118 protein-coding genes, 4 tRNA genes, 2 pseudogenes and 1 riboswitch (1 of these 125 cut by a window edge) are annotated in these 110956 nt (G+C 68.3%); of the genes and pseudogenes, 93 read left to right on the top strand and 31 right to left on the bottom strand.

Annotated features, from left to right (window positions below; all coding sequences use genetic code 11):
* From AB0I69_RS34045 to AB0I69_RS34025, 5 genes are all read left to right on the top strand, one after another.
* Positions 1-160: the end of an extracellular solute-binding protein gene (locus tag AB0I69_RS34045; RefSeq protein WP_363099576.1), read on the top strand. Its footprint begins 1172 nt before the window's first position; the window shows 160 of its 1332 coding nt (coding positions 1173-1332); its start codon lies beyond the left edge, outside the window; the stop codon is at positions 158-160.
* Complete coding sequence (locus tag AB0I69_RS34040) at positions 157-1143, top strand: sugar ABC transporter permease (RefSeq protein WP_363099575.1); 987 nt, start codon at positions 157-159, stop codon at positions 1141-1143. Before AB0I69_RS34045 ends, AB0I69_RS34040 begins: the two co-directional genes overlap by 4 nt.
* Positions 1140-2021, top strand: a complete 882-nt coding sequence (locus AB0I69_RS34035) for a carbohydrate ABC transporter permease (protein ID WP_363099574.1) — start codon at positions 1140-1142, stop codon at positions 2019-2021. Before AB0I69_RS34040 ends, AB0I69_RS34035 begins: the two co-directional genes overlap by 4 nt.
* Positions 2022-2094: 73 nt before the next feature.
* The gene (locus tag AB0I69_RS34030) at positions 2095-3123 is read left to right on the top strand and encodes a LacI family DNA-binding transcriptional regulator (protein ID WP_363099573.1); all 1029 of its coding nucleotides are present in this window, start codon (positions 2095-2097) and stop codon (positions 3121-3123) included.
* A gap of 106 nt (positions 3124-3229) precedes the next feature.
* Positions 3230-4036 carry an HAD family hydrolase gene (locus AB0I69_RS34025; protein WP_363099572.1) on the top strand — a complete coding sequence of 269 codons (807 nt, stop codon included), beginning with the start codon at positions 3230-3232 and terminating at the stop codon, positions 4034-4036.
* A 109-nt stretch (positions 4037-4145) separates the two neighbouring features.
* Here AB0I69_RS34025 and AB0I69_RS34020 read toward each other — a convergent pair whose 3' ends face one another.
* The 3 genes from AB0I69_RS34020 to AB0I69_RS34010 form a co-directional block, all read right to left on the bottom strand.
* Positions 4146-4625 carry a transglycosylase SLT domain-containing protein gene (locus AB0I69_RS34020; protein WP_363099571.1) on the bottom strand — a complete coding sequence of 160 codons (480 nt, stop codon included), beginning with the start codon at positions 4623-4625 and terminating at the stop codon, positions 4146-4148.
* Between the two features lie 3 nt (positions 4626-4628).
* A riboswitch (cyclic di-AMP (ydaO/yuaA leader) is annotated at positions 4629-4834 on the bottom strand.
* A gap of 231 nt (positions 4835-5065) precedes the next feature.
* Positions 5066-7060: a CocE/NonD family hydrolase gene (locus tag AB0I69_RS34015; RefSeq protein ID WP_363099570.1), complete on the bottom strand. Its 1995-nt coding sequence runs from the start codon at positions 7058-7060 to the stop codon at positions 5066-5068.
* A 16-nt stretch (positions 7061-7076) separates the two neighbouring features.
* On the bottom strand, positions 7077-8582 hold the full coding sequence (locus AB0I69_RS34010; protein WP_363099569.1) for a peptide MFS transporter: 1506 nt from the start codon (positions 8580-8582) through the stop codon (positions 7077-7079).
* Between the two features lie 205 nt (positions 8583-8787).
* Between AB0I69_RS34010 and AB0I69_RS34005 the strand changes: the two genes are divergently transcribed.
* Positions 8788-9798 (top strand): polyprenyl synthetase family protein, encoded by a 1011-nt coding sequence (locus AB0I69_RS34005; RefSeq protein WP_363099568.1) that lies wholly within the window; start codon positions 8788-8790, stop codon positions 9796-9798.
* A 35-nt stretch (positions 9799-9833) separates the two neighbouring features.
* Here the strand turns inward: AB0I69_RS34005 and AB0I69_RS34000 are convergent, their stop codons facing one another.
* Entirely contained in the window at positions 9834-10361 is a 528-nt protein-coding gene (locus AB0I69_RS34000; RefSeq protein WP_363099567.1) for a hypothetical protein, read from the bottom strand.
* Between the two features lie 315 nt (positions 10362-10676).
* Here AB0I69_RS34000 and AB0I69_RS33995 point away from each other — a divergent pair, with 315 nt between their 5' ends.
* The 3 genes from AB0I69_RS33995 to AB0I69_RS33985 are packed head-to-tail and all read left to right on the top strand — an operon-like array spanning position 10677 to position 13761.
* Positions 10677-11900 carry a DUF2092 domain-containing protein gene (locus AB0I69_RS33995; RefSeq protein ID WP_363099566.1) on the top strand — a complete coding sequence of 408 codons (1224 nt, stop codon included), beginning with the start codon at positions 10677-10679 and terminating at the stop codon, positions 11898-11900.
* A 33-nt stretch (positions 11901-11933) separates the two neighbouring features.
* Positions 11934-12902 (top strand): ABC transporter ATP-binding protein, encoded by a 969-nt coding sequence (locus AB0I69_RS33990; RefSeq protein ID WP_363099565.1) that lies wholly within the window; start codon positions 11934-11936, stop codon positions 12900-12902.
* Complete coding sequence (locus AB0I69_RS33985) at positions 12889-13761, top strand: ABC transporter permease (protein WP_363099564.1); 873 nt, start codon at positions 12889-12891, stop codon at positions 13759-13761. The genes AB0I69_RS33990 and AB0I69_RS33985 overlap by 14 nt, the downstream gene beginning before the upstream one ends.
* Before the next feature lie 23 nt (positions 13762-13784).
* Here the strand turns inward: AB0I69_RS33985 and AB0I69_RS33980 are convergent, their stop codons facing one another.
* Positions 13785-14381: an NAD(P)H-dependent oxidoreductase gene (locus AB0I69_RS33980; protein ID WP_363099563.1), complete on the bottom strand. Its 597-nt coding sequence runs from the start codon at positions 14379-14381 to the stop codon at positions 13785-13787.
* Between the two features lie 241 nt (positions 14382-14622).
* Positions 14623-15153 (bottom strand): DUF6668 family protein, encoded by a 531-nt coding sequence (locus tag AB0I69_RS33975; protein ID WP_363099562.1) that lies wholly within the window; start codon positions 15151-15153, stop codon positions 14623-14625.
* A 206-nt stretch (positions 15154-15359) separates the two neighbouring features.
* Between AB0I69_RS33975 and AB0I69_RS33970 the strand changes: the two genes are divergently transcribed.
* Positions 15360-16670: a tetratricopeptide repeat protein gene (locus AB0I69_RS33970; protein ID WP_363099561.1), complete on the top strand. Its 1311-nt coding sequence runs from the start codon at positions 15360-15362 to the stop codon at positions 16668-16670.
* 10 nt (positions 16671-16680) lie between these two features.
* Here the strand turns inward: AB0I69_RS33970 and AB0I69_RS33965 are convergent, their stop codons facing one another.
* The 3 genes from AB0I69_RS33965 to AB0I69_RS33955 all read right to left on the bottom strand — a co-directional run bounded on the left by AB0I69_RS33965 (position 16681) and on the right by AB0I69_RS33955 (position 19151).
* Entirely contained in the window at positions 16681-17160 is a 480-nt protein-coding gene (locus tag AB0I69_RS33965; RefSeq protein ID WP_363099560.1) for a VOC family protein, read from the bottom strand.
* Positions 17161-17198: 38 nt separating this feature from the next.
* Positions 17199-18161, bottom strand: coding sequence for an EamA family transporter RarD (rarD, locus tag AB0I69_RS33960; RefSeq protein ID WP_363099559.1), 963 nt, complete (start codon positions 18159-18161; stop codon positions 17199-17201).
* Between the two features lie 135 nt (positions 18162-18296).
* The gene (locus tag AB0I69_RS33955; protein ID WP_363099558.1) at positions 18297-19151 is read right to left on the bottom strand and encodes an SDR family oxidoreductase; all 855 of its coding nucleotides are present in this window, start codon (positions 19149-19151) and stop codon (positions 18297-18299) included.
* Positions 19152-19247: 96 nt separating this feature from the next.
* On the opposite strand from AB0I69_RS33955, the gene AB0I69_RS33950 reads away from it, so the two are divergent.
* Both AB0I69_RS33950 and AB0I69_RS33945 read left to right on the top strand, forming a co-directional pair.
* Positions 19248-19655 carry a helix-turn-helix domain-containing protein gene (locus AB0I69_RS33950; protein ID WP_363099557.1) on the top strand — a complete coding sequence of 136 codons (408 nt, stop codon included), beginning with the start codon at positions 19248-19250 and terminating at the stop codon, positions 19653-19655.
* A gap of 56 nt (positions 19656-19711) precedes the next feature.
* Positions 19712-20278 carry a dihydrofolate reductase family protein gene (locus AB0I69_RS33945; protein WP_363099556.1) on the top strand — a complete coding sequence of 189 codons (567 nt, stop codon included), beginning with the start codon at positions 19712-19714 and terminating at the stop codon, positions 20276-20278.
* Positions 20279-20363: 85 nt separating this feature from the next.
* Here the strand turns inward: AB0I69_RS33945 and AB0I69_RS33940 are convergent, their stop codons facing one another.
* The 5 genes from AB0I69_RS33940 to AB0I69_RS33920 all read right to left on the bottom strand — a co-directional run bounded on the left by AB0I69_RS33940 (position 20364) and on the right by AB0I69_RS33920 (position 27252).
* Complete coding sequence (locus AB0I69_RS33940; RefSeq protein WP_363099555.1) at positions 20364-21443, bottom strand: 2-oxoacid:ferredoxin oxidoreductase subunit beta; 1080 nt, start codon at positions 21441-21443, stop codon at positions 20364-20366.
* On the bottom strand, positions 21436-23364 hold the full coding sequence (locus tag AB0I69_RS33935; RefSeq protein ID WP_363099554.1) for a 2-oxoacid:acceptor oxidoreductase subunit alpha: 1929 nt from the start codon (positions 23362-23364) through the stop codon (positions 21436-21438). Before AB0I69_RS33935 ends, AB0I69_RS33940 begins: the two co-directional genes overlap by 8 nt.
* 286 nt (positions 23365-23650) lie before the next feature.
* Entirely contained in the window at positions 23651-24310 is a 660-nt protein-coding gene (locus AB0I69_RS33930; protein ID WP_363099721.1) for a response regulator transcription factor, read from the bottom strand.
* A gap of 252 nt (positions 24311-24562) precedes the next feature.
* Complete coding sequence (locus AB0I69_RS33925; protein WP_363099553.1) at positions 24563-25912, bottom strand: sensor domain-containing protein; 1350 nt, start codon at positions 25910-25912, stop codon at positions 24563-24565.
* A gap of 113 nt (positions 25913-26025) precedes the next feature.
* Entirely contained in the window at positions 26026-27252 is a 1227-nt protein-coding gene (locus AB0I69_RS33920) for a sensor domain-containing protein (RefSeq protein ID WP_363099552.1), read from the bottom strand.
* Positions 27253-27517: 265 nt separating this feature from the next.
* Between AB0I69_RS33920 and AB0I69_RS33915 the strand changes: the two genes are divergently transcribed.
* The 15 genes from AB0I69_RS33915 (at position 27518) to AB0I69_RS33845 (ending at position 41667) form a co-directional block, all read left to right on the top strand.
* Positions 27518-27913: an NADH-quinone oxidoreductase subunit A gene (locus AB0I69_RS33915; protein WP_363099720.1), complete on the top strand. Its 396-nt coding sequence runs from the start codon at positions 27518-27520 to the stop codon at positions 27911-27913.
* Positions 27904-28656 carry an NADH-quinone oxidoreductase subunit B family protein gene (locus AB0I69_RS33910; protein WP_363099551.1) on the top strand — a complete coding sequence of 251 codons (753 nt, stop codon included), beginning with the start codon at positions 27904-27906 and terminating at the stop codon, positions 28654-28656. The genes AB0I69_RS33915 and AB0I69_RS33910 overlap by 10 nt, the downstream gene beginning before the upstream one ends.
* Entirely contained in the window at positions 28653-29942 is a 1290-nt protein-coding gene (locus tag AB0I69_RS33905) for an NADH-quinone oxidoreductase subunit C (protein ID WP_363099550.1), read from the top strand. Before AB0I69_RS33910 ends, AB0I69_RS33905 begins: the two co-directional genes overlap by 4 nt.
* Positions 29939-30907, top strand: a complete 969-nt coding sequence (locus AB0I69_RS33900; protein WP_363099549.1) for a complex I subunit 1 family protein — start codon at positions 29939-29941, stop codon at positions 30905-30907. Before AB0I69_RS33905 ends, AB0I69_RS33900 begins: the two co-directional genes overlap by 4 nt.
* Positions 30907-31644 carry an NADH-quinone oxidoreductase subunit I gene (locus AB0I69_RS33895; protein ID WP_363099548.1) on the top strand — a complete coding sequence of 246 codons (738 nt, stop codon included), beginning with the start codon at positions 30907-30909 and terminating at the stop codon, positions 31642-31644. The genes AB0I69_RS33900 and AB0I69_RS33895 overlap by 1 nt, the downstream gene beginning before the upstream one ends.
* A complete protein-coding gene (locus AB0I69_RS33890) occupies positions 31641-32387 on the top strand; it encodes an NADH-quinone oxidoreductase subunit J (protein ID WP_363099547.1) in 747 nt (248 codons plus the stop codon). Before AB0I69_RS33895 ends, AB0I69_RS33890 begins: the two co-directional genes overlap by 4 nt.
* A complete protein-coding gene (gene nuoK, locus AB0I69_RS33885; RefSeq protein WP_363099546.1) occupies positions 32387-32812 on the top strand; it encodes an NADH-quinone oxidoreductase subunit NuoK in 426 nt (141 codons plus the stop codon). Before AB0I69_RS33890 ends, nuoK begins: the two co-directional genes overlap by 1 nt.
* The gene (locus AB0I69_RS33880; protein WP_363099545.1) at positions 32809-34803 is read left to right on the top strand and encodes an NADH-quinone oxidoreductase subunit L; all 1995 of its coding nucleotides are present in this window, start codon (positions 32809-32811) and stop codon (positions 34801-34803) included. The genes nuoK and AB0I69_RS33880 overlap by 4 nt, the downstream gene beginning before the upstream one ends.
* A 6-nt stretch (positions 34804-34809) precedes the next feature.
* A complete protein-coding gene (locus tag AB0I69_RS33875; protein WP_363099544.1) occupies positions 34810-36384 on the top strand; it encodes an NADH-quinone oxidoreductase subunit M in 1575 nt (524 codons plus the stop codon).
* On the top strand, positions 36381-37904 hold the full coding sequence (locus tag AB0I69_RS33870; protein ID WP_363099543.1) for an NADH-quinone oxidoreductase subunit N: 1524 nt from the start codon (positions 36381-36383) through the stop codon (positions 37902-37904). The genes AB0I69_RS33875 and AB0I69_RS33870 overlap by 4 nt, the downstream gene beginning before the upstream one ends.
* Before the next feature lie 189 nt (positions 37905-38093).
* Positions 38094-38957 carry a zinc metalloprotease HtpX gene (gene htpX, locus AB0I69_RS33865; protein ID WP_019061147.1) on the top strand — a complete coding sequence of 288 codons (864 nt, stop codon included), beginning with the start codon at positions 38094-38096 and terminating at the stop codon, positions 38955-38957.
* Complete coding sequence (locus AB0I69_RS33860; RefSeq protein WP_363099542.1) at positions 38954-39346, top strand: YccF domain-containing protein; 393 nt, start codon at positions 38954-38956, stop codon at positions 39344-39346. Before htpX ends, AB0I69_RS33860 begins: the two co-directional genes overlap by 4 nt.
* Before the next feature lie 13 nt (positions 39347-39359).
* On the top strand, positions 39360-40517 hold the full coding sequence (locus AB0I69_RS33855; protein WP_363099541.1) for a barstar family protein: 1158 nt from the start codon (positions 39360-39362) through the stop codon (positions 40515-40517).
* A gap of 115 nt (positions 40518-40632) precedes the next feature.
* Positions 40633-41199 (top strand): SMI1/KNR4 family protein, encoded by a 567-nt coding sequence (locus AB0I69_RS33850; RefSeq protein ID WP_363099540.1) that lies wholly within the window; start codon positions 40633-40635, stop codon positions 41197-41199.
* A 201-nt stretch (positions 41200-41400) separates the two neighbouring features.
* Entirely contained in the window at positions 41401-41667 is a 267-nt protein-coding gene (locus tag AB0I69_RS33845; RefSeq protein ID WP_019061143.1) for a GlsB/YeaQ/YmgE family stress response membrane protein, read from the top strand.
* A gap of 98 nt (positions 41668-41765) precedes the next feature.
* Here AB0I69_RS33845 and AB0I69_RS33840 read toward each other — a convergent pair whose 3' ends face one another.
* Entirely contained in the window at positions 41766-42254 is a 489-nt protein-coding gene (locus AB0I69_RS33840) for a YajQ family cyclic di-GMP-binding protein (protein ID WP_363099539.1), read from the bottom strand.
* Between the two features lie 234 nt (positions 42255-42488).
* Between AB0I69_RS33840 and AB0I69_RS33835 the strand changes: the two genes are divergently transcribed.
* The 3 genes from AB0I69_RS33835 (at position 42489) to AB0I69_RS33825 (ending at position 43871) form a co-directional block, all read left to right on the top strand.
* A tRNA-Tyr gene (locus AB0I69_RS33835) sits at positions 42489-42570 on the top strand.
* Positions 42571-42788: 218 nt separating this feature from the next.
* Positions 42789-43601 (top strand): polysaccharide lyase family 7 protein, encoded by an 813-nt coding sequence (locus AB0I69_RS33830; RefSeq protein WP_327401975.1) that lies wholly within the window; start codon positions 42789-42791, stop codon positions 43599-43601.
* 57 nt (positions 43602-43658) lie between these two features.
* Positions 43659-43871: a hypothetical protein gene (locus AB0I69_RS33825; protein WP_026150157.1), complete on the top strand. Its 213-nt coding sequence runs from the start codon at positions 43659-43661 to the stop codon at positions 43869-43871.
* Between the two features lie 45 nt (positions 43872-43916).
* Here the strand turns inward: AB0I69_RS33825 and AB0I69_RS33820 are convergent, their stop codons facing one another.
* Positions 43917-44573, bottom strand: a complete 657-nt coding sequence (locus AB0I69_RS33820; RefSeq protein WP_363099538.1) for an SDR family oxidoreductase — start codon at positions 44571-44573, stop codon at positions 43917-43919.
* 143 nt (positions 44574-44716) lie between these two features.
* Positions 44717-45994: an amidohydrolase family protein gene (locus AB0I69_RS33815; RefSeq protein WP_363099537.1), complete on the bottom strand. Its 1278-nt coding sequence runs from the start codon at positions 45992-45994 to the stop codon at positions 44717-44719.
* Positions 45995-46263: 269 nt separating this feature from the next.
* Here AB0I69_RS33815 and AB0I69_RS33810 point away from each other — a divergent pair.
* From AB0I69_RS33810 to AB0I69_RS33775, 8 genes are all read left to right on the top strand, one after another.
* A tRNA-Thr gene (locus AB0I69_RS33810) sits at positions 46264-46336 on the top strand.
* 46 nt (positions 46337-46382) lie between these two features.
* Positions 46383-46455, top strand: a tRNA-Met gene (locus AB0I69_RS33805).
* A gap of 88 nt (positions 46456-46543) precedes the next feature.
* A complete protein-coding gene (gene rpmG / locus AB0I69_RS33800) occupies positions 46544-46708 on the top strand; it encodes a 50S ribosomal protein L33 (RefSeq protein WP_003948671.1) in 165 nt (54 codons plus the stop codon).
* A gap of 104 nt (positions 46709-46812) precedes the next feature.
* Complete coding sequence (locus tag AB0I69_RS33795) at positions 46813-47265, top strand: MaoC family dehydratase N-terminal domain-containing protein (RefSeq protein WP_363099536.1); 453 nt, start codon at positions 46813-46815, stop codon at positions 47263-47265.
* A 1-nt stretch (position 47266) separates the two neighbouring features.
* The gene (locus AB0I69_RS33790; RefSeq protein ID WP_363099535.1) at positions 47267-47695 is read left to right on the top strand and encodes a MaoC family dehydratase; all 429 of its coding nucleotides are present in this window, start codon (positions 47267-47269) and stop codon (positions 47693-47695) included.
* A gap of 159 nt (positions 47696-47854) precedes the next feature.
* Positions 47855-48424: a helix-turn-helix domain-containing protein gene (locus tag AB0I69_RS33785; protein WP_363099534.1), complete on the top strand. Its 570-nt coding sequence runs from the start codon at positions 47855-47857 to the stop codon at positions 48422-48424.
* 97 nt (positions 48425-48521) lie between these two features.
* Complete coding sequence (locus tag AB0I69_RS33780; protein ID WP_363099533.1) at positions 48522-50012, top strand: MFS transporter; 1491 nt, start codon at positions 48522-48524, stop codon at positions 50010-50012.
* Between the two features lie 892 nt (positions 50013-50904).
* Complete coding sequence (locus AB0I69_RS33775) at positions 50905-51966, top strand: UDP-N-acetylmuramate dehydrogenase (protein WP_363099532.1); 1062 nt, start codon at positions 50905-50907, stop codon at positions 51964-51966.
* Positions 51967-51975: 9 nt separating this feature from the next.
* Here the strand turns inward: AB0I69_RS33775 and AB0I69_RS33770 are convergent, their stop codons facing one another.
* Positions 51976-52608: an NAD(P)H-binding protein gene (locus tag AB0I69_RS33770; protein WP_363099531.1), complete on the bottom strand. Its 633-nt coding sequence runs from the start codon at positions 52606-52608 to the stop codon at positions 51976-51978.
* Positions 52609-52732: 124 nt separating this feature from the next.
* Here AB0I69_RS33770 and AB0I69_RS33765 point away from each other — a divergent pair, with 124 nt between their 5' ends.
* Together AB0I69_RS33765 and AB0I69_RS33760 are read left to right on the top strand one after the other, a co-directional pair.
* Positions 52733-53371 carry a helix-turn-helix domain-containing protein gene (locus tag AB0I69_RS33765; protein ID WP_363099530.1) on the top strand — a complete coding sequence of 213 codons (639 nt, stop codon included), beginning with the start codon at positions 52733-52735 and terminating at the stop codon, positions 53369-53371.
* Between the two features lie 30 nt (positions 53372-53401).
* Positions 53402-53981: pseudogene (locus AB0I69_RS33760) on the top strand (hypothetical protein).
* Here AB0I69_RS33760 and AB0I69_RS33755 read toward each other — a convergent pair.
* Together AB0I69_RS33755 and AB0I69_RS33750 are read right to left on the bottom strand one after the other, a co-directional pair.
* Positions 53962-55002 (bottom strand): adenosine deaminase, encoded by a 1041-nt coding sequence (locus AB0I69_RS33755; RefSeq protein ID WP_363099529.1) that lies wholly within the window; start codon positions 55000-55002, stop codon positions 53962-53964. The pseudogene AB0I69_RS33760 and the gene AB0I69_RS33755 sit on opposite strands and share 20 nt — an antisense overlap.
* 129 nt (positions 55003-55131) lie before the next feature.
* Positions 55132-56358: a pyridoxal phosphate-dependent aminotransferase gene (locus tag AB0I69_RS33750; RefSeq protein ID WP_363099528.1), complete on the bottom strand. Its 1227-nt coding sequence runs from the start codon at positions 56356-56358 to the stop codon at positions 55132-55134.
* Between the two features lie 260 nt (positions 56359-56618).
* Here AB0I69_RS33750 and AB0I69_RS33745 point away from each other — a divergent pair.
* The 11 genes and pseudogenes from AB0I69_RS33745 (at position 56619) to AB0I69_RS33695 (ending at position 70570) form a co-directional block, all read left to right on the top strand.
* Positions 56619-56691: transfer RNA gene (locus tag AB0I69_RS33745), tRNA-Trp, on the top strand.
* A gap of 114 nt (positions 56692-56805) precedes the next feature.
* Positions 56806-57093, top strand: coding sequence for a preprotein translocase subunit SecE (gene secE, locus AB0I69_RS33740; RefSeq protein WP_019055477.1), 288 nt, complete (start codon positions 56806-56808; stop codon positions 57091-57093).
* Between the two features lie 77 nt (positions 57094-57170).
* Positions 57171-58034 (top strand): transcription termination/antitermination protein NusG, encoded by an 864-nt coding sequence (gene nusG, locus AB0I69_RS33735; protein ID WP_363099527.1) that lies wholly within the window; start codon positions 57171-57173, stop codon positions 58032-58034.
* A gap of 168 nt (positions 58035-58202) precedes the next feature.
* Positions 58203-58637, top strand: a complete 435-nt coding sequence (rplK, locus tag AB0I69_RS33730; RefSeq protein WP_019072313.1) for a 50S ribosomal protein L11 — start codon at positions 58203-58205, stop codon at positions 58635-58637.
* Between the two features lie 79 nt (positions 58638-58716).
* Entirely contained in the window at positions 58717-59442 is a 726-nt protein-coding gene (gene rplA / locus AB0I69_RS33725; RefSeq protein ID WP_363099526.1) for a 50S ribosomal protein L1, read from the top strand.
* 158 nt (positions 59443-59600) lie between these two features.
* Complete coding sequence (locus tag AB0I69_RS33720) at positions 59601-60554, top strand: hypothetical protein (protein ID WP_363099525.1); 954 nt, start codon at positions 59601-59603, stop codon at positions 60552-60554.
* Between the two features lie 32 nt (positions 60555-60586).
* Positions 60587-61232, top strand: a pseudogene (locus AB0I69_RS33715) (DUF1396 domain-containing protein); the annotation flags it as partial.
* Between the two features lie 272 nt (positions 61233-61504).
* On the top strand, positions 61505-62035 hold the full coding sequence (rplJ, locus tag AB0I69_RS33710; protein WP_019055481.1) for a 50S ribosomal protein L10: 531 nt from the start codon (positions 61505-61507) through the stop codon (positions 62033-62035).
* Between the two features lie 122 nt (positions 62036-62157).
* Positions 62158-62538, top strand: a complete 381-nt coding sequence (gene rplL, locus AB0I69_RS33705; RefSeq protein WP_266776508.1) for a 50S ribosomal protein L7/L12 — start codon at positions 62158-62160, stop codon at positions 62536-62538.
* Positions 62539-63090: 552 nt separating this feature from the next.
* Positions 63091-66576 (top strand): DNA-directed RNA polymerase subunit beta, encoded by a 3486-nt coding sequence (gene rpoB, locus AB0I69_RS33700; RefSeq protein ID WP_363099524.1) that lies wholly within the window; start codon positions 63091-63093, stop codon positions 66574-66576.
* 94 nt (positions 66577-66670) lie between these two features.
* Positions 66671-70570: a DNA-directed RNA polymerase subunit beta' gene (locus tag AB0I69_RS33695; protein WP_363099523.1), complete on the top strand. Its 3900-nt coding sequence runs from the start codon at positions 66671-66673 to the stop codon at positions 70568-70570.
* A 58-nt stretch (positions 70571-70628) separates the two neighbouring features.
* On the opposite strand, the gene AB0I69_RS33690 is transcribed toward AB0I69_RS33695, so the two are convergent.
* The 6 genes from AB0I69_RS33690 to AB0I69_RS33665 all read right to left on the bottom strand — a co-directional run bounded on the left by AB0I69_RS33690 (position 70629) and on the right by AB0I69_RS33665 (position 77084).
* Positions 70629-71678, bottom strand: a complete 1050-nt coding sequence (locus AB0I69_RS33690; protein WP_363099522.1) for a M48 family metalloprotease — start codon at positions 71676-71678, stop codon at positions 70629-70631.
* Between the two features lie 44 nt (positions 71679-71722).
* Positions 71723-72232: a Pycsar system effector family protein gene (locus AB0I69_RS33685; protein WP_363099521.1), complete on the bottom strand. Its 510-nt coding sequence runs from the start codon at positions 72230-72232 to the stop codon at positions 71723-71725.
* Entirely contained in the window at positions 72229-73302 is a 1074-nt protein-coding gene (locus AB0I69_RS33680; RefSeq protein ID WP_363099520.1) for a hypothetical protein, read from the bottom strand. The genes AB0I69_RS33685 and AB0I69_RS33680 overlap by 4 nt, the downstream gene beginning before the upstream one ends.
* A gap of 41 nt (positions 73303-73343) precedes the next feature.
* Complete coding sequence (locus AB0I69_RS33675) at positions 73344-75497, bottom strand: hypothetical protein (RefSeq protein WP_363099519.1); 2154 nt, start codon at positions 75495-75497, stop codon at positions 73344-73346.
* Positions 75494-76237: a hypothetical protein gene (locus AB0I69_RS33670; protein ID WP_363099518.1), complete on the bottom strand. Its 744-nt coding sequence runs from the start codon at positions 76235-76237 to the stop codon at positions 75494-75496. Before AB0I69_RS33670 ends, AB0I69_RS33675 begins: the two co-directional genes overlap by 4 nt.
* Positions 76238-76367: 130 nt before the next feature.
* The gene (locus AB0I69_RS33665; RefSeq protein ID WP_363099517.1) at positions 76368-77084 is read right to left on the bottom strand and encodes a Crp/Fnr family transcriptional regulator; all 717 of its coding nucleotides are present in this window, start codon (positions 77082-77084) and stop codon (positions 76368-76370) included.
* Positions 77085-77288: 204 nt separating this feature from the next.
* Here AB0I69_RS33665 and AB0I69_RS33660 point away from each other — a divergent pair, with 204 nt between their 5' ends.
* The 11 genes from AB0I69_RS33660 to AB0I69_RS33610 all read left to right on the top strand — a co-directional run bounded on the left by AB0I69_RS33660 (position 77289) and on the right by AB0I69_RS33610 (position 89795).
* Positions 77289-77837 carry a DUF1707 and DUF4190 domain-containing protein gene (locus AB0I69_RS33660; RefSeq protein ID WP_363099516.1) on the top strand — a complete coding sequence of 183 codons (549 nt, stop codon included), beginning with the start codon at positions 77289-77291 and terminating at the stop codon, positions 77835-77837.
* Positions 77838-78146: 309 nt separating this feature from the next.
* Positions 78147-78518: a 30S ribosomal protein S12 gene (rpsL, locus tag AB0I69_RS33655; protein WP_003948652.1), complete on the top strand. Its 372-nt coding sequence runs from the start codon at positions 78147-78149 to the stop codon at positions 78516-78518.
* Positions 78519-78521: 3 nt separating this feature from the next.
* On the top strand, positions 78522-78992 hold the full coding sequence (gene rpsG, locus AB0I69_RS33650) for a 30S ribosomal protein S7 (protein WP_005481264.1): 471 nt from the start codon (positions 78522-78524) through the stop codon (positions 78990-78992).
* A 39-nt stretch (positions 78993-79031) separates the two neighbouring features.
* Entirely contained in the window at positions 79032-81161 is a 2130-nt protein-coding gene (gene fusA, locus AB0I69_RS33645) for an elongation factor G (RefSeq protein ID WP_363099515.1), read from the top strand.
* Between the two features lie 176 nt (positions 81162-81337).
* Positions 81338-82531 carry an elongation factor Tu gene (gene tuf / locus AB0I69_RS33640; RefSeq protein WP_317880746.1) on the top strand — a complete coding sequence of 398 codons (1194 nt, stop codon included), beginning with the start codon at positions 81338-81340 and terminating at the stop codon, positions 82529-82531.
* Positions 82532-82713: 182 nt separating this feature from the next.
* Positions 82714-85836: a glycosyl hydrolase 115 family protein gene (locus AB0I69_RS33635; RefSeq protein WP_363099514.1), complete on the top strand. Its 3123-nt coding sequence runs from the start codon at positions 82714-82716 to the stop codon at positions 85834-85836.
* A 37-nt stretch (positions 85837-85873) separates the two neighbouring features.
* Positions 85874-86251 carry a hypothetical protein gene (locus tag AB0I69_RS33630; protein WP_363099513.1) on the top strand — a complete coding sequence of 126 codons (378 nt, stop codon included), beginning with the start codon at positions 85874-85876 and terminating at the stop codon, positions 86249-86251.
* A 102-nt stretch (positions 86252-86353) separates the two neighbouring features.
* A complete protein-coding gene (locus AB0I69_RS33625) occupies positions 86354-88369 on the top strand; it encodes a hypothetical protein (RefSeq protein ID WP_363099512.1) in 2016 nt (671 codons plus the stop codon).
* Positions 88366-88890, top strand: coding sequence for a hypothetical protein (locus AB0I69_RS33620; protein ID WP_363099511.1), 525 nt, complete (start codon positions 88366-88368; stop codon positions 88888-88890). Before AB0I69_RS33625 ends, AB0I69_RS33620 begins: the two co-directional genes overlap by 4 nt.
* A 72-nt stretch (positions 88891-88962) precedes the next feature.
* Positions 88963-89313 carry a hypothetical protein gene (locus AB0I69_RS33615; RefSeq protein WP_363099510.1) on the top strand — a complete coding sequence of 117 codons (351 nt, stop codon included), beginning with the start codon at positions 88963-88965 and terminating at the stop codon, positions 89311-89313.
* Positions 89314-89435: 122 nt separating this feature from the next.
* The gene (locus tag AB0I69_RS33610) at positions 89436-89795 is read left to right on the top strand and encodes a hypothetical protein (RefSeq protein ID WP_363099509.1); all 360 of its coding nucleotides are present in this window, start codon (positions 89436-89438) and stop codon (positions 89793-89795) included.
* A gap of 21 nt (positions 89796-89816) precedes the next feature.
* Here the strand turns inward: AB0I69_RS33610 and AB0I69_RS33605 are convergent, their stop codons facing one another.
* The 3 genes from AB0I69_RS33605 to AB0I69_RS33595 all read right to left on the bottom strand — a co-directional run bounded on the left by AB0I69_RS33605 (position 89817) and on the right by AB0I69_RS33595 (position 91954).
* Positions 89817-90332: a Uma2 family endonuclease gene (locus AB0I69_RS33605; RefSeq protein WP_363099508.1), complete on the bottom strand. Its 516-nt coding sequence runs from the start codon at positions 90330-90332 to the stop codon at positions 89817-89819.
* 49 nt (positions 90333-90381) lie between these two features.
* Positions 90382-91248 carry a helix-turn-helix domain-containing protein gene (locus AB0I69_RS33600; protein WP_363099507.1) on the bottom strand — a complete coding sequence of 289 codons (867 nt, stop codon included), beginning with the start codon at positions 91246-91248 and terminating at the stop codon, positions 90382-90384.
* Positions 91249-91462: 214 nt separating this feature from the next.
* A complete protein-coding gene (locus AB0I69_RS33595) occupies positions 91463-91954 on the bottom strand; it encodes an ATP-binding protein (protein WP_363099506.1) in 492 nt (163 codons plus the stop codon).
* Between the two features lie 139 nt (positions 91955-92093).
* Between AB0I69_RS33595 and AB0I69_RS33590 the strand changes: the two genes are divergently transcribed.
* Both AB0I69_RS33590 and AB0I69_RS33585 read left to right on the top strand, forming a co-directional pair.
* Complete coding sequence (locus AB0I69_RS33590; RefSeq protein ID WP_363099505.1) at positions 92094-92966, top strand: helix-turn-helix transcriptional regulator; 873 nt, start codon at positions 92094-92096, stop codon at positions 92964-92966.
* On the top strand, positions 92963-93148 hold the full coding sequence (locus AB0I69_RS33585; RefSeq protein ID WP_363099504.1) for a DUF397 domain-containing protein: 186 nt from the start codon (positions 92963-92965) through the stop codon (positions 93146-93148). The genes AB0I69_RS33590 and AB0I69_RS33585 overlap by 4 nt, the downstream gene beginning before the upstream one ends.
* A gap of 47 nt (positions 93149-93195) precedes the next feature.
* On the opposite strand, the gene AB0I69_RS33580 is transcribed toward AB0I69_RS33585, so the two are convergent.
* Complete coding sequence (locus AB0I69_RS33580) at positions 93196-94350, bottom strand: right-handed parallel beta-helix repeat-containing protein (RefSeq protein WP_363099503.1); 1155 nt, start codon at positions 94348-94350, stop codon at positions 93196-93198.
* A gap of 639 nt (positions 94351-94989) precedes the next feature.
* Between AB0I69_RS33580 and rpsJ the strand changes: the two genes are divergently transcribed.
* From rpsJ to rplO, 21 genes are all read left to right on the top strand, one after another.
* A complete protein-coding gene (gene rpsJ, locus AB0I69_RS33575; RefSeq protein WP_003948644.1) occupies positions 94990-95298 on the top strand; it encodes a 30S ribosomal protein S10 in 309 nt (102 codons plus the stop codon).
* A gap of 17 nt (positions 95299-95315) precedes the next feature.
* Positions 95316-95960: a 50S ribosomal protein L3 gene (gene rplC, locus AB0I69_RS33570; protein ID WP_363099502.1), complete on the top strand. Its 645-nt coding sequence runs from the start codon at positions 95316-95318 to the stop codon at positions 95958-95960.
* Positions 95961-95965: 5 nt separating this feature from the next.
* Positions 95966-96622 carry a 50S ribosomal protein L4 gene (rplD, locus tag AB0I69_RS33565; RefSeq protein WP_363099501.1) on the top strand — a complete coding sequence of 219 codons (657 nt, stop codon included), beginning with the start codon at positions 95966-95968 and terminating at the stop codon, positions 96620-96622.
* On the top strand, positions 96622-97041 hold the full coding sequence (gene rplW / locus AB0I69_RS33560) for a 50S ribosomal protein L23 (protein WP_200681734.1): 420 nt from the start codon (positions 96622-96624) through the stop codon (positions 97039-97041). Before rplD ends, rplW begins: the two co-directional genes overlap by 1 nt.
* 38 nt (positions 97042-97079) lie before the next feature.
* Positions 97080-97916, top strand: a complete 837-nt coding sequence (rplB, locus tag AB0I69_RS33555; protein ID WP_262064199.1) for a 50S ribosomal protein L2 — start codon at positions 97080-97082, stop codon at positions 97914-97916.
* 12 nt (positions 97917-97928) lie between these two features.
* Entirely contained in the window at positions 97929-98210 is a 282-nt protein-coding gene (rpsS, locus tag AB0I69_RS33550) for a 30S ribosomal protein S19 (protein ID WP_328680113.1), read from the top strand.
* A 40-nt stretch (positions 98211-98250) separates the two neighbouring features.
* A complete protein-coding gene (gene rplV / locus AB0I69_RS33545; protein WP_006604878.1) occupies positions 98251-98598 on the top strand; it encodes a 50S ribosomal protein L22 in 348 nt (115 codons plus the stop codon).
* Positions 98598-99449 (top strand): 30S ribosomal protein S3, encoded by an 852-nt coding sequence (gene rpsC, locus AB0I69_RS33540; protein WP_019072283.1) that lies wholly within the window; start codon positions 98598-98600, stop codon positions 99447-99449. Before rplV ends, rpsC begins: the two co-directional genes overlap by 1 nt.
* Positions 99450-99454: 5 nt before the next feature.
* Complete coding sequence (gene rplP, locus AB0I69_RS33535; protein WP_010986348.1) at positions 99455-99874, top strand: 50S ribosomal protein L16; 420 nt, start codon at positions 99455-99457, stop codon at positions 99872-99874.
* A complete protein-coding gene (rpmC, locus tag AB0I69_RS33530; RefSeq protein ID WP_005481220.1) occupies positions 99874-100098 on the top strand; it encodes a 50S ribosomal protein L29 in 225 nt (74 codons plus the stop codon). Before rplP ends, rpmC begins: the two co-directional genes overlap by 1 nt.
* Positions 100098-100382 (top strand): 30S ribosomal protein S17, encoded by a 285-nt coding sequence (gene rpsQ, locus AB0I69_RS33525; RefSeq protein WP_363099500.1) that lies wholly within the window; start codon positions 100098-100100, stop codon positions 100380-100382. The genes rpmC and rpsQ overlap by 1 nt, the downstream gene beginning before the upstream one ends.
* Before the next feature lie 110 nt (positions 100383-100492).
* Positions 100493-100861, top strand: a complete 369-nt coding sequence (gene rplN, locus AB0I69_RS33520) for a 50S ribosomal protein L14 (RefSeq protein ID WP_003998823.1) — start codon at positions 100493-100495, stop codon at positions 100859-100861.
* Positions 100862-100863: 2 nt separating this feature from the next.
* The gene (rplX, locus tag AB0I69_RS33515; protein WP_019055522.1) at positions 100864-101187 is read left to right on the top strand and encodes a 50S ribosomal protein L24; all 324 of its coding nucleotides are present in this window, start codon (positions 100864-100866) and stop codon (positions 101185-101187) included.
* Positions 101187-101744 (top strand): 50S ribosomal protein L5, encoded by a 558-nt coding sequence (rplE, locus tag AB0I69_RS33510; protein WP_020132628.1) that lies wholly within the window; start codon positions 101187-101189, stop codon positions 101742-101744. The genes rplX and rplE overlap by 1 nt, the downstream gene beginning before the upstream one ends.
* A 5-nt stretch (positions 101745-101749) precedes the next feature.
* Complete coding sequence (locus AB0I69_RS33505) at positions 101750-101935, top strand: type Z 30S ribosomal protein S14 (RefSeq protein WP_003948630.1); 186 nt, start codon at positions 101750-101752, stop codon at positions 101933-101935.
* Positions 101936-102148: 213 nt separating this feature from the next.
* Entirely contained in the window at positions 102149-102547 is a 399-nt protein-coding gene (gene rpsH / locus AB0I69_RS33500; RefSeq protein WP_013001411.1) for a 30S ribosomal protein S8, read from the top strand.
* A 22-nt stretch (positions 102548-102569) separates the two neighbouring features.
* Positions 102570-103109: a 50S ribosomal protein L6 gene (gene rplF / locus AB0I69_RS33495; RefSeq protein ID WP_033280021.1), complete on the top strand. Its 540-nt coding sequence runs from the start codon at positions 102570-102572 to the stop codon at positions 103107-103109.
* Positions 103110-103112: 3 nt separating this feature from the next.
* Entirely contained in the window at positions 103113-103496 is a 384-nt protein-coding gene (gene rplR, locus AB0I69_RS33490; RefSeq protein WP_019055526.1) for a 50S ribosomal protein L18, read from the top strand.
* 37 nt (positions 103497-103533) lie between these two features.
* On the top strand, positions 103534-104139 hold the full coding sequence (gene rpsE / locus AB0I69_RS33485) for a 30S ribosomal protein S5 (RefSeq protein WP_006376045.1): 606 nt from the start codon (positions 103534-103536) through the stop codon (positions 104137-104139).
* Positions 104139-104321: a 50S ribosomal protein L30 gene (gene rpmD, locus AB0I69_RS33480; protein WP_006376032.1), complete on the top strand. Its 183-nt coding sequence runs from the start codon at positions 104139-104141 to the stop codon at positions 104319-104321. The genes rpsE and rpmD overlap by 1 nt, the downstream gene beginning before the upstream one ends.
* Before the next feature lie 2 nt (positions 104322-104323).
* Positions 104324-104779: a 50S ribosomal protein L15 gene (rplO, locus tag AB0I69_RS33475; RefSeq protein ID WP_107022203.1), complete on the top strand. Its 456-nt coding sequence runs from the start codon at positions 104324-104326 to the stop codon at positions 104777-104779.
* Between the two features lie 99 nt (positions 104780-104878).
* Here the strand turns inward: rplO and AB0I69_RS33470 are convergent, their stop codons facing one another.
* The gene (locus AB0I69_RS33470) at positions 104879-105295 is read right to left on the bottom strand and encodes a hypothetical protein (RefSeq protein ID WP_363099499.1); all 417 of its coding nucleotides are present in this window, start codon (positions 105293-105295) and stop codon (positions 104879-104881) included.
* 348 nt (positions 105296-105643) lie between these two features.
* Here AB0I69_RS33470 and secY point away from each other — a divergent pair, with 348 nt between their 5' ends.
* The 8 genes from secY to rpoA all read left to right on the top strand — a co-directional run.
* The gene (secY, locus tag AB0I69_RS33465; protein ID WP_363099498.1) at positions 105644-106957 is read left to right on the top strand and encodes a preprotein translocase subunit SecY; all 1314 of its coding nucleotides are present in this window, start codon (positions 105644-105646) and stop codon (positions 106955-106957) included.
* Positions 106957-107622: an adenylate kinase gene (locus tag AB0I69_RS33460; RefSeq protein WP_363099497.1), complete on the top strand. Its 666-nt coding sequence runs from the start codon at positions 106957-106959 to the stop codon at positions 107620-107622. Before secY ends, AB0I69_RS33460 begins: the two co-directional genes overlap by 1 nt.
* Before the next feature lie 117 nt (positions 107623-107739).
* Positions 107740-108576, top strand: coding sequence for a type I methionyl aminopeptidase (gene map, locus AB0I69_RS33455; protein ID WP_363099496.1), 837 nt, complete (start codon positions 107740-107742; stop codon positions 108574-108576).
* Between the two features lie 247 nt (positions 108577-108823).
* Positions 108824-109045, top strand: a complete 222-nt coding sequence (infA, locus tag AB0I69_RS33450) for a translation initiation factor IF-1 (protein ID WP_003948620.1) — start codon at positions 108824-108826, stop codon at positions 109043-109045.
* 59 nt (positions 109046-109104) lie between these two features.
* Positions 109105-109218: a 50S ribosomal protein L36 gene (gene rpmJ, locus AB0I69_RS33445; protein ID WP_003998809.1), complete on the top strand. Its 114-nt coding sequence runs from the start codon at positions 109105-109107 to the stop codon at positions 109216-109218.
* A gap of 206 nt (positions 109219-109424) precedes the next feature.
* Positions 109425-109805: a 30S ribosomal protein S13 gene (rpsM, locus tag AB0I69_RS33440; protein ID WP_019055531.1), complete on the top strand. Its 381-nt coding sequence runs from the start codon at positions 109425-109427 to the stop codon at positions 109803-109805.
* 69 nt (positions 109806-109874) lie between these two features.
* The gene (gene rpsK / locus AB0I69_RS33435; protein ID WP_003956432.1) at positions 109875-110279 is read left to right on the top strand and encodes a 30S ribosomal protein S11; all 405 of its coding nucleotides are present in this window, start codon (positions 109875-109877) and stop codon (positions 110277-110279) included.
* A gap of 114 nt (positions 110280-110393) precedes the next feature.
* Positions 110394-110956 (top strand): DNA-directed RNA polymerase subunit alpha (gene rpoA, locus AB0I69_RS33430; RefSeq protein WP_363099495.1); only part of this gene is annotated, 563 nt, incomplete at its 3' end.

Raw genomic sequence — 110956 nt, 5'->3', positions numbered from 1 at the left:
GGGCCCGAACGTCCAGGTCGCCTACGACACCTTCAGCGACGCCTTCGGCACGGCCACCAAGGCGAAGAAGTCCGCCCAGTTCGACACCGCGCTGGCCACCATGCAGTCGGCGACCTTCACCGACATGAAGAAGCAGGGCTTCAAGGTGACCGAGGCATGACCAGCACTCCGCTCAAGGGCTCCGACCTGACGGCCGGGCCCTTGGCGGACGGCACCGCCACCTCCGTCCGCCCCCGCCGCCTCCCTCGCCGTGGCCGCAGCGCGCCGTACTGGTTCCTCGTACCGGCCGTGCTCCTGTTCGCCGCCTTCACCGTCGTACCGATCGGGTACGCGGTGTGGCTCAGTCTCCACAAGGTCCAGGTCAAGGGCATCGGCCTCGGCAAGGGCGCCCGCCAGCAGGTCTGGAACGGCATCGGCAACTACACCGCCGTGTTCGAGGACTCCGAGTTCGGCCACAGCGTCCTGCGCGCCTTCGGCTACGGCCTGATCGTCATCCCCACCATGCTCGGTCTGGCGCTGGTCTTCGCCCTGATGCTGGACACCCCGCAGGCGCGCAGCGCCAAGTTCGCGCGGCTGGCGATCTTCCTGCCGTACGCCGTCCCCGGCATCATCGCCGCACTGATGTGGGGCTTCCTCTACCTCCCGACGGTCAGCCCCTTCTACTACCTCCTGCGCGAGTTCAACCTCCCGCAGCCCGACCTGTTCGACGGCGGCAACCTGTACCTGTCCTTCGCGAACATCGCGGTGTGGGGCGGCACCGGCTTCAACATGATCGTCATCTACACCGCCCTGCGCGCGATCCCGCAGGAGATCTACGAGGCCGCGAAGATCGACGGCGCCTCCGACCTGAAGATCGCCCTGCGGATCAAGATCCCGATCGTGCTGCCCTCGCTGGTGCTCACGTTCTTCTTCTCGGTCATCGCCACGCTCCAGGTCTTCACCGAGCCCATGGCGCTCAAGCCGCTGACCAACGGCCTCTCCAGTTCCTGGAGTCCGCTGATGGCCATCTACGACGCCGCCTTCCTCAGGTCGGACATCTACGGCGCCTCCGCCACCGCCGTGGTGCTGGCCCTCGCCACCTTCGCGCTCTCCTTCACGCTGCTGCGCATCTCCGACCGCTACACCCGGGAGGACCGGGCATGACCCCCCTCACCCTCACCGCCGTCGACCCCCGGACGGACCCCGCGAAGCCGAAGCGCACCGCGTGGGTGCCCACCCTGGTGCTGGTCCTCGGCTCGCTGTACTGCCTGATCCCCGTCATCTGGGTGGTCATCGCGGCCAGCAAGGGCCGCGGCGAACTGTTCTCCACGTTCACCTTCGCCCCCGGCACCGGCTTCCTCGACAACTTCAAGGAGCTGAGCTCCTACCGCAACGGCATCTACTGGCAGTGGATGGCCAACTCCCTCTTCTACGCGGGCGGCGGCGCCCTGCTCTCCGCCGCGGTCTCGGCCGCCGCCGGCTACGCACTGGGCCGATTCGCCTTCAAGGGCCGGGAGTTCGTCTTCAAGCTGATGCTGGCCGGCGTCCTCGTCCCGAGCATCGTGCTGACGGTCCCGCAGTACCTGCTGCTCTCGAAGATGGGCCTGGCCGACTCGTACTGGTCGATGCTGCTGCCGTCGATCCTCTCTCCCTACGGCGTCTACCTCGTCCGTATCTACGCGGCGGCCTCCGTGCCCAACGAACTCCTCGAAGCCGCCCGCATGGACGGCGCGAGCGAGTGGCGGATCTTCTCGCGGATCGCGGTACCGATGATGATGCCGGGCCTCATCACGGTGTTCCTGTTCCAGTTCGTCGGCATCTGGAACAACTTCCTGCTGCCGTACGTGATGCTCGCGGACGACAACAAGTTCCCGATCACGCTGGGCCTGTACACCCTGCTCAACCAGGGCGCCTCCCAACCGGCGCTCTACACCCTGGTCATCATGGGCTGTTTCCTCGCGATCCTGCCGCTGATCGCGCTGTTCCTGGTGATCCAGCGCTTCTGGTCACTGGATCTGCTGAGCGGATCGGTCAAGGCCTGAGGTAAGTACTGAGCTGAGTGTCGAGCTGCGCAGCACCTCCCCCCACCGCACCTGAACCGGCAGAACGAGGACCATGACCACCAGTCCGAACGGACGCCGCAAACCACCCACCATCCACGACGTGGCCCGGGAGGCAGGGGTCTCCCGGGGGACCGTGTCCCGGTTCCTCAACGGCGGCCACTACGTCTCGCCCGCCGCGCGCAACGCGGTGGAGACGGCGATCAGGAAGACGGGCTACGTCGTCAACCGGCACGCCCGCTCCTTGAGCACGGGACGGTCGGACTCGGTGGCGTTCCTCCTCACCGAGCCGCAGGAGAAGTTCTTCGAGGACCCCAACTTCAATGTCCTGCTGCGGGGTTGCACCGAACACCTGGCCCGCCACGACATCCCGCTGCTGCTGATGCTGGCTTCTTCGAAGGACGAACGCCGCCGCCTGACCCGCTACATCACCTCGGGCCACGTGGACGGCGTCCTCCTGGTCTCCAACCACAGCGGTGACCCGGTCGCGGCCGAACTCCGGGACGCCGGCATCCCGTTGGTGGCCTGCGGCAAGCCGCTCGGCACCGCCTCCAAGTACAGCTACGTCGCCGCCGCCGACCGCGACGGCGCCCAGGAGATGGTCCGCCACCTCATCGCGGGCGGCCGGCGCCGCATCGGCATGGTCACCGGCCCGCTCGACGCCCCCGGCGGCCCCGACCGCCTGGCCGGCTACCGAGACGTCCTCACGGAGGCAGGCCTCCCGCACGATCCCACCCTTGTAGTGGAGGGCGACTACCGCCGCACGGGCGGCGAGGAGGCAGCCCGCAGACTCCTGTCCCAGGCCCCCGACATAGACGCGGTGTTCGTAGCCTCCGACCTGATGGCCTTGGGAGTCGTCAACACCCTGCAACAGTCCGGCCGTTCGGTCCCGAATGACATCGCTGTCGGCGGCTTCGACGACTCGGCGGCGGCCACCTCCATCACCCCGGCCCTCACGACCATGCGCCAGCCCTACGACCGGATCAGCGCCGAAATGGTGCGGATGCTCCTCGCCCAGATCGCCGGCGAGGACACGGCGGGCGTCATCCTGCCCACCGAACTGGTGATCCGGGAGTCGGCATAACCGCCGTAACTGTCAAACCAACCGGAACACGGGTCAACGTATGTGAAGGCAGCAGCCGTCCGGTTCGTGTCGAGTCGGTGGGGCGTTCCATCCGTATTCTCTGATCATGGCCGCACCCCTCGCATATGCACTGATCGCCACCGACCTGGACGGGACGCTGCTGCGCGGCGACGACACGCTCTCCGACCGGTCCCTCACAGCGCTCGCGCGGGTGGCGGCGGCCGGTGCCCAACACCTCGTCGTCACCGGCCGGCCGGCCCCGAGGGTGCGGCCCCTCCTCGACGACCTCGGCTCCAAGGGGCTCGCGGTGTGCGGACAGGGCGCGCAGTTGTACGACGCCGGCGCGGACCGTCTGCTCTGGTCGGTCACCCTGGACCGGGAGCTGGCGGAGACCGCGCTCGGCAAGATCGAGGCGGAGGTGGGCCAGGTGTACGCGGCCGTAGACCAGGACGGCGTGGACGGTCTCACCCTCATCGAGCCCGGCTACTTGATGCCACACCCCACTCTCCCCGCAGTACGGGTGGGCAGGCGCGACGACCTGTGGACCGAGCCGATCAGCAAGGTGCTGCTCCGTCACCCCGCCCTGGAGGACGACGAGTTGGCGTCCACGGCGCGCTCGGTGGTCGGTTCACTGGCCTCGGTCACCATGTCGGGCCCCGGCACCGTCGAACTCCAGCCACTCGGCATCACCAAGGCGACGGGCCTGGCCCTGGCCGCCCGCCACTTGGGCCTGACCCCGTCCGACACCATCGCCTTCGGCGACATGCCGAACGACATCCCGATGTTCGACTGGGCAGCCCACGGCGTGGCAATGGCCAACGCCCACCCCGAACTGAAGGCGGTGGCGGACGAGGTGACGTCATCGAACGAGGACGACGGCATCGCGCTGGTCCTGGAAAGACTCTTCAGCTGAGCTGTGAATGGCCCCGAAGGGGCTCATTCAGGGGCGCGGGGAACTGCGCGACCAGCCACGACGGCGGTGTCACTCAAAACACAACCAGTCGTGGCTGATCCAACAGTTTCTAGTAAGCGCCGTACACGTTGTCGATGGAGCCATACACGGCCGCCGCGTAGTTACAGGCAGCCGTGATGTTCGCAACCGGGTCATACGGATCGAACGAAGTCCCGGCCACGTGATACGCGTTGAACGTCGGGTCGATCACCTGGAGCAACCCCTTCGACGGCGTACCGGCCGCCGCGTTGGAGTCCCAGTTGTTGATCGCGTACTGGTTCCCGGAAGACTCACGGATCACGTTCCGGTAGATCCCGTTGTACGTGCCCGGAATCCCCTTCTGCGCCATGATCGCGAGCGACTCCCGGATCCACCCGTCAAGGGTGTTGGGGTACCCGGCAAGCGTGGTCGAGCCGGTGCTGGTCGAAGTGGTGGCCGCGGACGCGGTGGTCGCACCCACGACAGGCAGCGCGAGGATCGCGGCACCGGTACCGGCGACGACGACACGGCGGACGAGGCGGGCGCGGCGGGACTGAGCGGATGCAGGCATGACGAGGTTCCTCTCCGTCGCCTGCGAGGTGAGCTGTCGGGTTCGGGCTGGGAGGTGCCCGGCCGCGCCCTTGCGGACGTGACTTAACCCCAAGCCGTTCCGGTCGCGCTGACCGGCCCGGCGACTTACCTGGTTCCCCCGCTCCTGCCGTGCGAGATGTGTTCGTGACTGGGATGCCGGGCGGCGGCAGGATTCGGCGTTCCGCTCGACAGGCCGGGAACGTATGCGAGAGCACATGTCCGGAACAAGTGGCGGAATCACACCTAACCCCTATTGACCTTGGTGTGAGGCGTATGGGGCACTTGATCCTTTGCGCGAGCCAAGGGTCAACTGTCAAATGCCGTAAGGGAAAACGCGGGCAGACCGGGACACAGGTCACGCACAGAAAAGCGTGACCCAACTCACGGGAGGATTAAGAACGGCAAATCGGGCATTCAACCTCAACTGGCAGTTCTCGGAATCCTTTTCTCCCACGTCCGGTGAAAGATCACCTCTTCGCCCTCAGTGCAGATGACCTCATTGGAGGTAATAAAGTCCGTTTCGTCGCAAGTGATCTCGGACCGCGTCCGCACGGTCGTGTCCCACGCAAGCTCCGGCCGGTGCAGCCGGATCGACCAGTCGGACCGCGTACGGGCCGACAACGGATCCGACTCGTCGATCGTGTACGTCTCCAACGCGTCCTCGGTGAATTCGAGCCCGTCCGGGTACACGCGCGTCCCGCCGTACCGGGGGTCCACCTCCAGCCGCCACTCGCCCTTCGCGACGTCCCGCACGACCAGCCGCTCGGGGCGCGGTTCGTCCAGGGTGGCGGGGTAGTTCACCCCGAGCGGCTCGGCCTCCTCCGGCTCCCCGAACCGGATGTCATCCGCCAACTCCCGCTCCCGCACCGGGAGTTCGAGCGCGCTCCCCTCCGGGTCCAGCGTGAACCCCGCCGAGGACTCCGGCTGCGGCCAGATCCACGGCCAGTACGCCGACGACACCGCGAGCCGGATGCGATGCCCGGGCGGGAACGCGTGCCCGATGCCGTTCAGCTCGAAGGTCACGTCTTCCGTGGCACCCGGCGTCCACGGCACCACCCGGTCCCGCCCGTGCCGCGCCGACAGGTTCAGCACACCCCGGGTGACGAGGGTCGACGCACCGTCGGGGGCGACATCGCACAGCCGGGCGATCACCTGCCCGCGCGGCACCTCGCAGGTCAGCCGCAGCCGTACCCTCGGCCGCCCCAGCACCCACGTCTCGGCCGGCACCTCGAACTCGAAGCAGGCCGACCGCGCGTCCTCGTCCCGCTGGTCCGGCGGCAGATCGGCGTCGTTCCCGAACGGGAAGAAACGGCCCGCGTCCACACCGGTGTGCATGGGGGAGCGGACGATCACGGGCGCACCCCGGAGGCCGTACGTCGTCGTCTTCACGTGCGGCGAGGGCCAGGACGGCTCGCCGACCCAACGGCCCGGCAGGGTGTCGTAGACCGTGGCCGGAGGGTGCGAGTCGCTGACGTAGGCGCGTAGGAGGGGGTCCGCCATCACTCCCGTGTCGATGCCCTTGAGGTGTTGGTCCCACCAGCGGAGGGTCTCCTGGAGGAAGCCGATCGCGGGGCCCGGCGGCAGGCCACGGTCCGGGTACTGGTGCGACCACGGGCCGATCAGGCCGCGTACGCGGTCCGGTGGGAGGTGTTCGACGAGCCGTAGGACCGTGTCGCGGTACGGGTCGTGCCAGCCGCCCACCGCGAGGACGGCCGCGTCGATCGCGCCGTAGTCCTCGCAGACGCTGCCGTGCTTCCAGTAGTCGTCGCGGATCTGGTGGGCGAGCCAGGTGTGGATGAACGGGTCGATCTGTTCGAGGCGCTTGAGCCACATGTCGCGCCAGACCAGGCCCGCGTACTCGGGGTCCGGCGGGCGGGCGACGAAGGCGAGCATGGTGGCCGCCCAGGCGTGCAGGTCGACGGCGAGGGCGGAACCTCCCATGTAGTGCACGTCGTTGTCGTAGCGGTCGTCCGTGGAGCAGACGGTGACGATCGCCTTGAGCGGCTCGGGCGCGAGGGCCGCGATCTGGAGGGAGTTGAAGCCGCCCCAGGAGATGCCGAACATGCCGACCTTGCCGGTGCACCAGGGCTGCGCGGCAAGCCAGTTGACGACGTCGACGCCGTCGGCGAGTTCCTGCGCGTCGTACTCGTCGCCGGGTGTGCCCTCGCTGTTGCCGTGTCCGCGGACGTCGACCCGGACGGAGGCGTAGCCGTGGCCCGCGTACCAGGGGTGGCGCTGGGCGTCCCGGGGCGCGGTCCAGTCGGTCAGGCGGTACGGGAGGTATTCGAGGAGCGCTGGGACGGGTTCGTCCGTCAGCGGGCGCCACACGCGCGCGTAGAGGCGTGTTCCGTCGGACAGCGGGATACGGAGGTCCTCGTGGGTCGTCTCGTGGGGGAAGGACGTACGGATGCGCATGAGGGGACCCCTGGGTTCAGTGGACCGGATGCATGGTGCGGCGCAGCCACGGCGCGGCGGCCATCACCGCGAGGCCCGCGGCCACCGCGATGGCGCCGTTGACGCCGAAGTAGGCCGGCTTGGAGACGTCGTCGTAGAGCTTCACCGTCTGGGCCTGGATGCCGTTCGCGAGCGCGAGGGACAGGAACCAGAGGGACATGGTCTGGCTGGAGAAGGCGGCCGGGGCGAGCTTGGTGGTGGCCGACATGCCGGAGGTCTCCAGGAGGATGTCGCCGAGGCCGAGCAGGAAGTACGAGCCGACGATCCACCAGGCCGACATCCGGTAGGCGTCGCCGCTGTGCCCGCTGGTCGGCAGGACCATCAGCAGGAAGGAGAGTCCGCCCAGTACGACGCCGATCGCGATCTTGTTGGAGGCGTGCGGCTGGCTGCGGCCCATGCGGACCCAGAGCGCGGCGACCACGGGCGCGAGACCCACCTCGAAGGCGCCGAGCGCGGACGCGTACCAGCTGGCGGGGAAGTCGAAGCCCAGGATGGTCGTCTCGGCGTTCGACGCGGCCAGCAGCATCATCGTCGAATAGGCCTGGAAGAGAATGAAGTTGAAGACCGTGGAGGCCAGGAAGAGCACGATGTACGGGCGCAGCCGGCCGCGTTCGTCGGCGGTCACCCGGGGGCTCATGAACATCACCGCGAAGTACACGACCGGGGCGATCACGGAGATGACGGTGAGCAGGTCGACGAAGCGGCCCATCGTCAGCCAGCCGGCGACGGCCAGCGCGGTCGCGAGCACGGCGGCGACCAGGATGCCTACGACGATCAGGCGCACCGCGCGACGCAGCGCGTCCGGTGCGAGTGCGAACTCCGCGGTGGTCCTGCGCCCGGCCAGGTGACGGCGCCCGGCGACGTACTGGATGAGCCCGAACGTCATGCCGATCGCGGCGGCCGAGAAGCCCCAGTGCCAGCCCTTGTGGTCGCCGAGCCAGCCGGTGATCAGCGGGCCCGCGAAGGCGCCGATGTTGATGGCCATGTAGTAGAGCGCGAAACCGGCGTCACGGCGCTCGTCGTCGGTGCGGTAGAGCTTGCCGACCATGGTGGCCACGTTGGGCTTGAGCAGGCCGGTGCCGGCGCTGATGAGGCCGAGGCCCACCCAGGTCATCGTGCCTGTGGGGACCGCCATCGCGTAGTGCCCGCAGGCGATGAGGATGCCGCCCCACAGCACCGCGCGGAACGAGCCGAGGATGCGGTCGGCGAGCCAGCCGCCCGCGACCGAGACGAGATAGACCAGCGTTCCGTAGGCTGCCGATACGGACGCGGCCGTTCCGGACGACATGCCCATGCCGCCGTGCGCGACCGAATCCGCGAAGTAGAGGACGAGGATGGCCTGCATGCCGAGGAACGAGAAACGCTCCCAGACCTCCAGACCGGAGAGCGTGAGCAGCCCCCTGGGCTGGCCGAAGAAGGCGTGGTCGTCCTCGGGCGGCGGTTCGCTGTCGGGCTCGGCTTCAAGTGCGGTTCGAGACACCATCCACTACTTCCGCGTAAGTCGATAAATATCCGTTCTTATCAGGTGATCAAAAACATACCGGTCATGATCCGATACCGCCCCCGCTGGACGGGGTGGGCGGCATGGGTGATCGAAAGCCGACCGGATACGCTGACTTGAGTGATGGCAGCGACCTATCGACAAACCGTGTGACCGCCCAGGGACACCAGCAGACAGGAGACCCCTCGTGACCGTCGTCGGGCCGTTCGGGCTGAGCGTGCGGGACCAGGCTCTGGAAGCCGATGTCCAGGCCGGAATGGCGGCAGTCGAGGAGGGTCTGCTCGAAGCCACCAAGAGCGAGGTGCCCTTCATCACGGAGGCCGCCCAGCACCTCGTGCGCGCGGGCGGGAAGCGGTTCAGGCCGCTCCTCGTGATGCTCGCCGCGCAGTTCGGCGACCCCTACGCGCCGGGTGTCGTGCCCTCGGCGGTCGTCGTCGAGCTGACCCACCTCGCCACGCTGTACCACGACGACGTCATGGACGAGGCGGCCGTGCGGCGCGGCGTGGACAGCGCCAACACCCGCTGGGGCAACTCGGTCGCGGTCCTCACCGGCGACTTCCTCTTCGCGCGCGCGTCGCACACCCTGGCCGACCTCGGCCCCGAGGCGGTGCGGGTGCAGGCCGAGGCGTTCGAACGCCTGGTCACCGGTCAGATCCTGGAGACGGCGGGACCGTCCGACGGGCGCGACCCGGTCGAGCACTACCTCGACGTGCTCGGCGGCAAGACCGGCTCCCTGGTCGCGGTCGCGTGCCGCTTCGGCTCGATGATGGCCGGCTGCGACGACACGGTCGTGGACGTCCTCACCCAGTACGGCGAGCGGCTCGGCGTCGCCTTCCAGCTCGCGGACGACGTCCTGGACATCGCCTCCGACGGCCACGAGTCCGGCAAGACCCCCGGCACGGACCTCCGTGAGGGCATCCCCACGCTGCCGGTGCTGCGGCTCCGGGAGCGGGCGGACCGCCTCGGGCTCGCCGAGGACATCGCCCTGTGCGAACTCCTCGACTCCGACCTCACGGACGACGCCCGCCTCGCCGAGGCCCTTGCCCGCCTCCGCGCCCACCCGGCCCTGGAACAGGCCCGCCGGGACACTGTGCGCTACGCGGAGGACGCCCGTGCGGCCCTCGCCCCGCTCCCCGAGTGCGACGCGAAGGTCGCCCTCCTGGAGATGTGCGACGCGGTGGTGCACCGGGCGGGCTGAGTCGTCCCGTCAGGAGTCCCGCTCGGCAGTCCCGTTCAGTAGCCGCCTCCCGTGCTGGAGGCGGTGGCGGTCGTGGCCTTCGCTCCGGTGGGTGTCACCGCCCACCAGGTGCCGCCCACGCCCTGGCCGTAGGCCTCCTTGGGCTGGTCGTCCTTGGCGTAGCGGTAGAGGGGCCAGCCGGCCAGCGTGAGTTGCGAGGTCCCGCCGGAGCGCTTCACCGTCGAGACGAGGCTCTTGTCGATGCCCTTGACGGTGACGGAGCCCTTGGCGGTCGCGGCGGGCCAGACCACCGCGCAGGTGCCGTAGCAGCTGACCCTCGTCGGGTGGGCGGAGTCGGCGTCGAAGCGGTAGAGGACGTACCCCTTGCTGTCGGTCACGACGGTGCCGACCTTGGCGACCTTGGCGGTCATCAGGGTCGTCCCGGTGGTGACCGCGGCCGGGGTGCCGGCCGAGCCGCCGCTTCCACTGTTGCCGTTGCCGCTGCTTCCGCATCCGGCGAGCGTGAGTGTCAGGATCGCGGCGCCCGTGGCCGCGTATCCGGTGAGGTGCTTGGTGGCGTGCATGGCGACCCCTTTGGTCGATGCGGTGTGCTGCCACCCATAAGTACGGATTCAGGGCGTTTTTTACTCGATGCCGGTCAACTGCCCTGTGCGGGGGGCGCCTTCCCCTAGGGGTTTCGGAGAGGTGCCGCGTCCGTGTGTCATACCCCAGGTGTACGTGGAGTTGGCTCCCGGGTCTGACGCTTATCCCTCGCGGATTTGGTCAGATGGAGAACACGGAAATCACCACTCCTCACCGATTCGGGTGAGAATGGCGGCACAGGGTGGGACGAGTACAGGACGCGACAGGCCGCCGCCGACGACGGAGGTAAGGCAGACATGGCACCGTACGAAACCGACGACAGCACGGACGCCGGAGAGCGCGACGAGCTCCGGGCCGGGCGGCGCAGGGCGGCGCGGTACATCGTCCCGGTCACCGTGGTGGGGGTGGCGGCGGCGACCATCGGACTGGTCCCGGCGCTCGCCGACTCCGGCGACCCGAATCTCCCGAAGATCACCGCACAGCAGCTCATCGACAAGGTCGCCAAGTCGGACGTGCAGCAGCTGTCCGGCACGGTGAAGATCAGCACGGACCTGGGCCTGCCGGACCTCGGCGGCCTGGAGAGCAGCATGCTGTCCGGCGCCACGAAGTCCGGCGACGGCTCCTCCGCCGACCCGAAGGCCAAGCTCACCGAGCTGGCCACCGGCACCCACACCCTGCGCGTCGCGGCCGACGGCCCCGACAAGCAGAAGGTGTCGCTCCTGGAGAACGCGGCGGAGTACAGCCTCATCCACAACGGCAAGGACGTGTGGGGCTACGACAGCCAGTCGAACGAGGTCTTCCACGGCACGACCGCCGCCGACAGCTCGAAGAGCGACGAGACCCGGGCCACGCCCAAGGGCCTCACCGACGAGGCGCTGAAGTCGGTCGACTCCACCACCTCCGTCACCGTCGACGGCACCGAGCACGTCGCGGGCCGCGACGCCTACAAGCTGCTGATCAAGCCCAAGCAGTCCGGTACGACGGTCGGCGCGATCAGCATCGCGGTGGACGCGAAGACCGGCATGCCGCTCAAGTTCACGCTCACTCCGGCGAGCGGCGGCGCGGCCGTCGTCGACGTCGGCTTCACTCAGCTCAGCCTCTCCAAGCCGGCCGCCTCGACCTTCGACTTCAAGACCCCCAAGGGCGCGAAGGTCACCACGGAGGACAGCCCGACGAAGGCGACCCCGGACCACTCCGCCCCGTTCGGCAAGTCCGACAAGACCGGTAAGGCGGGCAAGGGCCTCGGCAAGGCCGACGACTCCACGGTCATCGGCAAGGGCTGGAACTCCATCGCCGTCTTCGACACCGGCGGCCAGGGCATCCCGTCCGGCTCCAAGGCCGGCGGCGGCGACCTCGGCGGCTTCCTCAGCTCGCTCGGCGACCAGGTGAAGGGCTCGTTCGGTTCGGGCACGGTCTACTCGACCCGTCTGATCAACGCCCTGGTCACGGACAACGGCAAGGTGTACGTCGGCGCGGTCACCAAGAGCGCCCTGGTGAAGGCGGCCGACGCGGCGAAGTAAGTACCCTACGGGCACGACGAATTGAGGGAGCCGATGGGCGAACCGTCCGCTGAGGGACAGGTGGACGCGGGTGACGGCGTCATCGCCACCCGCGGCCTCACCAAGCGCTTCCGCGGCGGACAGCTCGCCGTGGACGGTCTCGACCTGACCGTCCCGACGGGCAGCGTCTTCGGCTTCCTCGGCCCGAACGGCTCGGGCAAGACCACCACCATCCGCATGCTGATGGGCCTGATCGAACCGACCTCAGGCACGGCCCGCGTCCTGGGCCGGCCCATGCCGAGATCCGTGCGTACGGTCCTGCCGCACGTCGGCGCCCTGATCGAGGGGCCCGCGCTGTACGGCTTTCTCTCCGGCCGCGACAACCTGCTTCGTTACGACGCCGCCGACCCGACCGCCGACCCGCGCACGCGGCGGGACCGGGTCGCCGCCGCCCTTGACCGGGTGGGTCTTACGGCGGCCTCCGGCAAGAAGGCGAAGGCGTACTCGCTCGGTATGAAGCAGCGGTTGGGCCTCGCGTCCGCACTGCTCCAGCCCCGCAAGCTGCTCGTTCTGGACGAGCCGACGAACGGGCTCGATCCGCAGGGCATGCGGGAAATCCGTTCCCTGATCCGGGAGTTGGCGTCCGACGGTACGACTGTCTTTCTCTCCTCCCACCTCCTCGACGAGATCGAGCAGGTCTGCACCCACGCGGCGGTGATGGCACAGGGCCGGCTGATCACGCAGGGTTCGGTGACCGAGCTGGCGGCGGGGGCGAGGGGGCGGCTGTTCGTGACCACGCCCGACACCGGGGACGCGGCACGGGTGCTGAAGGAACAGGGGCTGGCCGACGTGGCCGTAGCGGAGGAGCGGGTGACTGCCGAGCCGCCCGATCGTGAACTCGCCGAGGTGAACAAGGCGTTGGTGACGGCTGGGGTGCGGGTGCGTGGGTTCGGGGTCGAACGGGCCTCCCTGGAGGACGCGTTCGTGGCGCTCACGGGGGAGGGCTTCGATGTCGCAGGCTGAAGTACTCCGCAGAGTCAGCCCGTTGTGGACCTTCGGGCTGTTGCGCAGCGAGCTGGTGACGACGTTCCGGCGCTGGCGCACGCTCGCGCTGCTCGGGGTGCTGGCCGCCGTGCCGATCCTGGTCGGCATCGCGGTCAAGCTGGAGACGCAGGACGGGTCCGGGCCGGGGCGCGGGGACGGCGGCGGGGGGCCGGCGTTCATCGCGCAGATCACCAACAACGGTCTGTTCCTGGTGTTCACGGCGCTGGCCGCCACGCTGCCGTTCTTCCTTCCCATGGCCATCGGGGTCGTCGCGGGCGATGCCATCGCGGGTGAGGCGAGCGGGGGCACCCTGCGTTATCTCCTGGTGGCCCCGGCGGGCCGTACCCGTCTGCTGCTCACCAAGTACGCGACGGTGATGACGTTCTGCGTGGTGGCGACGCTGGTCGTGGCGCTGTCGGCGCTGACGGTGGGCGCGTTGCTGTTCCCGCTGGGGGACCTGACGACTATCTCCGGTACGCAGATCAGTTTCGCGGAGGGGCTGGGGCGGGCGCTGTTGATCGCGTTGGCGGTCGCCGCGTCTCTTACCGGTATCGCTGCGCTGGGGCTGTTCATCTCGACCATGACGAGCAGTGGTATCGCGGCGATGGCGACGACCGTGGGGCTGCTGATCACCGTCCAGATTCTTGACCAGATCCCCCAACTGCACGCGCTCCAGCCGTACTTCTTCTCCCACTACTGGCTGTCCTTCGCCGACCTCATGCGCGAACCGGTCTACTGGGACGACCTGGTGAAGAACCTCGGCCTGCAGGCCCTGTACGTGGCGGTGTTCGGCTCGGCGGCGTGGGCGAGGTTCACGGCGAAGGACATCACGGCGTAGGGCCCGGTGAGCGTAGGAACCGGTCAGTCTCCGGTCTCGTGCGGGAAGCGGGCGAGGGCCGCGTCCTGTGCGAAGAACGTCTTCGCCCGTGACAGGGCCCGCGAGTCCTTCAGTACGTCGCCGCGTGCGCTGCCGTTGCCGAGGAGGACCCCGCCGAAGCGCATCTTCATGTAGGCGGCCGAGTTGTTGAGCGTGCCGATCAGCGGGTCGGCGACCGCCTCTTCCTCCTCGGCGAGGACGGAGACGCCCCAGAGGGTGCGGTCGGCCATCGTCGCCCTGAAGTCGGCGCCGGGGACGCGCAGCCAGTCGGACCAGTAGTCCAGGTAGCGCTTGGTGAGGCCGGACAGGGAGTACCAGTAGACCGGCGAGGCGATCACGATGTCCGTCGCGGCGAGGGTGGCGTCGAGGAGCTGTCGGACGGTGTCGTTCTCGGTGGGCTGGACTGGCCGGACGATCCCGTCGTGCCGGATGTCCAGGAAGTCGGGGAGCGGGTGGTCGGCGAGGCGTATCCACTGCTGCTCGACGTCCGGGGGCAACTGTTCGGCGGCCCTGCGGGCGAGCAGTTCGGTGTTGCCGTCGAGGCGGGCGCTGCCCAGCACGAAGAGGAAACGGCGGGTCATGGGTCCCCCAGGGGTAATCGGCGTGCGGCGACTATAGCCGTATGCATTATATGCGCGCGCAATCATCTGTCCATGGGGTGCCCGCAGGGGCTGGTGGGTGGGGTCGGGGTCGTGGCGGTACGGCGAGCCCGCCGCTGGTTGCGCCCCTCCGGTGTTGCCACAGCCGGACGGGTGGGGACCAGCTACGCGGCGGGCTGCGCCGTACCGCCACGACCCGCTCCCGTGGTGTGGCGGCTGCGGGTCAGTGGGGGTGCCGGGTCGTGCCTGTGAGGCGGGCCAGTGCTTCTGTCTCGCGGGGTGGTTCGCCGCTCAGGTCGCCGATGCGCCAGGCCGGTACCCAGGGCACCCGGTACACGTCGATCACCGACTCGATGGCCTTGACGTACTGGGCGAGCTGGCGGGGCAGGCGCCCGGGCGCGTCCGCGACGAGGACTACGGCGTCCAGGTCGAGCCCGGCCGGGGCCTCGCCGCGCCGGAAGACCTCCAGGGCGCGGGAGACGGAGGCCAGCCCGGCCGCGTGCGTGCGGGCGACGAGCAGCACCGACGGCGGGTCCTCCGGGGCGGGCCAGCCGCGTCCGCAGTCCTGGCCGCCGTAGACGGATGTGAGGGTGGTGACGCCGGCGCCGCCGTGGGTGGCGACCCAGGAGAAGCGGCGCGGTGCGGCGGGGATACTGGAGGGGCGCTCGGGTGCTTGTGGGGTCCGGCCGTGCGGACCGTCGTCCACCGGTCCGCGGAGCCAGATCTCCGGCCCCTGCCGTCCGCCTGTCTGCATCACCGAGCTCCTCCCTCGTGGCCCGCCGGTCCTCACGGCATCCGAACGGCGCGCGACGGGAACTCCTGGGACGAGGCTGTGACGTCGCGGTGACCTGGGAACCGGAAGGGAGCGGAGAGACTCAACAGTACGCGTACGAACGGATCTTGACGCTGGGGACCACAGGCCGTCGGCCGACTCCCCGGCCGCATGCGAGTGAGGGAACGATGTCTCGACTCAGCCGCGAGAAGAAGCGGGAACAGAAGCGAGCCGCACGCTCGGCACCCGCGGCGTCCCCCTTCGAGGTACGGGTACCCGTGGACGGCCCGGGCGCCGGCGGCGCGTCGATCGGCGGCGTGCCGGTCACCGTGCCCCCCGGCGAGGAGATCCAGCAGGTGGTCCTGACCCACCTCCACCGCATCGCCACGGCCACCGGCCACCCCGTCCAGGCCACGATCCACGACGACCGCATCGGCTATGTGGTCCCCCTCCAGATCGACACGGACGGCTCCAGCCACTTCACGGGGGAGCCGCGCGCGACGGGTGTCCCTGCCTCGGTGCCTTTTCCGCCGTCGCCGCCCGCGGTCGTTGAACCGCAGCCGGAACCGGAGGACCGTCGCCCCGATCGTGACGCGGCTACGCACCTTCTGCGGGCGGTGGCGGAGCCGCAGACGTCGGGCGAGGTCGTCCCGACGTTCCCCTTGCGGGCGGTGCCCGAGTCCGCCGGGGAGTCGGCGCCGACGTTCCCCCTGCACGCCGTGCCGGAGTCGGCACAGGGCGGCACACCGCTCGGCTCGGTCCAGCCCCCGACGGGCGAGTTCGGGCCCCCGCCGGCCATGGATGCGAGGCCGGCGGTGACGGACGTACCGGAGACCGCGCACGCGCCCGGTGTCACCCCCAGCCCGTACTCCGCACCACCCCTCACCCCCGAGCGCGCCCCCCGCCCCGCACCCATCCCCATCCCCGACCTCGCCCTCACCGCCCCCGAGCCCGACCCCAAGCCGACACCCGCCCGCGGGTTCGACGCCGTGGCCGAAGCCGTGCTGGGGGACGAACCGGTGACGACCGACGGAGCGGGAACCGCGTTTCTCGTCGAGCCGATGGTGCGGATCAACGAGGCCGTCAAGGCGGGGCGGATCGACGAGGCGGCAGAGCTGGCGGAACGGACCGTCGCGGACGCGGCGGCCGGTCTCGGCCCCGAGCACCCCGAAGTCCTGCGCCTGCGTGAACTCGCCGCCTACATCGCCTACTTGGCCGGTGACCCGCTCCGCTCCTTCCATCTCTCCCTCGACCTCGCCCGCATCCGCCACCGCGCCCACGACGTGGAGGCCGCCTACGGCAACGTCCAGAGCGCGGCCACCGCCTGGCGCGCCGTACGCGACCCGGAGCAGGGGCTGGCGCTCGGCCGGGACCTGATCGACCTGTGGACCGAACTCGCCACCGAGGACGGCCCCGCCGTCGACGACATCGAGCAACTGGAGTCCGCCCGCGCCCGCATGGGCCGCCTCACCGAACGCGCCCGCAGGGCCACCGACTGAGCCCGGCCACCTACGCCACGCAGAACTCGTTCCCCTCGGGGTCCGTCATCACGACCCACGTGCCGGCGGGCTCCGCCACCCGCCGCAGCACGCTCGCCCCCAGCGCGGTCAGCCGTTCCACCTCGGCCTCCCGCAGTCCCTCGCCCGGGTGCAGATCGAGATGCAGCCGGTTCTTGACGGTCTTCGCCTCCGGCACCCGCTGGAAGAGGAGACGGCGGCCGAGGCCGGTGCCGCGCTCCTTGTCGTACGGGTCGTCGGGATGCCGTACGGCGATCAGGTCGCGGAAGGCCGGGCGGCCGTGGAAGTCGACGGTCGCGGCGGCGGGCAACGCGCCCAGTTCCAGGAGCTGTTGGACGAGCGCGCTGTTGTCCTCGACCTCGTAGCGCAGCGCGGCGGCCCAGAAGTCGGCCTGGGCGTGCGGGTCGGCGGCGTCGATGACGACCTTCCAGTGGACCGGCGCGGGGAGTGCGGGATCGGGCGTCTGTGTCATGGCCCTCACTCTGGCACCTGCTCGATGTGCCCGCGGGGCTACGCCTCCACCGGGTCGGTGCTCGGCGCTCCGGCCCGCTCCGGAAGAAGCGCCGCCGCCGCTGCCCTGTTCCGCCGCGCGGTGCGCCACGCGTCCGTGGTCAGCAGGGCGAGCGCCAGCCACACCAGCGCGAAGCCCGCCCACCGTTCGAGCGGCATCGACTCGTGGAAGTACAGGATGCCCAGGAGGAATTGGAACACCGGTGCCAGGTACTGGAGCAGGCCCAGCGTCGACAACGGCACCCGGATCGCCGCCGCGCCGAAGCAGACCAGGGGGAGCGCGGTGACGATGCCGGTCGAGGCGAGGAGCGTGGCGTGGCCGGCGCCCTCCTGCGTGAACGTCGCTTCGCCGTGCGCGCCCAGCCACAGCAGATAGCCGAGCGCGGGGAGGAACTGGATCGCGGTCTCCGCGGCCAGCGACTCGATGCCGCCGAGGTTGACCTTCTTCTTCACCAGGCCGTACGTCGCGAAGGAGAAGGCGAGCGTGAGGGAGATCCATGGCGGCCGGCCGTAGCCGACGGCCAGGACGAGGACGGCGGCCAGGCCCACGCCGACCGCGGCCCACTGTGCCGGGCGCAGGCGTTCCTTCAGGAGCAGGACGCCCATCGCGATGGTGACGAGGGGGTTGATGAAGTAGCCGAGCGAGGCCTCGACGACGTGGCCGCTGTTCACGGCCCAGATGTAGACGCCCCAGTTGACGGTGATGAAGCCCGCGGCGATCGTGACGAGCCCCAACTTGCGCGGCTGGCGCAGGAGTTCACCGGCCCAGGCCCAGCGCCGGATCACGAGCAGCGCCACGGCGACGAAGGCGAGCGACCACACCATCCGGTGGGCGAGGATCTCGGCGGCCCCGGCGGGCTTCAGCAGGGGCCAGAACAGCGGGACGAGGCCCCACATGCCGTATGCCGCGAAGCCGTTCAGCAGTCCTATGTGGTGCTGTTCGCCCTTCGGCTTCCCGCTCACGGGCCCCTCCTTCGCGCGCCATGCCCGGCTGCGTCCGCGCAACCAGCACGAAGGTAACGCCGAGCGACCCCGGCTGTCATGCCCGTATCGGCATACGGTCATGACAGCCGGGGGAGGGGTGCTGCGAGGGAAGGGTCAGCCCTTGAGCGCGACCGCGATCGACTCGCTGATCGGCGTGGTCGGGCGGCCCGCCAGACGGGACAGGTCACCGGTGGACACGACCAGTTCGCCCCGCTCGATGGACACCTCGACGCCGGCGAGGATCGCCACGAACGGCGCGGGCAGACCGGCGCCGCTCAGGATGTCGGAGTAGGCCTCGACGGAGACCGGGGCGTAGGCGATCTCCTTGCCGGTCTGCTCGCTCAGCGCGGCGGCGTACTCGGCGAAGCCGAAGGTGGTGTCGCCGCCCAGTTCGTACGTCTGGTTCTCGTGGCCCTCGCCGGTCAGCACCGTGACGGCGGCGGCCGCGTAGTCGGCGCGGGAGGCGGCGGAGATCCTGCCGTCACCGGCGGCCTGGACGACGGCGCCGTGCTCCAGGGCGGGGGCGAGGTTCTCGGTGTAGTTCTCGTTGTACCAGCCGTTACGGAGCAGGGTGTACGGCAGACCGGAGGCCAGCAGCGCCTCCTCGGTGCCGCGGTGGTCGTCGGCCAGGGCGGCGGTGAGGCTGCCGGGGGCGCTGGTGTAGGCGAGGAGCGCCACACCGGCGGCCTTGGCGGCCTCGATGACGACCTTGTGCTGCTCGACGCGGCCCTTGTCGAACTCGTTGCCGGAGATCAGCAGCACCTTGTCGCCGGCCGCGAAGACGGTGTCGAAGGTCTCGGGGGTGTTGTAGTCCGCGACCGCGATCTTCACGCCGCGGTCGGCGAAGGCGGCGGCCTTCTCCGGGGCGCGGACGACGGCGGTGATCTGGTCGGCCGGAACCTTCTCCAGCAGCTGCTCCACTACGTGGCGGCCGAGATGTCCGGTGGCTCCGGTGACGACGATGCTCATGGTGACGACTCCTTATGGGGTGCGGTGCCCGATGCCACTAACCATAGGAGGTGCGCTAACTCTGCGAAAGTACCCACTTTGAAGTAAGGTACTGCCATGGCAGTAAGCAGCGAGATGGTGGACAAGCAGCTGACGGGCGAGGCGATGTGCCCCCACCGCCTGGTCATGGAACACGTCACGTCCCGCTGGGGCGTCCTGGTCCTGATCGAACTCCTCGACCGCCCCCACCGCTTCAGCGAGCTCCGCCGGGCGATCGGGCAGGTGCGGCAGGTGAGCGAGAAGATGCTGGCGCAGACGTTGCAGACACTTGAGCGGGACGGCCTGGTGCATCGCGACGCCAAGCCGGTGATCCCACCACGCGTGGACTACTCCCTGACCGACCTGGGCCGCGAGGCTGCCGAGCAGGTGCGGGGGCTGGCCCGGTGGACCCAGGAGCGGATGGGGCAGGTACTGGAGGCGCGGGAGGCGTACGACACGGCGAAGGGGCGGGCCGACAACCGATGAGTTTCCCGCGCCGCGCCGGTCTCTGCACCGGACGCCCGCGGACGGAAGGCTGAGCCATGCGGAAACTGATCTACGGCATGAACCTGACCCTGGACGGCTACATCGCCGCGGCCGGCGACGACATCGGCTGGAGCGGAGCGCCGAGCCCCGAGCTGTTCCAGTGGTGGCTCGACCACGAGCAGGCGAGTGGCCTGTCGCTGTACGGGCGCAAGCTGTGGGAGACGATGAGCTCCTACTGGCCGACCGGTGACCAGCAGTCGGGCGCCGGCCCGGCGGAGATCGAGTTCGCGCGGAACTGGCGGGACACGCCGAAGGTGGTGTTCTCCTCGACGATCGACAAGGTCGACTGGAACACCCGCCTGGTCACCTGCGACGCGATCACCGAGATCACCCGGCTCAAGGCCGAGGACGGCGCCCCGATGAACATCGGCGGCGCGACGCTCGCCGGGGCGGCCATGCGCGCCGGGCTGATCGACGAGTACGTCATCGCCGCCCATCCGGTCCTGGTGGGCAGCGGCACGCCGTTCTTCACCGCGGTGGACAGCTGGGTGAACCTGAACCTGGTGGAGACGCGGACGATTCCCGGCGGCGTGGTCCTGACCAGGTACGAGACGAGGCGCTGAGCAGCAGCACCCACGCGCGTGACGTGAACAGGCAAGAGGGCCCGGGCAGCACGCCCAGGCCCTCCCTCGTCAGCGGGACGAACCGTCAGCCCACGACAGTCCAGGTGTCCCCGCCCGCCAACAACGCAGCCAGGTCACCCTTCCCGTTCTGCACGATCGCCGTGTCCAGCTGGTCGGCCATCTGTGTGTCGTAGACCGGCCGTTCCACCGACCGCAGCACCCCGATCGGCGTGTGGTGCAGGGTGTCCGGGTCGGCCAGGCGGGACAGGGCGAAGGCTGTCGTCGGGGACGTCGCGCGGGCGTCGTGGACCAGGATCCGGGACTCGTTGTCCGGGGTCACGTCGACCACCTTCAGGTCGCCCGTGGCCGGATCGCGGACCACGCCTCGCGCGCCCTCCGCCCCGAAGCGGATCGGCTGCCCGTGTTCGAGGCGGATCACCGCCTCCTCGGCCTGCTGGCGGTCCTTCAGCGCGTCGAAGGCGCCGTCGTTGAAGATGTTGCAGTTCTGGTAGATCTCGACCAGGGCCGTGCCGGGGTGGGCGGCCGCCTCCCGCAGGACCTGGGTGAGGTGCTTGCGGTCCGAGTCGATCGTCCTCGCGACGAAGGACGCCTCCGCGCCGATCGCGAGGGACACCGGGTTGAAGGGGGCGTCCAGTGAGCCCATCGGTGTCGACTTCGTGATCTTGCCGACCTCCGAGGTCGGCGAGTACTGGCCCTTCGTCAGGCCGTAGATCCGGTTGTTGAAGAGGAGGATCTTCAGGTTGACGTTGCGGCGCAGGGCGTGGATCAGGTGGTTGCCGCCGATGGAGAGCGCGTCGCCGTCGCCCGTGACCACCCATACACTCAAGTCCCGCCGGGAGGACGCCAGTCCGGTCGCGATCGCCGGGGCGCGGCCGTGGATCGAGTGCATGCCGTACGTGTTCATGTAGTACGGGAAGCGGGAGGAGCAGCCGATGCCGGAGACGAAGACGATGTTCTCCTTGGCGAGGCCCAGTTCCGGCATGAAACCCTGCACCGCCGCGAGGATCGCGTAGTCACCGCAGCCGGGGCACCAGCGCACTTCCTGATCGGACTTGAAGTCCTTCATGGACTGCACTGCCTCGGCCTTGGGGACGAGCGAAAGTGCTTCGATCGTGCCCGTGCCTTCCGTGGACGTCTCAGCCATCGATGGCCTCCTTGAGAGCCGTGGCGAGCTGCTCAGCCTTGAACGGCATGCCGTTCACCTGGTTGTACGAGTGCGCGTCCACCAGGTACTTCGCCCGCACCAGCGTGGCGAGCTGACCGAGGTTCATCTCGGGGATCACCACCCGGTCGTAGCGCTTCAGGACCGCGCCGAGGTTGCGGGGGAAGGGGTTCAGGTGGCGGAGATGGGCCTGGGCGATGGACTCGCCGGACCCGCGCAGGCGTCGTACCGCCGCCGTGATCGGGCCGTACGTCGAGCCCCAGCCGAGGACCAACGTCCGCGCGCCGTGCGGGTCGTCGACCTCCAGATCCGGTACGTCGATGCCGTCGATCTTGGCCTGGCGGGTGCGGACCATGAAGTCGTGGTTGGCGGGGTCGTAGGAGATGTTGCCCGTGCCGTCCTGCTTCTCGATGCCGCCGATGCGGTGTTCCAGGCCGGGGGTGCCGGGGACGGCCCACGGGCGGGCCAGGGTCTGCGGGTCGCGTTTGTAGGGCCAGAAGACCTCGGTGCCGTCGTCCAGGGTGTGGTTCGGGCCCTGGGCGAACTGGACGGTGAGGTCCGGGAGTTCGTCGATGTCGGGGATGCGCCAGGGCTCGGAGCCGTTGGCCAGGTAGCCGTCCGAGAGGAGCATCACCGGGGTGCGGTAGACGAGGGCGATCCGCGCCGCCTCGATCGCCGCGTCGAAGCAGTCGGCCGGGGTGCACGGAGCGACGATCGGGACCGGCGCCTCGCCGTTGCGCCCGAACATCGCCTGGAGCAGGTCGGCCTGTTCGGTCTTGGTCGGGAGGCCGGTGGACGGGCCGCCGCGCTGGATGTCCAGGATGAGGAGCGGGAGTTCCATCGACACGGCGAGACCGATCGTCTCGCTCTTCAGCGCCACACCCGGGCCGGAGGTCGTCGTCACCGCGAGGGAGCCGCCGAAGGCCGCCCCCAGCGCCGCTCCGATGCCCGCGATCTCGTCCTCGGCCTGGAAGGTCCGCACGCCGAAGTTCTTGTGCCTGCTCAGCTCGTGCAGGATGTCGGAGGCCGGCGTGATCGGGTACGAGCCCAGGAAGAGGGGCAGGTCCGCCTGTCGGGACGCGGCGACCAAGCCGTAGGACAGGGCCAGGTTCCCGGAGATGTTCCGGTAGGTGCCGGTCGGGAAGGCGGTGGCGGCGGGAGCGACCTCGTAGGAGACCGCGAAGTCCTCCGTCGTCTCGCCGAAGTTCCAACCCGCCCTGAAAGCGGCGATGTTGGCCGCCGCGATCTCGGGTTTCTTGGCGAACTTGGACTTCAGGAACTTCTCGGTGCCCTCGGTCGGCCGGTGGTACATCCACGACAGCAGGCCCAGCGCGAACATGTTCTTGCTGCGCTCGGCCTCCTTGCGGGTCAGGCCGAAGTCCTTGAGCGCCTCGACCGTGAGGGTCGTGAGCGGCACGCGGTGCAGGCTGTAGCCGTCCAACGACCCGTCGTCGAGGGGCGAGGCGGCGTAACCCACCTTCTGCAGCGCGCGTTTGGTGAACTCGTCCGTGTTGACGATGATCTCCGCGCCGCGTGGCACATCGGCGATGTTCGCCTTCAGGGCGGCCGGATTCATCGCGACCAGCACGTTGGGCGCGTCGCCCGGGGTCAGGATGTCGTGGTCGGCGAAATGCAGCTGGAACGACGAAACCCCCGGCAGGGTGCCTGCGGGGGCGCGGATTTCGGCCGGGAAGTTCGGCAGGGTCGACAGGTCGTTCCCGAAGGACGCCGTCTCCGAGGTGAAACGGTCACCGGTGAGCTGCATACCGTCACCCGAGTCACCGGCGAACCGGATGATCACCCGGTCCAGGCGTTGGACGTCCTTCACCCCCGCCGGTTTGCGTTGTTCCCCCACGACGGCTCCGTCGGCCTGCTCCGCTGGGCTACTGACCTGGCTGGTCACTGAACTGGACCTCCTCTTCGAGGACGCTGTCCGGGCTTGGTCGTACTGCCGACCCTCCCGTCATCAACCTTACGTCTGTAAGGGTCGCCTTCCTTCGGACGTTCGTATGATGGACGCTGTTTTGAGACGACCGGGCGCCCTGACTTGTCATGATTTCTTGCCCCTCGGCGCTTCCCTTGAAGACGCTCCCTGTGCCTTGTCCGGTTCTCGGACCTGGCTGACAGTGAACTGACGGCGGCGAACAACCGCCGGTCGGCGACCGGACAGCTGACGCGGTGTCAGTTTGTCAGGAGTTGAGGTAGGTGAGGACGGCCAGAACACGCCGGTGATCCCCGTCACTCGGCGACAGCGCCAGCTTCAGGAAGATGTTGCTGACGTGCTTCTCGACCGCGCCGTCGCTCACCACCAGCTGCCGGGCTATCGCGGAGTTCGTCCGCCCCTCGGCCATCAGCCCCAGCACCTCGCGCTCCCGCGGGGTGAGTCGCGCGAGCACGTCCTGCTTACGGCTGCGCCCGAGCAGCTGCGCGACCACCTCCGGGTCGAGCGCCGTACCCCCCGAGGCCACGCGCACCACCGCGTCGACGAACTCACGCACTTCGGCCACCCGGTCCTTGAGCAGATAGCCGACGCCATGGGTGGAACCGGCCAGCAGTTCGGTGGCGTAGCGCTCCTCCACGTACTGCGACAACACCAGCACGCCGAGACCGGGATGCGCCTTGCGCAGCTCCACCGCCGCCCGTACGCCCTCGTCGGTGTGCGTCGGCGGCATCCGCACGTCGGCCACCACGACATCCGGCAACGCGCCCTGGTCGGCCAGCTCGGTGATGGTCTTGACCAGTGCGTCCCCGTCGCCCACCCCGGCCACCACGTCGTGCCCGCGGTCGGTCAGCAACCGGGTCAGGCCCTCCCTGAGCAGCACTGAATCCTCGGCGATGACCACCCGCACCCTGTCCTCCACGATGTTCGGCCCCCCATAGCCTGCCCTGCCGGTCCGCGCCGGTCGCGCCCTGTTCGCGTCCGTCCGCACGGCAGGTCCAGCATTCCAGTATTCGGACCGCTGTGCGTCCGGGCGACTGGAATAGGGGGCGGCAATCGGGCGGCAGGGGGGACAGCAGGGGGCAGGACGGCAATCGGGCGGCAAGAGGGGGCGGCCGGGGTGAAAACCCCGGCCGCCCGCGTCCGCGTCGACTCCGTCCGCTCAACCCCGCCAGGGCAGCTCCGCCGTGATCCGAGTAGGCCCACCCGCCGGTGAGTCGACCACCAGAATTCCGTCCACCGCGTCGAGCCGCCCGGCAAGACCGGCCAACCCCGAACCGCCGGAGGCATCCGCGCCGCCCACCCCGTTGTCCACGACCTGCAGCATCAGCCGGTTCTCCACCCGCCACACGTCGACCGCCGCCCACGTGGCCTTCGCGTGCTTGCTGATGTTCTGCAGCAGCTCCGACACCGTGAAGTACGCGATCCCCTCGATCGCCGCCGCGGGCCGCGCCGGCAGGTCCACCTCCACCTGCACCGGCACCGTGCAGCGCGAGGCCACGGAGGACAGGGCGGCATCCAGCCCCCGGTCGGTCAGCACCGCCGGATGGATCCCGCGCGCCAGATCCCGCAGCTCCTGAAGGGCGGTCTTCACCTCGCCGTGCGCCTCGCCCACCATCCGCGCCGCGGCCTCCGGGTCCTCCGTCAGCTTCTCCTTCGCCAGCCCCAGATCCATGGCCAGTGCCACCAGCCGGGCCTGCGCCCCGTCGTGCAGATCACGCTCGATCCGCCGTAGATCCGCTGCCGCCGTGTCGACCACGACACCCCGGTCCGACTCCAGCTCCACGACCCGTGTCGCCAGCGTCGACGGTCCGAGGAGCCCGTGCACCATCAGCCGGTCGACCATCGTCAGCGCCCGCACGATCCACGGCGTGGCCAGCGTGAACAGCAGTCCCACCAGCGCGGTCACGGTGATCTCGAAGGGGTTGTCCAGATAGATCCGGTGGTGCTCGTCGCCGTAGAGCTGAAGGCCGCCCCCACCGCCGTACATCGGGAAGAGCCAGAACCACAGCGGGTACGTCAGGAGGGCCCAGCCGTACGCCCAGAAGTTGAGGGCGACCACGAAGGAGAAGACCGCCCACGGGAAGTGCAGCACCGCGTACAGCAGATGGCGCCAGGACGTGCCGCTCTTGAGGACGGCGCCGATCCAGGCCATCGGGCCGTTCTTCTTCATGCGCAGCGGCTCGGGGTCGGCGACGTCCAGGTCGAGCAGCCGGCGCGCCCGCGCCCGCTCCAGCGCGCCGAAGCCGCGGCAGCCGGCCAGCGCGCCCGCCAGGACCGGAACGCCGAGGAAGGTGATCAGCAGGCCCGCACCCAGCGACACCATCGTGATCGCGTAGGTGAAGAGCAGGATGCTGATCGGCAGGCTCAGCAGGACGTAGCCGAACTCGCGCCAGTGGCGCGCCTCCAGGGGGGCGCGCAGCGCGGTCGGCAGCCGACGAAGGCCTCGGCGCCGCTCGTCGAGGTCGAACGTGCCGTGCGATCCGTACCCCTGCCCGTACTCCGTGGCCATTGACGTCGTCCTGTTCTAGTCGTTTCCGCAGCCGTGCTGTCGTAACTCCAGACTGCTCCGCCGCAGGTCCGTGGACCATGGAGTCCGTCGGCCTCTAGGGAGGGGGGTTTTCCCTACCTCGGGCCCTGCTTGCCGCCCGGTTCGGCGGTCCGCTCGCGCCAGGGCAGCTCCGCGGTGACCGTCGTGGGGCCGCCGGGCGGGGAGTCCAGGACGAACAGGCCGTCGACCGCGCCGAGCCGGTCGGCGAGGCCGCGCATGCCGGTGCCGCCGTCGAGGTTCGCGCCGCCGCGGCCGTCGTCCCACACCTGGATCAGCAGCCGGTCCGCCGACCGCCACACGTCCACCGACGCCGTACGGGCACCGCTGTGCTTGCTGATGTTCTGCAGCAGCTCGGAGACGGTGAAGTACGCGATCCCCTCGATGGCGGCCGCCGGTCGCGCGCCCAGATCGGCCGTCACCTTCACCGGCACCGTGCAGCGCGAGGCGACGGAGGACAGCGCCGCGTCGAGTCCGCGGTCGGTGAGGACGGCGGGATGGATACCGCGCGCCAGATCGCGCAGCTCCTGCAACGCCAGCTTCACCTCACCGTGCGCCTCGTCGACCATCGCGGCGACATGCTCGTCGGCCTGGCCCTCCAGCAACTTCTCCTTGGCCAGCCCAAGACCCATGGCCAGATTGACCAGCCGGGCCTGCGCCCCGTCGTGCAGATCACGCTCGATGCGCCGCAGATCCGCCGCCGCCGTGTCGACCACGACACCCCGGTCCGACTCCAACTCGGCGATACGGCGCTCCAGTTCGTCGGAGGGGGAGAGGAGGCCCCGCACCATCGCCCGGTCCGCGTTCGCCAGCCCGCGCGCGATGTACGGCAGCACCGGCCACGCCACGAACAGCGAGGTCAGCGTGATCGTGAAGGTGACGATGCCCCACGGCAACCGCATCCCGTCGTACAGCACCGTCCGCCAGGCCACCGGGTCCTTCAGCGCCATCCACACCCGCTGCACGAGCCCGCCCCCCTTGCGCAACGGCAACGGGCTCGGCTCGTCGATCCGCACCCCGAGCAGCCGCCTGGCCCGGCCCCGCTCGAACTTCCCGATCAGCCGCGAGCCCAGCAACCCCAGCGCGAGCAGCGGAAACCCGACCACGGTGACGGTCAGCCCGGCGCTGAAGAACAGCATCGTCGCCACATAGACGAAGCCGAACACCGCCATCGGCAGATTCGCCAGGAGATGCGCGATCTCCTTCCAGGTGTGTCTGTCGTAGGCGAAACGGGCAGGCGGCAGCGGCTCGTCGAACTCGCCGCCGGGTGCCACCGGGTCGGCGTAGGGGATGCGTACGGTCATATGGGCCAGCGTGCCGCGCGACGCGCCTCAGCGCCATGAGGTCCGCCGCCCTCGTCTGCTGGGGGAAACCCCACCATGGCGTCTCGGGCGGATCTCAAGCCGTGACGGGCTGCTTACCGTGCCTTTAACAGGGCCTAGACTCCCGTGCGTACAGATCGTCGAACACAGAGTTCACTTGGGTCACCGGGGTAGCGGCCGAACTGCCGGTCGCCGGGGAAGAGGAGGGGCGGACTTGCGGGAGACGTTGCCGGAGACCTTGCGGACCTTGCGGGAACCGACCGTGGTCGTCGCGGCGGACTACTTCCGGTCCTACTCCGTCGTGGGACTGCTCGCCGTCGTCGGCGTGCTCTTCGTCGCCGTGGCCTTCGGCGCGGGCCGCCTGCTGCGCCCGGTCGTCCCCACCCCCGAGAAACTCCTGACCTACGAGTGCGGCGTCGACCCCGTCGGCGAGGGCTGGGCACACACCCAAGTCCGCTACTACGTCTACGCGTTCCTGTACGTCATCTTCGCCGTCGACTCGATCTTCCTCTTCCCCTGGGCCACGGTCTTCGCCGCGCCCGGCTACGGGGCGACCACCCTCGTCGAGATGTTCATCTTCCTCGGCTTCCTGACCGTGGGCCTGCTGTACGCATACAAGAAGGGCGTCCTGGCATGGACGTGACGCCAGACATGACTTCGGCCGCTTCCTCTTCCGCTTCCTCCTCCTCGCCGGAGCCGGTGTACCTCCCCGAGCCGAAACGCCTGGGCGCCCTCTCCCGCCTCGCCCCCGAACCGATGAAGGTGGTCCTCAACTGGGGCCGCCGCTACTCCCTCTGGGTCTTCAACTTCGGCCTCGCCTGCTGCGCCATCGAGTTCATCGCCGCGTCCATGGCCCGCCACGACTTCATCCGCCTCGGCGTCATCCCCTTCGCGCCGGGCCCGCGCCAGGCCGACCTGATGGTGGTGTCGGGCACGGTCACGGACAAAATGGCCCCGGCCGTGAAACGCCTCTACGAGCAGATGCCCGAGCCCAAGTACGTCATCTCCTTCGGCGCGTGCAGCAACTGCGGCGGCCCCTACTGGGACTCCTACTCGGTCACCAAGGGCGTCGACCAGATCATCCCGGTCGACGTCTACGTCCCCGGCTGCCCGCCCCGCCCCGAAGCCCTGCTCCAGGGCATCCTCAAACTCCAGGAGAAGATCGCCCGGGAGTCGCTGGGGGAGCGGTACGGGGTGGCTGCCGCCCGGCCTTCGACGGCTGCGCTGCAGAGTGGGCTGGTGATGGCGCCGGTGGTTGGGGGTCCCGGTTCGGGTTCGGGTACGGCTGAGGGTTCCGGCTCTGGTTCGGGTACGGCTGGGGGTTCGGCGGGTGCGGGCTCGTCCTCGGGCTCCGACTCCGACTCGGGCTCGGGGGACGAACGATGACCACCGTCGGCTGGCTGCCCGCCCCCACCGAAGAACTCTTCGGTACGGAGGCCACGGCCGAGGAGGCGTACGAACTCCTCACGGTCGACGTACCGCCCACCGCCTGGCTCTCCGCCCTGCGCACCGCTCGCGACAAGCTGGGCTGTACCTACTTCGACTGGCTCAGCGCGGTCGACGAACCCGGCACCGGCTTCCGCGTCTCCGCCCACGTCGTGGCACTGGCACCGGTACGCCGTCTCCTCGTCCGTACGACAGTCCCGCACGAGACGCCGGTACTGCCCACCGCCGTGGACATCTACGCGGGCGCCGCCTGGCACGAACGCGAGACCCACGAAATGTTCGGCGTCGACTTCGAGGGCCACCCGGCACTGGACCACCTCCTCCTCCCGGAAACCTTCGAAGGCCACCCCCTCCGCAAGGACTTCGTCCTGGCGGCCCGCGTCGCCAAGGCCTGGCCCGGGGCCAAGGAACCGGGCGAGTCCGACCACGGCGGCCCCAAGCGCCGCCAGATGCTCCCGCCCGGCGTCCCCGACCCGAACGAGTGGGGCCCGTTGAAGGGCCGGCTTCCGGCGGCTCCGGCGCGGCCTGCACGGGGGGCGGGGCGTGCTGCGGGTGAGCGTCCGGTACGTGCCGGGGGTGACCGTCCTGTACGTGCGGCGGGCGAGGCTCCGGCCCGTGTGGCGGGTGACGGTCCGGCCCGCGCGGCCGGCGATCGCCCTGTGCGGCGGGCCCGTTCGGTTTCGGAGGGGTCGGTGAGTCAGGCGGCGTCGGCTGAGGGCGCGGTGCCTGCGACCGAGGGTTCGGTGAGCCAGGGCCAGGGCCAGGGCCGGGATGCCGGTGACGGGACCGGTATCGGTGCCGGTGAGCAGGGTTCGGGAACCCCGGCCGCGCCGCGTCGCGCACGCAGCGCCTCGGAGGGCTCGGCGAGTCAACAGGGCACGGGCGCGACACCCCCTCGCCGGTCGCGCAGCGCGAGCGACGGCTCGGCATCGCAACAGGCGCCGATGCCGGCACCGGCGGTGGAACCGGAATCGACACCCACGGCAGAACCGTCACAGGGACCGGCATCAACACGAGAGGGCAGCACCACCCAGCCCCCCACCGCTCCCCGCAGCACGGACGCCCCGTGGCACAACGCCCGCCCAGCCTTCGAGCAGCCCGAGCCCGACGCGGACACAACCGCAGCTGACGCGGACGCAGTTGAAGGGCCCGATTCACCCCCCACCCCCGAAGGCCCCGCTCCCGAGAACCCAACTCCCGACACCCCCGCAGGAGGCTCGCAGTGAACGACGCGCTCGACGTCGCCCTGCGACTCCTGATCGTCTTCGTCGTCTTCCTCACCTTCCCCCTCATCGTCGGCCAGACCGAGCACAAGGTGATGGCCCACATGCAGGGCCGCCTCGGCCCCATGTACGCCGGCGGCTTCCACGGCTGGGCCCAACTCGTCGCGGACGGCGTCAAGTTCGCGCAGAAGGAAGACATCGTCCCGACGGGCGCGGACCGCCGTATCTTCCAACTCGCCCCCGCTGTCGCCCTCCTCCCGTACCTGCTCGTCCTCCTCGCCATCCCGATCGGCCCGAGCGAGGGCGCCGTCGGCCAGGTCCTGGACGCCGGCATCTTCTTCGTCCTCGCGGTGATGGGCGTGAGCGTGCTCGGCTCCCTCATGGCCGGCTGGGCCTCCGCCAACAAGTTCTCCCTCCTCGGCGGCCTCCGCACCGCCGCACAGCTCCTCGCCTACGAACTCCCCATGCTGCTCACCGCCGCCTCCGTGGCGATGGCAGCCGGCACGGTCTCCCTCCCCGGCATCGTCGACGCCTTCCACTGGTGGTGGCTGCCCTGGCAGATCGTCGGCGCGATCGTGTTCTTCGTGGCGGGCCTGGCCGAGCTCCAGCGGCCTCCCTTCGACATGCCCGTCGCCGACTCCGAGATCATCTTCGGGGCCTACACCGAGTACACCGGTCTTCGTTTCGCGCTCTTCCTCCTCGCCGAGTACGCCGGAATCGTCGTCCTGTGCGGCCTGACCACCGTCCTCTTCCTGGGCGGCTGGCACGGCCCGTGGGGCGCGGACGGCCTCGGCTGGGTGTGGACCCTGCTGAAGAGCGCGATCCTCGCCTTCGTCGTCATCTGGCTCCGCGTCACCTACCCCCGTCTGCGCGAGGACCAGCTCCAGAAGCTCTCCTGGACCCTCCTCGTCCCCCTCTCCCTCGCTCAGATCGCCCTCACCGGCATCGTGAAGGTGGTGTTCCTCTGATGGTCCCGATCCCCGGCTCCGGCCTGGCCAAGGGCCTGGCCGTCACCCTCCGCACGATGACGAAGAAGACCGTCACCGAGCAGTACCCGGACACCCAGCCCGACCTCCCGCCCCGCACCCGCGGGGTGATCGGCCTGTTCGAGGAGAACTGCACGGTCTGCATGCTCTGCGCCCGTGAGTGCCCCGACTGGTGCATCTACATCGACTCCCACAAGGAGACGGTCCCGGCAGCGGCCCCCGGTGGCCGCGAGCGCAGCCGCAACGTCCTCGACCGCTTCGCCATCGACTTCTCCCTGTGCATGTACTGCGGTATCTGCATCGAGGTCTGTCCTTTCGACGCCCTGTTCTGGTCCCCGGAGTTCGAGTACGCCGAGACCGACATCCACGAACTCACCCACGAACGCGACAAGCTCCGCGAGTGGATGTGGACCGTCCCGGCCCCACCCGCCCTCGACCCCGGCGCGGAGGAGCCCAAGGAGATCGCCGCCGCCCGCAAGACCGCCGAGAAGCTGTCGGCGGCCCAGGCCGCGGAAGCCGCGCAGGTCGCCCAGGCTGCTGAGCCCGCCCAGCCCGCCCAGCCCGCCCAGCCCGCCCAGCCCGCGGAGGTCGTGGAGGCCGGAGAGGCCGGAGAAGCCGCCCCAGCCACAGAGGTCACCGAGGCCACGCAGGCCAAGCCCGCAGAGGTCACGCAGGCCGAGCCCGTCGACCCCACCGAGCCGCCGGAGGGACAGTCGTGACCCTCGCCGCAACAGCCACCACCGCCACGGCAACCCTCGCCGCCACCCACCCGCACGGCTTCCTCTCCCCGACCGGCGTCGAGATCGCCTTCCTCCTCGTCGGCCTGGTCACCTTCGGCGCCGCCCTCGTCACCGTCACCACCAAGCAGCTGGTGCACGCCGCCCTGTGGCTCGTGGTGGCCCTCGGGGGCATCGCCGTCGAATACCTCCTGCTCACCGCCGAGTTCATCGCCTGGGTGCAGGTCCTCATCTATGTCGGTTCCGTCGTCGTCCTCCTCCTCTTCGGTCTGATGCTCACCAAGGCCCCCATCGGCCGCTCCCCGGACGCGGACTCGGGCAACCGGTGGATTGCCCTCGCCGTGGCCGTCGTCGCCGCGGCGGCTCTGGTCTGGGTCGTCGTCGACGCCTTCCGCGCGACCTGGATGGACCTGGACGGTCCGGCCGCCGGCTCCACCGCGGTGACCGGCGCGAGCCTGTTCCAGAACTGGGTCCTTCCCTTCGAGGCCCTCTCCGTCCTTCTTCTCGCGGCCCTGGTCGGCGCGATCGTCCTGTCCCGCAAGACGAAGTCGGAGCTGAACTCTCCCCCTGTGAACTCCCGGGACGCGACCGGTAGTTCCCCATCCGTCCCGGATTCCCGTAATCACACGTTCAGGCGAAATAGCCGGTCTCAAGGCAACGATCCGGCCGAGCGGAACACCCCGTCAGAGCAGAACAACCCCACCGAGCAGAAGGGAACCCGCTGATGCACCTCGTCTATCCCGCCGTGCTCGCCACCCTCCTCTTCTGCACCGGCATCTACGGCGTCCTCGCCCGCCGCAACGCGATCCTCGTCCTGATGTCGGTCGAGCTGATGCTCAACGCCGTCAACCTGAACCTGGTCGCCTTCGACGTCTGGCTCAGCAGGACCGCCGAGGAGAAGCTGCACTCCGGCCAGGCCCTGACCCTGTTCACCATCGCCATCGCCGCCGCCGAGATCGGCATCGGCCTGGCGATCGTCCTCGCCGTCTACCGGGGCCGCGGCACCTCGGACATCGACAAGCTCCGCGACACCGCCGAGGGCCACGAGACCGACGGCCCCGACGGAACCCACGGTTCTGACAATCCCGGCGGTCCGGACGGCAACGGCACCGAGCCCCCCGCGGCCGAGAAGGCTGAGGCCACCGCGTGACCACGACCACCCTCGCCGTCCTCGTCCCCCTCCTTCCGTTCCTGGGCGCCGCGGCCGGCCTGCTGCTGGGCCGCAGCGCCCCCGGCTTCGTCCGCCCGCTCGCCGTCCTGCCGACGCTCGCCGCACTCGCACTGGCCGCGGTCGTCGCCGTACGCCAGGGCGGCGGCGCGGCCATCGACTCCGCGACCGAACTCACGCCCACCGGCTCGGTCCCCGTCGAACTCGCCCTGCACATCGACGGCTTCGCCGCCCTCGTCGCCGTACTCGTCGGGTTCGTCGCCACCTGCGTGCAGATCTACTCGACGGGCTACCTGCGCGACGACCCGCGCTACCCCTCGTACGCCGCGCTCGTCTCCCTCTTCACCTCCGCGATGCTCCTCGTCGTCTACTCCGGCGACCTGATCGTGCTGCTGGTCGGCTGGGAGGTCATGGGCATCTGCTCCTACTTCCTCGTCGGCCACTACTGGGAGACCCCGGAGGCCCGCGCCGCCTCCATGAAGGCCTTCCTCGTCACCAAACTCGGCGATGTCCCCTTCCTGATCGGCCTGTTCGCGCTCGCCACCGACGCCGGGTCCTTCCGCATCACCAAGATCCTGAGCACCGTCACGAACGGCGGGCTGCACCACCCGACACTGATCGCCCTGCTGCTCCTGGCCGGTGTGGCGGGCAAGTCGGCGCAGTTCCCGCTGCACACCTGGCTCCCCGACGCGATGGCGGGCCCGACCCCCGTCTCCGCGCTGATCCACGCCGCGACGATGGTCGCTGCCGGTGTCTACTTCGTCGCCCGTCTCCTCCCGGTCTTCGAGGCCTCCTCGGCCGCGATGGTCGTCCTCGCCGTCATGGCCGCCGTGACCATGGCCGGCTCGGGTCTCGCCGCGCTGGCCCAGGACGACATCAAACGCGTCCTCGCCTACTCGACGATCGGTCAACTCGGCTACATGACCGGGGCCCTCGCCGTCGGCGACCGCGGTGCCGCCGTCTTCCACCTCCTGTCCCACGGCGCGTTCAAGGCGCTGTTGTTCCTCGCGGCCGGTGTGGTCATCCACGCCTCCGGCACCAACTCGTTGGCCGCCATGTCCCGCATGGGCAACCTGCGCGCCCGCGTCCCCGACGCCTACTGGACGATGACCGTGGCGCTCCTCGCGCTCGCCGCGATCCCGCCGTTCAGCGGCTTCTTCTCCAAGGAGTCCGTCCTCGGCGCCGCCGAACACGTCGCCACCGAGCACAGCGGACACATCCCCGGCGTCGCGGGCTGGATCGTCCTCGTCGCCGGTCTGCTCACGGCCCTGCTCACCGCCGCGTACGCGATGCGCCTTTGGCTGCTCGCCTTCCGCGGTCGTGGCGTCGAGGCCCCCGACCACGGCAGGCAACCCGTGGCGATGAACGCCGTGCTGTGGGTGCTCGCCGTCCCGTCCCTCGCCCTCGGCGGACTCGCCTACCGCGTGCTGCCCAACTGGTTCGACGGCCGCGACCTGACCCCGACGCTCACCACCTCGGTGCTGGGCACCGGAGTCGCCCTGGTCGGCGGCATCCTCACCTACGGCACCTGGCGACAGACGACCGCGCTCGCGGCCCGCTCACCGCTGGGCGCGGTCGCGGCCCACCCGGAGGGCGACGCCGGACTCGTCGAGGCCGAGGCCATCGCGAGCCACACCGCCGCCTACGGAGACGTGGCATCGGCACCCGACCCGGCGGACCCGGGCCGCCTCCTGCTCGGCCCGCTGCACCGCCACGCGGCGGTCGGCTTCCACCTGGACGCCGTGTACGCGGCCCTGTTCGTCCGCCCGGTGCTGGCCGCGGCGAGTCTCGTCCGGTTCCTCGATCGCGAGGTCGTCGACACCTACGTACGCGGCGCGGGCACCCTGCCCCGCCTGCTCGGAGCCGCCGTACGGCGCGCTCAGACCGGCAATCTGCAGACCTATGTGAGCGCGCTGCTCGCCGGCACCGTCGTCCTGACGGTCGCCGTCCTCCTCGTCGCCACGGGAGCGTGAGCAGGCGTGATCGATATCAACGAGTCCGTGATGCAGGTCCTTCTGGCGTTCATCGTCGTCGGCCCGCTCCTCGGCGCCGTCGCCGCTCTCCTGCCCGCCCCGCCGGGACTGAAGGGGAAGTCGCCCGAGCAGGCCGTACTACGGCACGGCGTCACCGTGACCGGCGTGATCCTCATCGCCGCGGTCGTCCTCGCGCTCGGCTTCGACCACGACCACCCGTCGAAGATGCAGGCCACGACCGACATCAGCTGGATCCCCGCACTCGACGTGCGCATCCACCTCGGCATCGACGGCATCTCCCTCCCCCTCCTGGTCCTGACCGCGCTGCTGACCTTCCTCTGCGCGCTCTACTCCTATTTCAAGATGCCCGCGGGCCCGTCCCCGAAGGCGTTCGTCGCCCTGATCCTCGTCCTGGAGTCCGGCACCCTCGCCACCTTCGCCGTTCTCGACCTGATCCTCTTCTTCTTCGCCTTCGAGACCGTCCTCATCCCGATGTACTTCCTCATCGCCCGCTGGGGCGGTGCCCAACGGACCCAAGCCGCCTGGAAGTTCATCCTCTTCACACTGCTCGGCTCCGTCGTCATGCTGCTCGGCCTGCTCCTGATCGGAATCAAGGCGGGCACATTCGACATGGTGGCACTCGCCACTGACAACGGCCGGTCACTGACCACATCCGTGCAGGTCATCGCCGTTCTGGCGATCGGTATCGGGCTCGCGGTCAAGACGCCGATGTGGCCGCTGCACAGCTGGCTGCCCGACGCCCACACCGCCGCACCGACCGTCGGCTCGGTCCTGCTGGCCGGCGTGATGCTCAAGATGGGCACGTACGGGTTCGTCCGCATCCTGCTGCCGATCGCACCCGACGGCATGCACACCTTCGCGCCCTACCTCGCCGCGTTCGCCGTCGTCGGGATCATCTACGGCTCCCTGGCCTGCCTCGCCCTCGCGAAACAGGGCGCGAAGGGCGACCTCAAGCGCCTCATCGCGTACTCCTCCGTCGGCCACATGGGCTTCGTCCTGCTCGGCATCTCGACGATGACGCCGACCGGCGTGAACGGCGCGCTGTTCGCCAACATCGCCCACGGCCTCATCACCGGCCTGCTCTTCTTCCTCGTCGGCGCCCTCAAGGACCGCACGGGCACCACCGACCTCGATACCCTCGCCGAGGAGACCGGCGCCGCCCTCTACGGCAAGGCACCCCGCCTCGGCGGCCTGCTCGCGTTCGCCGCAGTCGCCTCGCTCGGACTGCCCGGACTCGCCGGATTCTGGGGCGAGATGCTGGCGCTGTTCGGCGCGTTCAAGCCCGCCGCCGGCCTCAGCCGCCCCGCGTTCCTCACCTTCATGGCGATCGCGGCCTTCGGCACCCTGCTGACCGCCGCGTACATGCTCGCCGTGGTCCGCCGCGTCTGCATGGGCGCCGTGGCGCAGGAAGCGCCGAAGCTCGCCGACGTCCAGACGTACGAGTTCGCCGCGTGGACCCCGCTCGTCGCCCTCACCGTCGCCGCCGGCCTGTGGCCGAAGGCACTTCTCGGCCTGACCGACCCGGCCGTGCAGCAGCTCCTCGCAGGAGGCAACCGATGAGCGCCCTGGCCCAGCCTCTCGCGGAGTCGATGGTCCAGTCCGTCGACTGGCTCGCGATCGCACCGCCCATCATCACGGCGGTCGTCGGACTGGTGGTCCTCGTCGCCGACCTGTTCCTCCAGGAGGCCCGAAAAGCACTCCTGGGCTGGGTGTCGGTCGCGGGCCTGGCCGCCTCGGCCCTGATGCTGCTGCCCCTCCTGGACGGCGACCACGCCACCTTCTGCCTGACCGGCGACGCAACTGCCTGTAGCTATACGGCAGACCGCTTCACCCTGGTCGTCCAGTTCCTGGCCCTCGGCGGCGCCCTGTTGGCTGCCCTCCTGTCGATCACCACCCTGAAGGACGCCGACAAGGGACTCCCCGAAGGGGAGTACTGGTTCCTGCTGCTGTCCTCCGCCGCGGGCGCCGCCCTCCTGCCCGCCTCCCGCGACCTCGCGACCCTGATCGTCGCCCTGGAGGTCGCCTCCCTGCCCGCCTTCGCCCTTGTCGGCATCCGGCACGGCGACAAGAAGTCCGCCGAAGCGGCCCTCAAGTTCTTCCTGTCCTCGGTCACCGCGACCGCGGTCAGCCTGATGGGCGTCAGCTTCGTGTACGCCACCACGGGCACCCTGTACCTCACCGAGATCGCCGACCGCATCCAGCACGTGGACGGCCAGTTCCACACCCTCGCCCAGACCGGCGTCGTCCTCACCCTCGTCGGCTTCGCCTTCAAGACGGCCGCCGTCCCCTTCCACTTCTGGGTACCGGACACCTACGTAGGAGCGCCTCTCCCGATCGCCGCCTACTTGTCGGTCGTCGGCAAGGCGGTCGGCTTCTCCGGCCTGATCCTCGTCACCGTCGTCGCCTTCCCGTCGTACGCCGACGTGTGGGGCCCGGCGCTCGCCGTACTGGCCGCCCTCACCATGACGGTCGGCAACCTGGGCGCCCTGCGCCAACAGGCCACGCGCGCGTACAGCGCGGTACGGCTGCTCGCCTGGTCCTCCGTCGGCCAGGCCGGCTACCTCCTCGTACCGATCGCCGCCGCCGCGTACTCCAAGGACCCCCAGAAGTCGATCGGCTCCACGGTCGCGTACGCCCTCATGTACGCGGCCGTGAACCTCGGCGCCTTCGCGGTGGCCGCACTGGTGGGCCGTAGCAGGGCCCTCAACCGCATCAGCGACTACCGCGGCCTGTACGCGTCGAACCCGCTCGCAGCCCTGCTCCTGGCCTTCTTCCTGCTGTGCCTCGCCGGACTGCCGCCGGGCGTCATCGGTCTCTTCGCCAAGGTGACCGTCTTCTCGGCGGCCGTCGACGCGGGCCTGGGCTGGCTCGCGGTCGTCATGGCCGTCAACGTGGTGATCGCGCTCTTCTACTACCTCCAGTGGACGGCCCTGCTGTTCCGCGCCCCCGAGGGCGAGCACGACAGGCACCGGGTCCCCGCCCCCCTCACCGCCGCGCTCGCCCTCACCGGCGCACTCGGAATCGCCCTCTCCGGAGCACCCCAACTGGTCCTGCGCTTCGCCGACACCGGACTCTTCTGAGCCACCGGCACATACCACCGTCCTCACCCGGACGGCCCACGCCCGGCGCCGCACGCACAAGGGAACTAGTGCCTCCCGCCTGGCGTTGACCAGTACGGGAGGGTCCACTGGACGTGACACCACGACACCGGTGGCATCAGAGATCAGCAAGCAAAGGGTTCCCCTGCTGCACGATTTGGAGGGCGTACCGTGCACCGCCGGCACAACGGGCTCAGGACCGCAGTTCTCCTCGGGGGACTGTCCGCACTCATCATCGTCATCGGCAGCTTCTTCGGCCGCATGGGGCTCGTCGTAGCGGTCGTGATCGCGCTGGGCACGAACGCGTACGCGTACTGGAACAGCGACAAACTGGCGCTACGCGCGATGCGTGCCCGCCCGGTGAGCGAGTTCGAGGCCCCGGCCCTGTACCGGATGGTCCGCGACCTCTCCACCCAGGCCCGTCAGCCCATGCCGCGCCTGTACATCTCGCCCACGGAGGCCCCCAACGCCTTCGCCACGGGCCGCAACCCGCGCAACGCCGCCGTGTGCTGCACCGAAGGCATCCTGCGCATCCTGGACGAGCGCGAGCTGCGCGGAGTCATCGGCCACGAACTCAGCCATGTCTACAACCGCGACATCCTGATCTCGTCGGTCGCCGGCGCCCTCGCCTCGGTGATCATGTTCCTCGTCAACTTCGCCTGGCTGATCCCGATCGGCCGCTCGAACGACGACGACGGACCCGGCATCCTGGGCATGCTGATGATCATGATCCTGGGTCCCCTCGCGGCCAGCCTCATCCAGTTGGCGATCAGCCGCTCCAGGGAGTACGAGGCCGACGCGTCCGGCGCCCAGCTCACCGGGGACCCGCTCGCCCTCGCGAGCGCGCTGCGCAAGCTCGACGCCGGCACCAAGCAGCTTCCGCTGCCCCCGGAGCCCCGCATCGAGACCGCGAGCCACATGATGATCGCTAACCCCTTCCGTCCGGGCCAGGGACTCTCCAAGATGTTCTCGACACACCCGCCGATGGCGGAGCGCATCGCCCGGCTAGAGAAGATGGCAGGTCGCCCTCAGTGAAAACCATCCTGAACGTCATTTGGCTCGTCCTGAGCGGCTTCTGGCTGTTCCTCGGGTACCTCTTCGCGGGCGCGCTGCTGTGCATCACCATCATCGGTATCCCGTTCGGCATCGCCGCCTTCCGCATCGGCGTCTACGCCCTGTGGCCCTTCGGGTACACGACGGTCGAGCGCCGGGACGCGGGCGCCCCCTCCTGCATCGGCAACGTCCTGTGGCTGATCCTCGCGGGCTGGTGGCTGGCCCTCGCGCACATCGTCACCGGCATCGCCATGTGCATCACGATCATCGGTATCCCGTTCGGTATCGCCAACTTCAAGCTGATCCCCGTCTCGCTGTTCCCCCTGGGCCGCGAAATCGTGCCCACGGACCAGCCGTTCGCCACCCGCTGACGGCCGGGCACAGGTGGGGGCGCCGAAGTACGTCCTGCTGTCGTACGACGAAGGAGCCGAGTCCACAGGCGAGCACGGCCATGAGCAGACCTGGGCCCTGTGCGAGGACGTCGACGACCTCTTCGCCGACCCACCGCCTCCCGCACGGGAGAGGTACGAACTCCTCGGTTGTGCCCCCGAGGGAGAACTCCGCGCCGCCCTCGCACGCGCGCGTGCCGACGGTTCGGCGCCCCTCGGCCTCCTCACCCTGGAGACCCTCGACAAGTCCGGCAGGGGAGAGGGCGAGTGGTGGCTGGAGGACGTACGCGTCGTCGGCGATCGTCCTTGCGCGCGTGACCTGTCGCTGAGGGACGTCACCGTCGAGGGGAGACAGTCCGACGACAACCCCTACGACTATCCGCAGTGCCCGCCCCTGTCCCCGGGCTACCGGGTGCTGAGCGCGGACGGCGAACCATGGGGCAGTTGCCGGGACTTGGCCCACATGCAGGAAGGCCGCCCTGAACCGCTGGAGCCTCCCGTGCGGCTGTTGGGCTGCTCCCCGCGCGGCGCGCTGCGGACTGCCCTGGACGGCGGCGAGGAGGACCTCGGCCACGCCAAGGTCCTGCGTGTCGACTCGTCCGGCCGGGTCCTGCAGCCCGCCGCCGAGGGCGAGTTACGGGCCTGGATCCCGTCCGCGCGCGGCCCGGGCCTGGTCGACCTCACCCTCGACCCGTGGTCGGAACGGCCGCCGCTCGCGGCCCGGGAGGTGTGGGACCTGTGGGGCGAGGGCCGTCCCTCCGAGTCCGGCCGCTGGGCCGGTTGCGACGCCGAAGGCCGCCAGTTCTGGTTGCACATGGCCCTGGCGAACCACACCCACGACATCACGGACCGGCCGCCAGGCACCACCTACCACCTGGACGGCAGGCACATCACCGACCCGCCCGGTTTCTTCTGCGCTCTGGGCGAGGCAGTGAACGGCCCCGCCGGATACTTCGGTTGGGGCCTGGACGCCCTCGACGACTGCTTGCCTGGCTGCTGGGGAGCCGCCACACCCCTCACCCTCGTCTGGCACGACGCCGCCGTCGCCCGCACCTGCCTCGGCGTCACTCCACACACAGGCCCACGCCCGCCGACGTTCGACGAACTGCTCGCCTTCCTCGCCGAACGGAACGTAGACGTCCGTCTGGCCTGACTGTCCGTCACTGCACCACGCCCGCCGCCGGGGCATACGACCAGCAGGTTTTCCACAACCGCCTGGTTGTCCACAGGCCGGCCCGATTGTCAGTGGCGGGTCGCACTATGAAGCCATGACCGAGAACGAGCAGCAACTGCTGACACGGGGGGCCGTCGAGGCCCGCAACACCCGCCCGTGGGGCTGGACTTCCCTGCCCGCCCCCGTGGACGAGGCCACGGTGACCCGGGCCGAGACCGCCCTGGGCTTCGGCCTGCCCCCGCTGCTCGCCGCGCTCTACTCGCGCATAAGCGACGGCGGATTCGGCCCGGAGTACGGCCTGTTGCCCCTGCTCGACAACCCGCCCGCAGGCGAACCCGCCGCCGTCACGCAGTACCTCGCCCACCGCGCGAGCGGACACAAGGACCCCGACTGGCCCTGGCCCGAGGGCGTCCTGCCGATATCCCACTGGGGCTGCGCGATGTACGCGTGCGTGGACTGCCGAACCCCACAGGCCACCGTGCTGCTCTTCGAACCGAACGCGGACGAACCGGATCACGCGTGGTACGTGGACGCGCCCAGCCTCGCCGACTGGCTGCGCTCGTGGCTCGACGGCACGGGCTGGTACGAGGACCACGAAGGCGGCACCGAACCGACGCCTTGGACCGACTTCCGTATACGCACGACGACACAGGCATCCTGAGCGACTCCGGCATCGGTCACCGCAGCCGCGCCACCCCACGGATGCCTGCAACCACCACACGCATCCGTGACGTCCTGTTCATCGACACGGCAGAACATGCAGCGACAGGCCGTGCGCAAGGACCTACGAACACAGCCTGTCCGGGCGGAATTCACAGCTCCGGATCAGTGCAAGCACAGCGCGAGAGGGCAGGTTCACGGCATGGGCATCATCAGCTGGATCATCCTGGGACTGTTGGCCGGAGCCATCGCCAAATTCCTGCTGCCGGGCCGCGACCCGGGCGGCTTCATCGGTACGACCATCATCGGCGTCGCAGGCGCGTTCATTGGCGGCTGGATCTCAGCCCGTTGGCTGGACCACCCGGTCGCCAAGAACTTCTACGACGGCGCCACCTGGGCCTCGGCGATAGGTGGCGCACTCGTCCTCCTGATCGCCTACCGCATCCTGTTCGGCAACTCGCGCAACTAGCGCGCCCCCGTGCCGCAGCCAGCAGGCGAGAAGGGTGGGTACCGACGGGTACCCACCCTTCCTCGTCACCGCGCGCGGCGGGCGCACGAAGCGCGGTTCTACCGGTAGTTCACGAACTGCAGCGCGAAGTCGAAGTCCTTGCCCTTGAGCAGGGCCTGTACGGCCTGCAGGTCGTCGCGGCTCTTCGAGCTGACCCGCAGTTCGTCGCCCTGCACCTGGGCCTTCACGCCCTTGGGACCCTCGTCACGAATGATCTTCGCCACCTTCTTCGCGTTGTCCTGGGAGATGCCCTCCTCGATCGACGCGAAGATCTTGTACTCCTTGCCGGAGAGCTGAGGCTCACCGGCGTCCAGCGCCTTCAGCGAGATGCCGCGCTTGATCAGCTTGGACTGGAAGACGTCGAGGATCGCCTTGACCCGCTCCTCGGAGTTCGCCTCCATGACGATCTTCTCGGCGGACCATGAGATCGAGGCACCCACGCCCTTGAAGTCGTAGCGCTGGGAGATCTCCTTGGCGGCCTGGTTGAGGGCGTTGTCGACCTCCTGCCGCTCGACCTTCGAGACGATGTCGAAACTGGAGTCGGCCATGTCCTGTGGCTCCTTGTATCGGGGTGCGTATCGATGCGTGTCACTGCGTATCGGCGTGCGTGGGGGCAGCCGCCGAGCCCGGTGTAGGCCCCGGGCCGCATCCGCATAAGCGTAGCCACCCCCTCCCCTCCGAGCGCCGGTCAATCGGGTGGCGAAGCACCCCTGGGCATCGGGTATCGTTTACGTCGTTGCCACGGAGCACCGCCGAAAAGCGGTTCGAGAGGCAGCATCCCCGGCGGTGTGCCCGAGTGGCCAAAGGGAGCAGACTGTAAATCTGCCGGCTTAGCCTACCCAGGTTCGAACCCTGGCGCCGCCACATGATCGAAAGGGCCCGTTATCAGCAGCAATGCTGATAACGGGCCCTTTCGTCGTTCCTGCGGTCGTCGCTCCAGTCGCACAGCTCCGTCGTCAGTCTTGACGTGACCTTGCCACGGTCCTACTGTCGCGACGTCGCAGTTCACGTTGAAACACAAAGTTCACATACGTGAATGCGCTGCCACTCCAGTCCACCGAGCAGACAGGAAGGCACCCCCCATGCGCATGCGTACGCTGCTCACCTCTCTGGCCACCGTCGTCGCCGTCACCGGCGGCCTCGCCCTCACGGCCCCCGCCGCGTCGGGCAGTACGGGCGCCGCCCACGTCGTCGCCGCACCCCTGGCCGACCCCTCCGTCGCACCCGGCGGGAATTTCGACCTGGGGGTGTGGCAGCTCCAGGAGCCCATCGGTTCCCCCGGCTCGCCCACGACGATCTCGTCGTCCCGGCTCCAGGGGGCCAACGGGTTCCAGGACTCGTACTTCTACACGGACACCCGCGACGGAGCGATGACCTTCTGGGCACCGGAGAAGGGCGTCACCACCCCCAACTCGAACTACGCCCGCTCCGAACTGCGGGAGATGAACCGCAGCGGCAGCGCCGCCGACTGGTCGCTCAGCGGCACCCACACGATGAAGGCGACGCTACGGGTCGTCTCCGTCACCTCGAACGTCTGCGTCGGCCAGATCCACCTCGGCAGCGGAGGCACGTCCACCAAGCCGCTGCTGGAGCTGTACTACCGGTCGAGCGGCGACATCGTCCTCGGCACGGAGAACTCGCCCTCCGGCGGCCAGACCCTGCACACCGTCGGCAACGTGTCGGTCGGCAAGACGTGGAGCTACACGATCGGCGTCTCGGGCGGAAACACCATCAACCTGACGGTCAACGGGAGCACCACGCACTACGCCATCCCGTCGTCCTTCAACGCCTACAAGCAGTACTTCAAGGCCGGTTCGTACAACCAGTCGTCCTCCGACAGCACCACCAAGGGCGCCCGGGTCGCCTTCTACGGCCTCACCGTCGCCCACAGCTGAACGCGCCTGAGCGAGCCTCGACAGCCGACGCGGCCTGCGGCGGGGCAGACTGATCCCATGTCGTCACGCCGCAGAAGCTGCCCCGAGTGCCGTCGTGAAATCGCCGTCGTGGCCGGCCGATTCGCGCGGCACGACCCGCCAGGCGCCCGGGAGAGCGGGGACCTCGTGTCGTGCCCCGGGTCCCGCCGCCAGGCGGAACTCGGGGCGGCCCAGCCCGCGTTGGACGGGTACGTGGTCCCCGAGTTCCCCGGACAGATGCCGCTCTTCTGAACAGCGGCCCACCCTGCCGCCGGGGAACCCCAGTTGCTCAGAGCCTCAGTTCCCCGCCACCGACTTCACCGCCACCGACACCGGCGCGGATCCACCGATCAGTTCCAGCGTCAGGCCGGCCGTCGCCGGGGTCTCCACCAACTCCGCGAGTACGGCGGCCACATCGTCGCGCGGGATCGCGCCGCGGCCGGTGTGGGCCTCCAGGCGGACCAGGCCGGTGCCGGCGTCGTTCGTGAGCGAACCGGGGCGCAGGATCGTCCAGTCCAGGGCGTCCAGGCCGCGTACGTACGCGTCGGCCTCGCCCTTGGCCCGCAGGTACACGTCGAACACGCCGTCCCCGGGGTGCGCCGGATCAGCGCCCATCGAGGACACGACGACATGGCGCCGTACGCCCGCCAGGACCGCCGCGTCCGCGAACAGCACCGCCGAACCCCGGTCCACCGTGTCCTTGCGGGCCGTGCCGCTGTTCGGGCCCGCGCCCGCGGCGAAGACCGCCGCGTCCGCGCCCCGCAGCTGGGCCGCGGCCTCCTCGACCGAGGCCGACTCCAGGTCGAGCACGACCGGTTCGGCACCGGCCGCCCGTAGATCGGCGCTCTGTTCGGCGTTGCGGATGATGCCCGCGACCTCGTCACCGCGCGCGGCGAGCAGGCGCTCCAGCCGCAGCGCGATCTGACCATGACCTCCAGCGATGACAATGCGCATGCCTTCGACCGTACGCCCGGACGGCCGCATGCGCCGCATGACTTCAGCCGCGTCCCAGCAGCGCACACCGGCGATGGACGCGCCCGGCGCGCGGACCTGAGCCCTGGCGCCTCAGGCGTACGCCCCGGCGCGGCGGTGGCGGCTCACGACAACTCGCCCCGTCCCTGCCGGGGCAGCCCCAACTCCGAGCCCGCCGCCGTGTTGCAGTACTCCCGCACCGCGCTCGTCCGTGCCACCACGCGCCCCCGGTGCACCACGATCCGGCTGTACGCCAGCGACAGCGCGCCCGCGAGCCGGTCGCCGCGCACCGCGAGCAGTTCGGCCGGAAATCCCGCCTCGACCCGTACCTCGGGCAGGCCCAGAGCCGAGCGTGCCGACGAACTCACCGTGTCGTAGGCGTCCTCGGGCCGCATCCCGTGCCGCGAGGCCAGCAGGTAGGCCGCCTCCAAGGGGTCCCCGCGACCCACCGGGTTGGACACGTCGCGCAGGGCGCCGCTGCCCGCGGCCACCCGGACGCCGGCCGCGCGCAACAGCCGTACCGGAGCCGTGCCCCGCCGGTCGACGCCGCCGCAGCCGCCCTGCGGCAGGCAGACCACCGTCACGCCGGCCGCGGCCAGTTGGTCCGCGATCCGCGTGACCGTGTCCGCAGGCAGCCGTCCCAGGCCACCGCACGGGCCGAGCGTCACCCCGGGCCGCATCCCGCCCGCGACCGCCGCCAGCCGGGCCAGACGGGCCGGGTCGGCGGCGTCCGTGTGCAGGTCGACCGGGCAGCCGTGCTCGGACGCGACCTCCAGGACCGCCTCCACGTATCCCGTCGGATCGGGGTCCAGATCTGGACAACCGCCCACTACGGAGGCCCCCATTTTCAGCGCGTCCCGCAGCATCGCGAGCCCGTCCGCCCCCGCCGCCCCGGTCAGCAGCCGGGGCGTCGCCACCGCCGTCAACTCCGCCAGCCCGCGCAACGCCCGCCGCGCCTGCAGTACGGCGGCCAGCGCGCCCAGCCCCTGAACGTCCCCCACGCGCACGTGTGCCCGCTGTGCCGTGGCGCCGTGGCCGAGTTGCAGCAGTGCGGCCTCCGTGGCCCGGCGCTGGACGTCCTCGGGGTCGTAGGAGACAGGTCCGCCGTTCTCGGCCGACAGCGCGGTGTCACTGTGCGCGTGCGGCTCGGCCGGGGCCGGGAGGAGGAGATAGCCGCTGAGGTCCACGCGCGCGCCGCACGCGCGCGTGGCGTCCGTGGCCAGGCTGCCGGCCGTACCGACCGCCTCGATGCGCCCGCCGCCCAGCCGTACGTCCACGGTCCGGCCGTCGGTCAGCCGGGCCCCGCACAACAGGAGCGCGGCCGGGTCGGCCGGTCCCGACGAGCCTGAGGAACCCGACGGGCCGGACGAGGAGTGGGACGGCTGGGGCTGACTGTCGGGCATCGCGCTCCAGGGGCTCAGGGCTTCGCGGGCTCGGGGCTTCGGGGCTCAGGGCTGGGGACTGCGCAAAGGGGCGCAAGATCACGCAGAGTGAGTCGAGCCTAGGGCGGTGATCCGCTCGCGGCCGGGAGGAGCGCAATAGTCGTACCGGTGTGGTCCCCCGTACGGGAGGGGCTCCTGAGGCCCCTGGGAGAGCCGCGGAAGGGGCTGGAGCGGTGCCGCGAAACGGATTTGGGCGAACGGTCGCCGAGCGTGTAATGTCTTCATCGCTCGCCCCAATAGCTCAGTCGGTAGAGCGTCTCCATGGTAAGGAGAAGGTCTACGGTTCGATTCCGTATTGGGGCTCTGGTGTGAAAGGTTCCCGTCGCAAGACGGGAACTGATCGCATCACAGCGGTGTAGCTCAGTCGGTAGAGCAAGCGGCTCATAATCGCTGTGTCACCGGTTCAAGTCCGGTCACCGCTACTGACAGTAGCCGATTGCGGGGTCGGTCCTTCGATCGGCTACTCTGTTATGCGTTCATAGTCCCATCCGTTCGTCAAGGAGCACTCCTGTGGCTGCCACCGACGTCCGCCCGAAGATCACGCTGGCCTGCGTGGAGTGCAAGGAGCGGAACTACATCACCAAGAAGAACCGGCGTAACAACCCGGACCGACTGGAGATGAAGAAGCACTGCCCGCGTTGCAATGCGCACACCGCGCACCGCGAAACGCGATAAATACAGGCTCGTACACGAGGCCGCCCCCGCACGTTGGGGGGCGGCCTCGCGTCGTTTATCAGCTATCAGCAGCTCAGCAGCGACACATGAGGAGGTGCCGAGTCATGGCGCTCGACCAGTCCTTCGTGGGGCGGTCCTACCCGCCCACCGCCCCCTACGAGGTGGGCCGGGAGAAGATCCGTGAGTTCGCGGAGGCGGTGGGGGACGCCAACCCGGCATACACGGACCCGGAGGCCGCCAAGGCGCTCGGTCACCCCGATGTGATCGCCCCGCCGACCTTCGTCTTCTCCATCACGTTCAAGGCCGCGGGACAGGTCGTCCAGGACCCGCAACTCGGCCTCGACTACAGCCGGGTGGTGCACGGCGACCAGAAGTTCGCCTACGTCCGCCCCGTGCGCGCCGGCGACCGCCTCACGGTCACCTCCACGATCGAGGCGATCAAGTCCCTGGCGGGCAACGACATCCTGGACATCCGCGGCGAGGTCCACGACGAGGCGGGCGAGCACGTCGTGACCGCCTGGACCAAGCTCGTGGCCCGTGCGGCGGAGGAGAGCTGACATGACGGCGAAGATCGCGTACGACGACGTCGAGGTCGGCACCGAACTGCCGGCCCAGGCCTTCCCCGTGACCCGCGCCGCCCTCGTCCAGTACGCGGGCGCCTCCGGGGACTTCAACCCGATCCACTGGAACGAGAAGTTCGCCAAGGAGGTCGGACTGCCGGACGTCATCGCGCACGGCATGTTCACCATGGCCGAGGCGATCCGTGTGGTCACCGACTGGGTCGGCGACCCGGGCGCGGTCGTCGAGTACGGCGTCCGCTTCACCAGGCCCGTCGTCGTCCCGAACGACGACCAGGGCGCGACCGTCGAGGTCAGCGCCAAGGTCGCGGCCAAGCTCGACGACAGCACGGTCCGCGTGGACCTGGTGGCGATGAGCGCCGGGCAGAAGGTGCTCGGAATGTCACGGGCCGTCGTACGACTGCCGTGAACTTGAGCTGAGGTAAGGGGCGTCCGCCATTGCGGGCGCCCCTTACGCGCAGGTCGGCCCGGCCCGACTTGGTGACTTGCAGTGACATCGCCCGGCCCGCCCGTGTGCCGTGGCCCACACCTCTTGACTTGGTTAGTGATTGAGTACTAACTTTCTCGCATGGTCAGGATGAGCGCAGAAGAGAGGCGCGAGAGCGTCATCCGCGCGGCGATCGCCGAGTTCGCGCAGCGGGGGTACTACGGCACCTCCACCGAGGCGATCGCCAAGCGGGTCGGGGTCTCGCAGCCGTATCTCTTCCGGCTCTTCCCGGGCAAGAAGGCGATCTTCGCAGCGGCCTCGTTGCGCTGCGTGGAGGACGTCTGCGGGGCCCTGGAGGAGGCGGCGAAGGGGCTGGAGGGCGAGGAGGCCCTGCATGCCATGGCCAACGCCTATGTGCGGCTCATCACGGAGTACCCCGAGAAGCTGCAGATGCAGATGCAGACGTACATCACCGTGGCCGCCGCCGAGGCGGAGGGTGATCACGAGTTCGGCGAGGTCGTGCGGAACGGCTGGATGAAGCTCTGGGAGATCGTGCACCTGCCGCTCGGGGCGGACGTCGACGAGACCACGACCTTCATGGCGTACGGAATGCTGATCAACACCCTTGCGGCCATGGGTTTTCCGCCCGAGCACCGGGTCTGGGAAGGGTTGTATCCGTCGGCGCGGGTCACCGGCCGACTGGAGAAGTAATAACCATTGGGGAGAGGCGGGTTCTTCGCCTTTCCATGAGCATCAAAGTTAGTCAGCAATAACTAATCTTCGGTAGCGAGCACCCTCTGGGGGAGCGATGTCACAGCCAACCGCACGTCGCGGGGGAACCGTCTGGGCCCTCGTCATCACCAGCGTCGCCGGCTTCATGGCGGCCCTGGACAACCTCGTCGTCACCACCGCGCTGCCCTCCATCCGCAAGGACCTCGGCGGAGCACTGGGCGACCTGGAATGGACCGTGAGCGCCTACACGCTCACGTTCGCCGTCCTGCTGATGTTCGGCGCGGCCCTCGGCGACCGGTTCGGGCGCCGTCGGCTCTTCCTCGTCGGCATCACCATCTTCACCGGCGCCTCCGCCGCCGCGGCCATGGCGACCGGCATCGAGTCCCTGATCGCGGCTCGCGCGGTCCAGGGCGTCGGCGCGGCGATCATGATGCCGCTGACACTGACCCTGCTGACGGCGGCCGTACCCGCCGCCAAACGCGGCATGGCCTACGGCATCTGGGGCGCCGTGAACGGACTCGCCGTCGCCTCCGGACCGCTCATCGGCGGCAGCCTCACCGAGCACGTGTCCTGGCACTGGATCTTCTGGCTGAACGTCCCGCTCGGCCTGGCCCTGCTGCCGCTCGCCCGCCTGCGCCTCTCCGAGTCCTACGGCACCGGCGCCCCGCTCGACTTCCCCGGCACCCTCCTCGCCAGCGGCGGCCTCTTCGGGATCGTCTACGGCCTGGTCCGCGGCCCCGCCGACGGATGGGCCAGCCCGCTCGTCCTCACCGGGCTGTTCGCGGGGAGCGCGCTGCTCGTCGGCTTCGTCCTCTACAGCGTCAACGCCAAGAACCCCATGCTCCCGATGCGCCTGTTCCGCTCCCGCGCCTTCGCCGGGATCAACGCCGCGAGCCTGCTGATGTTCCTCGGGATGTTCGGGTCGATCTTCCTGCTCAGCCAGTACATGCAGGGCGTTCTCGGCTACTCGCCCACCGAGGCGGGCCTGAGGATGCTGCCCTGGACCGGTATGCCGATGCTGGTCGCGCCCATCGCCGGCATCCTCTCCGACCGCGTCGGCGGCCGCCCGGTCGTCGCCACCGGCCTCTTCCTGCAGGCCGCCGGCCTCGGCTACATGTCCTACGTCGTCACCACCGACGTCTCCTACGGCGCTCAGCTGCCCGGACTGATCCTCAGCGGTATCGGCATGGCCCTGTTCTTCGCACCGGCCGCCAACCTGGTCATGTCCAGCGTCCGCCCGGCGGAACAGGGCATAGCCTCCGGCGCCAACAACGCGCTCCGCGAGGTGGGCGGCGCGCTCGGTGTCGCCGTCATGGCGTCGATCTTCTCGGCCCAGGGCGGCTACCAGACCGGGCAGACCTTCGTCGACGGCCTGAAGCCCGCGCTGGTCACCGGGGCTGCGGTGGTCGCCCTCGCCGGGATCGCGACCCTGCTGATCCCGACGCGGCGCCGGGCGGCGGAGCTTGCGGCGGCGTCCGAGTCCGCGGAGTCCACCGAGCCGGCAGAGTCCGTCGAGTCGGCGGACGCGACCGGGTCCGGCCCGGTCCTGGAGAGCGCCGGGCACTGAGCCGAACACCGGGCACGCACGCGTGGGGCTCCGCCGGTGATGGCGGAGCCCCACGCGTGCGTGCCCGGTGTGCTCGGGCCTGGGGTTGGCGATGGAGGTGAGCTCTGAGGTGGGCGTGCTGTTGGTGCCGGGTGCGCGGCTCGGGTCTGTGCGCGCGTGGCCGGTGTGGGAAGCGGGTGAGGGCACGGGATGCGTGGCTGGTCTCGGACATCCACCCCGTGCCGGACACCCCTTCCTCGTGGCGGGTGCGTGGCTGGTCTTGGACATGTGCTCCGCGTCGGACACCTGGCCTTGCGTTGGGTGCGTGGCTCGGGTCCGCGCGCGTGCCTGGTGTTGGATGCGGGCCCGGCGCCGGACGCGTGGCCGCCCTCGGACATGTGCTCCCGCGTCGGGCCCCCTCCCCGCGTCGCACTTGTCGCCGGCCTCGGACACCCGCCCTGCGTCAGACACCCAGCCTCGTGTCGCCCCCTCCGGGCGCATGGCCCGGGCCCGCCGCGCGTGGCCGTTGCTGGGTGCGGGCCTGGCGCCTGAGGCGTGGCCGCTCTCGGACGCCCACCCCGCGTCAGACGCCCACCCGCGTGTCACCATCGCCGGACGCGCCCCCGGCACCAGACGCTCAGCAGGTCTCGGACATCCGCCTTCGCCCCCTCCACACCGGACATCCGCCCACACACACCGGACATCCCCCTTCGCCCCCGCGCAGGACATCCCTCCGCCCGAGGACCCTCGCGCAGGGCACCCCCCACCCGAAACGCCCGACGCGCCCCGCCCGAGACGAACCCCATGCCAGAACAGAAGCCCCCGGGAAGCCGTATCCCTGCGTGACCCCCGTCCCCCGTCTCCCGCCCCCGCGCCGCCCGCATTGTCAGTCCCGTCTCGTACTCTTGGGCCCGTGCAGGAACTCCACGACGCTCCCCTCGCCCCCCTCACCACCTTCCGGTTGGGTGGTCCCGCGGCCCGGTTGATCACCGCGAGCACCGATGCCGAGGTGATCGATGTCGTGCGTGAGGCTGATGACGCCGGGACGCCGTTGCTGGTCATCGGGGGCGGGTCCAACCTCGTCATCGGGGACAAGGGGTTCGAGGGCACCGCCCTGCGTATCGCCACCCGTGGCTTCGAACTCGACGGCACGCGGCTGGAGTTGGCGGCCGGTGAGGTGTGGACCGATGCCGTTGCCCGCACCGTCGAGGCCGGGCTCGCCGGGGTCGAGTGTCTCGCCGGGATTCCCGGGTCGGCCGGTGCGACCCCGATCCAGAACGTGGGGGCGTACGGGCAGGAGGTCTCCGCGACCATCGCCGAGGTGGTCGCCTACGACCGGACCACCCGCGAAACGGTCACCCTCACCACCGAGGAGTGCGCCTTCTCGTACCGTCACAGTCGCTTCAAGGCCGACCCCGAGCGCTATGTCGTGCTGCGGGTCCGTTTCGAACTGGAGGACGCGGGAGGGCTGTCGGCGCCGGTGAAGTACGCCGAGACGGCTCGTGTCCTCGGTGTCGAGCCCGGTGATCGGGTGCCGCTCGCGCGGGCCCGCGAGACCGTCCTCGCGCTGCGTGCCGGCAAGGGCATGGTCCTGGATCCCGAGGACCACGACACCTGGTCGGCCGGTTCCTTCTTCACCAACCCGATCCTCACCGACGAGCAGTTCACCGCGTTCCACGCGCGCGTGCAGGAGCGTCTCGGGGAGGGTGCGGAGCCGCCCTCGTACCCTGCGGGGGAGGGGCACGCCAAGACCTCCGCGGCCTGGCTGATCGACAAGGCGGGCTTCAGCAAGGGGTACGGCAGTGGTCCTGCCCGTATCTCCACCAAGCACACCCTCGCCCTCACCAACCGGGGCGAGGCGACCACCGAGGACCTGCTCGCCCTGGCGCGCGAAGTCGTGGCCGGCGTCCGCGACGCCTTCGGGATCACGCTGGTCAACGAACCGGTGACGGTGGGCGTCAGCCTGGACGGCTGACGGTTCCGGCTAATAGGCCACCCCCACCCCCTGCTTGACCGTCCCCGGGTCGTCGATCATCGCCAGCATCGCGTGCGCCACATCGGCCCGCGCGATGAAGCGGCCCTTGGCCGGGAAACCCCCGACGGTCGTCCGGTACGAGCCGGTGACCGGCTTGTTCTGCAGGCGCGGTGGCCGGACCGATGTCCAGTCGGTGGTGCTGCGGGCGAGTTCCGCCTCCATCTCCCGCAGGTCGGCGTAGACGTCCTTCAGGAGCGCCGAGATCAGCCCGCGCGCGGTGCGGTCGAGCAGTCCCGCGCTCTCCGGGTCGGGGCCGACGGGACCGGCGCTCACCACCAGCAGGCGGCGCACTCCCTCCGCCTCCATGGCCCCCAGGACCGTACGCGTGAGCCGGGTCGCGACCCCCGCGTCCTTGCGGCTGCGGGCGCCGAGCCCGGACAGGACCGCGTCCCGGCCCGTGACCGCGGCGCGTACCGCTTCGGGGTCGGTGAGGTCCGCGCGGAACACCTCCAGGCCCGCGCCGCCCACGGACAGCCGCCCCGGGTCCCGTACGACCGCCGTGACCGCGTGGCCCGAGGCCAGCGCCTGGTGGACGATCTCCTGACCGATGCCTCCCGTGGCACCGAAGACAGTGAGTTTCATGGCCTGCTCCCACATCTCTCAGGGGGTGGGTGAGTGTTTACTCACCCCTGCCTCCCTCTAGAGTGGGTAAGTACTCACCCACCCGTCAAGCCCGAAGGGGCCGGTCATGGAATCCTTGGGCCCCATGCAGCAGAAACAGGCCGCCGAGCCCGCCGCGCAGAAACCCGCCCGGGTCCGCATCCTCGACGCGGCCCACGAGCTGATGCTCACCGTCGGCCTGGCCAAGGCGACCACCAAGGAGATCGCCAAGGCCGCCGGCTGCTCCGAAGCCGCGCTCTACAAGTACTTCGCGAGCAAGGAGGAGTTGTTCATCCGGGTCCTCGCGGAACGCCTGCCCCAGCTGACCCCACTGCTCCGCAGCCTCGCCGCCGAGCCCGGCCGGCACTCCCTCGCGGACAACCTCACCGAGATCGCCCGCCAGGCGGCCCTCTTCTACGAACAGAGCTTCCCGATCGCGGCCTCGCTGTACGCCGAGACCCAGCTCAAGCGGCGCCACGACGAGGCGCTGCGGCAGCTCGGCTCGGGCCCCCACAAGCCGATCGAGGCCCTGGACGCCTATCTGCGCGCGGAACAGGCCGCCGGCCGCGTCCGCCCCGACGCGGACACCTTCGCCGCCGCGTCCCTCCTCCTCGGCGCCTGCGCACAGCGCGCGTTCGCCTACGAGGCGGCGGGGACCGGCCTACGACCGCCCGTGGACGACTTCGCGCCACGCCTCGCCCGGACGCTGCTGGGCGGAATCTCCGTTGCCGATGCCCCCTCCTGACCGGGACCCTTGCCCTATGAGGCACCCCGAATGGAGCTGAGACTCACCCAGTTCAGGCCCAGGACCGGCCCCACGAACACCGTGTCGTCCAGCCCGGGCAACCCCTGCGCCACACCTCACTGCGCGACCCGGCGCCGTACGGGATGGTCATGGGGGATCACGACGGGCTGAGCCGGCTCGCGGGGAGCTGGTCGATCTGGTGGTGGCGCACTCGGCGGCGGGGCTGCGGCCCTCCAAGTGGCCCGGGCTGCGGCGGTCGCTGGGGCGCGGTACGCCGCTCACCGTGCGCACCGACGAGGCCCGTACCGAGCGGCACGCGCGCGCGTGGGAGGAGCGGCCGTACGACCGTGGGCAGTTGCGGCACACCACGCACGCGCGTACGTACTTCCTCATCGGCGACCGTGACGTCCTCGCCAACGTCGCCACCTCGTTCGCCTACGCGGCCGACTGGGGGCCGCGACAGAAAGGGGTCGTCAAGGGGCGGTCGGCGTTCATGACCTCCCTGGGTGGCGAACTGGTCCCCTACCGGGACGGCTCGCGCCACCCCGAGGTCGCGATCTGTTTCAAGCCGTATCCGCCCTACGCCCACTTCAAGCGACCGGGGCACTGAGCCAGTCGTCGATGCCCGACAGCAGCTTCGTCTTCATGTCCTCCGGGGCCGCCGAACCCCGGACCGACTGCCGGGCCAGTTCGGCCAGTTCGCGGTCCGAGAAGGCGTGGTGGCGGCGGGCGATCTCGTACTGGGCCGCCAGCCGGGAGCCGAAGAGGAGCGGGTCGTCGGCGCCGAGCGCCAGCGGGACACCCGCCTCGAAGAGGGTCCGCAGAGGCACGTCCTCGGCCTTCTCGTAGACGCCCAGCGCCACGTTCGACGCCGGGCAGACCTCGCAGGTGATGCCACGGTCGGCGAGCCGTTTCATCAGCCGAGGGTCCTCCGCCGCGCGCACCCCGTGGCCGACCCGGGTCGCGTGCAGGTCGTCCAGGCAGTCCCGCACCGAGGACGGGCCCGCCAGCTCGCCGCCGTGCGGAGCCGACAGCAGGCCGCCCTCCTGGGCGATCGCGAAGGCACGGTCGAAGTCCCGTGCCATACCCCGGCGTTCGTCGTTCGAGAGGCCGAAACCGACCACACCCTTGTCCGCGTACCGCACGGCCAGCCGGGCCAGCGTCCGCGCGTCCAGCGGGTGCTTCATCCGGTTCGCGGCCACCAGCACCCGCATCCCGAGCCCGGTCTCGCGGGAGGTCGTCTCCACCGCGTCCAGGATGACCTCCAGCGCCGGGATCAGCCCGCCCAGGCGTGGCGCGTACGACGTCGGGTCCACCTGGATCTCCAGCCAGCCCGAGCCGTCCCTGACGTCCTCCTCGGCGGCCTCGCGGACCAGCCGCTGGATGTCCTCCGGCTCCCGCAGACACGACCGCGCCGCGTCGTACAGCCGCTGGAAACGGAACCAGCCCCGCTCGTCCGTCGCCCGCAGCTTCGGCGGCTCCCCGCTGGTCAGCGCCTCGGTCAGGGCATCGGGCAACCGCACGCCGTACTTGTCGGCGAGCTCCAGCACGGTGGTGGGCCGCATCGACCCGGTGAAGTGCAGGTGCAGATGGGCTTTCGGCAGTTCAGAGACATCACGTACACGCTCCATCTGGGAATCCTGCCGTACGTTTCCGGCGCACCGATACCACTTTCCTCAGAAGTGGTCTTGCTCGCACAAAGCAGCGGGCCGTCTCCCAGGAGGGAAACGGCCCGCACGCACGCGTGGAGATACGAAAACTCAGTCCGTGGCCTCGGAGAGCAGCTTCTGGATGCGGCTGACGCCCTCGACGAGGTCCTCGTCACCCAGGGCGTACGACAGCCGCAGGTAACCGGGGGTCCCGAAGGCCTCGCCCGGGACGACCGCGACCTCGGCCTCCTCCAGGATCAGCGCGGCCAGCTCGACCGAGTCCTGCGGACGCTTGCCGCGGATCTCCTTGCCGAGCAGCGCCTTGACCGTCGGGTAGACGTAGAACGCGCCCTCGGGCTCCGGGCAGAGCACGCCGTCGATCTCGTTGAGCATCCGCACGATGGTCTTGCGGCGGCGGTCGAAGGCCTCGCCCATCTTCGCGACGGCGTCCAGGTTGCCGGACACGGCGGCCAGCGCGGCGACCTGCGCCACGTTCGAGACGTTCGACGTGGCGTGCGACTGGAGGTTGGTCGCGGCCTTGACGACGTCCTTCGGGCCGATGATCCAGCCCACCCGCCAGCCGGTCATGGCGTACGTCTTGGCGACACCGTTGACCACGATGCACTTGTCGCGCAGCTCGGGCAGGATCGCGGGCAGCGAGGTGAACTTCGCGTCGCCGTACACCAGGTGTTCGTAGATCTCGTCCGTCATGACCCACAGGCCGTGCTCGACGGCCCAGCGGCCGATCGCCTCGGCCTCCGCCTCGCTGTAGACGGCGCCGGTCGGGTTGGACGGCGAGACGAAGAGGACGACCTTGGTGTTCTCGGTGCGCGCGGCCTCCAACTGCTCGACCGTGACGCGGTAACCGGTCGTCTCGTCGGCGACGACGTCCACCGGGACACCGCCCGCGAGACGGATCGACTCCGGGTACGTCGTCCAGTACGGCGCCGGGACGATGACCTCGTCGCCCGGGTCGAGGATCGCGGCGAAGGCCTCGTAGATGGCCTGCTTGCCGCCGTTGGTGACCAGGATCTGCGAGGCGTCCACCTCGTAGCCCGAGTCGCGCAGCGTCTTCGCGGCGATCGCGCCCTTCAGCTCCGGCAGACCGCCGGCCGGGGTGTAGCGGTGGTACTTCGGGTTCGAGCAGGCCTCGATCGCGGCCTGCACGATGTAGTCCGGAGTCGGGAAGTCCGGTTCACCCGCGCCGAAGCCGATCACCGGACGCCCGGCGGCCTTCAGGGCCTTGGCCTTGGCGTCCACGGCGAGGGTGGCGGACTCGGAGATCGCGCCGACTCGGGCGGAGACCCGGCGCTCGGTGGGAGGGGTTGAGGCGCTCATGGGGCCCATCGTTTCAGACCGGAAACCCGCCCGGCACACCGGTTTCACAGACTGAACAGGATGGGGAAAGCCTGGAACAACCGTCCGGATTCCCGCCCCGGCCTGGGCGATCTTCCTTCGCCAATCCCCGTACAGGCACTTTCTGTTCGACGACCGGCTCGGGAGCACGTACACTCCTACCTCGTTGGCCTTCAGCAGCCGCGCCCTACTTGGTGCACACCGAGCACCCGGGTGGATGCGGTACGTTGGGGATGTCACAAAGGGTCGTAGCTCAATTGGTAGAGCACCGGTCTCCAAAACCGGCGGTTGGGGGTTCAAGTCCCTCCGGCCCTGCTACACACACCTTCGCGCAGGATGTGTGCGCAGCGCATGTACGTACAGCAATGCACCGCCGTGCGGCTCAGACCGGGCGCGGCACGGCCACGACCCGGGAACAGGTGAGGATGAATGGCGGACGCCGTGGGCTCCATCGACATGCCTGATGCCCAGGACGAGGTGTCGGAGTCCAAGAAGAAGGCCCGCAAGGGCGGTAAGCGCGCCAAGAAGGGCCCGCTGAAGCGACTCGGCATCTTCTACCGCCAGATCGTCGCGGAACTCCGCAAGGTCGTCTGGCCCACGCGCAACCAGCTGACGACGTACACGACGGTAGTCATCGTCTTCGTCGTCATCATGATCGGTCTGGTGACCGTGATTGACTATGGACTCAATCACGCCGCGAAGTACGTCTTCGGCTGAGGCCGGAAGCGAAGGGCGCCCTGACCGGCGCCCCTTTCGCGTGTTCCACCCCCATGTATCCAGGAAGAAGCAGCCACGTGTCTGACCCGAACCTGAACGAGGCCGTCGAGCCGGACGAGTCCGTGGAAGACGAACTCGACATCGTCGAGGGCGCGGACGAGGAGCTGGACGAGGTCGAGGCTGCAGACGCCGACGCGGGCGAGCCCGCCGAGGAAGCCGCCGTACACGTCGAGGACGAGGACGAAGAAGGCGACGCGACCGAGGACCTCGACGACGAGGCCGCCGTCGAGGAGGACGAGGAAGAGGCCGAGCCGGCCGAGCCCGTCGACCCGGTGGTCGCCCTGCGCGAGGAACTCCGTCTCCTTCCCGGCGAGTGGTACGTCATCCACACGTACGCCGGTTACGAGAACCGCGTGAAGACCAACCTGGAGCAGCGCGCCGTCTCGCTGAACGTCGAGGACTACATCTTCGCGGCCGAGGTGCCGCAAGAAGAGGTCGTCCAGATCAAGAACGGCGACCGCAAGACCATCAAGCAGAACAAGCTCCCGGGCTACGTCCTGGTCCGCATGGACCTGACGAACGAGTCCTGGGGCGTCGTCCGCAACACCCCCGGCGTCACCGGCTTCGTGGGCAACGCCTACGACCCGTACCCGCTGACCCTGGACGAGATCGTCAAGATGCTCGCCCCGGAGGCCGAGGAGAAGGCCGCCCGCGAGGCCGCGGAGGCCGAGGGCAAGCCGATGCCGCAGCGCAAGGTCGAGGTCCAGGTGCTGGACTTCGAGGTCGGCGACTCGGTCACCGTCACCGACGGCCCGTTCGCGACGCTGCAGGCGACCATCAACGAGATCAACGCCGACTCGAAGAAGGTCAAGGGTCTCGTCGAGATCTTCGGCCGCGAGACGCCGGTGGAGCTCTCCTTCGACCAGATCCAGAAGAACTAGTTCTTCCTGGAGTTACGTCTTCCGCGCAGGTCAGACGGGCTGTCAAAAGCCTCTCTGACCTGCGCGGTTTTTAGCCGCACATAGATACCCGTTATCGTGGTGCGGTATGCCTCCATCCGGATTAACCGGACGGCGGCCGAACACTCTCACTAGGACCCGGAGAGAGCAATGCCTCCCAAGAAGAAGAAGGTCACGGGGCTCATCAAGCTCCAGATCAACGCCGGTGCGGCGAACCCGGCCCCGCCGGTCGGCCCCGCGCTCGGCCAGCACGGCGTCAACATCATGGAGTTCTGCAAGGCCTACAACGCGGCGACCGAGTCGCAGCGTGGCTGGGTGATCCCGGTGGAGATCACGGTCTACGAAGACCGCTCCTTCACCTTCGTCACCAAGACTCCGCCGGCCGCGAAGATGATCCTCAAGGCCGCTGGTGTCGAGAAGGGCTCCGGCGAGCCGCACAAGACCAAGGTCGCCAAGATCACCCAGGCGCAGGTCCGTGAGATCGCCACGACCAAGCTTCCCGACCTGAACGCCAACGACCTGGACGCCGCGTCGAAGATCATCGCCGGCACCGCCCGTTCCATGGGCATCACGGTCGAGGGCTGACCTTCACCTCGTAGGAAAGACCGTGGCAGGGCCTGCTCGGCCCACACCACGACTCCTCAGAACACACACAGGAGCAGTAGTGAGCAAGCGCAGCAAGTCTCTCCGCGCTGCGGACGAGAAGATCGACCGGGACAAGCTCTACGCCCCGCTCGAGGCCGTCCGTCTCGCCAAGGAGACCTCCACCTCCAAGTTCGACGGCACCGTCGAGGTCGCCTTCCGTCTGGGTGTCGACCCGCGCAAGGCGGACCAGATGGTCCGTGGCACCGTGAACCTCCCGCACGGCACCGGTAAGACCGCCCGGGTCCTGGTCTTCGCGACCGGTGACCGTGCCGAGGCCGCGCTCGCCGCGGGCGCCGACATCGTCGGCTCCGACGAACTCATCGACGAGGTGGCGAAGGGCCGGCTGGACTTCGACGCCGTCGTCGCCACCCCGGACCTCATGGGCAAGGTCGGCCGCCTCGGCCGCGTGCTCGGTCCCCGTGGTCTGATGCCGAACCCCAAGACCGGCACCGTGACGCCGGACGTGGTCAAGGCCGTCAACGAGATCAAGGGCGGCAAGATCGAGTTCCGCGTCGACAAGCACTCGAACCTGCACTTCATCATCGGCAAGGCGTCCTTCGACGACACCCAGCTGGTGGAGAACTACGGCGCGGCTCTGGACGAGATCCTCCGTCTGAAGCCGTCCGCCGCCAAGGGTCGCTACATCAAGAAGGCCGCGATCAGCACCACGATCGGCCCCGGCGTTCCGCTCGACCCGAACCGCACCCGTAACCTCCTCGTAGAGGAGGACCCGGCCGCCGTCTGAGCCCCGCGCTCACTCCGGTAGCCGCGTCAGGTACGCGTCACAATTGGGCGAGCCCCGCAACCTTCGAGGTGCGGGGCTCGTCCTCTTTTCGTACGGGGTGTCAGTGCGCTGCGCTAGCGTTCTTGGCAGGCACAGCAATCGCATAGGGGTGGGGACGAATGAAGAGCACGACCGTGCGCCGGGTGGGTCTCTCGATCGCGGTGGCGACCGCGCTGGCCTCGGTGGCCGCCTGTGGTTCCTCGGGTTCCTCCGGGGGGTCCGGCAAGGACGACAAGGCGGTCGGCAAGGGCACGACCCGCGTGAGCCCCATAGCGGCCCTGCGGAGCGCCGAGCAGTCCACCGACAAGGCCGACTCCGCCAAGGTCGAGTCCTCCACCGTCATGGGCTCCCTGATGTCCATGGACGCCAAGGGCAACCTCGGCTGGAGCGACGGCATCAGCGGCACCCTCACGATGACGTACACCGGCGGCACGATGGCCGACACGATGCGCGCGGCCGGCAGCACGTCGATGGAGGCCCGCTATCTGCCGGACGCCTACTACGCCAAGATGGGCGAGAAGTTCGCCGCGCAGGCCGGCGGCAAGCACTGGATCAAGTACGTGTACGACGACCTGGCCAAGCTCGGCGGCAGCTCCGGCGCGTACCTCAAGGACCAGATGCAGAACTCCACGCCGAACCAGTCGGTGAAGCTCCTGCTCGCCTCCGGGGACGTCAAGAAGGTCGGCGCGGAGTCGGTCCGCGGCCAGCAGACCACGCACTACTCGGGCACGGTGAACGTCGCGGACCTCGCCTCCAAGAACTCCAACCTCACCGCGAGCCAGCTCGACAGCCTGAAGAAGCAGCTCACCGCGGCCGGCGTCTCCACGGAGCAGGTCGACATCTGGATCAACGCCCAGGACCTGCTGGTCAAGAAGGTCGAGAAGGGCCAGATGTCGTCGGGCCAGTACACCCAGACCGCGTACTACAGCGACTACGGCGTGAAGGTGAACGCGACCGTGCCCCCGGCGAGCGACACCGAGGACTTCACGGCCCTGCTGAAGAATCAGGGCGCGGGCTCGAACAGCAGCAGCGGCAGCGGCACGGCAACCGCCGGGTCCGGCACGAGCTCCTGAGCTCGCCCCCAACCCCCCTGAGGCCCACGGGAATTCGGAGGACCCCCGTTCCCGCCGCGCCGCACTGCTCCTCGCCGGGGGGAGCGGTCGGCTGCTCGAAGTTCGCCGCGGACCGGTCGCCGGACATGGCGCCCGCGGCGGCCGTCGCCAAGGCCGCGAAGAAGACGGAGGACATCACCTCGCTCCGCTACCGGATGGCCGGTGAGATGCCGGGCCAGGGCAGCGTCAGGGCCGAGGCGGCGAGACGGCGAACGACCTGACCGCCAACTCGACGAGCGCGGCCGAGGCCGACAAGAACCCGGCCGCCGAGCCAGCCCTCCTCGCCGGCGTCAAGGACGTGAAGAAGGTCGGCACCGAGACCGTCGACGGAGTGCGGACCACCCACTGCGTCGGCAAGGTCACCCTCGACGACGTCAAGGCTGCGGCCAAGGGCGAGGACAAGGCCGCCAGGGAGCGGCGCGAGAAGAGTGTCGAGCAGTACAGAAGATGGGTGTAGACGCGCTCACCATGGACATGTGAGTCGACGCCGACGACCACGCCAAGCAGTTTCGGATGCGCGGCAAGGGCGACAAGGGACCGCTCGATATGACGGTCACCTTCCTCGGCGTCAACGAGCCGGTGACCGCCGCGCCGGCGAAGGACACCACCGACCTCGCCGAGCTGGTGAAGGGCGCCCAGGGCTGGGCCGTACGGGCGGATTTGCTTGGTGGTGTGGCGTTCACGTACTCTGCTCCAGAAGCCAAAGACCGCTGGTCGTTGCCGTGTGCTTGTGAAAGGGCGCGGTGACCGAAGGATCCGCTGAACAGTGGACGACCCGCGCAGGTGAACTGGATGTGCTCCCGGGATGTTGTTTCCGGTCGAGCTACGCCCCGTGCGCCTGCGCCGGGGCGTTTTCTCTGTCCCAGCCCCTTCTGAGCGGTCCTCATCACCCGGAAGGAGGCCGACGCTCTATGGCAAGGCCCGACAAGGCTGCCGCGGTAGCCGAGCTCGCGGACCAGTTCCGCGACTCGAACGCCGCCGTGCTGACCGAGTACCGGGGTCTCACCGTGGCGCAGCTCAAGACGCTGCGTCGTTCGCTCGGTGAGAACGCCCAGTACGCCGTGGTGAAGAACACGCTGACCAAGATTGCGGCCAACGAGGCCGGGATCTCTACGCTCGACGACCTGTTCAACGGTCCGACGGCGGTCGCCTTCATCACCGGTGACCCGGTGGAGTCGGCGAAGGGTCTTCGTGACTTCGCCAAGGACAACCCGAACCTCGTCATCAAGGGCGGTGTCCTTGACGGCAAGGCGCTGTCCGCCGACGAGATCAAGAAGCTCGCGGACCTTGAGTCCCGCGAGGTTCTGCTCTCCAAGCTGGCGGGTGCCTTCAAGGGCAAGCAGACTCAGGCTGCGCAGCTCTTCCAGGCGCTCCCGTCGAAGCTCGTCCGCACTGTGGACGCCCTTCGCGCCAAGCAAGAAGAGCAGGGCGGTGCCGAGTAATTCGGCTCGCGAAATGACCGCCGCCTGAGGCCTCGCGCCCAAGGCAACGGTCGTAGCGGGCCGAACGTACGCCCGCCAGACATGTACACCCCGGCACCAGCCGAAATTAGTGGAAGGAAGCCATCGTGGCTCTCACCCAGGACGAACTGCTCGCCGAGTTCGAGACCATGACCCTCATCCAGCTTTCCGAGTTCGTGAAGGCGTTCGAGGAGAAGTTCGACGTCACCGCCGCCGCCGCGGTCGCCGCTGCGCCGGCCGGCCCGGCCGCCGCCGCCGAGGTCGCTGAGGAGCAGGACGAGTTCGACGTCATCCTCACCGGCGCCGGCGAGAAGAAGATCCAGGTCATCAAGGTCGTGCGTGAGCTGACCTCGCTGGGTCTCAAGGAGGCCAAGGACCTCGTGGACGGCGCTCCGAAGCCGGTCCTCGAGAAGGTCGCCAAGGACGCCGCCGAGAAGGCCGCCGAGTCCCTCAAGGGCGCCGGCGCCTCGGTCGAGGTCAAGTAACACCGTCCAGGTCGTGGACGAGGTCCCAAGGACCTTGTAACGCCTGAGCACTGAAGAGCGATCATCCATCTGGGTGGTCGCTCTTCGGCGTTCCTGGGTCGGGTGAGCGGCAGCCTTGCGATCAGGGGTTCGCGGAGTATGGTGATCTTCTTCGTGCCTCCGGGCATCCCTGGTGGTATGTGGTGTGGGCCATGGAGCCCTTGACGAACCGCACGCAGCGCGCAATTCTCAGGACGCGTCGTCACAACGATCCGAATCCGAGGCATGGATCGGCGGCGAAGTGGGCAGTATCAACGCGTTGAGGACGTGAGCTTGCCGAGGGTGTTGAGCACGACGAGGGTCTCAAAAAAGCGGGGCTGGACATCAGTGCGCCAAGTGGCTACACTGACCCTTTGCGCTGCCTGTTAGCTGCTCCCTGCCCGTCACCAGGGGCATGCCCTCGCTTGAGCATCGACGATCGGACTGTCCCTGACCTGGGACTTCTGTTTCTCTGTGCGCGAGTGGGGGGCCGGTACGCGCGTAGTGAGTCCGAGCCCTCGGAAGGACCCCCTCTTGGCCGCCTCGCGCACTGCCTCGACCGCGAATATGAACAACGGCGCCAGCACCGCCCCGCTGCGCATCTCCTTTGCAAAGATCAAGGAGCCCCTCGAGGTTCCCAACCTGCTCGCGTTGCAGACCGAGAGCTTCGACTGGCTGCTCGGCAACTCCGCCTGGCAGAGTCGGGTCGAGGCGGCTCTGGAGTCGGGTCAGGACGTCCCCACGAAGTCCGGTCTGGAGGAGATCTTCGAGGAGATCTCTCCGATCGAGGACTTCTCCGGGTCGATGTCGCTGACCTTCCGCGACCACCGTTTCGAACCTCCCAAGAACAGCATCGACGAGTGCAAGGAGCGCGACTTCACGTACGCCGCCCCGCTCTTCGTAACCGCTGAGTTCACCAACAACGAGACCGGCGAGATCAAGTCCCAGACGGTCTTCATGGGCGACTTCCCGCTCATGACCAACAAGGGCACCTTCGTCATCAACGGCACCGAGCGTGTCGTCGTGTCGCAGCTGGTCCGTTCGCCGGGCGTCTACTTCGACTCCTCGATCGACAAGACGTCAGACAAGGACATCTTCTCCGCCAAGGTGATCCCGTCCCGGGGTGCCTGGCTGGAGATGGAGATCGACAAGCGCGACATGGTCGGTGTCCGCATCGACCGCAAGCGCAAGCAGTCCGTCACCGTCCTGCTCAAGGCTCTCGGTTGGACGACCGAGCAGATCCTGGAGGAGTTCGGCGAGTACGAGTCCATGCGCGCCACCCTGGAGAAGGACCACACCCAGGGCCAGGACGACGCGCTCCTCGACATCTACCGCAAGCTGCGTCCGGGCGAGCCCCCGACCCGCGAGGCCGCGCAGACGCTTCTTGAGAACCTCTACTTCAACCCGAAGCGCTACGACCTCGCCAAGGTCGGCCGCTACAAGGTCAACAAGAAGCTGGGCGGCGAAGCCCCGCTGGACGCCGGCGTCCTGACCGTCGAGGACATCATCTCGTCGATCAAGTACCTGGTGAAGCTGCACGCCGGCGAGACCGAGACCGTCGGTGACAACGGCACGACGATCGTCGTCGAGACCGACGACATCGACCACTTCGGCAACCGTCGTCTGCGCAACGTCGGCGAGCTCATCCAGAACCAGGTCCGTACGGGCCTGGCGCGTATGGAGCGAGTCGTCCGCGAGCGGATGACGACCCAGGACGTCGAGGCGATCACGCCGCAGACCCTGATCAACATCCGGCCGGTCGTCGCCTCCATCAAGGAGTTCTTCGGCACCAGCCAGCTGTCGCAGTTCATGGACCAGAACAACCCGCTGTCGGGTCTCACCCACAAGCGCCGCCTGTCGGCTCTTGGCCCGGGTGGTCTCTCCCGTGAGCGGGCCGGCTTCGAGGTCCGTGACGTGCACCCCTCGCACTACGGCCGCATGTGCCCGATCGAGACCCCTGAAGGCCCGAACATCGGCCTGATCGGCTCGCTCGCCTCCTACGGCCGGGTCAACGCGTTCGGTTTCGTCGAGACGCCGTACCGCCGGGTCACCGGTGGTGTGGTCACCGACGAGGTCGACTACCTGACGGCCGACGAAGAGGACCGATTCGTCATCGCGCAGGCCAACGCGCCGCTGACGGACGAGTTCCGCTTCGAGGAGTCCCGCGTCCTGGTCCGCCGTCGTGGCGGAGAGGTCGACTACGTCCCCGGTGACGACGTCGACTACATGGACGTCTCCCCGCGCCAGATGGTGTCCGTCGCGACCGCGATGATCCCCTTCCTGGAGCACGACGACGCCAACCGTGCCCTCATGGGCGCGAACATGATGCGTCAGGCTGTTCCGCTGATCAAGTCCGAGGCGCCGCTGGTCGGCACCGGCATGGAGTACCGCTGTGCGGTCGACGCCGGTGACGTCCTGAAGTCGGAGAAGGACGGTGTGGTCCAGGAGGTCTCCGCGGACTACATCACCACCGCCAACGACGACGGCACGTACACCACGTACCGCCTCGCGAAGTTCTCCCGCTCCAACCAGGGCACGTCCGTCAACCAGAAGGTTGTCGTGGACGAGGGTTCCCGGATCGTCGCCAACCAGGTGCTGGCCGACGGTCCGGCGACCGAGAACGGCGAGATGGCGCTCGGCAAGAACCTGCTCGTGGCGTTCATGCCGTGGGAGGGTCACAACTACGAGGACGCGATCATCCTGTCGCAGCGCCTCGTACAGGACGACGTCCTCTCCTCGATCCACATCGAGGAGCACGAGGTCGACGCCCGTGACACCAAGCTCGGCCCCGAGGAGATCACCCGGGACATCCCGAACGTCTCCGAGGAGGTCCTCGCCGACCTCGACGAGCGCGGCATCATCCGTATCGGTGCCGAGGTCGTCGCCGGTGACATCCTCGTCGGCAAGGTCACGCCCAAGGGTGAGACCGAGCTGACCCCCGAGGAGCGCCTGCTCCGCGCGATCTTCGGTGAGAAGGCGCGCGAGGTGCGCGACACCTCGCTGAAGGTGCCGCACGGCGAGATCGGCAAGGTCATCGGCGTCCGCGTCTTCGACCGCGAGGAGGGCGACGAACTGCCGCCCGGCGTCAACCAGTTGGTCCGTGTGTATGTTGCGCAGAAGCGCAAGATCACCGACGGTGACAAGCTGGCCGGCCGTCACGGCAACAAGGGTGTTATTTCCAAGATCCTGCCGATCGAGGACATGCCGTTCCTTGAGGACGGCACCCCGGTCGACATCATCCTGAACCCGCTGGGTGTCCCGTCCCGAATGAACCCGGGACAGGTCCTGGAGATCCACCTCGGCTGGCTCGCCAGCCGCGGCTGGGACGTCTCCGGCCTGGCGGACGACTGGGCGAAGCGCCTCCAGGTCATCGGCGCCGACCAGGTCGCTCCGGGTACCAACGTCGCGACCCCGGTCTTCGACGGTGCCCGCGAGGACGAGATCTCCGGTCTCTTCCAGGCCACGATCCCGAACCGCGACGGCGACCGGCTGGTCCAGCCCTCCGGCAAGGCCAACCTGTTCGACGGCCGCTCCGGCGAGCCGTTCCCGGAGCCGGTCTCGATCGGCTACATGTACATCCTGAAGCTGCACCACCTGGTCGACGACAAGCTGCACGCCCGTTCGACCGGTCCGTACTCGATGATCACCCAGCAGCCGCTGGGTGGTAAGGCGCAGTTCGGTGGTCAGCGATTCGGCGAGATGGAGGTGTGGGCGCTTGAGGCTTATGGCGCCGCTTACGCCCTCCAGGAGCTGCTCACCATCAAGTCCGACGACGTCACCGGCCGCGTGAAGGTCTACGAGGCCATCGTCAAGGGCGAGAACATCCCCGAGCCCGGCATCCCCGAGTCCTTCAAGGTGCTCATCAAGGAGATGCAGTCGCTCTGCCTGAACGTGGAGGTGCTGTCCAGTGACGGTATGTCCATCGAGATGCGTGACACCGACGAGGATGTCTTCCGCGCAGCGGAGGAGCTCGGCATCGACCTGTCCCGGCGTGAGCCGAGCAGCGTCGAAGAGGTCTGACGGGAGTCCGGAGACCTGCGCCACGCAGGTCTCCGGCCCCAGGACCCCCGTATCAGACCCCAAGACTTACAACCCTGAGAGGGATTGACGCATAGTGCTCGACGTCAACTTCTTCGATGAGCTCCGGATCGGTCTGGCCACCGCTGACGACATCCGTCAGTGGAGCCACGGCGAGGTCAAGAAGCCTGAGACCATCAACTACCGCACGCTCAAGCCCGAAAAGGACGGACTCTTCTGCGAGAAGATCTTCGGTCCGACCCGGGACTGGGAGTGCTACTGCGGCAAGTACAAGCGCGTTCGCTTCAAGGGCATCATCTGTGAGCGCTGCGGCGTCGAGGTGACCCGCGCCAAGGTGCGCCGTGAGCGGATGGGCCACATCGAACTGGCCGCGCCCGTCACCCACATCTGGTACTTCAAGGGTGTCCCGTCCCGGCTGGGATACCTGCTCGACCTCGCCCCGAAGGACCTCGAAAAGGTCATCTACTTCGCGGCGTACATGATCACGTTCGTCGACGAAGAGCGCCGTACGCGTGACCTGCCCTCGCTTGAGGCGCACGTCTCCGTGGAGCGTCAGCAGGTCGAGAACCGTCGGGACTCCGACCTCGAAGCCCGCGCCAAGAAGCTTGAGGCCGACCTGGCCGAGCTGGAGGCCGAGGGTGCCAAGGCCGACGTGCGCCGCAAGGTGCGCGAAGGTGCCGAGCGCGAGATGAAGCAGCTGCGCGACCGTGCGCAGCGCGAGATCGACCGCCTGGACGAGGTGTGGACCCGGTTCAAGAACCTCAAGGTCCAGGACCTGGAGGGCGACGAGCTCCTCTACCGCGAGCTGCGTGACCGCTTCGGCACGTACTTCGACGGTTCGATGGGTGCCGCGGCGCTGCAGAAGCGCCTGGAGTCCTTCGACCTCGACGAAGAGGCCGAGCGGCTTCGCGAGATCATCCGTACCGGCAAGGGCCAGAAGAAGACCCGTGCGCTGAAGCGGCTGAAGGTCGTGTCTGCGTTCCTGCAGACCTCCAACAGCCCCAAGGGCATGGTCCTCGACTGCGTCCCGGTCATCCCGCCGGACCTTCGCCCGATGGTGCAGCTGGACGGTGGCCGCTTCGCGACCTCCGACCTGAACGACCTGTACCGCCGTGTGATCAACCGCAACAACCGCCTGAAGCGACTCCTCGACCTCGGTGCCCCCGAGATCATCGTGAACAACGAGAAGCGCATGCTTCAGGAGGCCGTCGACGCGCTCTTCGACAACGGCCGTCGTGGCCGCCCGGTGACGGGCCCCGGCAACCGTCCGCTGAAGTCGCTGTCCGACATGCTCAAGGGCAAGCAGGGTCGCTTCCGTCAGAACCTGCTCGGCAAGCGTGTGGACTACTCCGCGCGTTCCGTGATCGTCGTCGGTCCGCAGCTGAAGCTGCACCAGTGCGGTCTGCCGAAGGCCATGGCGCTGGAGCTCTTCAAGCCGTTCGTGATGAAGCGCCTGGTGGACCTGAACCACGCGCAGAACATCAAGAGCGCCAAGCGGATGGTCGAGCGCGGCCGCACGGTCGTCTACGACGTCCTGGAAGAGGTCATCGCTGAGCACCCGGTTCTGCTGAACCGTGCGCCCACGCTGCACCGCCTCGGCATCCAGGCCTTCGAGCCGCAGCTGGTCGAGGGCAAGGCCATCCAGATCCACCCGCTCGTCTGCACCGCGTTCAACGCGGACTTCGACGGCGACCAGATGGCCGTACACCTGCCGCTCTCCGCGGAGGCGCAGGCCGAGGCCCGCATCCTGATGCTGTCCTCGAACAACATCCTGAAGCCGGCCGACGGTCGTCCCGTCACCATGCCGACCCAGGACATGGTGCTGGGTCTGTTCTTCCTCACCACCGACGGTGAACTCCGCGACGTCAAGGGCGAGGGCCGTGCGTTCGGTTCCACGGCCGAGGCGACGATGGCGTTCGACGGCGGCGAGCTGGCGCTCCAGTCGGCCGTCGACATCCGCTTCCCGGTGGGCACCATCCCGCCGCGTGGCTGGGTGCCGCCGGTCCGCGAGGAGGGCGAGCCCGAGTGGCAGCAGGGTGACACCTTCCGCCTGAAGACGACCCTGGGCCGCGCGCTCTTCAACGAGCTGCTGCCCGAGGACTACCCGTTCGTCGACTACTCGGTGGGCAAGAAGCAGCTCTCCGAGATCGTCAACGACCTGGCCGAGCGCTACCCCAAGGTCATCGTGGCGGCGACGCTCGACAACCTGAAGGCGGCCGGCTTCTTCTGGGCGACCCGTTCCGGTGTCACCGTGGCCATCTCCGACGTCGTCGTTCCCGAGGCGAAGAAGGAGATCGTCAAGGGCTACGAGGCGCAGGACGAGAAGGTCCAGAAGCAGTACGAGCGCGGTCTGATCACCAAGGAAGAGCGCACTCAGGAGCTCATCGCGATCTGGACCAAGGCGACCAACGAGGTTGCCGAGGCGATGAACGCGAACTTCCCGAAGACCAACCCCATCTTCATGATGGTTGACTCGGGTGCCCGAGGAAACATGATGCAGATGCGTCAGATCGCCGGTATGCGTGGTCTGGTGTCGAACGCCAAGAACGAGACGATTCCCCGTCCCATCAAGGCGTCCTTCCGTGAAGGCCTGTCCGTGCTGGAGTACTTCATCTCCACCCACGGTGCCCGTAAGGGTCTGGCCGACACCGCCCTCCGTACCGCCGACTCGGGTTACCTCACCCGTCGTCTGGTCGACGTCTCCCAGGACGTCATCATCCGCGAGGAGGACTGCGGCACCGACCGCGGCCTCAAGCTGCACATCGCGGAGCGCGGCGCGGACGGTGTCCTGCGCAAGGCCGACAACGTCGAGACCAGCGTGTACGCCCGTGCGCTGGCCGAGGACATCACCGTCGACGGCAAGGTGCTGGCCCCGGCCAACACCGACCTCGGCGACGTCCTCATCGACGAGCTGGTCAAGCACGGCATCGAGACGGTCAAGACCCGCTCGGTCCTGACCTGCGAGTCCGCCGTCGGCACCTGCGCCATGTGCTACGGCCGCTCGCTGGCCACCGGCAAGCTGGTCGACATCGGTGAGGCGGTCGGCATCATCGCCGCCCAGTCCATCGGTGAGCCCGGTACCCAGCTGACGATGCGTACCTTCCACACCGGTGGTGTGGCCGGTGACGACATCACCCAGGGTCTGCCCCGTGTCGTCGAGCTCTTCGAGGCTCGTACGCCGAAGGGTGTCGCCCCGATCTCCGAGGCCCAGGGCCGCGTGCGGATCGAGGAGACCGAGAAGACCAAGAAGCTCGTCGTCACCCCGGACGACGGCAGCGACGAGACGGCGTTCCCGATCTCGAAGCGTGCCCGACTCCTGGTCAGCGAGGGCGAGCACGTCGAGGTGGGCCAGAAGCTCACCGTGGGTGCCACCAACCCGCACGACGTGCTGCGCATTCTGGGTCAGCGTGCCGTCCAGGTCCACCTGGTCGGCGAGGTCCAGAAGGTCTACAACTCGCAGGGTGTGTCGATCCACGACAAGCACATCGAGATCATCATCCGGCAGATGCTGCGCCGTGTGACGATCATCGAGTCCGGCGACGCCGAGCTGCTGCCCGGCGAGCTGGTCGAGCGCTCGCGCTTCGAGCAGGAGAACCGTCGTGTGGTCCAGGAGGGCGGTCACCCGGCCTCCGGTCGTCCGCAGCTCATGGGTATCACCAAGGCCTCGCTGGCCACGGAGTCCTGGCTGTCGGCGGCGTCCTTCCAGGAGACGACCAGGGTCCTGACGGACGCGGCGATCAACGCCAAGTCCGACTCCCTGATCGGCCTCAAGGAGAACGTCATCATCGGTAAGCTCATCCCGGCCGGTACGGGCCTGTCCCGCTACCGCAACATCCGGGTCGAGCCGACCGAGGAAGCCAAGGCCGCGATGTACTCGGCCGTCGGCTACGACGACATCGACTACTCGCCGTTCGGCACGGGCTCCGGCCAGGCCGTCCCGCTGGAGGACTACGACTACGGTCCGTACAACCAGTAGTAGTTGGTTCTGAAGGGCGGTCACCCCGGTTCGTACGGGGTGACCGCCCTTCGGCGTGTCAGCGCCTGTGCTCCAGATACTCCTGGAGGTGATGCATGCGGGTGTGGACGTCCGGGTGCGAGTCCAGCAGTCGTAGGATCGCTCCTTCCTCGGCGATCGGGACGCCGGCTGCTGCGGCGGCGGCCCGTGCGGTCTCCTCCCTGTCGTTCTCCTTACGCAGGACGGCCAGGAGCTGGGCCGCGAAGCCGAGCCGCGCTGCGTGCTCGTCGGCGCGCAGTTCCGATCGGCGGGAGACCGCGGCCACCAGGTACGGCGTGGCAAGTGGCAGGAGGATCAAGCCGTAGGTGGCGGTCGCCAGCGCGATCACGACCGCCACTGTCACGACGACCGTCAGGGTCGTGGCACCTGCCGAGAGGTGTTCGACGCGGGAGGCCAGCCTGAGCAGCAGGCGCCAGGCCTGCCGCGCGGGCAGCGCGTACCAGAAGGCGAGCAGAGAGGTCCAGGCATGGCCTCGGGTGTGATGGGCGAGCTCGTGGGCGAGTACGCCGCCGAGCTGGGCCGGGGTGAGGGCACTCATCGAGTGGCTGGTGACACCGACGATGTGGCCGGCCGCTGCCAGGGCGTTGATCTCGTCGCTGTTCTCTATCCACAGCTGATACGCGGTCGCGTCGACGCCGGCACGGCCTGCCACCTCCCGCCAGACGGGCTCAAGCTTTTTGGCCTCCTCCGGGGAGGGGTAGCGCAGCCGGAGCAGCAGACGGGCCAGGAGGCGCTCGCTTGGCCGATGGAAGACCAGGATGCCGCTGAGCACCCAGCAGCCGAACGGCAGCCACCAGGGCAGGCCGCTCAGGACATCGACGAGGTACGACAGCACGAAGACCACGCCCAGGCTGCCCACCAGATGGGGGAGGTGCAGTGCGAGATGGCCGAGGGCGGTGGCATCCACGCCCCGTTGCCGGGCGGCGATGTGGACGCGGCCGCGCCGGAGCGGTAAATCCTCGTCCGGAGCGGGTGGGGAGGAGCCGGAGTCCGCCGGCCGCCACGGTTCCTCGGGTTCCTTGGATTTCCGCTGTTTCTCCGGTTCCTCGGCTTCGTACGGCAGAGACATGGCGTTCCTTCCGGGTGGGGACGGCGTGCGACGGGTGGAGCGGTTCAGGCCACGAGCAGTGCCCCGGGGAGCAGTAGTGCCGCGCCGCCGAAGGCGATCAGGCCGGTGCGGATCCAGAAGTGCTTGCGGACGGTGATGCGGCTGTTCTCGGCTAGGGCGGTGCACAACGCCTGGGCGGGGGCGCGTTCCGTGTCCGCGAGGGCCATGACGAGTCGGTCGGTGCGTACGGCGCGCCGTATGTCGCCGAAGTACGTGAGCGGCAGGCCTGGAACCCAGCGGCTCCGGCGGTAGCGGGGCAGCACCGCGAGCAGCAGGGCGAGCAGCGAGGTGACCAGCAGCGCCGCTCCGGCCCACCACAGGAGGGCGGCCGGAGCCGGAAGCAGGGCGGGGCTCCAGCGGCGGTCGATCAGCACCGCGCTCAGCACGCCCGTCGTGATGCCGAGCATGGCCACCAGGATCGAAGCCTTGGCGTCGGCGCGGGCGATCTCGCTGCGGAGGTCGGCGAGCAGTTGCGGGCCGGCCACCGGCCAACGGTCGTCCGGCCCCGTGGTCATGTGCCGGACTCCGGGCTGTCCTCGCGCGGCAACTCGCCGTAGGACGGCGGAGGTTCGGCTGCCGGGGGAGTCTCCTTCGCGTGCAGGATGGCAGCCATGCGTTCGGCGATGAGCTGATGGGGCCTTTCGAGTTGGTAGTCCTCCAGCCCTTTGCCCTCCAGTACCTGGTCGATCAAGTGCAGCTGGTTCTTGACCAGTTCCGCCTCCTCGGAGCGGAGGTGTTCCAGGACCGCCTGGGTGTCCTCGGGGTGTGCGGTCAGGTGCAGGGCGAGGGCGACCGTTCCTCCCTTGGCCAGTTGGGCGTCGTAGAACTCGATCCTTTCGGCCAGTCGTGCCGTCTCGTAGCGGTCGCGGAGCGTGGCGGCCTGGTGTTCGGGCTCAGCGGCCTCCCGCTCGTGTCGGGCGGTCCGCAGGCGGGCCTGATGCGACCGTTCGGAGGCGTCGCGCCGCAGTCGTACGAAACAGGTGACCTTCAGGCCCGCGGCCGCGGCGACGGGCGAGGCGGCCTCCACCGCGCGGCGCGCGGCCTCCTCGGCGGCGGCGCTCTCCTCGATGGGGTGGCTTCGGCTCGCCGCCCGGAGGACGGGCAGGAGGCGGCGGGTGACCAGGCCGGGTACGTCACGCTCCTGGCTCGCGACGAACAGGTCGGGCTGCACGACGCGCCAGGTGATGTCGGCGGTGGCCTCGAACTCGAAGGCGTCCTCCCGGCTGGGCAGGGGCACGTCCAGCCGGAAGGCGTGGGTGTCCGTGTCCACCTCGTACAGGGCGGCGCAGCCCCGTAGAGAGGTGGGCCGTTCAGGAGGTAGGAACGCTCGGTACGACCCCTTCCGGGTGGCGAGGACCAGCGCGTGATGGATGGTTCCGGTGTAGCGGTGGCTGCGGAGGCGGAAGCGGGACAACTGCCAGACGAAGAGGACGGGATCCGCGTCGTCGTGGCCCGGCACCGGGGGCTCGGGCCGCTGGCGGAACCAGTCGAGCCGTTCGTCCTGCGCGGTGTTCTCGAGTGGCTTCGCGTCCTCGGGACGCTGGGTGTGCTCGGGGTTCTCGGGTTGTGGGCCGGAGTGTTCCATGGTCGACCTCCTCGGTGTCCTTCGGCTCTCCGGGGTGGGAATCAGCGGGCGGGGATCTGTGCGAGCAGCCGCTTCGCCACCGGCGAGGGGGGCTTTGTGGCGTCGCGGACCGCGCGCAGCAGATGGCTGATGCGCTGATGGTTGGTGGGCTGGGCGCCGAGGGCGGGCAGCAGGGAGGCGAGGGCCGCCTCGGACCTCGGGTCGCCGCCGGCCGTGAGTACCCAGCCGCGCAGGATGCGCAGGGCCTCGGACGTGCGCGCGCGATCGGTCAGTGCCGCTTCCCAGAACAGGACCAGATGCCGGGCGGCGGTGTTGTCGACGGCCGCGGTGGCCTCCGCGTACCAGTCGAGGACGATCGGGCGGCCGGTGCGCTCGTCGGACTGCTTGCAGGCCTGAAGGAAGGCGAGTAGTGCGTGCGTTCGTAGCGCGCGGTCCCCGGCGAGGCGCTCGGCGAGAGTGCTCAGCACGCGATCGCGTACCGCGAGGAGCAGGAGTTCGAGTGCGTCGGCGAACTGCTGGGCCTCCTCCTTCGCATACTCCTCGGCCTCGTCCTCGTCGGCCTCCGGATCGTCATGGGGATGCGGCCGGTGTATGGCATCGAGCAGGGCCTCCAGAGCGCGTTCGTAGTGCACCGGGCCCAGCAGGCCGTACGCGCGAATGGCGGTCCAGCGGCGGCCTTCGAGGTCGCCGTAGTCCTCGGTGCACCAGTCGTGCAGGATCTTGAGGACGGTGGGTACCGACAGCAGCTGGGCCATGGTCAGCGCGTTGGCCGCCGTCAGCCAGGAGCCGAAGTGGTCGTCGTCCGCCCACGGTTCGATGAGGAGCGCCATGGCCGAGGAGAGGTCGGCCTGCGCGAGCAGGGCGGTGGCCGAGGCCGCCCGGGTCCGTACCAGCGGACGGCCGTCGTCGGCGAGGTCCTGGATCCACTCGACAAGGGCGGGGCGGGCCGACGGATGGCGGTTCCACACCTGTTCCAGCAGGACCCGGGCTGTGTCCGCCTCCCGGAATTCGGCGAAGTACCTGCCGATGAGAGGACCCCACTCGGTGACCTCCGTGCCGACGTACCCACGGGCCCGGGCCAGACTGAGCCGGTCCTCGCGTGAGCTGCCGAAGACCGGGATGGCGGCCGGCTCGCGGGGGTTGGCCGTGCGCTGGAGCTCCACGTAGAGCCTGTCCGCGCATTCGGCGGTGACCGCGTACGGGGCCTTGTCGAAGACGGCGAGCGAGATGAGGAAGGCCTTCTCGCGCAGATGCCGCCCGTGGTCGGTGAGCCAGCCGGAGACCTGGGCCGCCACGGCCGCCTTCCCATAGGCGGCGAGCGTCTCCTCATCGGTCTCCCCGCGGTGAAGGGCGACGAGCTGGTCCGCGAACTTGGCGATCTCGCCCGGCTGTTGGTGCCGGGCGAGGAACTCCTTCACCGGGGTCAGCCCACACAGTCCGGCCCACACCTCCGCACCGGTACGCGGGGTCACATGGGAGCGCAGCATGTCCTCGGCCCCCGGCGGCTCCCAGCGGACGTACGGTACGTCCTCCAGGGCCGCCGACGGCTCGACCGTTATCACCAGGTGTCCCTTGGTGCGCTCCAGGCGTTCGCGCAGCCCCAGCAGATGGGGCTCGCGCAGGGGATGGCTTCGGCTGGTGGGTAGATTGAGCAGGACGTAGCCGGCTGCTCCGTCCAGTTGCTCGGGCAGGGCCGAGAGGGAGTCGGGCGGATCCAGGATGCGCATGGGCGTGGCCTTCAGACAGCGCAGCAGCATCAGCGCGGCCGAGCGTCGACCGGTGTCCCGACCGCCGGACAGGACGACGATCCGTTCACCGCGCTTCAGCCGGGTCAGCGCCTCGTCGAAGCTCGGACAGCCGTGGAAGACCTGTGCCAGCTCCTCGACGTCGTCCGGGAGCACCTCTCCTGAGAGGTGCTCGGAACGTATGTACGGGAGGCTGAAGTTGTAGTTCACGTCCCCCTTGACCAGGCCACCAGTGGGGCCGTACTGATCGCGGCCGATGTCCGTGGCGGTCCGGGCCAGCGGGGTGACGAACTCCGGGCCGTGCGCGATCAGGGCCCGGCGGGCCGCCCAGGCTTCCTGCCGCTGCTGTTCTTGAGCATCGGCCGTCTCGTCCTGCTTCTTCTGCTCGCCGTCCGCGGGTGTCCCGCCGGCAGGTGCCGAGGTGCCCGCCGACGCCTCGTCCTGGCTCATGTGCGCTCGCCGCCTTCGGGCCGGCCGAACGTGAAGTTGAGGTCGCCTTGGGTCGTGCCGCCGCTGGGGCCGTAGTGGTCGCGTCCGACGTGGACCTCGTTGTGCTGGGCGGGCGGGAGTCCGCCGGGCGCGTCCGGGAGCGTGGAGGCGCCTGTGGAGGAGCCCGGTGCGCGGGGAGCGCCGTGCACCCACGCCACAGTCGGACCTTCCTTCGTCTCCACCGTGATCCGGTGGAAGTCCTCCGGGCGCACGCCCAGCGGGCCGTTGCGTACGACCCCGTCGTAGACGCCGTCGGACGTGCACAGGACGCAGTCCTCGCCGCGGTCCGTCAGCGCGTCGCGCAGCGGATCCGAGTTCAGCAGCCGCACCGCGTGGTTGAGATCCCGGCCGACCCAGCCGCCGAGCTCGTCGACGGCGACGTAGCCGGCGGAGAGCACGATGCGCAGCCGCATCCGTGTGCTGTCGGCGATCAGACGGTTCTTGCTGTGCAGGAGTGCGGGGGTCTCCGTCAGGAGGGTCTTCGTGAGTGTCGGCACGGAGACCCGGGTGTCGATGAGTTCCATCACGGAGTCGCCGCGGTCCGCGCGCAGCCGGGACGTCTCGTCGACGTCGGCCGCGAGGAGTGTGGCGTCGACCACGTCGTAGAGGACTCGGCGCAGGTATGCCTGCTCCACGTTGTCGCGTTTGCCGAACTGTTCGATGTCGAAGAGAAGGATCGTTCGGTACACGGGGTCGGTCATGGTCGCCTCTCGCGAGTCGGACGGTTGCCCAGCACGATGGCGGGTCCGGGACGCGCGGCAGAGGACCGATGACACGGAGGAACTGTGACCGTGTGCACAGACAGCCACCCGACGTTGTGCGGTCGTACGGTCAGGTGGGGTGCCCACCGACGATACGGCGCAGCACGTCGGGACGGAGGACGACGATGCGACGGCGCTCGGTGGTGACGACCTTGCGGGTGCGTAACTCCCTGAGCAGCCGGGCCACGGCCTCACGGGACGAGCCGACCGAGCCGGCGAACTCCTGCTGGCTGAGCCCGATGGTGAGCTCTATGCCCTCGTCGGTGCGGTGGCCGTGGGTACGGACGAGTTCGAGCAGCAGGACGGCCAGCCGTTCACGCACGGTGAGAGCCGCCCATTCGAGTCTGCGGCGATCGGTCGACCGCTGCCGGTCGGTGGCGAGGCCGAGCAGATGCAGCGCCACCCGGGGGTGGTCGGCGAGGAAGGCGGTGAAACGACTCTGCTCGATGATCACGGCCTCGATCGGCTCCAGAGCGGTGACGGTCGCCGAGCGCTGGCGTCTGCTGAGGGCCGCGCCCTCGCCGACGATGTCACCCGGCCCGCGCAGGGCGAGGAGGGCCTCGTAGCCGTTGGCGGCGATCGCTGTGACCTTGGTCCAGCCGTGCAGGATCAGCAGGACGTGGGCGGACGGTTCGTCCTGGCGCAGGATGACGTTCCTCGCCCGATAGCGCAGCGGCCGGCCGATGGCCAGCAGGCCGATCCGGTCCTCTTTCTCCAGTCGGGCGAGGAACGGCACCCGATCGTCGAAACCGTCGTCGTCCCACGCGTGCGTCTGGCCCCCGACCATCCCGCTGCCCCCGTGTTCACCTGCGCCGATGTCATTGGCTTCGCAACCAGTCAACGTACTTGAAGGAGGCGGGCGAGAAACGGGCGACAACTGGCCGTCGTGGCCGAATGGCCGTCCTTCGGTGTTGTGGGGGAACCGGTGCCGTTTTCGGTGCGTTGGAGCATGATGGAGGCATTCGGTCTCCGGCGCCGGGGGAGGTGTTCCGTGTCGTACCCGACACCGTGGCAGGGGCAGGGATCGCAGCAGCCGTGGCAGGGACAGAGCAGTCCGTCGATGCTGGCCGCCACCGCCGACCGCGAGCGGGCCGTCGACGTGCTCCGGGCGGGCTTCGCCGAGGGGCGGCTGCGGGAGGGTGAGTTGGAGAAGCGGGCCGCGCGGGTCTACGACGCCCGTACGGTGGGTGAGTTGATGGCGCTGGTCGCCGATCTGCCCCAGGGTCCGCAGTCGACGGTCGTCCAGGGGCCGCCGGCGGGCTACCGGCCGGTGCCGCCGACGTTCCTGCCGGCGCCGCTGCCGCCGACCAACGGCAAGGCGGTCGGTTCGCTGGTCTGCGGTCTGCTGATCGTGCCGACGCTGGGCCTCACCGGAATCCCCGCGGTGATCCTCGGCCACACCGCCCGCGCGGAGATACGGCAGACCGACGAGGGCGGTGACGGGTTCGCGCTGACCGGACTGGTCTTCGGGTGGCTGGCGATCACGGGCTGGACTCTGCTTCTGCTGTTGCTGATCACGGCCGCCGCGTCGTCCACCTGAGGACTCCGAGCCGTAGATTCGAAGATCGCGGAGGGTGTGCGGCTTCGGCATGTTCCGTGCCGAGCGGTGGGTGCCACCCATTTGTTTTGACCGCAGCGAATGAGGTAGGTACGCTCATACCTTGTGCCTGGGGTGTGCCCTGGCTCTCGTGCGTGCCTTGAACCGCACTAGGGGAGCCGACACTGGCCACCGCAATCTGCGCCCCTTTTGCTCACCGGCGAAAGTCTGCGGGATTCGACACACCCGACCGCGTGGGTCGGCGACGTTCCAGGTTAGCTTCACCATCGGCACACAGAAACCGGAGAAGTAGTGCCTACGATCCAGCAGCTGGTCCGGAAGGGCCGGCAGGACAAGGTCGAGAAGAACAAGACGCCCGCACTTGAGGGTTCGCCCCAGCGTCGCGGCGTCTGCACGCGTGTGTTCACGACCACCCCGAAGAAGCCGAACTCGGCCCTGCGTAAGGTCGCGCGTGTGCGTCTGACCAGCGGGATCGAGGTCACCGCTTACATTCCGGGTGAGGGACACAACCTGCAGGAGCACTCCATCGTGCTCGTGCGTGGCGGTCGTGTGAAGGACCTGCCCGGTGTTCGCTACAAGATCATCCGCGGTTCGCTTGACACCCAGGGTGTCAAGAACCGCAAGCAGGCCCGCAGCCGCTACGGCGCCAAGAAGGAGAAGTAGAAAATGCCTCGTAAGGGCCCCGCCCCGAAGCGCCCGGTCATCATCGACCCGGTCTACGGTTCTCCTCTTGTCACCTCCCTGATCAACAAGGTGCTGCTGAACGGCAAGCGCTCCACCGCCGAGCGCATCGTGTACGGCGCCATGGAGGGCCTGCGCGAGAAGACCAGCAACGACCCGGTCATCACGCTGAAGCGCGCGCTGGAGAACATCAAGCCCACGCTTGAGGTCAAGTCCCGCCGCGTCGGCGGTGCGACGTACCAGGTTCCGATCGAGGTCAAGCCCGGTCGCGCCAACACGCTCGCGCTGCGCTGGCTGGTCGGTTACTCCCGCGCCCGTCGCGAGAAGACCATGACCGAGCGTCTGCTCAACGAGCTTCTGGACGCTTCGAACGGCCTCGGTGCGGCCGTCAAGAAGCGCGAGGACACCCACAAGATGGCCGAGTCCAACAAGGCCTTCGCGCACTACCGCTGGTAGTCGCTACCCACGACGAGACCGAGAGAAGACCGAAGCCTTATGGCTACCACTTCACTTGACCTGGCCAGGGTCCGCAACATCGGGATCATGGCTCACATCGACGCGGGCAAGACGACCACCACTGAGCGGATCCTCTTCTACACCGGCGTCAGCTACAAGATCGGTGAAGTCCACGACGGCGCCGCCACCATGGACTGGATGGAGCAGGAGCAGGAGCGTGGCATCACGATCACCTCTGCTGCCACCACCTGTCACTGGCCGCTTGAGGACGACGACTACACCATCAACATCATCGACACCCCCGGGCACGTCGACTTCACCGTCGAGGTGGAGCGTTCGCTCCGCGTCCTCGACGGCGCCGTCACGGTGTTCGACGGTGTCGCCGGTGTCGAGCCGCAGTCCGAGACGGTGTGGCGTCAGGCCGACCGTTACGGCGTGCCCCGCATCTGCTTCGTCAACAAGCTCGACCGGACCGGCGCGGAGTTCCACCGCTGCGTCGACATGATCAAGGACCGCCTCGGTGCGGTACCGCTGATCATGCAGCTTCCGATCGGTGCCGAGATGGACTTCAAGGGCGTTGTGGACCTGGTCCGCATGAAGGCGCTCGTGTGGTCCGCCGAGGCCGCCAAGGGCGAGATGTACGACGTCGTCGACATCCCGGCCACGCACGCCGAGGCCGCCGAGGAGTACCGCGGCAAGCTCGTCGAGGCCGTCGCGGAGAACGACGACGAGATCATGGAGCTGTTCCTGGAGGGCCAGGAGCCCACCGAGGAGCAGCTGTACGCCGCGATCCGTCGCGTCACCATCGCGTCCGGCAAGTCCAACGGCATCACGGTCACCCCGGTGTTCTGTGGCACCGCGTTCAAGAACAAGGGCGTCCAGCCCCTGCTCGACGCGGTCGTGCGCTACCTGCCGACCCCCCTGGACGTCGAGGCCATCGAAGGCCACGACGTCAAGGACCCCGAGGTCGTCGTCAAGCGCAAGCCGTCCGTGGACGAGCCGCTGTCCGCGCTCGCGTTCAAGATCATGAGCGACCCGCACCTGGGCAAGCTCACCTTCGTCCGGGTCTACTCGGGCCGCCTGGAGACTGGCACCGCGGTGCTGAACTCCGTCAAGGGCAAGAAGGAGCGCATCGGCAAGATCTACCGCATGCACGCGAACAAGCGTGAGGAGATCGAGGCGGTGGGCGCCGGCGACATCGTCGCCGTCATGGGCCTGAAGCAGACCACCACCGGTGAGACGCTGTGCGACGACAAGAACCCGGTCATCCTGGAGTCCATGGACTTCCCGGCGCCGGTCATCCAGGTCGCCATCGAGCCCAAGTCCAAGGGTGACCAGGAGAAGCTGGGTATTGCCATCCAGCGTCTCGCGGAGGAGGACCCCTCCTTCCACGTTCACTCGGACGAGGAGACGGGCCAGACCATCCTCGGCGGTATGGGCGAGCTGCACCTTGAGGTGCTGGTCGACCGTATGAAGCGCGAGTTCAAGGTCGAGGCCAACGTCGGCAAGCCGCAGGTCGCGTACCGTGAGACGATCCGTAAGGCCGTCGAGCGCGTGGACTACACCCACAAGAAGCAGACCGGTGGTACCGGTCAGTTCGCCAAGGTGCAGATCGCGATCGAGCCGATCACCGAGTCGGACGGCCCGGCGTACGAGTTCGTGAACAAGGTCACCGGTGGCCGTATCCCGCGGGAGTACATCCCGTCGGTGGACGCCGGTGCGCAGGAGGCCATGCAGTTCGGCATCCTGGCCGGCTACGAGATGACGGGCGTCCGCGTCACGCTTCTCGACGGTGCCTACCACGAGGTCGACTCCTCCGAGCTCGCCTTCAAGATCGCCGGATCGCAGGCCTTCAAGGAGGCCGCGCGCAAGGCGTCCCCCGTGCTCCTTGAGCCGATGATGGCCGTCGAGGTCACCACGCCCGAGGACTACATGGGTGAGGTCATCGGCGACATCAACTCCCGCCGTGGCCAGATCCAGGCCATGGAGGAGCGTGCCGGTGCCCGCGTCGTGAAGGGCCTCGTGCCCCTCTCGGAGATGTTCGGCTACGTCGGCGACCTCCGCAGCAAGACCTCGGGTCGCGCAAGCTACTCGATGCAGTTCGACTCCTACGCCGAGGTTCCCCGGAACGTCGCCGAGGAGATCATCGCGAAGGCCAAGGGCGAGTAACACACACCGTTTGCACGCTTTAGGCTTGACACCGACCGCCGGGGTCCGAAGACCGGCAGCGGGACGAGAGATCGTCCCCGGAAACCGGGATCAGAACCCCGGCGGGCGGCATCCCAGCAAAGATCACCTGGCGCCGATGAGTAAGGCGTACCAGAACCACTCCACAGGAGGACCCAGTGGCGAAGGCGAAGTTCGAGCGGACTAAGCCGCACGTCAACATCGGCACCATCGGTCACATCGACCACGGTAAGACGACCCTCACGGCCGCCATTACCAAGGTGCTGCACGACGCGTACCCGGACCTGAACGAGGCCTCGGCCTTCGACCAGATCGACAAGGCTCCTGAGGAGCGCCAGCGCGGTATCACGATCTCGATCGCGCACGTCGAGTACCAGACCGAGACGCGTCACTACGCCCACGTCGACTGCCCCGGTCACGCGGACTACATCAAGAACATGATCACGGGTGCCGCGCAGATGGACGGCGCGATCCTCGTGGTCGCCGCCACCGACGGCCCGATGCCGCAGACCAAGGAGCACGTGCTCCTGGCCCGCCAGGTCGGCGTTCCGTACATCGTCGTCGCCCTGAACAAGGCCGACATGGTGGACGACGAGGAGATCCTGGAGCTCGTCGAGCTCGAGGTCCGTGAGCTCCTCTCCGAGTACGAGTTCCCGGGCGACGACCTGCCGGTCGTCAAGGTCTCGGCGCTCAAGGCTCTTGAGGGCGACAAGGAGTGGGGCCAGACGGTCCTCGACCTGATGGCCGCCGTCGACGAGTCGATCCCGACCCCCGAGCGTGACGTCGACAAGCCGTTCCTCATGCCCGTCGAGGACGTCTTCACGATCACCGGTCGCGGTACGGTCGTCACCGGCCGTATCGAGCGTGGTGTCCTGAAGGTCAACGAGACCGTTGACATCATCGGCATCAAGCAGGAGAAGACCACCACCACGGTCACCGGCATCGAGATGTTCCGCAAGCTGCTCGACGAGGGCCAGGCGGGCGAGAACGTCGGCCTGCTCCTCCGTGGCATCAAGCGCGAGGACGTCGAGCGCGGCCAGGTCATCATCAAGCCCGGCTCGGTCACCCCGCACACGGAGTTCGAGGCCCAGGCGTACATCCTGTCCAAGGACGAGGGTGGCCGTCACACGCCGTTCTTCAACAACTACCGTCCCCAGTTCTACTTCCGCACCACGGACGTGACCGGCGTCGTGACCCTCCCCGAGGGCACCGAGATGGTCATGCCGGGCGACAACACTGAGATGACGGTCACGCTCATCCAGCCCGTCGCCATGGAAGAGGGCCTGAAGTTCGCCATCCGTGAGGGTGGCCGCACGGTGGGCGCCGGCCAGGTCATCAAGATCAACAAGTAGTTCTGATCTGATCTGGTAGCAGTTTCCAGAGGGGCCCGTACGACTTCGGTCGTACGGGCCCCTTTGCTGTTCCCTGGCTGCTGTTACGAAACTATTCGGCGCGTACGACCCGTTGTCCCCTCCTTCACCTCGTCCCACCATTTGTCATGCCGCTGAGCAAATTCGCTTCGGAGGGATGAGTCATGGGCGAGCGCGTGAGCCGAAGAGCCGTTCTGGGTACGGGACTTGCTGCGGTCCCGGTGCTGTCGTCGGGGGTCCCGCGGTCTGCGGACGCGGGTGCTGGTGGGTACATCTCCTTCTCGCGTACGCCGAGGGCCTTCCCTCTCGTCGGTGCCCCGGTCGTGGTGGACCCTGACGATCACCCCGGAGTCGTACGGGTGGCAGGGGACCTGAGGGGCGACATCGAACGCGTCACCGGCGTACGCCCCGGGAGCGCGCTCGCGCGTGCACGTGCGCGTGAGGTGGTGCTCGTCGGCACGATCGGGCGCAGCGCGCTGATCGACGGCTTGGTGGCCGCCGGGAGACTGGACGTGTCCGGGGTGCGGGGCCGGTGGGAGACCTCGCTGCAGACGGTGGTCGAGCGCCCGATGCCGGGCGTGGACCGGGCGTTCGTCGTCGCGGGGAGCGACCCGCGCGGCGCGATCTTCGGTGCGTACGACGTGTCGTACGGCATCGGGGTCTCGCCCTGGCACTGGTGGGACGACGTACCGCCGACGCATTGTGACGAGGTGTGGGTGCTGCCGGGGCGGTACTCGCAGGGGACGCCGGTGGTGAAGTACCGCGGCTTCTTCATCAACGACGAGAATCCGGCGCTGGGGACATGGGCGCCGGCGTTCTTCGGGCCGGGCAAGGCGGCCGGGTATCCGGGCGGCTTCAACGCGGACTTCTACGGCAAGGTCTTCGAGGTGCTGCTGCGGCTGAAGGGGAACTACCTCTGGCCGGCGGTGTGGGGGCGGGCCTTCGCGGAGGACGACCCGGAGAACCACCGGCGGGCCGCGGAGTACGGAATTGTCATGGGCACGTCGCATGAGGCGCCGATGATGCGGGGCATCGAGGAGTGGAACCGGCATGCCGTGGCCGCCGTCCGGGACTCTTCGGGCGTGATGGTGACGCCGGGGCATGATCCGTACGGCGGGACGGGGGAGTGGTCGTACCGGCTCAACTCCCCGGCGATACGCGCCTATTGGCGGGCAGGCGTGCAGCGCATGGTCGACCAGGGCTTCGAGGGCGTCGTCACGCTCGGCATGCGCGGCAACGGCGACACGAGCCTCCCGGACGGCGACGGTATCGAGCTGATGCAGGAGATCATCGCGGCCCAGCGGCAGATCATCGAGGAGGTGACGGGCCGGCCGGCGGCGGAGACCCCGCAGGTGTGGACGCTGTACAAGGAGGTGCAGCGGTACTGGGACCGGGGGTTGAGGGCGCCGGACGACGTGACGGTCGTACTGACGGATGACAACTGGGGGAACGTCCGTAAGCATCCGGATGTAGGGGACGGCGAGCGGGCCGGCGGCTACGGGCTGTACTACCACTTCGACTACGTGGGCGCCGGGCGTAACTACAAGTGGGTGGACACGGCGAACCTGCGGAACGTGTGGGAGCAGCTGCACGCGGCGTACGCGTACGGGAACCGCGGGCTGTGGGTCGCGAACGTGGGCGACCTGAAGGGGAACGAGCTGCCGACCGAGTTCTTCCTCAACTACGCCTGGAACCCGGAGGATTGGGATCTGGCACGGATCGGTGAGTGGGAACTGCGGTACGCGCGGCAGAACTTCGGGGCGGCGGAGGCCCGGTCCATTTCTGAAGTCCTGGCGGAGTACGGGCAGTTGCAGGCCCGCCGCAAACCGGAGTTGCTGAACCGGCGGATCACTCTCGTCGACGGACAGGTGGTCTACGACGATCAGCAGACGCCGTTCGCTTTCGGGCACCGGGAGTTGGAGCGGGTCACGGAGGAGTGGCGGGAGCTGGGGCGGCGGGCCGAGCGGATCGGACGGCGGTTGCCGGCCGGGGTGCGGGACGCGTGGTTCGAACTCGTCGGCTACGAGGTGCAGGCCACCGCCAATCTGTACGGGTTGCGGTCGGCCGAGTTCACGAACCTGCTCTACGCGGCACAGGGCCGGGCCGCGACGAACGACCTCGCGGATGCCGCGGAGGCGGGCCTGGCTGCGGACTTCGCATTGGCCGACCACTTCAACTCGGCGGTGGCGGGCGGGAAATGGCGTGGCTTCCAGACGCAACCGCACATCGACTACGGGGATGTGGAGCGGTACGGGCCCAACGCCGGGTGGCAGCAGCCGGAGAGGGACAACGTGGCGTTGCCGGATGTGTTGTTTCCGGCGGTGCGGCGGATCGGGGTGCCGGGGGCGGCGGGGCTCGGGGTCGCGGTGGACGGTGCTGAGGAGTCGGAGTCGGGGGCGTGGTGGCCGGGAGGTGCGTCGGGGAGTGCGGTGGGGGTAGCGGGGGCGGCGGCCGTACTTCCCGCGTTCAGTCCGTATCAGACGCGGCCGCAGCAGTTCGTCGAGGTGTTCAACCGGGGTCGTACCGCCTTCGATTACCGCATCGAGGTGTCGGTGCCGTGGCTGGTGGTGGACCGGCCGCGGGGGCGGGTCGAGCGGCAGGTGCGGGTGGAGGTGGGGGTGGACTGGGCGAAGGTGCCGGTCGGGCGGGTCGAGGGGGAGTTGACGGTGACCGGGGCGGGGGGATCGGTGACGGTCGGGTGTGTTGCCGAGAAGCCGTCGGGGCGGGGGCTGCGGGGGTTCGTGGAGGCGGGCGGTTACGTGGCGATCGACGGGGAGCACTACGACCGGGCGGTCGGCGGGTGGCGTCGTATCGACGGCATCGGGCGTACGGGGCGGAACGGGGCGGGGATGACGCCGTGGCCGGTGACGCTGCCCAGGCAGACGCCGGGTGGGGTGGATTCGCCGCGGCTGGAGTACGAGGTGAGTCTGGTGTCGGCGCCTTCCGGGGCATCCGGGGGTGAGGTGACGGTGTGGGCGTACCTGTCCCCTCGTAACCCTGCGTTGCCGACGGGCGGTCTGCGCTACGGCGTCTCGCTCGACGACGGGCCGATCGAGACCGTCGACATCAACGCCGGTGCGGATGACGGGCTGTTGAACGCGGTGTGGGCCCGGAACACCTCCGACAACGTCAACGCGACGGCGACGAAACACTCCGTGACGAAGGCAGGGGTTCACCGGTTGAAGTTCTGGATGGTGGACCCGACGGTGGTGCTGCAGCGGCTCGTGATCGACACGGGGGGTCTGCCGGTGCTGTACCTGGGGCCGTTGGAGAGTCGGCGGGTGTAGCGAAGGGGTCTCAGTGGGCGGGCCGAGTGTGCTGGGTGTGTCGGATGTATCTGGTGTGCCGAGCGAGTTGGGTGTTTCGGCACCTAGGAAGCTGGCGTCCTCGCCGGGTGAGAAACGGGCGGCGGCGAAGGCGATCGAGGAGCGCATCGAGCCCGACACACGTACGGCCGGGCGCTGGGCGGACGAGGAGAACGCCGCCGCTGTACGGGAGTTCGCCGCGCGGGACGGGGACGGCTGGGTCACGTCGGCCGCGCTGAAGAAGGCGCACGGTACGTGGGCGGACCAGGTGAAGAACCTGATGGACCGGCTCGGCGCGGAGAAGGACGCGCTGCGGAGTGGGAACGCGGTGCTGACGAGTACGGACCTGGCGGTGGGGTCGACGTTGCGGGAGCAGTCCTCGCTGGACACGTTCTGAGCCCAACGGGCGGTCGGGGCAGCGGAGTTATCGGGTCAGCGGAGTTATCGGGTCAGCGGAGCTATTGGGGCAACTGGGCGCATGCCGACGTATCACGAGATCATGACCACCGACCTCGCCGCGCTGACCACTGCGGCCGAGCGCTGGGACGGCATGGCGGGCGAGTTCGAGAAGCAGGAGACGGCGTACCGGCGGGACGTACACGGCATCTCCCTGGGCACGACGTGGACCGGGCTCAGCGCCGACGCGGCGAACGCCCGATTCGACGTCACGCTCAAGGAGTTCCGGTACGCGCAGACGGAGGCCAAGGGCATCGCGTCGCTGTTGCGGGACGCGCACGCCCGGTTCGTGGAACTGCGGGGCCTGGTGGAGGCGGCGCGGTGGGACGCGATCGGGGCGGGCATGAAGGTTTCGGAGCAGGGGGTGGTGAGTCCGGCCGCGGACCAGCCGGACACCCCCGGCGATCCCCAGGCCGTGCGGTCGTGGCAGGACCGCATCACCAAGGCGGTACGTGATGTGACGGACGCGGACACGGGAGTCCGGATCGCCTTGGCGGGGGTCGTGATCGACTCGGAACTGCTGGCCGGCGGCCGGGGCTTCAACGGCAGGGCGATGGGCGACATCGAACGGTACGAGGCCGAGGAGACGGAGGAGTACCTGGAGAAACTGAGCAAGGGCGGCGATCTGACGGACGCTCAACTCGCCGAACTGGAACGGTCCTTCCGCGACAACAGCGGGGACGGGGCGTTCTCGCGGACCCTGCTGGACGACCTGGGCCCCACCGGCACGATCAAGCTCACGAACGAACTGAACGACCGCATCCACGTCCAGGGCGGCGCCGGGGCGGGCACCTACTCGACGATCGAGACGGGCCTGGCGAACACACTCGCTACGGCGACCAGGGACACGAAGTCGCCGTGGTACCGGCGCTGGCGAGCCGACATGCGCCACGCGGGCGTCGAGCGCTACGCCACCGACGCCCAGGGCCTTCACCTCGACAAGGCCGTCGGCTATCAGTCACTGGTCACGCTGATGCAGAAGGGCCACGGATACGCGCCCGGCATGGTCGAGAACCTCACGGACGACATGATCGCGGCGGAGAAGAGGGACCCGGGTATCTGGCAGGTGAAGCGTCGGTACAGCGGGGCGAGCGGGGGATGGTTCGCCAACGACCCCGTCGACGGAATGCTCGGCATCATGAGCCGGGACCCGGCCGAGTCCGCGCGCTATCTCCATTCCGAGGCCCACATGAAGTACCTCCTGAAGGACCGCGACTGGAACGTCACCCTCAACGAGGAGGGCGTTTCGAAGGGCGGCCGCTATGTGTCCGGGTTGGACGGGGACGATCGGGCGGGGTTCGCGGCGGCGTTGCAGGCAGGGGCCACGGGGATCGATCCTGCGGATCGGCACGGGCACCATGTGGGGGACCGGGCGCTGAACGACGCGGTGTTCAAGTCGGCGTTGAAGTATGTGTCGGAAAGCGGCGACGATTTCCCACCGTCCTTGCGGAAGCCGATGGCCAACGTGCTTATCAATCACGGCGATGCGGTGCATGCGGCCATGAGCGAGGTGGATATCGCCAAGTCGCCCTTGGACCAGCATCAACTGTTCGAGGTCGTGAAACAGGTGTCCAAGGACGAGGGCGCGTACGGCACGTTGAACGGCGGCATGAACCAGTCCATGGTCTCAGCCATCCACAACGACCACGCAAACTCCCCCGATTCCCTGACCCGCGCCGGCCGCACCGTCGGTTTCCTTGAGGAGGCCCGGGTGCAGGCTGCGGGCGACCCAAAGGTCGCAGAATTCGAAACCAAGCCGCTCTTCGACAAGGCGATCAGTTTCATCCCGGTGGGGAGCGATGATGTGCAGATGGGGTTCGATTACGTGACGGACAAGTGGTTGGAGGATGAGCAGAAGCGACTGGATGACAAACAGGCGGACGACAACGTCAGGTCCTACTCCAAGAGGAACGGTCAATTGATGGCCCTTGCGGATGAGTGGAAGAAGACCCATCCGATGGGTGGCGGCCCGTACTTCAACCCCGAAGACCAGATCAGCAGATCCTCTCGTGACGGGATTGCGCATGCCACGGGAATGTCCGGAGAAAAAGCCACGTGAACGCTCGCCGGATCCTGGTCGTGTTGTTGCTGTCCATCCTTGCGTTTTCCTGCACTAGTTCCACAGGGCATGAGATTCCGAAGGCGATTTGTGGAACCCCTGTCGATCCAGCCCTCACCCGTCCGCTCGTAAATGCCGCGGATGATTTCCACGAGTTCACCCGAGTCGAACGCTCCAAAGCGATTACAGCACCCTGTGCGCTTTTGGAGGGGCGTGACCCTGTCCTCGAATTTCGCTTCTCATGGGACGACACCAAAACGGATCTCATGTACCTGGCGTTGGACACCGGAACCATTTCGCGTGTCACGGAACCGCGCAGTATCGACTTTGCCTACAAAACGATCGTCGGTACTGATGGCGCGATCTCGACCACTCCCTGTAAGACGGACGGCGGCGACTACTTCACCCTCACCGTCCAAGTCCCCCAAATCGGCCTGATGGACCACACCCACCGCAAGGACATCGAGAAGTTCATGCGCGCCTACTTCCCCGCGACCATCAAGACCTTGGGGTGCAGGTGATGTAGCGCAGCGGGTACCCGAATGAGTACGAACGCTCATGTGCAGCCCCGCGCCCTCCGGTTGGCTGGGCGTATGTCGAGCACACAGGGCACTTCGGTACGCAGTACATGGGTAGGACCGCTGATCGCAACGGTCGTCACTCTTCCCGCCGCCCTCCTCGCGTACGTCATCGGCGGCCTCACACCCATGGCCTGCGACGCCTGCAACGGCGCGGAGGCAGAGCACTTCACCCGGCGTTTCGACACCGCCTTCACACTCCTTCAGGTAGGGCTTCTGGCCTCCTTGGCGCTGCTGCTCGTCAGCTGGGGCCTGCCGCAGACCGAGCAGAACGTCGCCCGGCGTCGCGTGTTCTCCGTCCTCGCGCCCAGCATCGTCGTGTTCTCGGCGCTCCTCTTCGCCGGGATGGTCCCCTCGCCCAGCTGATGGCGGCCGATTCTGATCGCTTGGCGCTACGGGTTGGGTACGGGGGAGGACGTTGTGCTGCCGAGCGACAGCGGATCGGGGACGGAAGCAGGGCTGTCCATCCCGGTAGGGTGCACGCCGTGATGAACCGCGGGAACGGGGCAAACCCTGACGAAGGAGTCCACCTCGGCGACGGCACAGATGCGCTGGCCGCGGTCGACGACCGAGTTCGGAGCCTGTTCACCGGGCTCACCTGCATCTTCGTGACGCTGCTCGCCGTAGGCCTGCTGGCGGTCCTCCGCCGGGCCGCGACAGGCCAGGGCCAGGGAGAGGCGCCCGGCGGTCTTCAGGTGATCGCGGCGGTCATGGGGCTCGCGGTGGTTGCGGTCGCGGTGTGGTTGGTCGTCCGGGCCCGGCGCGCCCAGAGGTGGCTGCCGCTGCTGATCGCATGCGGGGGCTGTGTCGGCTGGATGGCCGTCATGGCCCTCGTGGGGCGGATCTAGCCAGGGGGTTTCCTGTCCCTCTCAGGAATCTGGGCTGCCAGACCCCGCATACCGCGGCAAGCCCTCCGTCGAGATGGTCCACTCGGCGATGGTGACGTCCTCCCCGTAGACGAAGTCCTTGCGGGTGGCGTAGCGGGGGCCTTCGGGGGTGGTGTGGATGTCGGTGAGGACGGCTCTGGTGCCGGTGCGAGGGTCGAAGACGGCGTAGGTGGGGATCCCGATCAGGGGATAGTCGCGCATCTTGCCGACCCAGTCGTTGTCCGGGTTGGAGCGGGAGACGACTTCGATGGCGGCGATCAAAGTGCGAGGGTCGAACGAACCCGGCACGTCCATGTCCGCCCACGCGATCACCATCACATCGCCTTCGACGTCCACATCCGGCGCACCCGTGTGAGCGACCAACTCCTCCGGCATGACCTTCTCCAGGCGCTTGCGAAGGCGCAGCGTGGTCAGCTCGTGCGGACCGATGCCCGCCGCCATGTCGTGGACGATCCCTTCTTTGGTGATCTCGAACCTGCCGGGAAGGGTGTCGTCCATGGACTGTAGAAAGTCCCTCATGGCTCGGTACTGGACCGTCCCCTTCATGCTAGGCGGCCTCCGGGAGCTCGGTTCGGCAGTCATGGCAGCGTCCTGGGGTGGGCGAGCGGAAGGCTCGGTCGCAGGCGTCGCAGTTCTGGAGCGGGTGGCGGACCGGCGGTGGTGGTGCCGGGGCCCGGAACGGTGGTGGGGGCGGTAGTTGGGCTGTCAGGCGGTGGGCCAGGAGGGCTGCGGGCCGTCGTAGTCCTTCGGGTGGCAGGTCTGTGGTCAGTGCGTGGCGTACGGCGGTGGGGCTGACGTCTCGCTCCAGCCAGGCCGCGACTCCTGGGGCGAGGTGGGCCGTGTCGCAGGCCGACAGGAGCAGGTCGGGGCTGTGGCGGCGGAGGTCTGCGAGCAGGTCGGTGGCGGTCTGGAGGAGGGCGGGGGAGGGGTGGGACGGGCGCGGCACGGGTGGGAGCGCCTTGCGGGGTGCTTTGGCCGTTTTGGGCCGCGCGTGGGGTTCCGTGTGATCTCTACGGCTGCCGCCGGGCTGGTTGCAGGAGATCGTGCGGGTGATGATGCGGCCGTCGGGGATGCGGTGGCGTTCGCGACGCAGGTAGCCGTGGGTCTCCAACTCCCGTAGCGCGGCGGCGATTCGGGTCGTGCCCTCCGGGAAACGGGCCGCAAGCGTCTTGATGTCGACGCGGGCGCCTGCGGGGAGGGACTGGATGTGGACGCCGAGGCCGATCGCGAGGGCCGACAGCTCCGGGTGCTGGGCGAGGTGGTTGCCGATCACCGTGAAGCGGGTGGTGTGGCGGGCGTTGTCGTGAGTCAGCCCGCCGGGCCTGCCGTGCGCGTCGCGCCGCTGGTTCGGGTGTTTGTCGGCGGTGTGCCGGGACTGGGCGCGCGGGGGCGCGCTAATGTCGTGCCTATCCATCGGGAAGCTCGATTCTTCCTTGGTGGTCAGGCCCTCGCCATGGGATTGCCGTCCCGGCGAGGGCCGTCGTATGTCTGCGGTCTGCGGTTGTGTTGCGCTGAGCGTAGATCACGCAACCTGCCCGGAATCCAGCCCAGTTGACGATGTTCACCCAGATGGGCGAACGGCGGGCCTGGCTGCCGGGAGGGTGGGGTGGGGCTTGGTGGGGGTTCTTTCACCGTCGTGGTTCTTGGAAAAGAGCGCCCCTCGCACCGGAGCACGAGGATCCGTGCTCCGGTTCCGGTACGAGGTCCAGTTCCGCCCAGATCGTCTTGCGTGGGTGCGGTCCCCGGGCGACGCCCCAGCGGTCGGTGAGCGCCTCGACGAGGAGGAGTCCCCGGCCGGATTCGGCTTCCGCAGCCGGGTGTTGGGGGCGGGGCAGGCGGTCGCCGCAGGTGTCGGTGACCTCGATGCGCAGGGTGCTGCCGACGACGTAGAGCGTGAGTCTGAAGTCCCGGCCTGGTACGCGGCCGTGCGTGGCCGCGTTGGCCGCCAGCTCGGCCACGACGTGCTCCGCCGGGTCCAACGGGAGTTCCCAGTCGCGGAGTTGTCGTACTGCCAGCAGGCGGGCCTGGTGGGCTCCGCGGGGTGTGGGTGGCAGGAGTGCGCTGAAGTTGCGGGCGGGGCTGGGGAGTTGGGCCTCGGGCTCGGTGGTTTCTTGGTTCATGTCACTCAGCGTGGCCGACCGTGTTTGCCTTGACGTGCGATGACGCCTGTACGTATCCGCCCTGTCCCGTCGTTGTCTCGCGTTGTCTCGGCTGTCTCGACGACGTACGGGTACGGGTGCGCGTTGAAGGTGGGTGGCCATGAATGACGAAAGCGTGAGCAACGAGAACGAGGGTGTGGACGAGGCCGGCTGGGACCTCGAACCCGGCGACGAGAGCGCGCCGTTGGTGGAGGCCGTGGGGCGACTCGTCAGGTTCTGCCGGGAGCAGGCCGGGATGCGGGTGGCCGACTTCGCCCAAGTCATGGGGTACGGCGAGGACATGATCCGCAAGATCGAGCGCGGAGTGCGGATCCCTCGGGTGGAGTTCCTGGACCGGGCCGACGACGTCCTGAACGCGGGTGGGCATCTCCGGGCGTTCCAGGAGGACGTGGAGAAGGCCCGGTACCCGAAGAAGGTGCGTGAGCTGAAGGAGTTGGAGGACCGGGCGGTTGAGGTCCTGCTGTACAGCAACCACAACATCCAGGGGTTGCTTCAGACGCCGGAGTACGCACGGGCACTCTTCGAGATGGCGCAGCCCGCGTACTCGCCGGACGAGGTGGAGCGGGGGATCGCCGCACGTATGGCACGGAAGTCGATCTTCGAGCGGGAGCCTGCCCCGACGCTCAGTTTCATCCAGGAGCAGGTGACCCTTGAGCGTCCCCTCGGTGGGAAGATGGTGCTGTGCAGGCAGCTCGAACATCTGCTGGAGGTGTCGCAGTTGCGGAACGTCACTCTTCAGGTCATGCCAACCGACTTGGAGGAACATGCCGGAGTGCATCACGGCCCGGTCCAGGTGCTGAAGTTCGCGGACGGCACGGCGATCGGGCGTTGCCCTGGTGCGTTCAACGGGCGCCCGGTCTCTGACCTCAGGGAGCTCCGTACCCTTGAACTGCGGTATGGCATGATCCGGGCGCAGGCTCTCCCGCCGAGGGAGTCACGGGTCTTCATCGAGCGAGCGCTGGGAGCACTATGAGCACCCCCGAACTCCACTGGTTCAAGAGCAGCTACAGCGACAGCAGCGATATCAACGACTGCGTCGAGATAGCCACCACCCCCCACACCATCCACATCCGGGACTCCAAGAACACCCAGGGCCCCCGCCTCACCCTCGCCCCCACCACCTGGACCGACTTCGTGGCGTACGCCGCCGAGTAGCACCAAGTCGGCCGGTCCAGGCAGGCAGTCAGTCGAAGGGCCGTCCCTTACGGGCTCACCACCTTGCCGCCGAACGTCACGGCGAGTTGGCCGCCCGAGGTGAAGGACCAGCCCAGGCTCCCGGAGTACGACGCGCACCGCGCCCCGTTCGCCCCCGTCCAGAACTGGTTCGAACTGTCCGCGTCGCCCACCGTCTTGTCGTTAGAGCCGCTGACCGCGAACCGGCACGACGTGTTCGTACGGAACACCGAAGTCCCCGTGTCGAACGAGAAGTTGCGCTCCGCGTTGTCGATGCCGACGTTGTTCGAGATCGTCATCGTGCCCGGGTTGCTGTTGTAGGTGAACCCGTGATGGCCGTTGCCGTAGGCGATGTCGTGCCGGACTACGTGGTTGACGGCGATGTCGTCGCCGCCGAGCTTGTAGCCGTTGCGGTCGCCGTTCGCGTTCTGGGTGCCGTCGGTGAGGGTGCCGTTGCCGTAGGAGAGGGAGTACTCGATGGTCACCGGGCCGATGGCGCCGGTGTCGGTCTTGGTGTACAGGTCCCAGCCGTCGTCGATGTTGTTGTGGGAGACGTCGTAGCGGAAGACGTTCCCGGTGCCGGTGGTGAGCTTCGCCGCGAAGCCGTCGGCGTTCTCGCCGCCGGAGTCCTCGTTGTCGTGCGACTCCGAGCTCACGATCAGGTTGTTCGAGGGCCAGGACGAACTCGGCGTGCTGGAGGAGATGCGGCCCAGTTGCAGACCCGTGTCGCGGTTGTACGACGTCACCGTGCGCTCGATGACGTTGTTGCTGCCTCCGACGTAGATTCCGTTGTCCCCCGCATGCGACACCGTGAGGCCGTAGACATGCCAGTAGTTTGCGTTCAGCTGGAGCCCTCGGTTCGATGAACTCTCGCTCTGCGAAGCGAAGTTGAGGACCGGGGTCTCGCCGGAGTAGGCGGTCAGGGTGGTCCGCGCGCTCGACGTGCCGTCGCTGCCCGCGGGGACGGTGACGGTCGACGAGTAGGTGTACGTCCCGCCGCGCAGATAGATCGTGCCGCCGGACGCGATGCGGCTGATCGCCGTGGCGAGGGTGGTGGGGGCGGAGAGGGTGCCGGCCGCGCTCGCGGTGCCGGTCGGTGACACGTACTGGGTGGCGCTCGCGGCCTGCGCCGGGGTGCCGGAGAGTGCTACGAGGGTGCCGGCCACCAGGCCGACACATGCCATGACTGGTCTCACTTGCATCGTTCTGCCTCCAGGGTCGTCCCATGACCGGGGAATCCAGGGTTCCGTGCAGGTGCCCATGCGGGAGAAAGCGCTTTCCCGTCTTCTCGTGAGGGACCGTAAGCGCTTGCTGTGGACGCGTCAATGGACGTGTGCTTGATTCTTATTCACAGGGGTGAACACCGAGGGGGGCTGGGCGAGACGCGCGCTGGGGGCATGTGTTTGACCTGCGTCACTCCAGGGGTAATCTCTACGCCCCGATTGGCCAGCCCCCTGCCCCATATGGCAGACTGTCGGAGTTGCTCGGTCGAGTGTTGATGCTGCGCGCCTCCCGTCGGGAGGACCGGAAGCGAGTCCCACAGTACTCGTCGCCCCAACTGCCTTACGGCAGCGCTGAGGCGGACGTACGGGAATCTTTCGGGAAGTGTCAGTGCAGCGCCGGCCAGGCACCCGGTGGGCTTCTTCGCCCTCGGCTTGCGGTTCCGGAAGGGCCGTGCTTTCCCAGCAGGGAAGTTCCGTATATGGGACTTCTGTGTCGGTGAGAGCGCGACACACCCGACCGCGTGGGTCGGAGGAATCGAAGACAGTAGAAGGGCTTACCGGGGTGCAGAGCGTTACTAGAGACAGGACTACTGAGTAGCCATGGCGGGACAGAAGATCCGCATCCGGCTCAAGGCCTACGACCACGAGGTCATCGACAGCTCGGCGAAGAAGATCGTCGAGACGGTGACGCGAACTGGTGCGTCGGTCGCGGGCCCGGTGCCGCTGCCCACTGAGAAGAACGTGTACTGCGTCATCAAGTCGCCGCACAAGTACAAGGACTCTCGCGAGCACTTCGAGATGCGCACGCACAAGCGCCTGATCGACATCCTCGACCCCACCCCCAAGACCGTTGACTCTCTGATGCGACTCGACCTCCCGGCCGGTGTCGACATCGAGATCAAGCTCTAGGGGTCGGTGAGCTGAAGATGGCAAAGCAGATCAAGGGCATCCTGGGCGAGAAGCTCGGCATGACGCAGGTGTGGGACGAGAACAACCGTGTTGTTCCGGTCACCGTCGTCAAGGCCGGCCCCAACGTCGTGACCCAGGTCCGTACGAACGACAGTGACGGCTACGAGTCGGTCCAGATCGCCTTCGGCGAGATCGACCCGCGCAAGGTGAACAAGCCCCTCAAGGGCCACTTCGCCAAGGCCGACGTCACGCCCCGCCGCCACCTCGTCGAGATCCGTACCGCTGACGCCAGCGAGTACACCCTCGGCCAGGAGATCACCGCCGCGACCTTCGAGGCCGGCGTCAAGGTGGACGTGACCGGCAAGAGCAAGGGCAAGGGCTTCGCCGGTGTCATGAAGCGCCACAACTTCCGTGGCCTCGGCGCCGGTCACGGTGTCCAGCGCAAGCACCGCTCTCCCGGCTCCATCGGTGGCTGTGCCACCCCGGGCCGTGTGTTCAAGGGCGTCCGCATGGCGGGCCGCATGGGCAACGAGCGGGTCACCACCCAGAACCTGACCGTTCACGCTGTTGACGCGGAGAAGGGACTGCTCCTCATCAAGGGAGCCATCCCGGGTCCGAACGGCGGCCTCGTCCTGGTCCGTACCGCGGCCAAGGGGGCCTGAGGACTATGAGCACCATTGACATTCAGTCGCCCTCCGGCGACACCGCCGGGACCATTGAGCTCCCGGCCGAGATCTTCGACGTAGAGAAGATCAGCATCCCGCTGCTTCACCAGGTCGTCGTCGCGCAGCTGGCCGCCGCCCGTCAGGGCACGCACAAGGTCAAGCGTCGTGGCGAGGTCCGTGGTGGTGGCCGCAAGCCGTACCGCCAGAAGGGCACCGGCCGCGCCCGTCAGGGTTCGACCCGCGCCCCGCAGTTCGCCGGCGGTGGCGTCGTGCACGGCCCGACGCCGCGCGACTACTCGCAGCGGACCCCGAAGAAGATGAAGGCCGCGGCCCTGCGCCACGCCCTCACCGACCGGGCCCGCAACGCTCGCATCCACGTCATCACCGGCGTGATCGAGGGCGAGACCCCCTCCACCAAGGCCGCCAAGAGCTTCCTCGGCAAGGTCAGCGAGCGCAAGAACGTGCTCCTGGTCATCGAGCGCTCCGACGAGGCCGCGCTGCTTTCCGCGCGCAACCTGCCCCAGGTCCACATCCTGGAGCCGGGCCAGCTGAACACGTACGACGTTCTCGTCTCGGACGACGTGGTCTTCACCCAGGCCGCTTTCGAGTCCTTCGTGTCTGGCCCCCAGGCCGCTGACACCGAAGGGAGCGAAGCCTGATGGCTACGCGTCACCCGAGCATCGCCTCCAAGGCCGCCAAGGCCAAGAAGGTCGCGCGCATCGCCAAGGCGAAGCGTCACGAGACCGAGGGCAAGAACACCGTCGAGACGCCGATCAGCAAGTCGTTCACGGACCCCCGTGACGTGCTGCTGAAGCCGGTCGTCTCGGAGAAGAGCTACGCGCTCCTCGACGAGGGCAAGTACACCTTCATCGTGGCCCCGGGCGCCAACAAGACCCAGATCAAGCAGGCCGTCCAGGCGGTCTTCTCGGTCAAGGTCACCGGGGTCAACACGATCAACCGCCAGGGCAAGCGCAAGCGCACCAAGACCGGTTTCGGTCAGCGCGCGGGCTCCAAGCGCGCGATCGTGACCCTCGCTGAGGGCGACCGTATCGACATCTTCGGCGGTCCGGCCGCGTAAGCGGGTCGGATCGTCCGATATCGGACGAGGACTGAGAAATGGGAATCCGCAAGTACAAGCCGACTACGCCGGGCCGCCGTGGCTCCAGCGTCGCCGACTTCGTCGAGGTCACGCGGTCCACGCCGGAGAAGTCGCTGGTTCGCCCCCTGCACAGCAAGGGCGGCCGTAACAATTCCGGTCGTGTGACCGTTCGCCACCAGGGTGGCGGACACAAGCGCGCCTACCGCGTCATCGACTTCCGTCGCCATGACAAGGACGGCGTGCCGGCGAAGGTCGCGCACATCGAGTACGACCCCAACCGCACCGCGCGCATCGCGCTGCTGCACTACGCGGACGGCGAGAAGCGCTACATCCTCGCCCCGCGCAACCTGCAGCAGGGCGACCGCGTGGAGAACGGTCCCGGGGCCGACATCAAGCCGGGCAACAACCTGGCGCTCCGCAACATCCCGGTCGGTACCACGATCCACGCGATCGAGCTCCGTCCCGGTGGCGGCGCCAAGTTCGCCCGCTCCGCCGGTGCCTCCGTGCAGCTGCTGGCGAAGGAGGGCACCATGGCCCACCTTCGTATGCCCTCCGGTGAGATCCGCCTGGTCGACCAGCGCTGCCGCGCCACGGTCGGCGAGGTCGGCAACGCCGAGCAGAGCAACATCAACTGGGGCAAGGCCGGCCGCAAGCGCTGGCTGGGCGTTCGTCCGTCCGTTCGCGGTGTGGCGATGAACCCGGTCGACCACCCGCACGGTGGTGGTGAGGGCAAGACCTCCGGTGGTCGCCACCCGGTCAGCCCGTGGGGTCAGAAGGAGGGTCGTACTCGTTCGCCGAAGAAGGCTTCGAACAAGTACATCGTCCGCCGCCGCAAGACGAACAAGAAGCGCTAGGAGCGGGTTTAGATGCCGCGCAGTCTCAAGAAGGGGCCCTTCGTCGACGGCCACCTCATCAAGAAGGTGGACGTACAGAACGAGGCCGGCTCCAAGAACGTCATCAAGACCTGGTCCCGCCGCTCGATGATCGTCCCGGCCATGCTCGGCCACACGATCGCGGTGCACAATGGCAAGATCCACATCCCGGTGTTTGTCACCGAGTCGATGGTCGGCCACAAGCTCGGCGAGTTCTCGCCGACGCGCACCTTCCGGGGTCACGTCAAGGACGACCGGAAGTCGAAGCGCCGCTAGCGCGGGGTGACTGACCATGACAAACACTGAAGGGACAACCATGGAAGCCAGGGCCCAGGCGCGGTACATCCGCGTCACGCCCATGAAGGCCCGCCGCGTGGTGGACCTCATCCGTGGCATGGACGCCACGGAGGCTCAGGCGGTCCTGCGTTTCGCCCCGCAGGCCGCGAGCGTGCCGGTCGGCAAGGTGCTTGACAGCGCCATTGCCAACGCCGCGCACAACTACGACCACACCGACGCCGGCAGCCTCGTCATCTCCGAGGCCTACGTCGACGAGGGCCCGACCCTGAAGCGGTTCCGTCCGCGTGCCCAGGGCCGCGCCTACCGGATCCGCAAGCGGACCAGCCACATCACCGTGGTCGTCAGCAGCAAGGAAGGAACCCGGTAATGGGCCAGAAGGTTAACCCGCACGGGTTCCGGCTCGGCATCACCACGGACTTCAAGTCCCGGTGGTACGCCGACAAGCTGTACAAGGACTACGTCAAGGAAGACGTCGCCATCCGTCGGATGATGACGTCCGGCATGGAGCGCGCCGGCATCTCGAAGGTGGAGATCGAGCGCACCCGTGACCGCGTGCGTGTGGACATCCACACCGCTCGTCCGGGCATCGTCATCGGCCGCCGCGGCGCCGAGGCCGACCGCATCCGCGGCGACCTGGAGAAGCTGACCGGCAAGCAGGTCCAGCTCAACATCCTTGAGGTCAAGAACCCGGAGACGGACGCTCAGCTGGTGGCCCAGGCCGTCGCCGAGCAGCTGTCCTCCCGCGTCTCCTTCCGCCGCGCCATGCGTAAGAGCATGCAGTCGGCGATGAAGGCCGGCGCCAAGGGCATCAAGATCCAGTGCGGTGGCCGCCTCGGCGGCGCCGAGATGTCCCGCTCGGAGTTCTACCGCGAGGGCCGCGTGCCCCTGCACACGCTCCGCGCGAACGTCGACTACGGCTTCTTCGAGGCCAAGACGACCTTCGGCCGTATCGGTGTGAAGGTCTGGATCTACAAGGGCGACGTCAAGAACATCGCCGAGGTCCGCGCCGAGAACGCCGCTGCCCGTGCGGGTAACCGCCCGGCTCGCGGTGGCGGCCCGGGCGGCGACCGCCCGGCCCGTGGCGGTGGCCGCGGTGGCGAGCGTGGCGGCCGCGGCCGCAAGCCGCAGCAGCAGTCCGCGCCGGCTGCCGAGGCCCCCAAGGCCGAGGCTCCCGCCGCCGCTGCCGCTCCGGCTGAGAGCACCGGAACGGAGGCCTGACCGACATGCTGATCCCCCGTAGGGTCAAGCACCGCAAGCAGCACCACCCCAAGCGTCGTGGTCAGGCCAAGGGCGGTACGCAGGTTTCGTTCGGCGAGTACGGCATTCAGGCCCTCACGCCGGCGTACGTGACGAACCGCCAGATCGAGGCCGCCCGTATCGCGATGACCCGCCACATCAAGCGTGGCGGCAAGGTCTGGATCAACATCTACCCGGACCGCCCGCTCACGAAGAAGCCTGCCGAGACCCGCATGGGTTCCGGTAAGGGTTCTCCCGAGTGGTGGATCGCGAACGTGCACCCGGGCCGGGTCATGTTCGAGCTGTCCTACCCCAACGAGAAGATCGCCCGTGAGGCCCTCACTCGCGCAGCCCACAAGCTGCCGATGAAGTGCCGGATCGTCAAGCGCGAGGCAGGTGAAGCGTGATGTCGGCCGGTACCAAGGCGTCCGAGCTGCGCGAACTGGGTGACGAGGAGCTTCTCAACAAGCTCCGCGAAGCCAAGGAAGAGCTGTTCAACCTCCGCTTCCAGGCGGCGACCGGTCAGCTCGAAAACCACGGTCGGCTCAAGGCCGTCCGGAAGGACATCGCGCGGATCTACACCCTGATGCGTGAGCGCGAGCTGGGCATCGAGACGGTGGAGAGCGCCTGATGAGTGAGAACAACGTGACCGAGACCGCTGAAGCTCGCGGCTTCCGCAAGACCCGTGAGGGTCTCGTCGTCAGCGACAAGATGGACAAGACCGTCGTCGTCGCTGTCGAGGACCGCGTGAAGCACGCGCTGTACGGCAAGGTCATCCGCCGTACGAACAAGCTCAAGGCCCACGACGAGCAGAACGCTGCCGGCGTCGGCGACCGTGTCCTCCTCATGGAGACGCGTCCGCTGTCTGCGACGAAGCGCTGGCGCATCGTCGAGATCCTCGAAAAGGCCAAGTAATTCCTGCGGCCCTAAAAAAATGTAGGGGCCCCGCAGGACAGTTCCGCCAGGCTCCAAGGGCCGTTCACTGAACGGCCCTTGGGGAACCGGCAGACGATCAGGAGATAGACGTGATCCAGCAGGAGTCGCGACTGCGCGTCGCCGACAACACTGGTGCGAAGGAAATCCTTTGCATCCGTGTGCTCGGTGGCTCCGGTCGCCGCTACGCGGGCATCGGTGACGTCATCGTCGCCACCGTCAAGGACGCGATCCCCGGTGGCAACGTGAAGAAGGGTGACGTCGTCAAGGCCGTCATCGTTCGCACCGTGAAGGAGCGCCGCCGTCCGGACGGCTCGTACATCCGCTTCGACGAGAACGCCGCCGTCATTCTGAAGAACGACGGCGACCCTCGCGGCACCCGCATCTTCGGCCCGGTCGGGCGCGAGCTGCGCGAGAAGAAGTTCATGAAGATCATCTCGCTGGCTCCGGAGGTGCTGTAAGCATGAAGATCAAGAAGGGTGACACGGTTCAGGTCATCACCGGCAAGGACAAGGGCAAGCAGGGCAAGGTCATTGCGGCCTACCCCCGCGAGGACCGCGTCCTGGTCGAGGGTGTCAACCGGGTCAAGAAGCACACCAAGGCCGGCCCCACCGCCAAGGGTTCGCAGGCCGGCGGCATCGTCACGACCGAGGCGCCCGTCCACGTCTCCAACGTCCAGCTGGTCGTTGAGAAGGACGGCAACAAGGTTGTCACGCGTGTCGGTTACCGCTTCGACGACGAGGGCAACAAGGTTCGCGTTGCCAAGCGGACGGGTGAGGACATCTGATGGCTACCACCACCACTCCGCGTCTCAAGACGAAGTACCGCGAGGAGATCGCGGGCAAGCTGCGTGAGGAGTTCTCCTACGAGAACGTCATGCAGATCCCCGGCCTCGTCAAGATCGTGGTGAACATGGGTGTCGGCGACGCCGCCCGTGACTCCAAGCTCATGGACGGTGCCGTCCGTGACCTGACCACGATCACCGGTCAGAAGCCGGCCATCACCAAGGCCCGCAAGTCCATCGCGCAGTTCAAGCTGCGCGAGGGTCAGCCGATCGGTGCCCACGTCACGCTCCGTGGCGACCGCATGTGGGAGTTCCTGGACCGCACCCTGTCGCTCGCGCTTCCGCGCATCCGCGACTTCCGTGGTCTGTCTCCCAAGCAGTTCGACGGTCGTGGCAACTACACCTTCGGTCTCACCGAGCAGGTCATGTTCCACGAGATCGACCAGGACAAGATCGACCGCGTCCGGGGTATGGACATCACCGTGGTGACCACGGCGACCAACGACGCCGAAGGCCGTGCCCTTCTCCGTCACCTCGGCTTCCCCTTCAAGGAGGCGTAAGCGAGATGGCGAAGAAGGCTCTGATTGCCAAGGCTGCTCGTAAGCCCAAGTTCGGTGTGCGTGGCTACACCCGCTGCCAGCGCTGCGGCCGCCCGCACTCCGTGTACCGCAAGTTCGGCCTCTGCCGCGTGTGCCTTCGTGAGATGGCTCACCGTGGCGAGCTGCCGGGCGTGACCAAGAGCTCCTGGTAGTCCGGTACTTCCGGACTCCCGAAGCTCTCGGTAAGCAGAGGGCACGGTCAGGTGCCCACCCCTCCATGGCTTAGGCTAGGGGGGTTGGGCGCCTGATTGCCGCCCATACGACTTACTACGCCGTAGGTCCACCGCACCGCACCCGCCTCGTCTCGGATCGAGGAGAGGGATGGGCACCTGGAAACCCCGGCGAGAGAGGCCGAAGGCCAATTCATGACCATGACTGATCCGATCGCAGACATGCTTACGCGTCTGCGGAACGCGAACTCGGCATACCACGACTCCGTGACGATGCCGGCATCGAAGATCAAGTCGCACATCGCGGAGATCCTCCAGCAGGAGGGCTTCATCACGGGCTGGAAGGTCGAGGACGCCGAGGTCGGCAAGAACCTCGTCCTTGAGCTGAAGTTCGGCCCGAACCGTGAGCGCTCCATCGCGGGCATCAAGCGGATCTCCAAGCCCGGTCTCCGGGTGTACGCGAAGTCCACCTCCCTGCCCAAGGTGCTCGGTGGCCTCGGCGTGGCGATCATCTCCACGTCGCACGGTCTCCTCACCGACAAGCAGGCCGGCAAGAAGGGCGTAGGCGGAGAAGTCCTCGCCTACGTCTGGTAGCGGAAAGGAATCGGAAGAAGCTATGTCGCGTATTGGCAAGCTCCCCATCACGGTTCCCGCCGGCGTGGACGTCACCATCGACGGCCGTACGGTCTCGGTCAAGGGCCCCAAGGGCTCGCTGACCCACACCGTCGCAGCGCCGATCGACATCGCCAAGGGTGAGGACGGCGTGCTCAGCGTCACCCGCCCCAACGACGAGCGTCAGAACAAGGCCCTGCACGGCCTGTCCCGCACGCTGGTGGCGAACATGATCACCGGCGTGACCGAGGGTTACGTGAAGAAGCTCGAAATCAGTGGTGTCGGTTACCGCGTGGCGGCCAAGGGCTCGAACCTTGAGTTCGCGCTCGGCTACAGCCACTCGATCACGGTCGAGGCGCCCGAGGGCATCTCGTTCAAGGTCGAGAACCCGACGCACTTCTCGGTCGAGGGCATCGACAAGCAGAAGGTCGGCGAGGTTGCGGCCAACATCCGCAAGCTGCGCAAGCCCGACCCGTACAAGGCCAAGGGCGTCAAGTACGAGGGCGAAGTCATCCGGCGCAAGGTCGGAAAGGCGGGTAAGTAAGCCATGGCATACGGTACGAAGATCGCTAAGGGCGACGCTTACAAGCGTGCTGCCATCAAGCGTCGTCACATCCGCATCCGGAAGCACATTTCCGGTACGGCTGAGCGTCCGCGCCTGGTCGTGACCCGCTCCAACCGCCACATCGTGGCCCAGGTCATCGACGACATCAAGGGTCACACCCTGGCGTCGGCGTCGACCCTGGACACCTCGATCCGCGGCGGCGAGAGCGACAAGTCCGCGCAGGCCAAGTCGGTCGGCGCCCTGGTCGCCGAGCGCGCCAAGGCCGCCGGTGTCGAGGCTGTCGTATTCGACCGTGGCGGCAATCAGTACGCGGGGCGCATCGCCGCCCTGGCGGACGCCGCCCGCGAAGCCGGACTGAAGTTCTAGTCGCTTCCGTAGCTAGCGGAAAGAGAGAGGTAATCCAATGGCTGGACCCCAGCGCCGTGGAAGCGGTGCCGGTGGCGGCGAGCGGCGGGACCGGAAGGGCCGTGACGGCGGCGCTGCTGCCGCCGAGAAGACCGCGTACGTTGAGCGCGTAGTCGCGATCAACCGCGTCGCCAAGGTTGTCAAGGGTGGTCGTCGCTTCAGCTTCACCGCGCTGGTCGTGGTGGGCGACGGTGACGGCACCGTGGGTGTCGGTTACGGCAAGGCCAAGGAGGTGCCGGCCGCGATCGCCAAGGGTGTTGAAGAGGCCAAGAAGCACTTCTTCAAGGTCCCCCGTATCCAGGGCACCATCCCGCACCCGATCACGGGCGAGAAGGCCGCGGGCGTCGTCCTGCTCAAGCCTGCTTCCCCCGGTACCGGCGTTATCGCCGGTGGCCCGGTGCGAGCCGTCCTGGAGTGCGCCGGCGTGCACGACATCCTGTCGAAGTCGCTCGGCTCGTCCAACGCGATCAACATCGTGCACGCGACCGTGGCGGCCCTCAAGGGCCTGCAGCGTCCCGAGGAGATCGCGGCCCGCCGCGGTCTGCCCCTTGAGGACGTCGCCCCCGCGGCTCTCCTTCGTGCACGTGCCGGGGCGGGTGCGTAATGGCTCGCCTCAAGGTCACGCAGACGAAGTCGTACATCGGCAGCAAGCAGAACCACCGTGACACACTGCGGTCCCTTGGTCTCAAGGGGATCAACACCGTGGTCGTCAAGGAGGACCGCCCCGAGTTCCGCGGAATGGTGCACACCGTCCGCCACCTCGTGACGGTTGAGGAGGTCGACTGATCATGGCGGAGAACAACCCGCTCAAGATCCACAACCTCCGTCCCGCCCCGGGCGCCAAGACCGCCAAGACCCGTGTGGGTCGTGGTGAGGCGTCGAAGGGTAAGACGGCCGGTCGTGGAACCAAGGGTACGAAGGCCCGTTACCAGGTGCCGGAGCGCTTCGAGGGTGGCCAGATGCCCCTCCACATGCGTCTTCCGAAGCTCAAGGGCTTCCGCAACCCGTTCAAGACCGAGTACCAGGTCGTGAACCTCGACAAGCTGGCGTCCCTGTACCCGGAGGGTGGCGAGGTCACCGTAGAGGGTCTCGTCGCCAACGGTGCGGTGCGCAAGAACAGCCTCGTCAAGGTCCTCGGCCAGGGCGAGATCTCCGTGGCGCTGCAGGTGACGGTGGACGCCGTCTCCGGCTCCGCCAAGGAGAAGATCACGGCTGCCGGCGGTACCGTCACCGAGCTCATCTGAGCCCGGGCGGTCCCACCGCACACGTACAAGGGCCGGGCGGTTCCCCTCAGGGGGAGCCGCCCGGCCCTTGCCGTTGTGCTAGGCCCTACTTGTTACTGATCAGGCGCGGCCGGTGGCCGACTTGCAGTACTTGAGAGCCCCGTGCGTGCCCTTCTGGAGACAAACGGTGATGGTCACCTTCGTCTCCTCCGGGACGTTCACATCGTCCCGGAGCTTGCACACGCCGTCGTTCTCACCCTTGTCGGTCACCGAGTACTTGTGGTTGGTGCCCCACTTGAGCGTGGTGACGGTCCAGTAGCCGTCCTTGCGGTGGTCGCACGCGTTCCACCGCTCCTTCGAGCTGCTGCGGCTGGCGTCACCCGCGAAATTGCCCATGCCGCCCTTGTGGCCCTCGGTGGTGTAGACCGAGGCGTTCTGCGCCGCGGCGAAGGCGGGCGTGCCGGTGGCCGCGACCGCGAGCGTCGCGCTCGCGGCGACGGCGGCCAGACAGAGTGCCTTGCGTGACAGATTGCGCATGCTGAAATCTCCCCGTGTTCCCCGTTGTATCCGCCCGGAATCGGTTCCCGTGACGGAGTTCGACCGAATGGATCTTGAGGAAGTTATCGGCCTACGAAGCGGACCGTCAACGTGATTTGACTCGCCGCGGGTGACGGTTTGAGCCGTTGCGGGGCAGCATGGGACCGGCCGTCTCACAGGGAACTTCACCTGGCTGCACGCGCACTGTTAGAGTCCGTAGGTCCACCTGTACGCGCGCGCGGAATGCCGTTCGGTGTCGGGGTGGTAGAAAACATCGTTCGGCCCCGCTGGGCCCTGTTCATACGACTAGTCCCTGCCGCGCGCGTCGCGGGGGTCGCAGGAGGAACCGTGCTCACCGCGTTCGCCCGGGCGTTCAGGACGCCCGACCTGCGCAAGAAACTGCTCTTCACGCTCGGCATCATCGTGGTCTACCGCGTAGGTACCCACGTTCCGATCCCGGGCGTCAACTACTCAGCAGTACAGGAGTGTGTGTCCGAAGCCTCGGGCAACCAGGGCCTCTTCGGCCTGGTCAACATGTTCAGCGGTGGCGCGCTGCTGCAGATCACCATCTTCGCGCTGGGCATCATGCCCTACATCACCGCGAGCATCATTCTGCAGCTCCTCACCGTGGTGATCCCGCGACTGGAAGCCCTCAAGAAGGAGGGCCAGGCCGGTACGGCGAAGATCACGCAGTACACGCGTTACCTGACGGTCGCGCTCGCCATCCTCCAGGGCACCGGTCTGGTCGCCACCGCCCGCAGCGGTGCGCTGTTCAGCGGCTGCCAGGTCGCCAGCTCGATCGTCCCGGACCGCGCCATCTTCACGACCATCACGATGGTCGTCACGATGACCGCCGGTACGGGCGTCGTGATGTGGCTCGGTGAGCTCATCACCGACCGCGGCATCGGCAACGGCATGTCGATCCTGATGTTCATCTCGATCGCGGCCACCTTCCCGTCCGCGCTGTGGGCCATCAAGAAGCAGGGCACGCTGGCCGGTGGCTGGATCGAGTTCGGCACCGTCATCCTCGTCGGCCTGGTGATGGTCGGCCTGGTGGTCTTCGTCGAACAGGCGCAGCGCCGTATCCCGGTCCAGTACGCGAAGCGGATGATCGGCCGCCGTTCCTACGGCGGTACGTCGACCTACATCCCGCTGAAGGTCAATCAGGCCGGTGTGATTCCGGTCATCTTCGCGTCGTCGCTGCTCTACATCCCGGCTCTGGTCGCGCAGTTCTCCAGTGGCGACTCCGGCTGGAAGACCTGGGTGACGCAGAACCTGACCAAGGGTGACCACCCGATTTACCTGGTCAGCTACTTCCTGCTGATCGTTTTCTTCGCGTTCTTCTACGTGGCGATCTCGTTCAACCCCGAGGAAGTCGCCGACAACATGAAGAAGTATGGTGGCTTCATCCCGGGCATCCGGGCTGGCAGGCCGACCGCTGAGTACCTGAGCTACGTACTCAACCGGATCACCTGGCCGGGTTCGCTGTATCTGGGTCTGATCGCTCTCGTACCGACGATGGCGTTGGTCGGTTTCAACGCAAGCGGCAACTTCCCGTTCGGCGGGACCAGCATCCTGATCATCGTGGGTGTCGGTCTTGAGACGGTGAAGCAGATCGAGAGCCAGCTCCAGCAGCGCAATTACGAAGGGTTCCTCCGCTGATGCGAATCGTCCTCGTCGGGCCGCCGGGTGCCGGTAAGGGAACGCAGGCTGTGCGGCTTGCCAAGACGCTGCACATCCCGCACATCTCCACGGGCGACCTCTTCCGTGCCAACATCAGTCAGGCCACGGAACTCGGCAAACTGGCGAAGTCCTACATGGACGCGGGCAACCTGGTCCCGGACGAGGTCACCATCGCGATGGCCAAGGACCGCATGGAGCAGCCGGACGCTGTCAACGGCTTCCTCCTGGACGGTTTTCCGCGCAACGTGTCGCAGGCCGAGGCGCTGGACGAGCTGCTGAAGACCGAGGGCATCAAGCTGGACGCGGTCCTGGACCTGGAGGTCTCCGAGGACGAGGTGGTCAAGCGCATCGCCGGCCGCCGCATCTGCCGGAAGGACTCCAGCCACGTCTTCCACGTGACGTACAGCCCGCCCAAGCAGGACGGTGTCTGCGACGTCTGCGGCGGCGAGCTGTACCAGCGCGACGACGACTCCGAGGACACGGTCCGCACCCGCCTGGAGGTCTACCACACGCAGACCGAGCCGATCATCGACTACTACAAGCTCCAGGGCCTGGTGGTCACGATCTCTTCGCTCGGTCCCGTTGAGGAGATCACGCAGCGGGCGCTGGACGCGCTGAAGCGCGAGGACGAGGGCGACAAGTAGTCATCGAGCAGATCCGGCCGCGGTGCCCGCAGGGGCGCCGCGGTCGTACTGTTGTGTACAGCCATTTTGTGTACGGCCATTCTGTTGTGACGCGGAAGACGGAGAGCGCAGGCCCCCATGGTGCAGATCAAGACCCCTGAGCAGATCGCCAAGATGCGCGAGGCGGGGCTGGTCGTCGCCGCGATCCACGCGGCCACGCGTGAGGCGGCAGTCCCCGGAGCCAGCACGAAGGACCTGGACGAGGTCGCCCGCAAGGTCCTCGCGGACCACAACGCGAAGCCCAACTTCCTCGGCTACGGCGGCTTCCCGGCGACGATCTGCACCTCGGTGAACGAGGTCGTGGTCCACGGCATCCCCTCCGAGGAGGTGGTGCTGAAGGACGGCGACATCATCTCCATCGACTGCGGTGCGATCATCGACGGCTGGCACGGCGACGCGGCGTACACGGCGTTCGTGGGGTCGGGCCACGCCCCGGAGCTCCTTGAGCTGTCGCGGGTGACCGAGGGGTCGATGTGGGCCGGCATCGCCGCGATGAAGCTGGGCAACCGGCTCGTCGACATCTCCCGCGCGATCGAGACGTACATCCGCCGGCAGCCGAAGCCGGGTGGCGGCAAGTACGGAATCGTCGAGGACTACGGCGGCCACGGTATCGGCACCGAGATGCACATGGACCCGCACCTGTTGAACTACGTCGAGAAGCGGCGCGGCAAGGGGCCGAAGCTGGTGCCGGGGTTCTGCCTCGCCATCGAGCCGATGGTGTCTTTGGGTACCCCGAAGACCGAGGTGCTTTCCGATGACTGGACGGTCATTACGACCGACGGGACGTGGTCGTCGCACTGGGAGCACTCGGTTGCCTTGACCGAAGAGGGGCCGCTTGTGCTGACGGCTCCTGATGGTGGTAAGGCGAAGCTGGCCGAGTATGGGATCACGGCTGCGCCGGATCCGCTCGCGTAGTTCTTCGGCTGCGCGCCGGTGGGGGCTGGTCGCGCAGTTCCCCGCGCCCCTTTGGGGCGCCTCCCGCAAGGGCGTTTATGGCCCCCGCGCTTAATGATCTACGCCTTGGGGCATCCTTCCTCGATTCGTCTTTCCGAGTGGCCTGACGTAGACTGACTCGTCGGCTCTCGTGCACCCGCATGTCCGCATGCACCCCGCAAGGGGAACGCACCGAGTCGATCAAGGTAGTCGATTCGAAGGGCGAAGCGTGGCCAAGAAGCAAGGTGCCATCGAGATCGAGGGCACTGTCGTCGAGTCTCTTCCGAACGCCATGTTCAAGGTCGAGCTCCAGAACGGCCACCAGGTCCTGGCACACATCAGCGGCAAGATGCGTATGCACTACATCCGTATCCTCCCTGACGACCGGGTCGTGGTGGAGCTGTCTCCGTACGACCTCACGCGTGGCCGGATCGTCTACCGCTACAAGTAGATCTTGCCCAGGTTCCGCGCAAGCGGCGCCGAAGGCAACTGACCCGGAGAACCTCACCAATGAAGGTCAAGCCGAGCGTCAAGAAGATCTGCGACAAGTGCAGGGTGATCCGCCGTCACGGTCGGGTCATGGTCATCTGCGAGAACCCGCGCCACAAGCAGCGCCAGGGCTGACGCACGACCTTCCCTCTGCATCGATTCGCAGAGTTTCGCGCGACGCGAGCAATACATGTTCATACGCAGGACCCGGGCGTAGTAGGCGCCCGACACCCCCGGCTCGGAGGCCGGGGACCCACGCCGTACCAAATCTTCGAACGAAGAGGCCGGCGGCTGGGATCCGGTTCTGTGGAAGACCTCCGAAGATCAACTGGAGCCATTGAATGGCACGCGTTTCCGGTGTCGACATCCCGCGCGAAAAGCGCGTGGAGGTCGCCCTCACCTACGTGTTCGGCATTGGTCGGACCCTTTCCCAGCTGACGCTGGCCGAGACCGGCATCGACCCCAACACCCGCGTTCGCGACCTCTCGGAAGAGCAGCTCGTCGCGATTCGTGAGTACGTCGACGCCAACATCAAGACCGAGGGTGACCTCCGTCGCGAGATCCAGGCCGACATCCGCCGCAAGGTGGAGATCGGTTGCTACCAGGGTCTCCGTCACCGTCGTGGTCTGCCCGTTCGCGGTCAGCGCACCAGCACGAACGCTCGTACCCGCAAGGGTCCGCGTCGCGCCATCGCCGGCAAGAAGAAGCCGGGCAAGAAGTAGTCCGCAGCGGACAACGCTTCACCAGCGGTCTTCGCTGTAGGACCGACCACCTCCCCGTAGGAGTAATAGATGCCCCCCAAGGGTCGTCAGGGCGCTGCCAAGAAGGTGCGCCGCAAGGAAAAGAAGAACGTCGCTCACGGCCACGCGCACATCAAGAGCACGTTCAACAACACGATCGTCTCGATCACGGACCCCTCGGGCAACGTGATCTCCTGGGCCTCCGCCGGCCACGTCGGCTTCAAGGGCTCGCGCAAGTCCACCCCCTTCGCCGCGCAGATGGCCGCCGAGTCGGCCGCCCGTCGCGCGCAGGAGCACGGCATGCGCAAGGTCGACGTCTTCGTGAAGGGCCCGGGTTCGGGTCGCGAGACGGCCATCCGTTCGCTTCAGGCGACCGGTCTTGAGGTCGGCTCCATCCAGGACGTCACCCCCACGCCGCACAACGGCTGCCGTCCGCCCAAGCGCCGCCGCGTCTGACGCACGGTTGTCTCAGGTTTCGGGCGGTATGGCACTTCGGTGACGTACCGCCCGTACCCTTGTAGCACTCAAGGACATCAAATAGTGGGTGTCCATGACTGAAGGACTCACTTCATGCTGATCGCTCAGCGCCCCTCGTTGACCGAAGAGGTCGTCGACGAATTCCGTTCCCGGTTCGTGATCGAGCCGCTGGAGCCGGGTTTCGGCTACACCCTCGGCAATTCCCTGCGTCGTACGCTCCTCTCGTCGATCCCCGGTGCGGCTGTGACCAGCATCCGGATCGACGGCGTTCTGCACGAGTTCACCACCGTGCCGGGCGTCAAGGAGGACGTCACCGACCTGATCCTCAACATCAAGCAGCTGGTCGTCTCCTCGGAGCACGACGAGCCGGTCGTGATGTACCTGCGCAAGCAGGGTCCGGGTCTGGTCACCGCCGCTGACATCGCGCCTCCGGCCGGTGTCGAGGTGCACAACCCCGACCTCGTCCTCGCCACGCTGAACGGCAAGGGCAAGCTGGAGATGGAGCTGACCGTCGAGCGCGGTCGCGGTTACGTCTCCGCCGTGCAGAACAAGCAGGTGGGTCAGGAGATCGGTCGTATCCCGGTCGACTCGATCTACTCGCCGGTGCTGAAGGTCACGTACAAGGTCGAGGCGACGCGTGTCGAGCAGCGGACCGA

The sequence above is a fragment of the Streptomyces sp. NPDC050508 genome (genome assembly GCF_040655155.1).
GTDB lineage: Bacteria > Actinomycetota > Actinomycetes > Streptomycetales > Streptomycetaceae > Streptomyces.
This window is presented reverse-complemented; position numbering and strand designations above follow the sequence as displayed.

Coding starts and splice junctions, on each gene's coding strand:
- AB0I69_RS33615 (WP_363099510.1), top strand. CDS start 88,963: ATGTCGAGCACACAGGGCACTTCGGTACGCAGTACATGGGTAGGACCG.
- rplK (WP_019072313.1), top strand. CDS start 58,203: ATGCCTCCCAAGAAGAAGAAGGTCACGGGGCTCATCAAGCTCCAGATC.
- AB0I69_RS33965 (WP_363099560.1), bottom strand. CDS start 17,160: ATGACACAGACGCCCGATCCCGCACTCCCCGCGCCGGTCCACTGGAAG.
- AB0I69_RS33895 (WP_363099548.1), top strand. CDS start 30,907: ATGGTCCCGATCCCCGGCTCCGGCCTGGCCAAGGGCCTGGCCGTCACC.
- AB0I69_RS34030 (WP_363099573.1), top strand. CDS start 2,095: ATGACCACCAGTCCGAACGGACGCCGCAAACCACCCACCATCCACGAC.
- AB0I69_RS33850 (WP_363099540.1), top strand. CDS start 40,633: ATGACCGAGAACGAGCAGCAACTGCTGACACGGGGGGCCGTCGAGGCC.
- rplB (WP_262064199.1), top strand. CDS start 97,080: ATGGGAATCCGCAAGTACAAGCCGACTACGCCGGGCCGCCGTGGCTCC.
- AB0I69_RS33985 (WP_363099564.1), top strand. CDS start 12,889: ATGTCGCAGGCTGAAGTACTCCGCAGAGTCAGCCCGTTGTGGACCTTC.
- AB0I69_RS33840 (WP_363099539.1), bottom strand. CDS start 42,254: ATGGCCGACTCCAGTTTCGACATCGTCTCGAAGGTCGAGCGGCAGGAG.
- AB0I69_RS33580 (WP_363099503.1), bottom strand. CDS start 94,350: ATGGCATGTGTCGGCCTGGTGGCCGGCACCCTCGTAGCACTCTCCGGC.
- AB0I69_RS33905 (WP_363099550.1), top strand. CDS start 28,653: ATGACCACCGTCGGCTGGCTGCCCGCCCCCACCGAAGAACTCTTCGGT.
- AB0I69_RS33750 (WP_363099528.1), bottom strand. CDS start 56,358: ATGAGCGCCTCAACCCCTCCCACCGAGCGCCGGGTCTCCGCCCGAGTC.
- AB0I69_RS33595 (WP_363099506.1), bottom strand. CDS start 91,954: ATGAACCAAGAAACCACCGAGCCCGAGGCCCAACTCCCCAGCCCCGCC.
- AB0I69_RS33910 (WP_363099551.1), top strand. CDS start 27,904: ATGGACGTGACGCCAGACATGACTTCGGCCGCTTCCTCTTCCGCTTCC.
- rpmJ (WP_003998809.1), top strand. CDS start 109,105: ATGAAGGTCAAGCCGAGCGTCAAGAAGATCTGCGACAAGTGCAGGGTG.
- AB0I69_RS33600 (WP_363099507.1), bottom strand. CDS start 91,248: ATGGATAGGCACGACATTAGCGCGCCCCCGCGCGCCCAGTCCCGGCAC.
- AB0I69_RS33505 (WP_003948630.1), top strand. CDS start 101,750: ATGGCGAAGAAGGCTCTGATTGCCAAGGCTGCTCGTAAGCCCAAGTTC.
- AB0I69_RS33830 (WP_327401975.1), top strand. CDS start 42,789: ATGCGCATGCGTACGCTGCTCACCTCTCTGGCCACCGTCGTCGCCGTC.
- AB0I69_RS33920 (WP_363099552.1), bottom strand. CDS start 27,252: ATGACCGTACGCATCCCCTACGCCGACCCGGTGGCACCCGGCGGCGAG.
- AB0I69_RS33685 (WP_363099521.1), bottom strand. CDS start 72,232: ATGACCACGGGGCCGGACGACCGTTGGCCGGTGGCCGGCCCGCAACTG.
- AB0I69_RS33940 (WP_363099555.1), bottom strand. CDS start 21,443: ATGGCTGAGACGTCCACGGAAGGCACGGGCACGATCGAAGCACTTTCG.
- AB0I69_RS33950 (WP_363099557.1), top strand. CDS start 19,248: ATGGCAGTAAGCAGCGAGATGGTGGACAAGCAGCTGACGGGCGAGGCG.
- rplV (WP_006604878.1), top strand. CDS start 98,251: ATGGAAGCCAGGGCCCAGGCGCGGTACATCCGCGTCACGCCCATGAAG.
- rpsS (WP_328680113.1), top strand. CDS start 97,929: ATGCCGCGCAGTCTCAAGAAGGGGCCCTTCGTCGACGGCCACCTCATC.
- AB0I69_RS33765 (WP_363099530.1), top strand. CDS start 52,733: ATGCAGCAGAAACAGGCCGCCGAGCCCGCCGCGCAGAAACCCGCCCGG.
- AB0I69_RS33925 (WP_363099553.1), bottom strand. CDS start 25,912: ATGGCCACGGAGTACGGGCAGGGGTACGGATCGCACGGCACGTTCGAC.
- rplX (WP_019055522.1), top strand. CDS start 100,864: ATGAAGATCAAGAAGGGTGACACGGTTCAGGTCATCACCGGCAAGGAC.
- AB0I69_RS33770 (WP_363099531.1), bottom strand. CDS start 52,608: ATGAAACTCACTGTCTTCGGTGCCACGGGAGGCATCGGTCAGGAGATC.
- rplR (WP_019055526.1), top strand. CDS start 103,113: ATGGCATACGGTACGAAGATCGCTAAGGGCGACGCTTACAAGCGTGCT.
- AB0I69_RS34040 (WP_363099575.1), top strand. CDS start 157: ATGACCAGCACTCCGCTCAAGGGCTCCGACCTGACGGCCGGGCCCTTG.
- AB0I69_RS33680 (WP_363099520.1), bottom strand. CDS start 73,302: ATGGAACACTCCGGCCCACAACCCGAGAACCCCGAGCACACCCAGCGT.
- AB0I69_RS33605 (WP_363099508.1), bottom strand. CDS start 90,332: ATGGACGACACCCTTCCCGGCAGGTTCGAGATCACCAAAGAAGGGATC.
- rpsQ (WP_363099500.1), top strand. CDS start 100,098: ATGAGTGAGAACAACGTGACCGAGACCGCTGAAGCTCGCGGCTTCCGC.
- AB0I69_RS33995 (WP_363099566.1), top strand. CDS start 10,677: ATGGCACCGTACGAAACCGACGACAGCACGGACGCCGGAGAGCGCGAC.
- rplC (WP_363099502.1), top strand. CDS start 95,316: ATGGCAAAGCAGATCAAGGGCATCCTGGGCGAGAAGCTCGGCATGACG.
- AB0I69_RS33990 (WP_363099565.1), top strand. CDS start 11,934: ATGGGCGAACCGTCCGCTGAGGGACAGGTGGACGCGGGTGACGGCGTC.
- rpmD (WP_006376032.1), top strand. CDS start 104,139: ATGGCTCGCCTCAAGGTCACGCAGACGAAGTCGTACATCGGCAGCAAG.
- AB0I69_RS33795 (WP_363099536.1), top strand. CDS start 46,813: ATGGCGCTCGACCAGTCCTTCGTGGGGCGGTCCTACCCGCCCACCGCC.
- AB0I69_RS33815 (WP_363099537.1), bottom strand. CDS start 45,994: ATGCCCGACAGTCAGCCCCAGCCGTCCCACTCCTCGTCCGGCCCGTCG.
- AB0I69_RS33590 (WP_363099505.1), top strand. CDS start 92,094: ATGAATGACGAAAGCGTGAGCAACGAGAACGAGGGTGTGGACGAGGCC.
- AB0I69_RS33670 (WP_363099518.1), bottom strand. CDS start 76,237: ATGACCGACCCCGTGTACCGAACGATCCTTCTCTTCGACATCGAACAG.
- AB0I69_RS33625 (WP_363099512.1), top strand. CDS start 86,354: ATGACCACCGACCTCGCCGCGCTGACCACTGCGGCCGAGCGCTGGGAC.
- rplD (WP_363099501.1), top strand. CDS start 95,966: ATGAGCACCATTGACATTCAGTCGCCCTCCGGCGACACCGCCGGGACC.
- AB0I69_RS33825 (WP_026150157.1), top strand. CDS start 43,659: ATGTCGTCACGCCGCAGAAGCTGCCCCGAGTGCCGTCGTGAAATCGCC.
- AB0I69_RS33690 (WP_363099522.1), bottom strand. CDS start 71,678: ATGTCTCTGCCGTACGAAGCCGAGGAACCGGAGAAACAGCGGAAATCC.
- AB0I69_RS33470 (WP_363099499.1), bottom strand. CDS start 105,295: ATGCGCAATCTGTCACGCAAGGCACTCTGTCTGGCCGCCGTCGCCGCG.
- nuoK (WP_363099546.1), top strand. CDS start 32,387: ATGCACCTCGTCTATCCCGCCGTGCTCGCCACCCTCCTCTTCTGCACC.
- AB0I69_RS33665 (WP_363099517.1), bottom strand. CDS start 77,084: ATGGTCGGGGGCCAGACGCACGCGTGGGACGACGACGGTTTCGACGAT.
- AB0I69_RS33720 (WP_363099525.1), top strand. CDS start 59,601: ATGAAGAGCACGACCGTGCGCCGGGTGGGTCTCTCGATCGCGGTGGCG.
- fusA (WP_363099515.1), top strand. CDS start 79,032: ATGGCTACCACTTCACTTGACCTGGCCAGGGTCCGCAACATCGGGATC.
- AB0I69_RS33460 (WP_363099497.1), top strand. CDS start 106,957: ATGCGAATCGTCCTCGTCGGGCCGCCGGGTGCCGGTAAGGGAACGCAG.
- AB0I69_RS34035 (WP_363099574.1), top strand. CDS start 1,140: ATGACCCCCCTCACCCTCACCGCCGTCGACCCCCGGACGGACCCCGCG.
- rplW (WP_200681734.1), top strand. CDS start 96,622: ATGGCTACGCGTCACCCGAGCATCGCCTCCAAGGCCGCCAAGGCCAAG.
- rplJ (WP_019055481.1), top strand. CDS start 61,505: ATGGCAAGGCCCGACAAGGCTGCCGCGGTAGCCGAGCTCGCGGACCAG.
- AB0I69_RS33780 (WP_363099533.1), top strand. CDS start 48,522: ATGTCACAGCCAACCGCACGTCGCGGGGGAACCGTCTGGGCCCTCGTC.
- secE (WP_019055477.1), top strand. CDS start 56,806: ATGGCGGACGCCGTGGGCTCCATCGACATGCCTGATGCCCAGGACGAG.
- AB0I69_RS34020 (WP_363099571.1), bottom strand. CDS start 4,625: ATGCCTGCATCCGCTCAGTCCCGCCGCGCCCGCCTCGTCCGCCGTGTC.
- AB0I69_RS33635 (WP_363099514.1), top strand. CDS start 82,714: ATGGGCGAGCGCGTGAGCCGAAGAGCCGTTCTGGGTACGGGACTTGCT.
- AB0I69_RS33955 (WP_363099558.1), bottom strand. CDS start 19,151: ATGAGCATCGTCGTCACCGGAGCCACCGGACATCTCGGCCGCCACGTA.
- AB0I69_RS33790 (WP_363099535.1), top strand. CDS start 47,267: ATGACGGCGAAGATCGCGTACGACGACGTCGAGGTCGGCACCGAACTG.
- AB0I69_RS33945 (WP_363099556.1), top strand. CDS start 19,712: ATGCGGAAACTGATCTACGGCATGAACCTGACCCTGGACGGCTACATC.
- rpmC (WP_005481220.1), top strand. CDS start 99,874: ATGTCGGCCGGTACCAAGGCGTCCGAGCTGCGCGAACTGGGTGACGAG.
- rpsC (WP_019072283.1), top strand. CDS start 98,598: ATGGGCCAGAAGGTTAACCCGCACGGGTTCCGGCTCGGCATCACCACG.
- rpsG (WP_005481264.1), top strand. CDS start 78,522: ATGCCTCGTAAGGGCCCCGCCCCGAAGCGCCCGGTCATCATCGACCCG.
- AB0I69_RS33585 (WP_363099504.1), top strand. CDS start 92,963: ATGAGCACCCCCGAACTCCACTGGTTCAAGAGCAGCTACAGCGACAGC.
- AB0I69_RS34000 (WP_363099567.1), bottom strand. CDS start 10,361: ATGCACGCCACCAAGCACCTCACCGGATACGCGGCCACGGGCGCCGCG.
- rplE (WP_020132628.1), top strand. CDS start 101,187: ATGGCTACCACCACCACTCCGCGTCTCAAGACGAAGTACCGCGAGGAG.
- AB0I69_RS33970 (WP_363099561.1), top strand. CDS start 15,360: ATGTCTCGACTCAGCCGCGAGAAGAAGCGGGAACAGAAGCGAGCCGCA.
- AB0I69_RS33785 (WP_363099534.1), top strand. CDS start 47,855: ATGGTCAGGATGAGCGCAGAAGAGAGGCGCGAGAGCGTCATCCGCGCG.
- AB0I69_RS34025 (WP_363099572.1), top strand. CDS start 3,230: ATGGCCGCACCCCTCGCATATGCACTGATCGCCACCGACCTGGACGGG.
- AB0I69_RS34010 (WP_363099569.1), bottom strand. CDS start 8,582: ATGGTGTCTCGAACCGCACTTGAAGCCGAGCCCGACAGCGAACCGCCG.
- AB0I69_RS33870 (WP_363099543.1), top strand. CDS start 36,381: ATGAGCGCCCTGGCCCAGCCTCTCGCGGAGTCGATGGTCCAGTCCGTC.
- AB0I69_RS33610 (WP_363099509.1), top strand. CDS start 89,436: ATGAACCGCGGGAACGGGGCAAACCCTGACGAAGGAGTCCACCTCGGC.
- AB0I69_RS33980 (WP_363099563.1), bottom strand. CDS start 14,381: ATGACCCGCCGTTTCCTCTTCGTGCTGGGCAGCGCCCGCCTCGACGGC.
- map (WP_363099496.1), top strand. CDS start 107,740: ATGGTGCAGATCAAGACCCCTGAGCAGATCGCCAAGATGCGCGAGGCG.
- rplO (WP_107022203.1), top strand. CDS start 104,324: ATGGCGGAGAACAACCCGCTCAAGATCCACAACCTCCGTCCCGCCCCG.
- rpsM (WP_019055531.1), top strand. CDS start 109,425: ATGGCACGCGTTTCCGGTGTCGACATCCCGCGCGAAAAGCGCGTGGAG.
- rpsJ (WP_003948644.1), top strand. CDS start 94,990: ATGGCGGGACAGAAGATCCGCATCCGGCTCAAGGCCTACGACCACGAG.
- AB0I69_RS33675 (WP_363099519.1), bottom strand. CDS start 75,497: ATGAGCCAGGACGAGGCGTCGGCGGGCACCTCGGCACCTGCCGGCGGG.
- rpsK (WP_003956432.1), top strand. CDS start 109,875: ATGCCCCCCAAGGGTCGTCAGGGCGCTGCCAAGAAGGTGCGCCGCAAG.
- rpsE (WP_006376045.1), top strand. CDS start 103,534: ATGGCTGGACCCCAGCGCCGTGGAAGCGGTGCCGGTGGCGGCGAGCGG.
- rplF (WP_033280021.1), top strand. CDS start 102,570: ATGTCGCGTATTGGCAAGCTCCCCATCACGGTTCCCGCCGGCGTGGAC.
- AB0I69_RS33755 (WP_363099529.1), bottom strand. CDS start 55,002: ATGGAGCGTGTACGTGATGTCTCTGAACTGCCGAAAGCCCATCTGCAC.
- rplP (WP_010986348.1), top strand. CDS start 99,455: ATGCTGATCCCCCGTAGGGTCAAGCACCGCAAGCAGCACCACCCCAAG.
- rpsH (WP_013001411.1), top strand. CDS start 102,149: ATGACCATGACTGATCCGATCGCAGACATGCTTACGCGTCTGCGGAAC.
- AB0I69_RS33975 (WP_363099562.1), bottom strand. CDS start 15,153: ATGCAGACAGGCGGACGGCAGGGGCCGGAGATCTGGCTCCGCGGACCG.
- AB0I69_RS33845 (WP_019061143.1), top strand. CDS start 41,401: ATGGGCATCATCAGCTGGATCATCCTGGGACTGTTGGCCGGAGCCATC.
- AB0I69_RS33820 (WP_363099538.1), bottom strand. CDS start 44,573: ATGCGCATTGTCATCGCTGGAGGTCATGGTCAGATCGCGCTGCGGCTG.
- AB0I69_RS34015 (WP_363099570.1), bottom strand. CDS start 7,060: ATGCGCATCCGTACGTCCTTCCCCCACGAGACGACCCACGAGGACCTC.